The following is a 109,074-nucleotide window of genomic DNA, read 5'->3' on the forward strand; positions in this document are numbered from 1 at the left end:
GGCGTGCTGGAACTGGCCCTGCTGGCCGACGGCGTAGCCGCCGACAAGCTCTACCCGCTGGACCTGGACCGCGCCTTCAAGAAGCTCGACAGCATCAAGAAGGACATCGTCTGGTGGGGCGGTGGCGCCCAGTCGCAGCAACTGCTGGCTTCCGGTGAAGCGTCCCTCGGCCAGTTCTGGAACGGCCGCGTCTATGCCCTGCAACAAGATGGCGCGCCGGTCGGCGTGAGCTGGAAGCAGAACCTGGTCATGGCCGATTTCCTGGTCATCCCCAAAGGCTCGAAGAACAAGGACGCGGCCATGAAGTTCCTGGCCAACGCCAGCAGCGCCGAAGGCCAGGCCGAGTTCGCCAACAAGACCGCCTACGCCCCGGTCAACGTCGACAGCGTGGCCAAGCTGGACAGCAAGCTCGCGCCGAACCTGCCGACTGCCTACGCCCAGGACCAGGTCACCCTGGACTTCGCCTACTGGGCGAAGAACGGCCAGGCCATCGCCGCGCGCTGGAATGAGTGGCTGGTCAAATGAAAGTCGCCATCAACGCCCTGCATAACGCGCAAGGTACCCCCACGGGTACCGGCGCCCCGGGAACGGCCCCTCGCCGCGCCAGCCTGAGCCAGCGCTGGAAAGGCAGCCGCAACCTGCTGCCGGCCCTGCTGTTCCTCGGCCTGTTCTTCTTCGCCCCGCTGGTCGGCCTGCTGCTGCGCGGGGTGCTGGAGCCCACGCCGGGCCTGGGCAACTACGAGCAGCTGTTCGCCAACTCGGCCTATGCACGGGTGCTGTTCAATACCTTCTCGGTGGCCGGCGTGGTCACCCTGATCAGCGTGCTGCTGGGCTTCCCGCTGGCCTGGGCGATCACCCTGGTGCCCAAGGGCTGGGGCCGCTGGCTGCTGAACATCGTGCTGCTGTCGATGTGGACCAGCCTGCTGGCGCGCACCTACTCGTGGCTGGTGCTGCTGCAGAGCTCGGGGGTGATCAACAAGGCGTTGATGGCCATGGGCATCATCGATGCCCCGCTGGAGATGGTGCACAACCTCACCGGTGTGGTGATCGGCATGAGCTACATCATGATCCCGTTCATCGTGCTGCCGCTGCAGGCGACCATGCACGCCATCGACCCGATGGTGCTGCAGGCCGGCTCGATCTGCGGCGCCAGCCCCTGGACCAACTTCTGGAAGGTGTTCCTGCCGCTGTGCCGCTCGGGGCTGTTCTCCGGGGCGCTGATGGTGTTCGTGATGTCGCTCGGTTACTACGTCACCCCGGCGCTGCTGGGCGGGGCGCAGAACATGATGCTGCCCGAATTCATCATCCAGCAGGTGCAGTCGTTCCTCAACTGGGGCCTGGCCAGCGCCGCCGCCGCACTGCTGGTGGTGATCACCCTGGTGCTCTTCTACCTGTACCTGAAGCTGCAGCCGGAATCCCCGGTCGGCAACGCGAGGTAAACCGCCATGCTTCTGTCTCCCAATGCCATGGGGCGCCCGCTGCGCACCGGGCTGTACCTGACCACCGGGGTCATCGCCGCCTTCCTGCTGCTGCCGGTGGTGTTCATCGTGCTGCTGTCGTTCGGCTCGTCCCAGTGGCTGGTGTTCCCGCCACCGGGCTGGACCTTCAAGTGGTACGGCCAGTTCTTCTCCAACCCGGAGTGGATGGACGCCGCCCTGGCCAGCCTCAAGGTCGCCGTGCTGACCACCGTCGCCGCCGTGCTGCTCGGCCTGCCCAGCGCCTTCGCCCTGGTGCGTGGCCGCTTCCCGGGCCGCGAGCTGCTGTACGGGCTGTTCACCATGCCGATGATCGTGCCGCTGGTGATCATCGCCGTGGCGGTGTACGCGCTGTTCCTCAAGCTCGGCTACACCGGCACCCTGTTCGCCTTCGTGGTCAGCCACGTGATCGTCGCCCTGCCCTTCACCATCATCTCGATCATCAACTCGCTGAAGCTGTTCGACCAGTCGATCGAGGATGCCGCCGTGATCTGCGGCGCCTCGCGCCTGCAGGCGATCTTCAAGGTGACCTTCCCGGCCATTCGCCCGGGGATGATCGCCGGCGGCCTGTTCGCCTTCCTGGTGTCGTGGGACGAGGTGGTGCTGAGCGTGATGATGGCCAGCCCCGACCTGCAGACCCTGCCGGTGAAGATGTGGACCACCCTGCGCCAGGACCTGAGCCCGGTCATCGCCGTGGCCTCGACCCTGCTGATCGGCCTGTCGCTTCTCGTCATGTTCATTGCCGCCGCCTTGCGCCGGCGCACCGAAAACGCCTGAGCGCGCGGAGAAAACAACAATGAGTGCAGTGATCAAAGACAACGCGCCCGGCAAGACCCTGGTCAGCCTGCGTGGCCTGAACAAGCACTACGGCGACTTCACCGCCGTGGACAACCTCGACCTGGAGATCCAGGACGGCGAATTCCTCACCTTCCTCGGCTCCAGCGGCTCGGGCAAGTCCACCACCCTGTCGATGCTGGCCGGCTTCGAGACGCCCAGCAGCGGCGAGATCCTGGTCGACGGCCAGTCGCTGGTCAACGTGCCGCCGCACAAGCGTGACATCGGCATGGTGTTCCAGCGCTATTCGCTGTTCCCGCACCTGAACGTGCGCGACAACATCGCCTTCCCCCTGGCCATCCGCAAGCTCGGCACCAGCGAGACCAACAAGCGCGTCGACGCCATGCTCAAGCTGGTGCAACTGGAGAAGTTCGCCCACCGCAAGCCGTCGCAGATGTCCGGCGGCCAGCAGCAACGTGTGGCGATCGCCCGGGCGCTGGTGTACGAGCCACGCATCCTGCTGATGGACGAACCGCTTGGCGCGCTGGACAAGAAGCTGCGTGAAGACCTGCAGGACGAACTGCGCCAACTGCACCGCCGGCTGGGCATCACCATCGTCTACGTCACCCACGACCAGGAAGAAGCCATGCGCCTGTCCCAGCGCATCGCCATCTTCAGCCACGGCAAGATCGTCGGCCTGGGCACCGGCTACGACCTGTACCAGAACCCGCCGAATGCCTTCGTCGCATCGTTCCTGGGCAACTCCAACTTCCTGCGCATCAAGGCCAACAGCAACGGCGCCGGCAGCTTCGAAGGGCAGCCGGTGGCGATCCGCCTGACCCCGGGCATCAATGCCGGGCAGGACGCGCTGATCATGGTGCGGCCGGAGAAGGCCCTGGCGCTTACGGCCGAACAGGCTGCGCGCGAGCCATTGCCGGCGGGCTGGAACGAGGTCAGCGCCAAGGTTGGCGAGGTGCTGTTCCTGGGTGAGAGCCAGACCTGCCACGTGGTGACGGCGGGCGGTACCGAGCTGACCGTGAAGGCCCTGTCTGCCGCCGGGATGCCGATGCAGCCGGGGGACAACGTGAAAGTGCGCTGGGCGGTGGCCGATGCCTGCATCTACACCGAGTGGGCCGAAAGCGATCTGAGCAAGTCGGCCGGGGCGCATTGATCCCGGCGGTTCAGTGGCTGTGCCGGCCCTTTCGCGGGTAAACCCGCTCCCACAGGTACAGCACAGGATTCGAAAACTGTGCTGTACCTGTGGGAGCGGGTTTACCCGCGAAGAGGCCGGTACTGGTCAACCCGGAATCTGAAACCTGTCAGCGAAAAAGTCCCGGAAAAACTCCACCGCCACCCGCACCTTGGCCGACCCGGCCAGCGGCGCGCTGTACACCGCCCAGATATCGGCACTCTGCCGGTACCCCTCCAGCACCTGCACCAGCCGCCCATCCGCCAGGCTGTCGTGCACATCCCACCACGAACGCAGCACGATCCCACGACCGTCCAGGCACCACTGGTGCACCACCTCGCCATGGTTGCTCGACAGCGCCCCGGTCACCCTTACGCTTTCTTCACCGGCTGGCCCTTCCAGATGCCACAGGCCGAATGGATGGTCACGCTCCTTGATCGCCAGGCAATCATGGCTGGCCAGTTCGGCCAGAGCCTTGGGTGTGCCACGCCGGGCCAGGTAGTCCGGCGCTGCGCACAGCACCCGCCAGTTGCGCGCCAGGCGCTTGGCGATCAGGTTGGGCGCTATGGCATTGCCCACGCGGATATCCAGATCGACCCCTTCGGCCACCAGGTCCACCAACCGGTCGTGCACGTCCAGGCGGATATCCAGCCGCGGATAGCGCACCGCCAGCTCCGACAGCGCCGGCGCCAGCATGCGCCGGCCAAGGCCCAGGCTGCTGGCAATGCGCAATTGCCCGGCAGGCTCGCGCTGCCCGGCGTCCAGATCATCGCCCATGCGCTGCAAGGCTTCGAAGATCTGCTGTGCCCACTGGTAGACGCGTTCGCCCTCCTCGCTCACCGCCACCCGCCGCGTGGTGCGGTGCAACAGGCGTACGCCAAGGTCGGCTTCAAGGGCGCGAATGCGCTTGCTGACGAACGCGGCCGACATGCCACGGGCCTCGGCCACCGCAGCGAAACTGGCGCGGCGGGCCACCTGGAGGAAAATGTCGAGGTCGTCGAGGTTTGGCAGTTTATTCACGATTCGTGCACCAAGAATGCATGGATTTGCTGATTATTTCCGTCAAGGGCCCTTATAGCATTTCCCGCACCTGTTCCCCAGCCACAAGGTGCCCCATGACCAAGACGTTCAAGATCGCCGCCATCCCCGGAGACGGCATCGGCCAGGAAGTGCTCCCCGAAGGCATTCGCGTGCTCGAAGCCGCCGCCCGCCTGCACGGCTTGAATCTGCAGTTCGAGTTTTTCGAATGGGCCAGCTGCGACTATTACCTGGCCCACGGCAAGATGATGCCGGACGACTGGTTCGACCGGCTCAAGGGCTTCGACGCCCTGTATTTCGGCGCTGTCGGCTGGCCCGAGAAGGTACCCGACCACATTTCCCTGTGGGGTTCGCTGCTCAAGTTCCGCCGCGACTTCGACCAGTACGTGAACATCCGCCCGGTACGCCTGTTCCCCGGCGTGCCCTGCCCGCTGGCCGGCAAGCAGCCCGGTGACATCGATTTCGTGGTGGTGCGGGAAAACACCGAGGGCGAGTACTCGTCCCTGGGCGGGCGCATGTTCGAAGGCACCGCCAACGAAATCGTCCTGCAGGAGTCGGTGTTCACCCGCCGCGGCGTCGACCGCATCCTCGAGTACGCCTTCGAACTGGCGCAGCATCGCCCGCGCCGGCACGTCACCTCGGCCACCAAGTCCAACGGCATGGCGGTGAGCATGCCCTACTGGGACGAACGCAGCGCCGCCGTCGCCGCGCACTACCCGGAAATCAGCTGGGACACGCAGCACATCGACATCCTCTGCGCCCGTTTCGTGCTGCAACCGGAACGCTTCGACGTGGTGGTGGCGTCCAACCTGTTCGGCGACATCCTCTCCGACCTTGGCCCCGCCTGCACCGGCACCATCGGCATCGCGCCGTCGGCCAACCTCAACCCCGGGCGCAGGTTGCCGTCGCTGTTCGAGCCGGTGCACGGGTCGGCGCCGGACATCTTCGGCCGCAACATCGCCAACCCGATCGGCATGATCTGGTCCGGCGCGATGATGCTCGAGTTCCTCGGCCAGGAAACCGCAGACGCCCGCTACCAGGCCGCGCACGATGACATCCTGCGGGCCATCGAGGCCGTCATCGTCAGCGGCGCCACCACCCCCGACATGGGCGGCAGCCACTCGACCCAGGCCGTTGGCCGGGCCATCGCCGACGCGCTGGGCAGCGCCTAGGCGTCACATTTCGGTCACGCAACGGTCGTAATCTGCCGGGCAACTCTATGCCAAAGGTCGCCCGGCATGCTGCGCCTGCTCCTCCTGCTCCTGCCCCTTTTCCCCCTGACGGCGCTGGCCGAGCCCTTGCACCTGCGCGTGCAAGGCTCCAACACCATCGGCGCGGCGCTGTTGCCGGCACTGGTGCAGGGGCAGTTGTGGGCACAGCACGCGACGGATATCCAGCAGGTGCCCGGTGCGCTGGCCAACGAAACCGTGATCACCGCCCGCGACGCCCAGGGCCGGGCGCTGCGCATCGACATCGCCGCCCACGGTTCGAGCACCGGCTTTGCCGCCCTTGGCCAGGGTGACGCCGACCTGGCGGCGGCGTCACGCCCGATCAGCGAGGCCGAAGTGGTCAGGCTCAAGGCGCTCGGCGACCTGCGCGCCGCCAGCGCCGAGCAGGTGATCGGCCTGGACGGCGTGGCGCTGATCGTTCACCCCGACAACCCGTTGCCGCGCCTGACCACCCGGCAACTGGCGCAGGTGTTCTCCGGCCAGGTGCAACGCTGGGAGCAACTGGGCGTGGCCGGCGGCGCGATCCACCTGTATGCCCGCGACGACCGCTCCGGCACCTTCGAGACCTTCAAGGCCCTGGTGCTCGACCCGCTGCACGCCCAGCTCAGCCCCAAGGCGCAACGCTTCGAGTCCAGCGAGCAACTGGCCGGGCGGGTCGCGGCCGACCGCCAGGCCATCGGCTTCAGCAGCCTGGCGGCGGTGCACGGGGCCAAGGTGCTGGCGGTGGCCGAAGGCGATGCGCCGGCCATGCTGCCCGAGCGCACGCTGGTGGCCAGCGAAGACTATCCGCTGTCGCGGCGCCTGTACTTCTACCTGCCGGCCAACGCCAGGCCCCAGGCCAAGGCCCTGGCCGATTTCGCCCAGAGCCCCGCCGGCCAGGCCATCGTCGCCGACCAGGGTTTCGTGTCCCAGCAGGTCAAGGCCAAGCCGGTACCGGCCCAGCCCGACATGCCGCCGCGCTACCGCAGCCTGGCCCAGCAGGCCCAGCGCCTGAGCGTCAACTTCCGCTTCCAGGAAGGCAGCGCCAGCCTCGACACCAAGGCCCTGCGCGACGTGCAGCGGGTGGCCGACTACCTGCGCCAGGCCGGCAAGCTGCAGGGCAAGGCGGTGCTGGTGGGTTTCGGCGACCCCAAGGCAACGCCCGGCCGCGCCGCGCTGCTGTCGCGGCTGCGGGCCCAGGCGGTGCGGCGCGAGCTCGCACGCGACGGCGTCGAGGTGCTGGAAGTGACCGGCATGGGCGACGAGCTGCCGGTGGCAGGCAACGATCTCGAGCAAGGCCGCTTGCGCAACCGGCGGGTCGAGGTCTGGGTGTACTGAGGCCGTGCACCCAGGCAAAGAAATGTAACAGCTCGCCATTCGGCATCACCGGCAAACGGGTCTAGGCTCAAGCCCATGTGATACCGGGCCCCTCTGACGGCTGCCCAGCCGTGATGTCGGATCACTGTCGCCATCGCCCGATGGCGACGTCGATCAACCAGGAGGGGCTCATGACAGCTCTGCAGGCATTTCTCACCACGCCCTTTCTCGGCACCAGCACCTGGTTGTGGCTGGTATTCATGGCCATCGTCATCGGCCTGCTGGTGCTCGACCTGGGCGTGCTGCACCGCCAGGAACGCGAGATCGAAATGCGCGAAAGCCTGCTGTTGTACACCGGCTACTTCAGCGTCGGCGTGCTGTTCGGCGTGTGGGTCTGGCATGAACTGGGCGCGCAGTCGGCGCTGGAGTTCTACACCGGGTTCCTGGTCGAGCAGTCGCTGTCGATGGACAACGTGTTCGTCATGGCGATGATCTTCGGCTTTTTCGCCATCCCCCGCCGCTACCAGCACCGCGTGCTGTTCTGGGGCATCCTCGGCGTGGTGTTCCTGCGGGCGATCATGATCGGCGTGGGCGCGGCGCTGGTGCAGAACTTCGAGTGGGTGCTGTACATTTTCGGTGCGTTCCTGCTGTTCACCGGGGTGAAGATGGCCTTGTCGAAGGAAGACGCCCACCCGGACCTGGCCAACAACCCGATCCTCAAGTTCGTCCGCCGGCACCTGCGCGTGACCGACCAGCTGCATGGCTCGCACTTCTTCGTGCGCCTGACGCCACCGGGCCAGAGCAAAGCCCTGCGCTACGCCACACCGCTGTTCCTGGCGCTGGTGCTGATCGAACTGGCCGACCTGGTGTTCGCCGTCGACAGCGTGCCGGCGATCTTCGCCATCACCCAGGACCCGTTCATCGTCTACACCTCGAACATCTTCGCCATTCTCGGCTTGCGTTCGCTGTATTTCGCCTTGTCGGCGCTGATGCACCGGTTCGTGTACCTGAAATATGCGTTGGCGCTGGTGTTGATCTTCATTGGTTGCAAGATCTTCTACCACGGCATGGTCGGCAAGGTGCCGGCGTTGCTGTCGCTGGGGGTGACGTTCGGGTTGCTGCTGGGAGGGGTGGTGGTGTCGCTGATCAAGACGCGGACCAGCAAGACAAGTAGGAAGGATGTCACCGGAAAGAAGGAAAAAGAGCCCCATTTACCGACCTGAAGAATTTTTAAGCTACATCCAGGCCGCCTCTTCCTACATCCAGTGCCGATTTGCCCGATTTCAACCTCCGTTCATGTTTAGCCAGCATTCGCACTCCCCCGTGTAGGAGTGCCTCCATGCAAAAAATTTCATTCCCTGGTTTCAGCCCTTTACGCGTGAATCGCAAACTGGTCGCTGCAATAGTCTTACCGGTGGTTGCGGGAGGTGTTTTCACGTTGCTGTTCAATGAAGTGTTGTTTTACAACGAAGCGGGCCAGATGACGCATGTGCGCACGATCTTTGGCGAAGAAAAGGTGGTCGAAGAAGTGGGTTATGCCACCAAGTGGTTCGGTCGCAGCACTGCCTGGCGGCGCACTATCGGGGTTCAATCGGCCTTGCAAGTCGATAATCAGGATGACCGCCATCGCGGGCAGGCCTCGGCGATCATCCAGAACCTGCCAATCGTGTTCCTGGGCAACGTCGATGCGAAAGCTGAATTCAGCACTCAGTTCCGCCTGCCTTCAGGTGAAGCCTTTCTGAAGATCGCGCAGGAGTACCGCACGCCGGAGAACTTCCTTCAGCGTGCCTTGCTGCCGGCGGTCAAGGAAACCTTGCAGGCCACCGCATCTTTGATGAGCGCAGATGATTACTATGCCGGCAATCGCAGCCACTTTGGCGCAGAGTTCGAAAACCAGCTGCGCAATGGCCTGTATCTGACCAGTCGCAAGGAAATTCGCGTGCAACGCGACAACTACCCTGCCCAGACGGCAATCCTGCAGTCCGGCACTGAGCAAGGAAGTTTCGGTGACAACAGTGCGACCCGTTTCGTCATCGAGAAAAAGCTCGACAAGGACGGCCAGGAATTGCGCAAGCAGCAGCAATTTCGCCTGTTCGGCGTCGAACTGGTAGACGCCCGGATAACCAATATCGACCCGAACCCTCAATACCAGCAGCGCATGGTTCGGGTGCAGCAGGCTTTGGCGGAGCTCGCGGTTGCACGGCAGAACCGGCTCAAGGAAGAAGAAGAGAAAGAACTGGTGTCTGCCCGCGGCGCCAAGGACGTGGAGGCCAAGCGCCAGGAAAGCCTGCGCCAGCAGATCGAGCGCACGACCCAGGCAGAGACGGAGAAGCAGCTCGCCCTCATCAATGCCGAACGGGAAAAGCGCCGCGCCGAGATCGACAAGCAGACGGCTGAACTGCTGCGTGACAAAGCCAGGGTCACCGCCGAAGCCACCAAGATCACCGCCGATGCAGAAGCCCATGCCCGCGAAGTCTCGCTCAAGGCCGATGGCGCGTTGCAGAACAAGCTCGACGCTCTCGTTCAGATCAATCGCGCCTGGGCCGAAGCTGCAGCTCGAGCGCCTGTGCCGGGTGTAATGATGGGTAGTTCAGAGACAGGAGTGGGGCGTCAGGATGAGATGAGCAGACTGATGAGCGTGCTGGCCACCAAGGCGGCAAAGGACCTGATGGTAGACCTCAAGACCCAGTAAGCCAGTACCGGCCTCTTCGCGGCGGTTCGACACCTCGACAAGCCCGCTCCCACAGGTAAACCACAGGGCTTGAAAACTGTGGTCTACCTTGTGGGAGCGGGTTTACCCGCGAAGAGGCCGGTGCAGGCTTACATCATCTGTTGCTGCGCAGCATCTCCACCGGCACATACTTGCCGATCTCATACTTGCCGATCGCCGCCCGGTGCACCTCGTCCGGCCCATCGGCCAGGCGCAGGGTGCGCTGCATGGCATACATGTAGGCCAGCGGGAAATCGCCGCTCACCCCTGCCCCGCCATGCATCTGGATCGCCCGGTCGATCACCTTCAGGGCCACGTTCGGCGCCACCACCTTGATCTGCGCGATCTCGCTGCGCGCCACCTTGTTGCCGACGGTGTCCATCATGTATGCCGCCTTCAGGGTCAGCAGGCGCGCCATGTCGATCTCCATGCGCGAGTCGGCGATCTTGTCGACGTTGCCGCCCAACCGCGCCAGGGGCTTGCCAAAGGCGGTGCGCTCGACCGAGCGCATGCACATCAGCTGCAGGGCCCGCTCGGCCATGCCGATCGAGCGCATGCAGTGGTGGATGCGGCCCGGGCCCAGGCGCCCCTGGGCGATCTCGAAGCCGCGGCCCTCGCCGAGGATCACGTTGTCGTAAGGCACCCGCACGTTCTCGAACAGCACCTCGGCGTGGCCGTGGGGCGCATCGTCGTAGCCGAACACCGGCAGCGGCCGGACGATCTTCACCCCAGGCGCATCGGTCGGCACCAGCACCATCGAGTGCTGCTGGTGACGCGGGCCGTCGGGGTTGGACAGGCCCATGAAGATCATCACCTTGCAGCGTGGGTCGCAGGCACCCGAGGTCCACCACTTGCGGCCGTTGATCACCCACTGGTCACCCTCACGCACGGCGGTGGCGGCCATGTTGGTGGCGTCCGAGGAGGCCACGTCCGGCTCGGTCATGGCGAACGCCGAGCGGATCTCGCCGCTGAGCAGCGGTTCCAGCCACTGGCGCTTCTGCGCCTCGCTGCCGTAGCGCACCAGCACTTCCATGTTGCCGGTGTCCGGCGCCGAGCAGTTGAACGGCTCCGAACCCAGCAGCGAGCGGCCCATGATCTCGGCCAGCGGCGCGTACTCCATGTTGCTCAGGCCGGCGCCGTATTCCGACTCGGGCAGGAACAGGTTCCACAGGCCTTCGGCGCGGGCCTTGGCCTTGAGCTGTTCCATGATCGCGGTGGGCTGCCAGCGATCGCCCTCGGCGACCTGGCGCTCGAACACCGGTTCGGCGGGGTAGACATGGGCGTCCATGAACGCGCTGACGCGCTCGCGCAGCGCCTGGACCTTGGGCGAATAGGCGAAATCCATCGGGGCTACCTTCTCGGTTCGAAGTTCATGGGCAGAGCCTAGAGCAGGCAAGCTCGATCTACCTAGTCTATTTTCAGCGTGTATAAACATTCATAACCGATATATGATCGGCCGATAACTCCAACAAAGAGCGGCGCACATGAACCTCAGCAAGGTCGACCTCAACCTGTTCATCGTCTTCGACGCGATCTACACCGAAGCCAACCTGACCCGCGCCGGGCAGATCGTCGGCATTACCCAGCCGGCGGTGTCCAACGCCCTGTCGCGGCTGCGAGAAACCTTCAACGACCCGCTGTTCGTGCGCACTGCCCAAGGCATGGTGCCCACGCCCATGGCGCAGAACATCATCGGCCCGGTGCGCAACGCCCTGGCGCTGCTGCGCACCTCTGTGCAGGAAAGCCGCATCTTCAATCCCCAGCAGGCCAACAAGACCTTCCGCATCAGCATGACCGACCTCACCGAGGCGGTGATCCTCCCGCCCCTGTTCCAGCGCCTGCGCCGCCTGGCTCCGGGCGTGCTGATAGAAAGCTTCCTGAGCAAGCGCCGGGAAACCACCAAGGAACTGGCCGCCGGGCGCCTGGACTTCGCCGTCGACGCGCCGCTGAACACCGACCCGCAGGTGCGCCACGTCAAGCTGATGCAGGACCGCTACGTCTGCGCCCTGCGCCAGGGGCACCCGCTGGCCGAGGCCAGGCTGACCCTGGAGCAGTACCTGGGCATGACCCATATCCACATTTCCAGCCGCCGCAATGGCCTGGGCTACGTCGACCTTGCGCTGGGCAAGATGGGCGTGCAGCGCAAGGTCGCCCTGCGTTCGCAACATTACCTGATGGCCTCCCAGGTGCTGCAGCAGACCGACATGGCGATGACCGTGCCGGAGCGTTTCGCCCGCCGTCACAAACTGCGCTTCCAACCCTTGCCAGTGGAGATCCCGGCACTGGAGACGCACCTGTACTGGCACGAAAGCACCGACCAGGACCCGGCCAACCGCTGGATGCGCGAGCAGATCATCGAGCTGTGCGAACGGGTGGTGGCCGAGGAAGAACGGGAGCTGGATCCGGCCTGACCTTCCCGGGGGCATGGGCGAGAAAGTTATTCCACACAACGCTATCGATAGAGAAAAATGTTCTCTTCCTCCACCGCAACCACGTGACATAAGGCAAATTCTTTCCCACGCCAGCGGGTACGCTTGCTGCAACGATTGCCGATACCACGGCAACACAGCACGGACCCGCCCCATGCCTAGCGCCCCGCTCTATTTCGACTACGCCGCCACCACTCCGGTCGACGACCGGGTGATCGAAACCATGCTCACCTGCCTTGGCCGCCAGGTGCACTTCGGCAACCCCGCCTCCAGTGGCCACGCCTATGGCCAGGCTGCCCGCGAGGTGGTCGAACAGGCGCGCCGGCAAGTGGCCGAACGGGTCGGCGCCGGTGCCGACGACATCATCTGGACCTCGGGCGCCACCGAGTCCAACAACCTCGCGCTCAAGGGCATCGCCCAAGGCCTGGGCCAACCAGGCCACCTGGTCACCAGCCAGCTGGAACACAAGGCCGTGCTCGACACCGTCAACGAACTGCAGCGCCAGGGCTGGGCCATCACCCGCCTGGCGCCGGACGCTGACGGCCTGATCCAGCCCGACGCGGTGCAGGCGGCCCTGCGTGCCGACACGCGCCTGGTGTCGCTGATGGCGGTCAACAATGAACTGGGCACGGTCACCGACTTCGCCGCCATCGGCAACCGGGTACGCACCCACGGCGCCTTGCTGCATGTGGATGCGGCCCAGGCGGTGGGCAAGCTGGCCATCGACCTGCAGGCCATGGCGGTGGACCTGATGTCGTTCTCGGCCCACAAGGTCTATGGGCCCAAGGGCATCGGCGCGCTGTATGTCGGACCGCGTGCTCGCGAGCTGATGCGCGCACAGATTCACGGCGGCGGGCATGAACGCGGGCTGCGCTCGGGCACCCTGCCCACTCACCAGATCGTCGGCATGGGCAGCGCCTTCGCCCTCGCCGGCGCACCGGGCGACAGCGAGCACCAGCGCCTCGAACAGCTGGCTCGGCGCTTGGGCGACGGGCTGCTGGCGCTGCCCGGGGTCAGCCTCAACGGCAGTGCCACGCAGCGGATCCCGCACACGCTCAACCTCTGCGTCGACGCCGCAGGCTTCAACAGCGCGGCGCTGGCCAGCGAGCTGGCGCTGTCCACCACCTCGGCCTGCAACTCGGCGAGCAACGCGGCTTCACATGTGCTGCTGGCGCTGGGGCTCGATGAACAGCGCGCGCGCAAGAGCGTGCGGGTGAGTATCGGCCGTTACACCAGCGAGGCGGAGGTGGACCAGGCGATCGAGGTGTTCGGGCGGGCCTTGGCCTCGGCTTCGGCGGCGTTGTGGTAACCCCGCGAAAAAGCGCCGGCCCTGCCGACAGATGCCTTACAGGAAGGTGAACACTTGCGAAGCCGGCAACCGTGACTTGTTCAGGCCGGCATTGAAGTCGGCTTCGCTGCGGTAACCCAGGCTCAGCAGCACCACGCTGGAATAGCCCTGCTCACGCAGCCCCAGTTCGGCATCCAGCACCTGGCTGTCGAAGCCTTCGATGGGCGTGGCATCCAGGCCATGGGCGGCAGCACCGAGCAGCGCAGTGCCCAGGGCCAGGTAGGTCTGTTTTTCCATCCAGTGCTGCAGGTCCTTCTGGTCGAAGCGGTGCAGGTTCACATAGCCGCGACGAGTCTGGTTCTGCCCGGCTCGCGCCTGCTCGTCACGGAAACGGCCATCGGCCTGCTCCTGGTCGAGCACCGCGTCCAGGTGCGCTTCGGTCATGTCGGTGCGGGCGCAGAACACGATCACGTGGGACGCATCGAGCACTTTGGCAGTGTTGTAGGCGAACTGGCCTTCGGTGGCCTTGGCCAGGCGCGCCTTGCCCTCGGCGCTGTCGGCGACAATGAAGTGCCAGGGCTGCGAGTTGACCGACGAGGGGCTGTGGCGCAGTTGCTCGAGAAAGGCGTCGACGGTGGCCTGGGGGATCTTGCGGGCGGCATCGTAGGCCTTGGTGGTGTAGCGGCGCTTGGCCAGGGTGACAGTATCCATGGTGCGACTCCAGTGAACGGAACGGGATTTGTCGCGCATCTTATCTTTCCTGAAAATAAGAAAAACCGGCAGAATGCAGCAACACTTTCACACCTGGAGTGAAAATGCTCCGTCTCGCCGACCTGCAACTGTTCGTCCGCGCCAGCGCGCTGGGCAGCTTCACCGCCGCCGCCTTCGAGGCCGACCTGCTACCCGGCCAGGTGGCGGCGGCGATCAAGCGCCTGGAGCGCGACCTCGACGTGCGCCTGTTCGCCCGCACCACCCGCAGCCTGCGCCTGACCGCCGAAGGCGAGCTGTACCTGCCCACCGCCCAGCGTGTGCTCGATACCCTGCGCCAGGGGCATGAGCAGCTGCACGGCAGCCACAGCATCCTGCGCGGCACGCTGCAGGTGTCGGCGCCCTCGGACATCGGCCGCAACCTGCTGCTGCCCTGGCTAAGCGCATTCCGCCGCGAGCACCCGGCACTCAACCTGCGTTTCTTTCTTTCCGACCAGATCGCCGACTTCAGCCGCGACCCGGTGGACATCGCCATCCGCTACGGCCTCGACCAGGACGCCAACTACATCGCCCTGCCGCTGGCACCGTGGAACCGCCGGGTATTGGTGGCCTCGCCTGGCTACCTGGCCCGTCACGGCCGCCCGCGCACGCTCGAAGAGCTGCAGCAGCACGACTGCCTGCTGTACCTGCAGCACAACCGGGTGTACGACAAGTGGCAGCTCGGCAACCGCACCGTGCAGGTGCGCGGGCCGCTGGTCAGCGACGATGCCGACGTGGTGCGGCGCTGGGCGCTGGAGGGTGAAGGCATCGTCTACAAGTCGTGGCTGGACGTCAGCGCCAACATTGCCGCCGGCGAACTGGAGATACTGCTGCCCGAGCATCGAGGCGAGGCCACCCCGGTGACCCTGATATGCCCGCACCGCAAACAGTTGTCGCCGGCGGTGACGCAACTGCACCTGTGGCTGCGCGAGCGCTTCACCGCGCTGCAGCCTGCACAAATGTTCTAAACCACCGGGGGTATCTGCGCTAAGGTGAACCGCCCACCCCGTCAGCAGCCGCACCGTCATGAGCAACTGGATCGACCTCAAGCAAGACGCCGCCACCGGCATCGAGTCGGTTCGCGCGCATTTCGTCGGCCACGCCTACGACCCGCACTGGCACGACAGCTTCCTGGTCGGCATCACCGAGCAAGGCGTGCAGCAGTTCAACTGCCGCCGGGTGCGCCACCAGAGCACCGCCGGCCAGGTGTTCCTGCTCGAACCGGGCGACCTGCACGACGGCCACGCGCCCACCGCCGAAGGCTTCACCTACTCGACCCTGTACCTGCAGCCGCACTGGCTGGAGACCGAGCTGCAGGCGCTGTTCGCCCAGGCGCCGAGCGACAGCCTGCCGAGCTTCGCCGACACCCTGTGCCACGACCAACGCCTGGCCGGCGCCACCGCGCTGGCGTTCCAGGCGCTGCATGGCCAGGAGCTGCGCATCGTCCGCCAGAGCGCCATGGACAACTTGCTGGCCAGCCTGACCCGCCACCTGCACTGGCGCAAGCGCCTCAACCCCGACCCACGCCTGCCGCTGACCGCCCAGCGCGCGCGGGACTTCCTGCACGCCCACCTCGACCAGGACATCAGCCTGGAGCAGGTGGCGCAGGCTTGCGGGGTCGACCGCTTCCGCCTGACCCGCGCCTTCAAGGCCGCCTTCGGCCTGGCGCCGCACGCCTACCTGATCCAGCTGCGCCTGTCCCGCGCCCGGCGCTTGCTCGCCCAGGGCAGCACGCCCGCCGAGGTCGCCGTGGCGCTGGGCTTCGCCGACCAGAGCCACCTGGGCCGCTGGTTCCGCCGCGCCTACCGGCTGACCCCGGCCGACTACCGCCGACGCTGCTCAAACCTTCCAGACTGAGGCCTGGCCAGGCGCGAACATGGGGCCCTGATCAATCGGAGCCGTTCACCATGTCCCACGCATTGTTGCCCTTCATCCTCTTCGCCCTGGTCTCGAGCATCAGCCCGGGACCGACCAACCTGCTGATCCTGGCCCAGGGCGCGCGGCTGGGCCTGCGCGCGAGCGTGGCGCCGATGCTGGCGGCCTGTGGCGCGGCGGCAGCGATCGTGCTGCTGGTGGGGCTGGGGCTTGGCGAGGTGCTGATGCGCCATCCGCTGGCCCAGCAGGTGATGAGCTGGGCCGGGGTGGTGTGGCTGACCTGGCTGGCCTGGCGCATGCTGCGCAGTGCCGGTGAGCCGCTGGACGCGTCCGCCGGCAAGCCGTTCGGCGTGCTGAGCGCGGCATCGTTGCAGGTGGTCAATCCCAAGGTATGGATGATGGCGGTGGCGGTGATCGGGGTGTTCGCGGCGCCGGCGTTGCCGGTGTGGCAGCTGGCGTTGGTGTTCCTGCTGATTGCCGTGCCGTGCATGGCGGTGTGGGCGCTGCTGGGAGTGGGCAGCGCGCGCTGGTTGCAGGCGCCAGGGCGGTTGCTGTGGTTCAACCGCGGGTTGGCAGGGTTGTTGCTGGTGTCGGCCTGGGCTGCCGTGCTGACTTGAATCTGATGTTGCCTGTGCTGGCCTCTTCGCGGGCAAGCCCGCTCCCACAGGATCTTGCACAGCCTTGGATATCTGTGCGATCCCTGTGGGAGCGGGTTTATCGAGGCGTCGAACCGCCGCGAAGAGGCCGGGGCAGGCAAAATCAGTGGGTCAGGGCCTCACGGAACCGCCGGGTACTGGCCAGCGCCACAACCAAACCGACCACCGCCACACCGCCCCCGACCAGGCCGATATCGGCCACGCCCATCTGGCTGCTGACGATACTGCCCAGCAGCGCCCCGCCCCCGATGCCGATGTTGTAGATCCCGGAGAACAGCGCCATGGCCACGTCGGTGGCGTCGGACGCCAGCTTCAGGGTCTTGGACTGCAGCGCCAGGCTGAAGCTCAGGATCGCCACGCCCCAGAACATGCTCAGCGCCGCGAACTGGTAGAAGTTGCCCGACAGCGGCAACAGCAGCAGCAGGCAGGCCGCCAGCACACCGATCGAGCCCACCAGGAAACCGTGGGGGAAGCGGTCACTGTAGCGGCTGAACAGCAGCGAACCGAACACCCCGGCACCGCCGAACAGCAACAGCAGCAGCGTAGTGCGCTCGCCGCCGATCTGCGCCACGTGCAGGGCGAACGGCTCGATATAGCTGTAGGCGGTGAATTGCGCGGTGATCACCAGCGTCACCAGCAGGTAGGTGATGACCAGCGCCGGGCGCTTGAACAGGATCGGCAGGCTGCGCAGCGAGCCGGAGTTCTGGCTGGGCAGCAGCGGCAGCGACTTCATCAGGCAGAGCATGGTCGCCAGCGCCACGCCGGCGATGCTCAGGAAGGTCACGCGCCAGCCCAGCGCCTCGCCCACCACCCGGCCCAGCGGGATGCCCAGCACCATCGCCAGGGTGGTGCCGGTGGCCAGCAGGCCGAGCGCCTTGGCCTGCTGGCCCGGCGGCGCCACGCGCACCGCCAGCGAGGCGGTGATGGCCCAGAACACCGCGTGGGCCAGGGCGATGCCGATGCGGCTGACCAGCAGCATGGCGAAGCTCTGCGACAACCACGACAGCAGGTGGCTGAGGATGAACACCAGGAACACCAGCAGCAGCAGGCGCCGGCGTTCGATGTTGCGGGTCAGCAGCATCATCGGCAGCGACGCCAGCGCCACCACCCAGGCGTAGATGGTCAGCATCAGGCCGACCTGGGCGGTGGTCATGGCGAAGCTGCGGCCGATATCGCTGAGCAACGCCACCGGCACGAATTCGGTGGTGTTGAAGATGAAGGCCGCCAGGGCCAGGGCGATCACGCTCAGCCAGCTGCCGCTTCCTGCGGTGGGCGGCAGGTCGGTGGGGATGGGTCCGTTCATGGGTGGGGATCGATTCTCCGCAGGCAAGGCACAAGGCCGCGCGTCAGGGGCCAGGTATCGGCCGCGCTGGGGCACGGGGTTGTTATTGGAAGGGTTGCCGGCATGGTACCCGTCAATACCGGCCCTCACAACCGCGGGTGTGATGGGAGTACCATGCGCGCTTCACCTGAACGGCACGCGGAACAAGGAGCACGATCCGCCCATGGACAAGCAGCACCCCCAGCAGCAGTGGCAACAGGCAGTGACCGCCTACGCCCAGGCCATCAACCGCTACGTCGCGCAGGGCCAGGCCCAAGGCTGGGACGACCTCGAAGAACCGCAACCCGCCGCCACCGAGCACTTGCTCGGCGCCTGGCAGGCCGCCCTGGAAGCGATCAACCGGCCTGGCGTCGATGAACACCAGCGCCAGGCCTTCCGCGACGCCTGGCCGCCGGCGCACCTGCCGCTGGTGCCCCTGCTCGATGCCCATGGCCAAGGGATCTCCAGCGTCTTGCTGCTGAACGACGGCAGCCTGCTGGCGCGCATCGGCATGCCTCACGAGAAGGGCCAGGTGGTACGCATCGGCGAACATGGGGTGACCCCGGTGATCGGCATCGAGCACTTCGGCCGCTGCCCGCAGCGCCGCTACTTCGCCCTGGCCAATGCCGAGGGCGTGCGCGTCACCGATGGCTGGGGCGGCCCGCAGGTCGCCCGGCTGCAGTGGCCGACGGGTCTCGAAGGCCTGCCCAAGGGCTACCCGTTCGAGCCGTTCGACCTGCCACCGACGCCAACCGCGCTGGTGCCCTTCCCCGATGGCCAGCGGGTATTGCTGGTGAGCGCCGAAGGCATTTTCCTGCTGGCGGCCGGCGGCGCCACACGCCTGCTGCCACGGCAGGCGCAGGTGCTCGAGGAGCTGGCCGCCGGCAGCGACCCGGACGACATCGCCCTTGGCCTGTCGATGGAGCATGGTGCGGTGTCGCCGGATGGCCGGCTGATCGCGCTTGGCGAGCAGAGCAGCCGGCACCTGGTGCTCGATGACCAGCTCGAACGGGTCGCCGAAATCGGCCCGGGCGGCGAGTACCCGCACTTCGCCCTGTTCAACCGCGCGGGTGACCAACTGATCGTCAATGCCTGCCACTTCTATAACGGCGGCACGCTTGGCGTGCGCGTGGCGGACCTGCCAGGGCTCGACACCGGGTTCTACAGCGAAGACCCGCGCACGCCGCTGCTGCAGGACGGCGCTCGGGTATATGCCGGGGTGGCGGCGGATGGCGGGTACATCGTCGGCGATGCCTATGGCTACCTGCGGGCGTTCGGCGAGGATGGCCAGGAGCATTGGCAGCACTTCCTGGGCTCGACCATCAGTGCCATGGACCTCAGCGCCGACGGGCGCACGCTGGTGGCGGCGAGCCATGCCGGGTTCATTTCGGTGATTGCCCTGGGGAGCGGGCGGCCGGAATGGCAGATTGGTACCGGGCCGCATGGTGAAGTGCGGCGCTGGTTGTTCTGGAAGGGATGGGACAAGGCCCTGGCCTGGTGAAGGGGCCGGTACAGGCTGTCGCCGGACTTAGCGCTGCAGGGTCGCCATGTCGATCACGAAACGGTACTTCACGTCACCGGCGATCATGCGCTCGTAGGCCTGATTGATATTGCGGATGTCGAGCAGCTCGATGTCGCAGCGGATGTCATGCTCGGCACAGAAATCCAGCACTTCCTGGGTCTCGGCGATGCCACCGATGAGCGAGCCGGCCAGCACCCGGCGCTTCATCACCAGGTTGGCCGCATGCACCGCCGGGTCGATCGGTTCGATCAGCCCGACCAGGATGTGCACGCCATCGAACTTCAGCGTTTCCAGGTACGGGTTGAGGTCGTGCTGCACCGGGATGGTGTCGAGCAGGAAGTCGAAGCGGCCGGCCGCGGCACGCATCTGCTCGGCATCGGTGGACACGATCACGTGGTCGGCGCCCTGGCGGCGGGCTTCATCGGCCTTGGCCTGGGAGCGGGTGAACAGGGTCACTTCGGCGCCCAGGGCCTTGGCCAGCTTGATGCCCATGTGGCCGAGGCCGCCCATGCCGAGGATGCCGACCTTGTGGCCGGGGCCGACGCCATGGTGCTTGAGCGGCGAGTAGGTGGTGATGCCGGCGCAGAGGATCGGCGCAGCGCTGGCCAGGTCCATGCCGGCCGGGATGCGCACCACGAAGTGCTCGCTGACCACGATGCTGCTGGAGTAGCCACCCATGGTGTTGCTGCCGTCGACCCGGTCCGGGGTGGCGTAGGTCATGGTCGGGCCTTCCAGGCAGTACTGCTCCAGGTCCTTGGCGCAAGCCTCGCAGTGGCGGCAGGAGTCGACCATGCAGCCGACGCCGACCAGGTCACCGACCTTGTGCGCAGAGACCTTCTCGCCCACGGCGGTTACCCGGCCGATGATCTCGTGGCCCGGCATCAGCGGGTACACGGCGATGCCCCACTCGTTGCGGGCCTGGTGGATGTCGGAGTGGCACACGCCGCAGTAGAGGATCTCGATGGCGACGTCGTCCGGGCGAGGGGCACGCCGCTCGAAAGTCATCGGGGCCAAGGGGCTGGTCGGGGTTTGGGCGGCGTAGCCGATGGCGGTGTACATGCAGGACCTCACAGGCAGATGAAACGATTCAGGGCGCGCATTCTGCCCACCCCTGCCCGCCGCGCCCACGGCTGATTCTCCGGCATCCATGCCTGATTCTCCGGAGTTGGCCTGCGATCTCTGGCGCCAGGCCTGCAATCTGCGATGATGAAAGCGTCCGATTCTCTGCCCAGGCTCACCATGCAACTGACCCGCCACGTCGACGCCAACGCCCCGCTGTGCTCGCTGATCCGCCGCCTGGCCACCCGCCCCGGCTTCGTCCCCACCCACCTGCCCCAGGTGCAGGTGCTGAGCTGGGCGCAGTACGTGGCCAGCAGCCCACAGATCTACGAGCCAAGCCTGATGATCCTGGCCCAGGGCAGCAAGCTGGCGCGCCTGGGCCCGCGCACCCTGGAGTACGGCGCCGGGCATTACCTGGTGCAGGCGCTGTCGGTGCCGTTCATGTGCGAGACCTTCGCCACCGCCGAGGCGCCGCTGCTGGGGGTGGCGGTGGACATCGACCGCAGCGTGCTCGGCGAGCTGGTACAGAGCATGGGCCTGGCGCCGGACCCGGCGGTGCAGGCGCAGACACCGCAGTCGATGACCTCGGCGGCGCTCGATGCGCCGATGCGCGAGAGCGTCGAACGCCTGTTGCAGTGCCTGCAGGACCCGGTGGACGCCAAGGTGCTGGGCCCGGCGCGGGTACGCGAGGTGCTCTATACCGCCTTGCGCGGCCCCCAGGCCGGCGTGCTGCGGGCGCTGGTCGAGCAGCAAGGGCATTTCGCCCGCATCGGCGCCGCCCTCGCCTACCTGCGCGAGCATTTCACCGAACCGCTGAGCGTCGAGGCGCTGGCGGCCTGCGCCAACATGAGCGTGTCGACCTTCCACGAGCACTTCAAGCGCTGTACCGACATGGCGCCGATGCAGTACCTCAAGCGCCTGCGCCTGCTCAAGGCGCAGCAGATGCTGATCGGCGAAGGGCTCGGCGTGGCGCAGGCAGCGCACCGGGTGGGCTACCAGAGCACCTCGCAGTTCAGCCGCGAATACAAGCGCCAGTTTGCCCGCAGCCCCGGGGATGAACTGCCTTATCAGAGCCTGCCGGTTTAACTCCTCTGCGCAGAAATACACGGCCCGCTCCCACAGGATCCGCGTATGCCCGGGGCTATTGCGTCAACGGCCACTCGGCCAGCGGCCAGTAGCGGCCCTTGCGCGATTCATAAAGGGTGAAGTGCCGGGCATTGACGAAGAACTCCGGGGCCACCCCTGCCTCGGGGGGCTGCCCACGAAAATCCCGCGACAGGGTCAGGTGCGGGCGATACTCCCGTGCCTGCTCCTCGAAGCCCATCGGCAGCAAGGCCTGCTGCAGGTCATAGACCAGCTGGCGCAGTGCCACGGGTGTCTCCTGCGGCTCCAGCACCAGGGCACCGGCACGCGGCCAGGCCTTCAGCTGGTCGAGCAACAGCCGCAACGGCGCGTCCGGGCGCGCCAGGTTGTCCACTGCCGCACAGATCGCCGGCACCTGCGCCGCATCCACGTCACCCAGGAACAGCAAGGTCAGGTGGAAGTTCTCGCTCGGCACCGGCTTGCCGCTGCGCAGCGACAAGCCGCGCCGCCACTGGGCGATGGCACGGCGCTGGGCGTCGGTCACCGGCAAGGCGAAAAACAGCCGTTTGAAGGGGGCGCCACTCGGGCGGATATCCTGGACCATGGCTACTCCGTCGCATGAAACGTTTGCGCACACCATAGGGCATTACACCTAAGTCGCCCTGTTTTGAGGTAACAATATGTACAAACTACCCCCATGACAGTTTATGCTGGCGGGCTTATGCCATGGCGCATGGCCATTTTTCGACAAGTAACCGTCCATGAAAATTGCACTCGTACTGATCTTCGTCCTCTCGATCGCCTATGTTCACCTGCGCGGTCGGGTACGCCACAAGCTGACCCGCCAGCTGGGCGACCACTCCAGTTTCCTGGCCCCGGTCAACAGCTTCCTCTACCTGTTCTCCAAGCACCCGGCCAAGCCGTACCTGCCGGTCGAGGCGTTCCCCGAACTGCAGCCGCTCATGGACCACTGGCAGGAAATTCGTGCGGAAGGCCAACAGCTGCTGCACGTGGGCGAAATCAAGAAGTCCGATAATTATGACGACGTCGGTTTCAACTCGTTCTTCAAGACCGGCTGGAAGCGCTTCTACCTGAAGTGGTACGGCGAGAGCCACCCGTCGGCGATGACCCTGTGCCCGCGCACCACCGAGCTGCTGCAAGGCATCGGCACGGTCAAGGCGGCGATGTTCGCCACCCTGCCGCCAGGCGCCAAGCTGGTTCGCCATCGCGACCCCTACGCCGGCTCCTACCGCTTCCACCTGGGCCTGGACACGCCGAACGACGACGGCTGCTACATCGACGTGGATGGCGAGAAGTACTCTTGGCGTGACGGTGAAGGGGTGATCTTCGACGAGACCTACATCCACTACGCCGCCAACACCACCGAGCACAACCGCATCATCCTGTTCTGCGACGTCGAGCGCCCGCTCAAGTACCGCTGGGCCACCGCGTTCAACCGCTGGTTCAGCCGCAACGTGATGGCCGCCGCCGCCGCGCCGAACGATGCCAACGACAAGACCGGCGGCATCAACCGCCTGTTCACCCGCATCTACAAGATCCGCGAGCGTGGCAAGGCGCTGAAGAAGCGCAACCGCATGCGCTACTACCTGGAAAAGTGGCTGGTGGTCGCGGCGCTGGTGCTGGTGTTCGTCTACATCTGAGGCCCGCAAGGGCCATCAACATCGTCTAGCCTGAAAGCTCCTCCGACAACCCTGCCAAGGTGAAGACGATGAGCATGATGGACTGGGACGCCTACCGTAAGCAGTTGATGGCCGGCATCGGCGATCTCAAGCAACTCTCCCCCGACACCGTCGCTGGCTACATGACCGCCAGCGGCGCCGGCGCCAAGACCAACCACCTGGACGCCAAGACCCGCGAGCTGATCTCCCTGGCCGTGGCCGTCACCACCCGCTGCGACGGCTGCATCGCCGTGCACTCGCAACAGGCCGTCAAGCACGGCGCCACCCGCGAAGAGATCGCCGAAGCCCTGGGTGTGGCCGTGGCGATGAACGCCGGCGCTGCGCTGGTGTACTCGGCCCGGGCCATGGATGCAGTGGGCAAGGCCAACGGCTGAGCCAACACGGCGTCGTCGCCCTTGCGCGACGGCGCCGCGCCACCCAGACTTGGCGCCCTAGCCACAGCAGGAACCGCCATGATCCAAATCCGCCCCATGACGCCCGACGACTTCGAGCGTTTCTGGCCTACCTTCCAGGCCATCGTCCAGGCCCGCGAAACCTACGCCTACGACCCCGCGCTCAGCTTCGAGCAGGCACGCCAGCTGTGGCTCGAGCTACCCGTGCGCACACTGGTGGCCGAAGCGGATAGCGAGCTGCTGGGTTCTTACTACCTCAAGGCCAACGCCGCCGGCCCTGGTGCCCATGTCGGCAACTGCGGCTACATGGTCTGCGAGGCCGCCCGCGGCCGTGGCGTGGCCCGGCTGATGTGCGAGCACTCGCAGAAGCTGGCACGCCAGGAAGGCTTCCTGGCATTGCAGTTCAATTCGGTGGTGGCCTGCAACGAAGTGGCGGTGGCGCTGTGGCACAAGCTGGGCTTCGAGACCGTCGGCCGCCTGCCCAAGGCCTACCGCCATGCCCGCCTGGGGCTGGTCGATTGCCTGGTGATGTACAAGTGGCTGGCCGATGAGCCGGTGGTGGAAAAGCCGCCGCTGCTGATCGGGCGCAAGAACATCGAGGCCCGGGTGTCGCGGCGTCGTGGGCGTTAGCCTGTGAGGGCCCTTTCGCGGGTAAACCCGCTCCCACAGGATTCCCACCAAGCCTGAGGGCAGTGCAGAACCTGTGGGAGCGGGTTCACCCGCGAAGAGGCCGGTGAGGTCTATGCATCAGCCTCAGAACGCCAGGCCCACCTTGAAACCGAACTCGTCACGCTTGAGCTTGGTGTTGTCGGCCACTGGCGAATCCTCATCGAGCTTGTACTCGGTACGGGTGTAATACACCCCCGCCTGCACCGGCATGCCGCCCTGCTGGTTCATCAGCAAGGTCACCTCGGCATACGGATTGGTGCGGTCCTTCATGTCCACGCTGTCGCTGCCGAAATCATCCACCTTAAGCCGCGCACGGCCATCGATGGTGTGCCGGGCACCCACTTCCACACGCAGGGTCGAGGCATCGAACTGGTGGTTGTAGCCCAGCGCCGCCTTGGCGAACGGCGACTTGTAGGTGAGCCTGGTATCCAGGTCGTTGATCTCGGGCTCGAAGCGTGTCCAGCTGTAGCCACCGCCGACGATCACATCGACGAAGTTGCGCGCATCCAGCGCCGCGCGCCAGCCCAGGTCGAGGTCGGCCTGGGCCTCCTTGAGCTTGTTGTCGTTCTTCTTGCCGTACTTGGCCTCGGCGCCGATCTGGTAGATGAAGCCGGACTCGGCCGTCAGCTTGTTGCCGAAGGTGGCGAACACGCCGCCTTGGCCGAGGTGTTCCTTGTCGCTTTCGCTACCGCCCTCGAACTTGAATTTGTCGTAGGCACCCAGCAGGCCGACGCTGAACAGCGGGTCCGGGCTGGGGGCGGCGGTGGCCAGCAGCGGGCTGCCGAGCAGGGCGAACAGGCAGGTGTGGCGAAGCAGGTGGCGAGCGGGCATGCGTGCGGTCTCCATGACAGGAATACGAATGACGAACGTTCGGTTCGAGATTCGGGCTGTCGGGAAAGTTCGAAAAAAAATCGATACAAGCGCACAACCTCATGATTCACCAAGTCGTCTTCCCGCGCAGGTGCCCCTTGATCACGATTTGACGTACCGCCCGTTCAATGGTCAGATGCACGCCAGTTTCAGGTGCCCTGCGCCGCCGCGCGCAGGGTGAAACGGGAAGCCGGTGCGTCTTTTCGCAAGACAAGTCCGGCGCTGCCCCCGCAACGGTAAGCGAGCGATGCCTTCGACACACCACTGTGCGCCAGCATGGGAAGGTGAAGGCCTCATGACCCTCGCAAGCCCGGAGACCGGCCTGAAGCCTCACTTGGCAACCCGCGGTGGGCGGGCGCAGGCCGGTATCCGTGCGCGCGCCTGCGTGCGCGGTTCGCCTTTGCGTGTTTTCCACCGGGATCCATTCTTTCCTGCAGCAGTGGAACGACATGTCCCGATTCATCCAGCTTCACCCCCTGGCGGCCTGCCTGGCCGTCGCACTCCCAGCCCTCGCCGACGATCAAGCGATTGCCCTGCCCTCCACGGCCATCACCGGCCAGCATGACCAACAACGCATCGACCTGGCCACGCCGACCGAGGCCGGCTCACGGCTGAACCTCAGCGCCCTGGAAACCCCGGCCAGTACCAGCAGCATCACCGCGGCAGAGATCGAGCAGCGCAACAACCTCACGGTACAGGACGCGGTGACCCGCTCCCCGGGCATCACCTTCATCGGCAACCCAGGCGACGGCGGCACCGGCCTGTCGGCACGCGGCTTCACCGGCCACGGCTCGGTGATGACCCTGTTCGACGGCGCGCGCCTGTACACCGGCGCCGGCACCCAGACCTTCCCGACCGACCCGTGGATGGTCGAGCGCATCGACGTGATCCGCGGCCCGGCCTCGGTGCTTTATGGCGAAGGCGCCACCGGCGCGGTGGTCAACGTGGTGCCGAAAAAGCCGTTTGCAGGCGACATCCGCAACCACCTGCGCCTGGGCTACGGTTCGTGGGACCGCCAGCAGCTGGGCCTGGACAGTGGCGGCAGCCTCAGCGAGCGCCTGAGTTACCGCCTGACCCTCGACCAGCAAGCCGGCAACGGCTGGGTCGACCGCACCGATTCGCGCAGCCTGGCCCTGAGCGCCGCGCTGCGCTTCGATGCCAGCGACGACCTGAGCTTCACCCTCGCCCATGAGCGCGGTGATGCCCAGCCGGCCAACTACTACGGCACGCCGCTGATCGACGGCGAGTACCGCAGCAGCCTGCGCAAGAAGAACTACAACATCCACAACGATATCCAGCGCTACCACGACGAGTGGACCCGTTTCACCACCGACTGGGCGATCAACGACCAGCTCAGCGCCAGCAACCAGCTGTACTACATCAAGAGCCGTCGCCACTGGCGCAACGCCGAGAACTACAGCTGGGATGCCGACCGCGAACAGCTGGAGCGCCAGAGTTTCCTGGAGATCCGCCACAACCAGGAGCAGATCGGCGACCGCCAGACCTTCACCTTCGACCACAGCCTGCTGGGCATGGCGAGCAAGACCCTGGTCGGTGTCGAGTACAACAAGGTACGTTTCAACGTCGACAGCAACCGGCCCTACAACGACGTGGGCGGCGACTACATCGACCCGTGGCAGCCGACCCCGGGCGGGTTCCACAGTGACTCGCCGACCCGCCCGCAGACGCTGTCGACCACCCACACCTTCGCCCTGTTCGCCGAGAACCGCCTGCAACTGACCGAGCGTCTGTCGCTGGTGACCGGGGTGCGCCGCGACCAGAACCACATCGACCGCGACAACCTCATCGACGGCAGCCGCAGCGACCGCAGCCTGCAAGGCGGCAACTGGCGCGCCGGGCTGGTGTTCGCGGTCAATGACGAGCTGTCGCTGTACGGCCAGTACGCCACCAGCGAGGACGGCGTGGACAACCTGGTCAGCCTCAGCCCGACGGCGATGCACTACGACCTGACCGAAGCGAAGCAGACCGAGCTGGGCCTCAAGCAGCGCTTCTGGGACGGCCGTGGCGAGTGGACCCTGGCGGCGTTCCATATCGTCAAGAAGAAACTGCTGGTGGATGACCCGATCACCCACGAGGCGCAGCAGGCCGGGCAGCAGACCTCCGATGGCCTGGAAGCGTCGCTGGAGCTGGCGTTGCCGCACCAGTGGCAGGTGTCGGCCAATGCCTCGCTGGTGCGGGCCAGGTACGACGATTTCGACGAGGTGGTCGGTGATGTGGCCTTGGACCGCGCCGGCAACCGCCCGGCCAATGTGCCGCGGCGCACGGCCAACCTGTGGCTGAGCAAAGGCTTTGGCCAGCAGGTGGAGGCCGGGATTGGTGCGCGGTACGTGGACGAGCGTTATGCCGATTCGGCCAACAGCCAGAGCGCACCGGGGTACACCGTGGTCGATGCCAACATCGGCTGGCAGGTGCTGCCGGATGTACGCCTTGGGTTGCAGGTGAACAACCTGTTCGACCGCGAGTATGTGGCCTCGGTGTTCAGTGGCGAGCAGTGGGTGATGGGGACGCCGCGGTCGTACTTTGCCACCGTGGACTACACCTTCTGATTTCAGGGCCTCTTCGCGGGTGAACCCGCTCCCACAGGTACGGCGCATGCCTTCAGGCCTGGGGCAATCCCTGTGGGAGCGGGTTTACCCGCGAAGGGGCCGGTACAGGCAATACGAAAAAATCGCTATCGGTAGAAAATGAAATAGTTATAAGATAACGTTTCATTTGACATCCATTCCTGCCTGCGACCCTTCCCCATGACCAGCGCCTCAGCCACCCCCACCCTGCTCACCCAGCGCCTGCAGAGCATCGACGCCCTGCGCGGCCTGGTGATCCTGTTCATGCTGCTCGACCACGTGCGCGAAACCTTCTTCCTGCACCGCCAGGTCAGCGACCCCATGAGCATCGACGCCACCGACCCGTCGCTGTTCGCCAGCCGCACCCTGGCCCACCTGTGCGCGCCGGTGTTCGTCCTGCTCACCGGCCTGTCGGCCTGGCTGTACGGCGAGAAGTACCAGGGCCGCAGCGATGTCTCGGCGTTCCTGTTCAAGCGCGGGCTGTTCCTGGTGCTGCTGGAGTTCACCCTGGTCAACTTCGCCTGGACCTTCCAACTGCCACCGAGCGTGATCTACCTGCAAGTGATATGGGCCATCGGCGTGAGCATGCTCGCCCTGTCGCTGCTGGTGTGGCTGCCGCGCCCGGCACTGGTGGCCCTGGGCGCGCTGATCGTCGCCGGGCACAACCTGCTCGACGGCCTGCACTTCGGTGTGGCGTCGGCGCTGCACGTGCCGTGGGCAATCCTGCATGACCGTGGCTGGCTGGAAGTCACCGACAACCTGCGCCTGCGCACGTCCTACCCGGTGCTGCCGTGGATCGGGGTGATCGCCCTGGGCTATGGCCTGGGCCCGTGGTTCGCCCGTGGCAGCGCTGCCGGCGAACGCCAGCAGCGCCTGCTGCTGGCCGGCTGCATCGCCCTGCTCGGCTTCATGCTGCTGCGCCTCTACAACGGCTACGGCGAAGCGCCCTGGAGCGGCTACCCGACCGTCACGCAGACGCTGATGAGCTTCTTCAACATCACCAAGTACCCGCCGTCGCTGCTGTTCCTGGCCCTGACCCTGGGCTGCGGCCTGCTGTTGCTGCGCGCCTTCGAGCGTGCCGGCACGGCCCGCTGGATCGGCGCCCTGGCGGTGCTGGGCGCGGCGCCGATGTTCTTCTACCTGCTGCACTTGTACGTGCTCAAGCTGCTGTACCTGGCCTGCGTGGCACTGTTCGGCCACAACCACGGCGACTACTTCGGTTTCGACGGCATCGGCGCGGTGTGGCTGGTTTCAGTGCTGTTGGCCGTGGCGCTGTACCTGCCGGTGCGCTGGTTCGCTCGGCTCAAGGCTCGCCGGCGCGACATCGCCTGGCTCAAGTACTTTTGATTTAACGTTTTGCCCCGGCGGCCTGATGGTCTACCATGCGGCCCGCCGGTTTCCGCCACGGAACTAACAGGGAATCCCAGGCCCGTCGCCCAAGACGCGCCAAACGGAACTGCCCCCGCAACTGTAGGTGCCGAGCCTGCTCCATCGATGCCACTGGATCAACGATCCGGGAAGGCCGGAGCCAGGTGACGACGCACCAGTCAGGAGACCTGCCGGCAAACATTCACCAACCGGCGGGGTGTCCGGGATGGCCATCTGTGTTGCCCTTGCGCCTGCAAGGGCGCGGCGATGCCTGTCCGTGCGTTCCTCACCAGAACTGACCGATAGGAGATCGCCCCGCATGCTGCTGCGTTTCACCTCCCTGCTGGCCGGCCTGAGCCTCAGCGCCCTGGCCCAGGCCGCCGCCACCCACTACCCGCTGACCGTCGACAATTGCGGCGCGCCGCAGACCTTCGCCAAGGCCCCCGAGCGTGCGGTGACCATCGGCCAGGCCGGCACCGAGATGCTCTATGCATTGGGCCTGGGCGACAAGCTGGCCGGCACCTCGCTGTGGTTCAACAACGTGCTGCCCGAGTACCAGGCGCTGAACGCCAAGGTACCGCGCCTGGCCGACAACGAGCCGAGCTTCGAGGCGGTGGTCGGCAAGCGTCCGCAACTGGTGGCGGTGCAGTTCGAGTGGATGGTCGGCGCCCAGGGCGTGGTTGCCACCCGCGAGCAGTTCGACGAGCTGAAGATCCCCACCTACCTGCTGCCCTCGGACTGCGAAGGCAAGGACAACCTGGTCGGCGCCGACGGCACCCGCCTGCAGGCGTTCCAGGTCGACAGCATCTACCAGAGCGTCAGCCAGCTGGCCGAGATCTTCGACGTGCAGGACCGCGGCGCGGCGCTGAATGCCGACCTCAAGGCCCGCCTGGACGGCGCGAAACAGCAGCTGGCCGGCAAGGACCTGGCGCAGACATCGGCACTGTTCTGGTTCTCCAGCGCCGACCTCGACATCGACCCTTACGTCGCCGGCCGCCAGGGCGTGGCCGACTTCATGCTGCGCACCCTGGGCGTGCGCAACGTGGTCGAGTCGACCGAGGAATGGCCGACCGTGGGCTGGGAAACCCTGGCCAAGGCCAACCCGACCTGGCTGATCATCGCCCGCATGGACCGCCGCCGCTTCCCCGCCGACGACTACCAGAAAAAGCTCGAATTCCTCCACAGCGACCCAGTGACGAAGAACATGGACGCGGTGAAGAACAACCGCATCGTCATCCTCGACGCCGACGCCATGCAGGCCGGCATCCGCCTGTTCCGCGGCCTGCAGACCTTGTCCGCAGCCTTTGCCAGCGGTAAAGCGGCACAGTGATGAAGGTACTGCTCAACAGCGCCCTGGCCGTGCTGGCCTTACTCGTCGCCGTACTGGCCGGCACCGCCATCGGTGAAACCAACCTGTCGCCGCAGGTGGTCTACCAGGTGCTGGCCAACCACCTGTGGCAGGCCGGCCACCCGGTCGACCCGATCGACGCCGGCATCGTCTGGAACTACCGCCTGACCCGCGCCCTGGTCGCCGCCGCCTGCGGCGCTGGGCTGGCGACCTGCGGGGTGATCCTCCAGGCGCTGCTGCGCAACCCGCTGGCAGAGCCCTACCTGCTCGGGCTGTCCGCCGGCGCCTCCACCGGCGCAGTGCTGGTCGGCCTGCTCGGCCTGGGCAGCGTCGCCCTGAGCATGTCCGGCGGCGCCTTCATCGGCGCCCTGGCGGCGTTCGCCCTGGTGCTGGTGCTGGCCCGCGCGGCCGGGCCGAGCAGCAACAACGCCCAGGTGATCCTCGCCGGCATCGCCGGTTCGCAACTGTTTACCGCCCTGACCGCCTTCCTCATCACCAAGTCGGCCACCGCCGAGCAGGCCCGCGGCATCATGTTCTGGCTGCTGGGCAATCTCAGTGGCGTGCGCTGGCCGTCGGTGTGGCTGGCGTTGCCGGTGGCGCTGTTCGGGCTGGTGGTGTGCCTGTGGCACCGCCGGGCGCTGGACGCCTTCACCTTCGGCGCCGACTCGGCGGCCTCGCTGGGCATCGCCGTGCGCCGCACGCAGTTGCTGCTGATCAGCTGCGCGGCACTGGTGACTGCGGTGATGGTGTCGATCGTCGGCGCCATCGGCTTCGTCGGCCTGGTCATCCCGCATGCCCTGCGCCTGCTGCTCGGGCCCGGCCACAGCCGCCTGCTGCCGGCCAGCGCGCTGGGCGGCGCACTGTTCCTGATTGCCGCCGACGTGCTGTCGCGCACGCTGATCAGCGGCCAGGTGATCCCGGTCGGCGTGGTCACCGCGCTGATTGGTGCGCCGGTGTTCGCACTGATCCTGGTCAGCCGCAGGGGGCGCCCATGACCGCCATGAACACCGCGCAGATCGCCCCCCTCGCCTGCCGCGGGCTGGGCCTGCAACTGTCGGGCAACACCGTGCTGTGCAACATCGAGCTCAACGTGGTACCCGGCGAAACCTTGGGGATCGTCGGCCCCAACGGTTCGGGCAAGTCGTCCCTGCTGAAATTGCTGGCCGGGTTGCGCACGCCGGGCACCGGCAGCGTGCAACTGCTCGGCGAACCCCTGGCGCGCCTGCCCCGCCGGCGGGTCGCCCAGGCCCTGGCGCTGGTCGAGCAGCAGGCCGATACCCTCGATGCGATCAGCGTGTTCGACGCCGTCGCCCTCGGGCGCACGCCCTGGCTGTCGGCGCTGGCGCCGTTCTCCCGCAAAGACCGCGCCATCGTCGAGCAGGCCCTGGCCGACCTCGACGCCACGCACCTGCGCGAGCGGGCCTGGAGTTCGCTGTCCGGCGGCGAACGCCAGCGCGTGCACATCGCCCGCGCCCTGGCCCAACGCCCCCAGGTGCTGCTGCTCGACGAGCCGACCAACCACCTCGATATCCAGCACCAGCTGAGCCTGCTGCAACAGGTGCAGGCGTTGCCGGTGACCACCCTGGTGGCCCTGCACGACCTCAACCAGGCGCTGACCTGCGACCGCCTGGCGGTGCTCGACAAAGGCCACCTGGTCGCCCTCGGCAAGCCACTCGACGTGCTCACCCCAGAGCGCCTGCTGAGCACCTTCGGCGTGCATGCCCACTACCTCACCGACCCTTTCGACGGCGCGCGCATCCTGCGTTTTCGCGCCCCCTGAACCAGGAAGTTCCCGCCATGTCGTCACGCCCCGCCGCCCTGCTGCTCGTCAGCGCCCTGCTCGCCTTGCCACTCGCAGGCCTGGCCCCCATCGCCCGGGCGGACTCCGCGCAATCGCAGAGCCATGGCTTTGTCGACGACAGCAGCTGGAGCCTCCTCAACCGCACCGTCTACGACCAGCGCGACTACAAGCACGGCGGTCGCAACAGCGGCGCACGCAACGCCTACAAGCCACGCAGCGAACGTAACGGCCTGGCCGAGGAATGGGCCTACGGCCTGATGGGCACGTTGCAGTCCGGCTTCACCCAGGGCCTGATCGGCGTCGGCGTCGATGCCCACGCCTACCAGGGCGTGCAACTCGACAGCGGCGGCGGCCGTGCCGGCAAGGCGCGCCTGCTCGGCGTGGACAACGACGGACACCCGAAGAACGAATACAGCCGTGGCGGCGCGGCGCTGAAACTGCGGGTGTCCAACACCGTGCTGTCCTGGGGCGAACAGCGGGTGAAGACCCCGGTATTCAGTTCGTCCGACAGCCGCCTGCTGCCCGAGACCGCCACCGGCGTCTTCCTCTCCAGCAGCGAGATCGACACCCTCAAGCTGGTCGCCGGGCACTTCAACGAAAGCACCGACCGCAACGCCTCCAGCCACGACCAGGGCTTCGTGGTGAACTATTCCGACGCCCGCCAGGGCAACAGCTTCGACCTCGCCGGCCTGGTCTGGAACCCGAGCGACGCCTTCAGCGGCAGCCTGTACACCTCGCGCTACCAGGACACCTGGAACCAGAGCTACCTGGGCAGCACCCTCAACCACGCCCTGGACGATCGCCGCAGCCTGAGCCTGGACCTCAACCTGTACCGCACCACCGACACCGGCAAGGCACTCTCCGGGCGCATCGACAACACCACCTGGAGCCTGGTCTCGCGCTACAACCAGGGCCCGCACAGCTTCAGCCTCGGCTGGCAGCAGGTGGACGGCAACACTCCGTTCGACTACGTCACCCGCGGTGCCATCTACATTGCCAACGCCGTGCAGATGTCCGACTTCAACGCACCGAACGAGAAGTCCTGGCAAGCACGCTACGACCTCAACATGGGCGCCTACGGCGTGCCCGGGTTGAACCTGACGGCGCTGTACGTGCGCGGGTTCGACATCGACGGCACGCACGTCGACCCCAACGGCGGCTACGCGTACCTGGGCTATGGCAAGGGTGGCAAGCACTGGGAACGCGACCTGGAGGCGCGGTACGTGGTGCAGGGCGGCAAGGCCAAGGGCACCACGTTCTCGCTGCGGCACAACTTGCACCGGGGCAATACGGCGCAGGCGGAGCTGGATGGGGATCAGATCCGCCTGGCGGTGGAGTGGCCGCTGTCGGGCGGGTTCTGACCATTCAGTGATCCAGGCCCCAGTCACGTCGCTCCTGCTCGGTGAGGCTTGCAACGACGCGGGCGCAAGTGTCGTCGAGCACCGAACCCGCCTGGCAGCGGGTCAGCACGAAGCGCTTCACGGTCCGCGGCCAGCTGCCGTCCTTGTGTGCGCTGCCGATGATGCCCGCGGCATCCTGGCTGTACACCGTGGGCCGCAGCTGCAGCAACCGCTGTTCGAAGTCGCCGCAGGTCCAGTCGTCACTGCGGACTTCGAACTCGTCGAGCAGGTCGAGCTTGTACAACGCGATATGGGCCATGGGCGCATTTCCTTGTTCTACGCGTGGGGGCGAAAAGGTAAGGAATTGCCCGCGAGATTGAAATGAACAAGGCGTTCATCGTCCGGGCCGCGCCGTAGGACAAGTCCTACTCGGCCTGCCACTGCTCCATGTGGGTGGTGTGCCACAGCGGGTCGTCTTCGACATCGATCACGGCAAAACCCTGGCGCTCCCAGAAGCGGATCGCACCCGGCAGGAAGGGGTGGGTGTGCAGGTAGAGGCAGTCCACGCCCACCTCGCGGGCGTGTTCACGCAACGCCGCGAACAACGCACCCGCCAGGCCGTGGCGGCGGTACTCGGGGAGCACGAACAGGCGCACCACTTCGACCACCCGCTTGCCGTGGTAGTCCAGTTGCGCAAAGCGGTGGTCATATGGCAGGTAGCCGATGCCCGCGACCAGCCGGCCCTGGTCCCGCGCTTCGAGAAAGTGGCCCTCACCGTCCAGGTAGGTTTCGGCGAAACGCGCCAGGTCCTTGGGCAAGGGCGAGTCGGCGAGCATCGGGTACAGCCCGCGGCGGGCGCTGTCGATAAAGCCCACGACGTCGCTGATGCTGTCGCGGTCGGGGGGTTGGATGATCCAGTTCGGCATGGCAATGGAGACGTGGCTTGAGCGAACGGTTTTCTACCCCAATGCCTGGGTGCTGACAAGCCAACCTCGTTATAATCGGCCCTTTGAAACACGCGCCCAAGGCCACCCCATGCCCCGCATCCCGACGTTGCTGCTGCCCCTGCTGTTCACCGCCGCCCTTGCCGCCTGCGACCAGAAGCCCAGCCGCGAGGAACAGATCCTCGCCAACCTGCCGCTGCAGGAAGCCTACGACCACAACATCGAGCGCATGGCCGCGCTGCTCAAGCGCACCCATCCGCAGCTGGAAGAGGCCAGCATCCGCGAGGTGCTGCGCAAGCATCTGACGGTCGAGGACCAGCGCCAGGACCTGTACAAGCTGTACAGCGAGAAAAACTTCAGCGATGCCGAATTCGCCAGCATCGTCGACGCCACCCGTGACCCGGCCAAGGCCAAGGCGCTGGAGGACACCGAGGAAGGCAAGCGCCTGAGCGAGAAGCTGACCGGGCTGATGCGCGAGACGGCGCGGGACGAGAAGGTGCAGGCGCTGGCCGAGCAGCGGATGCAGCAGGTCGAGGATGAGTTGCAGGCCCTGGAGAAGCCAGGCTCCTGAGCCTTCAGCTTTTACCTGCCCTGGCCTCTTCGCGGGTAAACCCGCTCCCACAGGGATGTCGTTGCCCGTCAGGCCTGTGTTGTCCCTGTGGGAGCGGGTTTACCCGCGAAGAGGCCAGTGCAGGCTGAAGTGATCTTTCATGCGGCCAGCAGGTCCAACGAATATCCCGAACCTGGAGACCGACCATGCCCCGCCTGGGCTTCGCCTGCATGTACCGCCACCCTGATCGCAACCTCTCGGCAAAGGCCCTGGAAACCACCGAGCGCCCCTTCAATCCACGCACCACCACCCTGCGCTGGTTATCCAGCGCCACAAAGGAAGCCGCCCGGGCCAAGCTGCTCGAACTGGTACAGCACAACCTCGACGCCCAGCTGCGCCTGCTGGCCTACGTCAGCGAACTGCCGCCGATGCTGCGCATGCTGCGCCTGAGCAGCGACCTGCTGCCGCTGTACAGCCATCCCGAGGTGGCGCCGCTCTACCTGGACACCGAGTTCCAGGCATTGATGGCCGAGCGCTTCGCCGCCATCGGCGCACTGGCCCGTGAACAGGACATCCGCCTGTCGTTCCACCCCGGCCAGTACTGCGTGCTCGGCTCGGACCGCAGCGACGTGGTGGAGAACAGCCTGGCCGAGTTCGAATACCACGCCGACATGATCCGCCTGATGGGCTTCGGCCAGCGCTTCCAGGACTTCAAGTGCAACGTGCACATCGCCGGGCGCCTCGGTGCCGAAGGCATCCGCCAGGTCTGGCCGCGGCTGTCGCAGGTGGCGCGCAACGTGATCACCTTCGAGAACGACGAGAAGACCTACGGCGTCGACGACTGCCTGGGCCTGGCCGACCTGGCGCCGGTGGTGCTGGACATCCACCATTGCTGGATCCATGAAGGCGACTACATCGACCCGCATGAGCCGCGCGTGGCACGGGTCATCGACAGCTGGCGCGGGGTGCGGCCGACCATGCACTACTCGCAGCCGCCAGAGAGCTTGCAGGCGCTGGGCTTCGACGCCGACAGCAAGCTGACTATCCCGGCGCTGCTGGAGAAGGTCAACAAACGTGATTTGTACCAGCACAGCCTGCAGATGTGGAATGACTGGACCAATCGCTATGCGCTGGAGTTCGTTGGCCGGTTCGACATCATGTTCGAGGCCAAGGACAAGAACCTGGCGACCTTGGACTACTACCGGCGCTATATACAATCGGTGGACTGAGTCCTCCTGTGCCGGCCTCTTCGCGGGTAAACCCGCTCCCACAGGGTTCCTACATCATTCGGATGCGGTGGGTTCCTGTGGGAGCGGGTTTACCCGCGAAGAGGCCGGAGCAGACAGCTTGCACTTGCAGGAAGATGAACTTCACTGTTGTAACAAGACTTGTCATAAAACTGTCGTCTTTCGGTCATAGGATTGACCCCAACCTGACATTTCCCCTTCTTCATGGATGAGCGTCTCATGCGTCGTGTGGTTTTCAATCAGAAAGGTGGCGTGGGCAAGTCGAGCATCGCCTGCAACCTCGCCGCCGCCAGTGCCGCCGAGGGTTACCGCACCCTGCTGGTCGACCTCGACCCCCAGGCCAACGCCACCTACTACCTCACCGGCCTGACCGACGACGCCATCCCCGCCGGCATCGCCGACTTCTTCCGCCAGACCCTGTCGCCGGTCACCGCCTCGGGCAAGAAGCACCGCGTGGCGATCACCGAGACCCGCTATGCCAACCTGCACCTGGTCACCGCCAGCCCCGACCTCAGCGACCTGCAATCGAAGCTTGAGAGCAAGTTCAAGATCAACAAGCTGCGCAAGCTGCTGGTGGAATTGGGCGAGGACTACGAGCGCATCTACATCGACACCCCGCCAGCACTGAACTTCTACACCTTCAGCGCCCTGGTGGCCGCCGAGCGCCTGCTGATCCCGTTCGACTGCGACAGCTTCTCGCGCCAGGCATTGCACAGCGTCATGGCCGAGGTCGAGGAACTGCGCCAGGACCACAACCCGGCGCTGCAAGTGGAAGGCGTGGTGGTCAACCAGTTCGCCGGGCGCACCGCGCTGCACCAGACCCTGGTGGACCAGTTGCGCAACGAGGGCCTGCCGGTGCTGCCGGTGTACCTGAGCAGCTCGATCAAGATGCGCGAATCGCACCAGGCTTCGGTGCCACTGGTGCACCTGGCGCCGCGCCACAAGCTGTCCCAGGAATTCGTCGACTTGCTCGACCTGCTCGAACGCGCCGCCTGAGCTGCGACAACCTGCCGCACGCGTGCACTACCCTGCCGTTCGTCCGGGTGATAGATTCGCCGCCATGAACATCACCCGGCACACCCGCACGCTGACTGCCTGGACGCTCTATGCCAGCGTCCTCTTCAGCCTGTTGCTGTGCGGCCTGCACCATGGCCAGATGGGCGGCCTGCGCCTGGCCGGGCTGGAGGGTGGATTCTGCGCGGTCAACAGCGAGCACGGTGTGGCCATCGACCTCGATGGCGCCGGCGGTGACCAGCACATGGCCCAACTCGACTGCCCGGTGTGCTCCTCGTTCGGCCTCGCCGTTGCGATCAGCAGCGGCGGCTGGTCGTTCACCCCGGCGCTGGCCGCCGCCAATTCGCCGATTGTCGTGCGCAGCTGGGCGCAGCCGCCGCCCCTTCATCAACGCCCTGCCCTTACCCCTCGCGCTCCTCCCGCCATCTTCCCCGCAGCCGTATTTCATTTCGCCTGACTTCAGCCGGGCGCGCCTGCCTGCGCGCTCGCCGTCAGCCATGACCTTTGCGTGGAAGACCCAACACCATGTTCCGCAAGACCTCCCTGGTGCTCATGATGAGCACCTGCAGCTGTGCCTGGGCGGGCGATGCCGCCGTCGAACTCAGCGCCACCACCATCGCCGGCGAGCGTGATGCGCCAACCGGCGTGCAGCTGGACGAGCCGATCCACACCGGCTCTCGCCTGGGCCTGACTGCCCGCGAGACACCGGCCTCGGTCAGCGTCTCGGACCGGCGCATCATCGAGCAACGCGATGCCAAGGACAGCCAGGACGTGATCAACGCCATGACCGGCGTCAATGCCTCGGCCAACCCCGGCTATGGCGGCTTCGTCAGCTACCGCGGCTTCACCCAGAACCAGGTCACCCAGCTCTACAACGGCATCAATCTCGGCTACAGCAGCGCCACCCGGCCGGTGGACGCCTGGGTGCTGGACCGCGTCGAACTGCTCGGCGGGCCGTCGTCGTTCCTGCATGGCGCGGGCGCCGTCGGCGGCTCGATCAACTACATCACCAAGGCCGCCAGCCGCGACCAGCAGACCTTCGACGGGCGCATCCGCTACGGCAGCTTCGACGATAGCGAAGTGGCCTTCGGCCTCAACCAGGCCCTGGCCAGCAACCCCGCCGATGCCCGCCACTTCATGCGCCTGGACTACAGCCACACCCAGGGCAACGGCTACATCGACCGCAACAAGCGGCAGACCGACAGCCTGGCGCTCTCGCTGCTCAGCGACCTTGCCCCAGGCCTCACCCACACCCTGGCGCTGGAGTACCAGGAAGACCGCGAGGACAGCCCCTACTGGGGCGCGCCGATCCTGCCCGGGCGCAGCACCATGAAGATCGACAACAGCCGCCGCTTCGACAACTACAACGTCGCCGATGGCCGCTACGAGCAACGGGTGCGCTGGTTGCGCTCGATCCTCGACTACCAGCTCAGCGACAGCACCAGCGTGCACAACACCCTGTACCACTACAGCGCCCAGCGCGATTACCGCAACGTCGAGCGCTACAGCTACACCGGCGACGGCAACGTGCTGCGCGCCAGCCCCTACCTGCAACGCCACGAGCAGAGCGTGCTCGGTGACCGCATCGAGCTGCGCCACGACAACCGCCTGTTCGACCTGGCCAGCCAATGGTCGCTGGGCCTGGACTACTCGCACATGCGCCAGAGCCTGTACCCGACCTCGGGCAGCTGGAGCGAGGTGGTCGACCCGGACCACTTCGACCCCGGCAGTTTCGACGACATCCCCGGGGTGAACGCCGGGCTGACCAAGCAGCGCCGGCACGTCACCAACAACCGCGCGGTGTTCGCCGAAAACCGCCTGCAACTCACCGATCGTCTGGCCCTGCTCACGGCCCTGCGCTATGACTACCTGGACATGCAGGTGACCAACTACGGCGCCGTGTCAGCCACCTCGCCGGCCTATTTCGAACGGCGCTGGGAGCCGCTGTCCGGGCGCATCGGGCTGACCTACGCGCTGACACCTACGCTCAGTTTCTACGGGCAGTACAGCACCGCCGCCGACCTGCCGGCCGGGTCGCTGGCCGCCGCCACCTACTCCAACGTCGGCCTGTTCGACCTGTCCAAGGGCGAGCAATGGGAAGTCGGCAGCAAGTTCGACTTCCTCGACGGCCGTGGCGCAGGGACCGTGGCGCTGTACCAGATCGTGCGCAAGGACTTCGCCGTGCGCGACGCCAGCAACCCCAACCTGACCGTGCAGGCCGGCCAGCAGACCTCGCGCGGCATCGAACTGTCGGGGCGCCTGCAGGTGACGCCGCAGCTGCTGGCCGAGGGCAACTACGCCTACGTCGATGCGCGGTACGATGAATTCAACGAGGCGGTCAACGGCGTGTCGGTGTCGCGCAAGGGCAACAACCCGGTCAACGTGCCGGCCAATGTGGCCAACCTGTGGCTGACCTACAGCTTCACCCCGGACTGGTCGGCGGGGGTGGATGCGCGCTATGTCGGCTCGGTGTACGCGGACAACGCCAACAGCCTGAAGGCACCGGCCTACACCCTGTATGGCGCGTTTGCCCGCTATCGGCTGGATGAACACACCACCCTCACCGGGCGGGTACGCAACCTGACCGACGAGGTGTATGCCAAGCAGGCGTATGGCTTGCAGTACTACATGGGTGCGCCGCGTACCTTCGAGGTGGCGGTGGATATGCGCTTCTGAGTTGACCTGTCCCGGCCTCTTCGCGGGTAAACCCGCTCCCACAGGGAAATCACAGATCCTGAGGGGAGTGATATTCCTGTGGGAGCGGGTTTACCCGCGAAGAGGCCGGGCCTGGCGACAACAATGCCATGCATCAGTGATAATCCCGCACCACACCGGCAATGAACGCCATCAAGGAAGTAACCGTGTTCAAGGCACTCCCCCTCGCTCTACTCATCACCCTGGCCGGCTGCCAGTCCCCCACCTCCGCCAAGGTCGACGAAGCCGCCTTCAAGACCTTCACCCACGACATGCAGCAAGTCCTCAAGCTCGGCATCGTCACTGCCGACACCGGCAAGCAGGTCGGTGTGGTCATGCTCAAGGTGACCCTCGACCCGCACTCGGCCCCCATCGCCTGCCAAGCCAGCAAGGCGCCGGCCAAGTACGAGATGCAACTGCCTGCCGACGTCCCGCGCTCGGACTTCAAGGCGCTGGCCAGCATGGTCGAAGCGCAGTGCTGGAAAACCATCTACCCGCTGGCACCGGAAGGCGTGCAGGAAAAAGATGGCACCGTGCAGGTGCTGGCCCCCATCTATGTGCTGCTGCCGGCCGCCGCCCAGGCATCGGGTTCCGAACGCCGCCAGGCCAACGCCCAGCGCGAGTTCTTCTGGCAGCACCTGCTGCGCGACCAGCCGGTGGACAGCATCGGCAGGGTCTCGGTGTATTACCAGGCCAATGCCCTGGGCAAGGTCGAAGGCTGCCTGGTGCAGGTCTACCCGCACCCGTTGCGGCCAGACGATTTCCGTCTCGACGGCAATCTGCAGGCCCGGCTCAACAGCCGCTGCATGGGGTTGAACCTGAGCCAGCTGCCGGGCTTTGCAACCGACGCGCAGGGTGTCGCCAAGGGCTACAGCGAACTGGAATACGCGCCCTGGCGGGTCGGCCGCCCCTAAGCCGACGCCACCGCGCCGATGAAGTTGGCCAGTTCCGCCGTCTGCGGCGCGGCGAACACCTCACGGGGGTTGCCCACCTCATGCACCTTGCCCTGGTGCATGAACACCAGCTTGTCGCCCACTTCACGGGCAAAGCGCATCTCATGGGTGACCATGATCAGGGTCATGCCCTCGCTGGCCAACTGGCGCACCACGCCGAGCACTTCGTTGACCAGCTCGGGGTCGAGCGCCGAGGTGATCTCGTCGCACAGCAGCACTTTCGGCGACATCGCCAGGGCGCGGGCAATCGCCACGCGCTGCTGCTGGCCACCGGACAGCCGCTCGGGGTAGGCATCGAACTTCTCCGCCAGGCCCACCCGCGCCAGCATCTGCTCGGCCAGGTGGCGTGCTTCGGCGCGGCTGGCCTTCTTCACCACCTGCGGCGCCAGCATCACGTTCTCGCCCACGCTCAGGTGCGGGAACAGGTTGAACTGCTGGAACACCATGCCGACCTTCTGGCGCAAGGCACGCAGGTCGGCGCGGCCGGCGTCGAGGTATTCGCCGTCCACCTCGATCACGCCGTCGCTGATCGACTCCAGGCCGTTGAGGGCGCGCAGCAAGGTGCTCTTGCCCGAGCCGCTGCGGCCGATGATGGCCACCACCTCACCTTCCTCGATGGCCAGGTCGACGCCCTTGAGCACGTGGTTGTCGCCATAGTACTTGTGCAGCGCGGACACTCTAAGCAGGGGCATGCAGCCTCCTTTCCAGGTAACGGGCGCTCAGCGAGAGCGGATAGCAGAGAACGAAGTAGCCCAGCGCGACCAGGCCATAGACCATGAACGGTTCGAAGGTGGCGTTGGCCAGCATGCCGCCGGTCTTGGTCAACTCGGTGAAGCCGATGATCGAGGTCACCGCCGTGCCCTTGACCACCTGCACCGAAAAGCCCACCGTCGGCGCCACGGCGATGCGCAGGGCCTGGGGCAGGATGACGTGGCGCAATTGCTCCATCCGGCTCAGCGCCAGGCTGCCGGACGCCTCCCACTGGCCCCGGGGGATCGCCTCGACGCAGCCGCGCCAGATCTCGGCGAGAAAGGCGCTGGTGAACAGGGTCAGGGCGATCGCGGCGGCCGTCCAGGCCGACACATCAAGGCCGAACAGGGCGATGCCGAAGAACACCATGAACAACTGCATCAGCAATGGCGTGCCCTGGAACAGCTCGATGTAGCCCCGCGCCAGGCCGCGCCACAGCGGGTGTTCGGAAAGCCGCGCGACCAGCACCAGCAGGCCGGCCAGGCCACCGCAGAGAAACGCCACCAGCGACAGCAGCAAGGTCCATTGCAGGCCGATCAGCAGGTTGCGCAGGATGTCCCAGAAGGTGAAGTCCATCAGCGTCTCCCCATCAGCAAGCGCTGCCCCAGCCAGGCCAGCAGCTGGCGCAGGAGGATGGCCATGAGCAGGTACAGCACCGTGGTCAGCAGGTAGGTTTCGAAGGCGCGGAAGTTGCGCGACTGGATGAAGTTGGCAGCGAACGACAGCTCTTCGGTGGCGATCTGCGAGCACACCGCCGAGCCCAGCATGACGATCACGATCTGGCTGGTCAGCGCCGGCCAGACCTTGCCCAGCGCCGGTTGCAGCACCACGTGGCGGAACGCTTCGAAGCGGCTCATGGCGAGCGCCGCGGCGGCTTCCAGCTGGCCCTTGGGGATGGCCTGGACGCCCGCGCGGATGATCTCGGTGGAATAGGCCCCCAGGTTGATCACCATGGCCAGCACGGCCGCCTGCCACTCGGTCAGGCGCACGCCCAGTGCCGGCAGGCCGAAGAAGATGAAGAACAATTGGACGATGAACGGCGTGTTGCGGATCAGTTCCACGTACAGCCCGAACAACGTGTCGAAGGGCCGCACGCGCCAGGCGCGCACACCCGCGCCGAGCACGCCGATGGCCACGCCCAGCAGGGTGCCGACCGCGGTCAGTTGCAAGGTGAACCAGGCGCCCTTGAGCAGCAGGTCGGCCTGTGCCAGCACGGGGGCGAAGTCGAATTCATAGGCCATGGTGACAGGCTCCGGGCGCCGCTCAGAGGTCGGCCGGCAGCGGCTGTTTCAGCCATTTTTCGGCATTGCGGTTGAGGCTGCCATCCGCCTTGGCGGCTTCCAGGGTGGCGTTGACCTTGTCCATCAACGCCGGCTCGTTCTTGGCCAGGCCCACGTACACCGGGGAGTCCTTTAGCTTGACCTTGACCACCGGCACCTTGGCCGGATTCTTCTCGGCGATGGCCGCCATCACCACGCTGCCGCTGGCGATCAGCTCGACCTGGCCAGAGAGGTAGGCGGCGATGGTCGAGTTGTTGTCCTCGAAGCGCTTGATCACCGCGCCCTTGGGTGCCACGGCGCTGAGCTCCATGTCCTCGATCGAGCCGCGGGTGACGCTGATGGTCTTGCCGGCGACCGCGTCGATGCTGGCGATGTCGGCGCCGGCCGGGCCGAACACCGCCAGGTAGAATGGCGCATAGGGCCGGGAGAAATCGATGACCGCAGCGCGCTCGGGGTTCTTGCCCAGGCTGGAGATCACCAGGTCGACCTTGCCGGTGGTGAGGAACGGAATGCGGTTGGTACTGTTGACCGGGGTCAGGGCCAGCTTCACGCCCAGTTTGTCGGCCAGCAGTTGCGCCGTGTCGATGTCCAGGCCGCGGGGCTTGAGGTCGGGGCCGACCGAGCCAAAGGGCGGGAAGTCCTGGGGCACGGCCACCTTGAGCACGCCACGGGCGCTGATGTCGGCCAGCGCGTCGGCGTTGGCGGCGGGCAGGGCCAGGGCGCCGCCGCAGAACAAGCTGGCCAGGAACAGGGTACGGAAGGTCTTCATGGGTAGGCCTCGCAAGGGTCCGGGGAAAGGGGCTGGCTGGGCAGTGCACGGGGCATGCCAGAATGGCCCGACACGCCTGGAACCTTGCCTCTGACGGTCTTACTGGTCTGAACAGTTACCGCTGGCGCGCCTACGCCATGGCCGTCACGCCCTGCTTTCGTGCAGCGCCGCTGCTGCCTGCGCCAGGGCGGAGCAAGGCTTGCCAGCGCGCGCCAATGACCGTAAAAAGCCAAGGTCATCGCCCTCCGACCGGTCTGAACAGCATGCCCGACACCCTCCCCCGCGCCGTCCCCGAACAGGCCCTGCAAGGCATCCGCAAGTTGATCGACGAAGGCGCCTACCAGCCCGGCGACGCCCTGCCCTCGCAGCGCGACCTGGCCGAGCGGCTGGGTGTCAGCCGCGCCTCCCTGCGCGAGGCACTGTCGACGCTCAGCGCGCTGGGGCAGGTCAGTGTGCAGCCAGGCAAGGGGGTGTTCGTGCAGGCACCGACACCCGCAGCGTCAACCTTCGCCTGGCCCTATGCCGAGCAGGTCTCGGCCAGCGACACCTTCCAGCTGCGCTATGCCCTGGAAGGTTTTGCCGCTGGGCAGGCGGCACTGGCGCTGACTGCGGACGACATCGACCGCCTGGAGGCGAATGTCGAGGCCATGCGCCTGGAGCTGAAAGCCGGCCGCTTCGAGGCCGCCGCACGGCTGGACTTCGCCTTCCACCAGCAACTGCTGCAAGCCTGCGGCAACCACGCCATGTTGCAGGTGATCACCGCCAGCCAGGACATCTTCCTGGAGAGCCAGAAGCTGCCGTTCATCCGCCCGGAGCGGGCCATGGAGACCTGGCAGGAGCACCGCAAGCTCCTGCGCGCCCTCGCCCGCCGCTCCCAGCCGGCGGCGCAAAAGGCCATGCAGGAACACATCCGCAACGCCGCGTCGCGCACCGGCGTGGTGTTTGCGGTGTAACGCCCACGGATATCCCGATGTCGCCCTGAACGATGCACACGACCGTGCCCACCGGTCTACTGGCCCTGATAACAACGATGCCGCGGCCCGACCGCGCCACATTCATCCAGGCTGCCTATGGAAACCGGAGCACTCGCCCATGTCCGCATCTCATGAGGTATCCCCCGCCACCTTGCGCCGGGTCATCGCCGCCTCGGCCATCGGCAACTTCGTCGAATGGTTCGACTTTGCCGTCTACGGCTTCCTGGCCACGCTGATCGCCAGCCAGTTCTTCGCCAGCGAGGATGCCAGCGTCGCCCTGCTCAAGACCTTCGCCGTGTTCGCCGTGGCCTTCGCCCTGCGCCCGCTCGGTGGCATCGTGTTCGGTGCCCTCGGCGATCGCCTCGGGCGCAAGCGCATCCTGTCGCTGACCATCCTGCTGATGGCCGGCTCCACCACCCTGATCGGGCTGCTGCCGACCTACGCCAGCATCGGCCTGGCGGCACCGGTACTGCTGACCCTGGCGCGCTGCCTGCAGGGCTTTTCCGCCGGCGGCGAATACGCCGGTGCCTGCGCCTACCTGATGGAACATGCGCCGCGTGACAAGCGCGCGTTCTACGGCAGTTTCGTGCCGGTCTCGACCTTCTCCGCCTTCGCCTGCGCGGCGGTGATCGCCTACGGCCTTGAGGCCAGCCTGTCGGCCGAGGCCATGGCCGCCTGGGGCTGGCGCATCCCGTTCCTGGTGGCGGCGCCGCTGGGGCTGGTGGGCGTGTACCTGCGCTTGCGCATGGAGGAGACCCCGGCGTTCCGCGAAGCCGTCGCCCAAGGCAAGGAGCATGGACATTCGCCGCTCAAGGACACCCTGCGCCACCATGGCCGGGCGATCCGCAACCTGGGCATGTTCATCTCGCTGACGGCGCTGTCGTTCTACATGTTCACCACCTATTTCGCCACCTACCTGCAACTGGTCGGACACCTGAGCCGCGCCCAGTCGCTGCTGGTGACCACCGTGGCGCTGCTGTTCGCCGCCGTCGGCTGCCCGCTGGCCGGGGCCTTCTCGGACCGGGTCGGGCGGCGCAAGACCATCGGCTTCACCTGCCTGTGGGTGATGCTGTGCGTGTTCCCGGCTTACTGGCTGGCCAGTTCCGGGTCGATGTCGGGGGCGCTGCTGGGGGTGATCCTGCTGGCGGTGGGCGCCCTGAGCAGCGGCGTGGTGACGGCGGCGCTGCTGTCGGAGAGCTTTCCGACCCGCACCCGCTACACCGCTTCGGCGATCACCTACAACGTGGCCTACACCCTGTTTGGCGGGACCGCGCCGCTGGTGGCGACCTGGCTGATCGGGCAGACCGGCAGCAGCCTGGCGCCGGCGTTCTACCTGGTGGTGATTGCCCTGGTGGCGCTGGTGGGGGGGATGGGGTTGCCGGAGACTTCGCGGATATCGTTGCATGATGAAGCGGGGGGTGAGGTGAGCCCTGGGGTGCGCGCCCCGAGTTGAGGGCCTTGGGGCTGCCATGCAGCCCTTTCGCGACACAAGGCCGCTCCTACCGGGATCGCGGTCTCCTGTAGGAGCGGCCTTGTGTCGCGAAAGGGCCGCAACGCGGCCCCGCCGTTCTCAATCCTCCTCGCCCCGAGACAGGTAATAACAGGTCCGATAATCGCCCACTTTCCCCCCTGCGACACCGCAGCCAATTGACGCAATTAACCATCCGGTACAAACATAAGCGCATCCAACAACAACAAGCGATGCCTGTCATGAAACCTCTTATCCTCGTGCTGAACGGCCCCAACCTGAACATGCTGGGCACCCGCGAACCCACCCAGTACGGCCGCGAAACCCTCGCCGACCTGGCCCAGGGTTGCGCCGACACTGCCCATGCCCATGGCCTGGAGATCGAATTCCGCCAGACCAACCACGAAGGCGAACTGATCGACTGGATCCACGCCGCCCGCGGCCGCTGCAGCGGTATCCTGATCAACCCCGGCGCCTGGACCCACACCTCGGTGGCGATCCGCGACGCCCTGGTGGCCGCCGAACTGCCGGTGATCGAAGTGCACCTGTCCAACGTGCACAAGCGCGAACCCTTCCGCCACCTGTCGTTCGTCTCGTCGATCGCCGTCGGCGTGATCTGCGGCCTGGGCAGCCATGGCTACCGCATGGCCCTGAGCCACTTCGCCGAAATGTTCCAGGAGCCCCGCGCATGAGCCAGCCTGCCATCCTCGCCGGCCTGATCGGCCGCGGTATCCAGCTGTCGCGTACCCCTGCCCTGCATGAGCATGAAGGCGACGCCCAGCACCTGCGCTATCTCTACCGCCTGATCGATGCCGATCAGTTGCAGGTCGACGACAGCGCCCTGGCGCAATTGCTCGACGCCGCCCAGTACACCGGTTTCACCGGGCTCAACATCACCTACCCGTTCAAGCAGGCGATCCTGCCACTGCTCGACGAACTGTCGGACGAGGCGCGCGGCATCGGTGCGGTGAACACCGTGGTGCTCAAGGACGGCAAGCGTGTCGGCCACAACACCGATTGCCTGGGCTTCGCCGAAGGCCTGCGCCGCGGCCTGCCGGACGTGTCGCGGCGGCGCGTGGTGCAGATGGGCGCGGGCGGCGCAGGCTCGGCGGTGGCCCATGCGCTGCTCAGTGAAGGGGTCGAGCAACTGGTGCTGTTCGAAGTGGATGCAGCGCGTGCCCAGGCGCTGGTCGACAACCTCAACGGCCATTTCGGCGAAGGCCGGGCAGTGCTGGGTTCGGACCTTGCGCTGGAAGTGGCCGAGGCCGATGGCCTGGTCAACACCACACCGGTCGGCATGGCCAAGCTGCCGGGCACGCCATTGCCGGTGGAGCTGCTGCATGCGCGGCTGTGGGTGGCCGAGATCATCTATTTCCCGCTGCAGACCGAACTGCTGCGCGCGGCGCGGGCGTTGGGCTGCCGCACCCTGGATGGCAGCAACATGGCGGTGTTCCAGGCGGTGAAGGCGTTCGAGCTGTTCAGTGGCAAGCAGGCCGATGCCGAGCGGATGCAGGCGCATTTCGCCAGCTTCCCCTGACAGACCGCACCGGCTTCTTCGCGGGTAAACCCGCTCCCACAGTTACTGCACAGGCCTGGAGAACTATGCAGTATCTGTGGGAGCGGGTTTACCCGCGAATAGGCCGCCACAGGTTTACCCTTTCTCATCCAGCAGCGCCTGTATCACTTTCTCCTGCCCGGCATAGTCACCTTCGCCAAAGTGCACATGCCGCACCTGCCCCTGGCGATCGACGAAGTAATGCGCCGGCCAGAACTGGTTGCCCCAGGCATTCCACACCTGGTAGTCGTTGTCCACCGCCACCGGGTAGCCGATGCCCAGCTTGGCCACCTTGCTCTTCAACTGGCCGACATCATGCTCGTAGTCGTACTCCGGCGTATGTACCCCGACCACCACCAGGCCCTGGTCGGCATAGCGCCGCGCCCAGTCATTGACGTGGGGCAGGCTGCGCTGGCAGTTGATGCAGTCCCAGGTCCAGAAATCCACCAGCACCACCTTGCCCTTGAGCGCCGGCGCATCCAGCGGTGGCGAGTTGATCCACTGATTGGCGCCGGCCAGCGACGGCATGGCGCCGTAATCGTCGCGGGCCATCAGTTGCCCTCCGGCCAGGCCCAGGCCAACCAGCGCCAGGGCCACGCCCCCCACCTTCAACAGCAGTCGTCGATCAATGCTCATGGCAACCTGCCGTGGCGTAGGTGAGGTAGTCGACGCTCTCGTGCTGCCCTTTGGAGTCGAGGTAATCCATGCGGGTGTTGACCACGCCGCAGGCATTGGCCTGGTCATCCTTCACCGACAGCACGCGCTTCACGTCCAGATGGTCGCCGTAGCGGTAATGCGGGGTGCTGGCATCGCTGCTCGGCACGGCGCTGGTGGCGTTGGCGGCGACGGCGCCGAGGCTGAGCAGGGTGAACAGGCTGGCGCTGGCGAGGGTCTTGAGGTTCATGGCATCTCTCCTGGGCAACTTTGCGGGGTGGGAAGCGTTGCTCCCCGGTCGAGAGCCATTTCACGCCCGCCAGGTATCCCCCATGTGTCGCCTGTGCCGCCGATATGCGTCGCGCTGTATCTGCACCGGCACCAGATACACTGCAATACAAAACCCCGCAGGCAAGCCCCCAACCGCTCGGTACACTGCGCCCACTCCCCTTGCACAGGACCCTGCCCGATGGAACATGTCGATCACATCCTGATCGTCGACGATGACCGCGAAATACGCGAGCTGGTCGGCAACTACCTGAAGAAGAACGGCCTGCGCACCAGCATCGTCGGCGACGGCCGGCAGATGCGCGCCTTCCTCGAAGCCAACAGCGTCGACCTGATCGTGCTCGACATCATGATGCCCGGCGACGATGGCCTGCTGCTGTGCCGCGAACTGCGTGCCGGCAAGCACCGCAACACCCCGGTGCTGATGCTGACCGCGCGCAACGACGAGACCGACCGCATCATCGGCCTGGAAATGGGTGCCGACGATTACCTGACCAAACCGTTCTCCGCCCGCGAGCTGCTGGCGCGCATCAATGCCGTGCTGCGCCGCACGCGCATGCTGCCGCCGAACCTGACCATCAGCGAAAGCAATCGCCTGCTCGCCTTCGGCCAGTGGCGGCTGGACACCACCGCCCGCCACCTGCTCGACAGCGAAGGCACCCTGGTGGCCCTGAGCGGCGCCGAGTACCGGCTGCTACGGGTGTTCCTCGACCACCCGCAGCGGGTACTGAGCCGCGAACAGCTGCTCAACCTGACCCAGGGCCGCGAAGCGGACATCTTCGACCGCTCCATCGACCTGCTGGTCAGCCGCCTGCGCCAGCGCCTGGGCGACGACGCCCGCGAGCCCAGCTGCATCAAGACCGTGCGCAGCGAGGGCTATGTGTTCTCGCTGGCGGTACAGCTGCTCGAGACGCCGTCATGAAGTGGCCACGCACCCTGGCCTCGCGCCTGGCGCTGATCTTCATCACCGGCCTGGTCCTGGCCTATGGCCTGTCGTTCAGCCTGCAGGCCTACGAGCGCTATGTCAGCAGCCGCTCGATGATGCTCAGCCACCTCGAGCAGGACATCACCACCTCGCTGGCCATCTTCGAGCGGCTGCCCGCCGACGAGCGCGCCAGCTGGCTGCCGCGCCTGGAGCGGCACACCTACCGCTACCGCCTGGATCAGGGCCAGGCGGGCACGCAGATGGCCAGCGACGATCCGCCCATGGCCGCGGAATCGATCGTCAAGGCGATCGGCGACCGCTACACGCTGCGCTTCCAGGAACTGCCCGGGCCGACCCAGCACTTCCAGGTGCACCTGCACCTGACGGACGGCTCGCCGCTGACCATCGATGTTACCCCCGCAGGGGTACCGGTCGCCAGCTGGCTGCCATTGGTACTGCTGGTCCAGCTCGGCGTGCTGCTGTTCTGCACCTGGCTGGCGGTACGCCTGGCCATCGGCCCGCTGACCCGCCTGGTCCAGGCCGTGGACAACCTGGACCCGGACAAACCGGGTGTGCTGCTCGACGAGAGCGGCCCGCGGGAAGTGCAGTACGCCGCCGTCGCCTTCAACGCCCTGCAAGCGCGCATCGCGGCCTACCTCAAGGAGCGCATGCAGCTGCTGGCGGCGATCTCCCATGACCTGCAGACGCCGATCACCCGCATGAAGCTGCGGGTCGAAGTGATGGATGAGGGCACCGAGAAAGAAAAGCTCTGCCACGACCTCGACGCCATGGAACACCTGGTGCGCGAGGGCGTGGCCTATGCCCGCAGCATGGATATCAACACCGAAGCGCCGTGCCGGATCAACCTCGATGCCTTCCTCGACAGCCTGGTGTTCGACTACCAGGACAGCGGCGCCAAGGTCGAGCGCCATGGCAGCACGGGCAGCCTGCTGCAGACCCGCCCCCACGCCCTGCGCCGAGTATTGGTCAACCTGGTGGACAACGCCCTGAAGTTCGCCGGCGAGGCCCAGCTCGAGGTCAGTCATGCCCATGACCGGACAGTGATTCGGGTGCTCGACGACGGCCCCGGCATTCCGCCCGGCGAACTGGATGAAGTGCTCAAACCGTTCTACCGCGTGGAAAGCTCGCGCAACCGCAGCACCGGCGGCACCGGGCTTGGCCTGGCCATCGCCCATCAGCTGACCCAGGCCATGGGCGGGCGGCTGACCTTGAGCAATCGCCAGGGTGGCGGGCTGTGCGCGCAGATCGAACTGTAGGCCGTGCCCACTGTGCACGGCCTCATTGCTATGTCCTACAGCGCTAAAGCTACAGTCCGATACACAATGACACCTGGGCCGACACACTCCAGATACCCCGCCCCGCCACACTCCCGGTCACTTCAACACCTACCGGGAGAACACCATGAATGCACTGACCCGTACCTTCAATCACGTCGACCGCCTTGGCAACTGGAGTGCCGACCTGCCGCTGCGGCTGTTCGTGGCCTGGGAATTCTTCGAGTCGGGCTGGGAAAAACTTGGCGGCAGCAACTGGTTCGGTGACCTGCAAGGGAGTTTTCCGTTCCCCTTCAATGTCCTGCCTGCGGAACTGAACTGGCAGTTGTCGATGTGGGCCGAACTGCTGCTGCCCCTGCTGCTGCTGCTCGGCCTGGGTACCCGGCTGGCCTCCGCCGGGCTGATGGTGGTGACCGTGGTGGCGATTGCTGCCGTGCACTGGCCTGCACAATGGTCAAGCCTGGCGGAACTGGCCCAGGGCTATGCCATTACCGACCAGGGCCATGGCAACTTCAAGCTGCCGTTGATCTACCTGGTGGCACTGCTGCCGCTGCTGCTCAAAGGTTCCGGACGCCTGAGCCTGGATTACTGGATCAAGGCCCGCACCCGGTAACGACGCACCGGGGCTCGCTGCCCCGGTTTCCCGCCTGACAGCGCTTCAGTCATCCAAGGGCTTTGGCGGGGCGGCTGGCTTGGCCGGCTTGGAGGGCTTGCTGTCCTTGGCCTTCGGCTCAGGCGCAGCGGCGACGGGCTCAGGCGCGCTCACCGCCTTTTCGCTTGCCGACAACTCGTCGACGGCCTTGAAAATCACCTGCGGGTCGATCTTCTCGCCCGACTCGTCGTCCTTGAGCACATGCCGTTCACCATCCTTGCCGACCAGGATCACCTTGGTGCCCTTGCTCGCCCCCAGCTTGAGCTCGCGGATCAGGGCCATGGTGGTCTGTTGCTCGAGGTTCTTGTCCTCACGCTTGCCCATCATGTTGGCCACGCTGAACAGGATCAGGCTGCGCTCCTTGAAGGCCGCCTGGGTGGCGGGGTCTTTCAGCGCCTCGTTGAGGCCGCGCAAGGTCGGGTCGGCGCTGCTGGGGGCGATGACCACCAGCGGCCTGGCCTTGCCCAGCTCCTTGGCCAGCGGTGCGTCACTGTCGGCGGCTAGCAGGTGCGGGGCCACGGCTAGCAGGGTGGCGAGGGTCAATGACCGGACAAGCATGCACATCTCCTTGGCTTGTTCATGAAACAGAGACTACAGAACATTCGGAAAGGTCCGATGAGCGAGCCTAAACCAACCAGGCAAGGAGAGGGTAAGGCGAAAAGTAACTTGCCATTGCCGCCCGCCGTTGACCCGCGCCATGCCTGCACAGTGTGAGCATAGCGCACGCCCCGGCGGGCGATGCTCATCATGGCGAAGAACGAGAAGGGCTTTCGAGTGCAGGCTCTTCCGGCAGGATTTCCAACCGGGCCAGGGTCAAGCGCGACATCAAACCCGCCCTGGCCACCTGCCGCTCGCGGTGAAGCTGGTCGATCCGGGTCAGTCGTTCGCCCTCAGCCACCGAAGTGTCTGCCATCAAAGCCTCGAGGCGCTGATGGAAAGGTGCATCGAGGCGCTCGAAGCGCGCCTCTTCGACCCGTTGCAAGTGTTCCTGCCAGAAATCCCGGGCAACCAGTGACTGCGCCAGCGCCTCGCTGGTTTCTTCCCGCCTGACCTGGGCCAGCGCCGCCAGCACACGGGTTTCGTCGAGACCGGCCACCTCGTCGAACAGCATGTCGCCAGGTTGGCCCGGCAGATCGAGGGCTTCGCGCAGCGAGAGGCGGTAGGCCAGGCCCACCTCGATCTCGTCGGGGTCTGCACCCTGCGCCCGACGCGCCTGGATGTCCTCCAGGGCGACCCGGTCCACCGCGTCCAGCCGCCACAGCTGCCGCCCCAGGCGCAGCAACGCGCTCTCCTGCTGACCGGCACGCGCATCGAGCTGCGCCCGCCAGACCAGCATCCGCACTTCCATGTTGCTGAAACACAGCGCCACGCTGTCCTGGCAGGTCAGGTTGTCGCGGGCGTGAAGAAACAGGTCTTCACGTAGCGAGGCATGCTCGCGCATGGCCATGAGCATGGTGAACACTCGGTTGGCCAGCGCCTGGCGCCTGTCACGATAATCCGCCGTTTCGGTCAGGCGTTGCAGCAAATGGAAGTACGCCTCACTACCCTCTTCGGCCTCCATCTCGTCCCAGGCCGAGGATTGCTCAGGTCGCAGGGCACTGTCAGCGGCATCGAGCCAGCGCTGTCGCGCGGCTATAGGCGCCCCCAGCGCATCGCCCTCGACCGCACCGCCCAGGCTCAGCTGGTACACCCGCAGGCGCTCGGCGGCCTGGGCCGAAAGCGGATTGCCCGCCACCTGGATGCCGCTGCCGATCCAGGAAGGCGCCTGGAACAGCCGTGCAGGCAACTCGGTCAGCAGGTTGTCCCGCAGGTCGGCAACCAGCAGTTCCAGGCGGTCGAGCAGCGCCAGAGGAAACTCGCTGATCCCGGTACGGCGCAGGTACAAACGGCTGAGCCGGTCCAGGCGAAACAGCGGGAACCCGCGCCCGAGCGGGTTGTAGGACAGGTTGAGGTAGCGCAGCGTTACCTGGTTGGCCAGGGTCATGGCTTGTTCGGTGTCCAGCACGATATCGTTGCCGTACAGGTCAAGCTCACGCAGATTCGCCAGTTGTTCGAGGCCCCCCGGCAAGCGCACCAGCGCGTTGTTGGACAATGTCAGGACACTCAGGTTGGGGAACGCGCGCAGGAACCGGGCGCTCACCGACCGCAGGCCCAGCCCCATCATCGACAACTCGTGCACGGCAGAAAAGCTGATCGGCGCCGGCAGCTCCGGCAGCGCCTCCAGGCTCACGGACCAGATGCTCAGGCGGTACCCCGAGGCCACCCCGTCCTGCTGGGCGGCACGCGCGGTACGACGCTGCCAGCAGTTGACCAAGGTCTCGCGCAGGTAGTTGCGCTCGCTTCGCTGTGCCGCATTGGCACTCTGGCGCGTCCAGTCGAGCAGGGTACTGTCCAAGGTCTCCAGTTCCTGGCCCAGCCTGGCCAGCTCCTGCGCCACCCCTGCCCCGGCGTCGTGGACATCGGTCAGCCAGGCGAGGACTTCACCATCGGTGAACGCCGGATAGAGCGCGCGCACCATGGCAAACAGCGCTTGCGGGCGGCCCCGACGCCCGCGGGCGCCGGGGTTGCGTCCACTGAGCGGGTAGCCCAGTCGGTTGCCAGGCAGACGCTGCGGGGGGCGAAACCAGCCGGGCAACCCGGGCTGCCCCAACAGCGATTGCACTTCGCCACGCCGCTGCCCGGCAAGCCGCGCCAGGGACCTCCGCAAGTCATCGGTGAATGGCTCGGCCAGGCCCGTGGCAACCCGCTGCGGGGCGTCATAGGCAGCAGCCAGCACCTCGAACAGTTCTCCGGGCTCGCCAATGGCAATGCCGCGAGCATCGCTCAACTGGAAGCGACCATCGCGGTGCACCAGGGCATGCGTCGCCTCTGGCGGTGGCTGCGCCGCCAGCACGGGGCCTTGCAGGCCATCCTCGGCGACATGCAGCCGGGGCCCGCTGTCAGCCCCTGGGAGGTACTCGAGCAGGCCGATGACGACCCGGGCCAGATCGGTATCCTGCGGCGTATCCAGACTCAGCCCTTGGTAGACCTGGGCCACGCGCAGCGCTTGGGTGGCCTGCCTGGCCGCCTCGCCCAGCGCCAGTGCCACCCGCCCCTGCTGCTCCAGCGAGCGCCGTTCGGCAACCGTCAAAGCCTGTACCAGCTCGGTGGCGACGCTTGCGGGCAACCGCGGAAACTGTCGCCGCAAGGCAGCCTCCCCGGTCGACAGGGCTGGCTCGGCCGCGGCGTAGGCGCGGGCGAACAAGGCCCGACGCTGGCGCCAGGCAAGGTCTGCCAGGGCCGAACAATCGAGGCCCGCAGCGCCGGGCAGCGCGTCGATGTGCGGCAGCAGTTCAGCCGCCTGGCGGGTGCCGAGACGCAGGTCTGCGATCGCCGTCCGCAAACGCTGCTCCAGTCTCATCCGTCGCACCGTGTCCAACAGCGCCGCGCTGGGGGCCCGGCCATGAACCAGCAGCGCGCGCAAGTGCTCCTCCTGCAGGTCGTGGGCGAGCAGCAGCAGGTCGAGCTGGTCATCGTCCAAGCCTGCGAATCGCTCACCCAGGCGGCGCAGCAGGTGGCGTGAGCCTTGCCACTGCGCAGGCTGCTCGGACCACAGGTACCAGGCTCCGGCACCGTTACCCTGTAGCGAAGGCGAATGGCCGGCTATCGGGCGCAAGTGCAAGCGTGCAGCGTTGCCCCGGCTCACCACGGGGTAGTAGTGGCCGTCCATCCACACCCAGGCCTGGTCGCCAAGGCGATGGATGCCACGCGCATCCACTACCGCACCCGGCCCAGGCGGCTCGCTGCGAAACGGCGCCAGGTCGTGTTTCCACAGGCGCAGGCTGCCGTCCTCCAGGCGAGCCGGCACCATGCTGTCGACCCACGCCGAGCGTGACCAGCGCTGTTGCGCCACGCTGATGCCGGCGGCGGTGGCGGCCAGCACGGCAACATCGCCGGCAACGTTCAGCAGGTGATCCAGGGCCTCGCTGCTGTCGCCTTCACGCCAGGCCTCGACGCCGTGGTAAACCTCACCCAGCAGTTGCCAGGCCGTGACGGCCAGCAATCCGGCACCGATCACCGGCACGAACATGCCTGCCAGGTTGAGCAGGGCCCAGCCCTCGGCCTTGAGCCTTTGGTCATGTTCGTCCCGGACCTGCGCATCGAGCGCCGCAGTCGGTACTGCGATCATCGCGGCGTCGTCCTTGATCTGTTCGATGCGCGCGCGGGCCAGGCTGTCGAACAGCCGCTCGGGGTAATCACGCAGGTGTTCATCCAGGGCAATGTTGGCCAGGTCGCTCACCCCCGCATAGCCGTCGAGCACGGCGGCAAAGAACCGCTGGCTGTCCCGCCGCCTGACGAAACGGCTGAAAAAGCGCTGGTAGGGCGCCGTGCGCAGATGCTTGCCCAGTGCATTGGCAAAGTGCCGCAGGCTGGGGTAGGCACGCCACGGGCTGTCAGGATCACCCGGGATATGCACCAGTAGCCGATGGGTGGCGGTGTACAACGGGCTCAGGCGCTCATCGCGGACATCCAGCACGACGATCTGCTGCAGGTCGCATCCAAGCAGTTGCAGGCGCCTGGCGACCACCGCACGGCCCTCCAGGCGCAGCGGTTCACGCAGCGCGCACAGGTCAGCCAGCAGGCGATGTTCGGCCTCGCCGATATCGCCCTTGATCCAGGCCGCATGGGCATCGACGCGCATGGCATAGCGCAGAGACCGGGACAGCAGCGAAGCGAACGACGGCGCAGGCATGTCCGTCGCCGCCGGGCCCTCCAGCACCTGCTGCAGGTGGGCCTGGTAAGCCTGGCCCAGATCCGCCTGGCGGCACCATCGGGCGAAGGTCACGGCACCTGGCAGTGGCACCCGGAGACCGGGCTGGCCAAGCAGGCAGTTACCCACCGCCTGCCCGCCGGCCACAGCCTGCTCGTCGGTGAAGTTGCGCAACGCCGCTTCCAGCAACGGCACCTGCTCGTAGCGGGTCTCGCTCAAATGCCAGCCGACCGGCTGCGAGCCGATCACCGGCTCCTCGGTACCCACCCGCATACGCCACTGGCTCACATCGATGTCTGTGCCCAGGCGCTGGCGCAGGTCCATTTCGAGCCGTGCCCGGGAGAACCCGTCCAGCGGCTCCAGGCGCTGCAACACCTCGTTGACCCGCCCTCGGAAGTACAGGCTGAGGGTCATCGCTTCGCCGATCTGCTCCAGCTGATCGATGCTGGCCGACGCCATCCAGTCCGGCAAGCGCTGACGGATCAGTGCGTCCTGGTACGCCTGCTCCACCTGACTGGACTGTTGCGCCGAATCGTCCGTGGTGTCCTGATGCATGTCTGATCTCCGGTATGGGGGAGCCGGAGGTTATGCAAGCGGCCAGGACCCGCGGCACTAATTAAGTCTGATCGGGTCAGCGTACCCAGATGGCTGTCTCGGGCCCGCCGTTGTCCAGCGCCTCGAGGGTCAGTTGCAGGAGCAGTCCACGTTCGGCGATCTGCTGTTCGTGCATCACCTCGTTCATCTGCTCGATCCGTTCGGCCTCGGCACGCACATGGTCATCCTGCAACGCCTCCAGGCGCGCATGATAGGGCTCGCCCAGTGCCGTGAAGCGGGCACTGAACGTGGTTTGCAAGTGCGTGCGCCAGAAGTCCCGCTCGACCATGGACTCGGCCAGCGCTTGTCCGGTTTCGGCTTCGAGCACCTGCGCCGTGGCCCGGGTGATGTGCGACGGTTGCACGTCCGCCAGGCGCACGAAGGTCATGCTGTTGGTGCGCACCGGCAAGTCGAGTGCATCCCTGAGGGCCAACCGGTACCCCAGCAGGACTTCGAGCTGGTCAAGCGTCGGCTCGCTGGCAAGCCGTGACTGGATATCTTCGAGGGCGATCCGGTCGACCTGCTCCAGCCGCCACAACTGGCGGCCAAGGCGCAGCAAGGCCTGCTGACGGTCGCCACGCAAGGCGTCGGCCTCGGCTTGCCAGGCCATCAGGCGCAGTTCCAGATCGGTGAAGCGCAGGGCCACGCTGTCCTGGCAGGTCAATTGACTGGCGTTGTCGAACAGTTCGCCACGCAGCACGACGTCGCGGCGCATCGCCTGCAACATGTTCAGTACCCGATGGGCCAGGTAGCGGGCGCCGGTGCGATGCTGGAAGTCGGCGGTTTCCAGCAGGCGGCCGAGCAGCCGGAAAAAGTCGCTGCTGCCCTCGAGGTACTCGAGCTCGTCCCAGCACGCGCCCATCTCCTCACGCTGCTGCAGGGTAATCGCATCGAGCCAGCGCAGGCGGATCGGAACTGCCGCTGTGTGCTGTGCCGGCGTTGCCACGGCACGCAGGGCACGGCGCAGGCGGGCCGTCTGCGCCTCGGTAAAGGGGTTGCCTCTGAGCTGGACATCGCCCTCGCGCCAGATGCGTGAGCGGAAGAATTCCTCGGGCAGTTCGGTAATCAGGTTGCCGCGCAAATCCACCCGGCGCAGCGCAGCATGATCGAGCAAGCCGCGCGGCAGCTGAGCCACCCGGGTACTGGACAGGTGCAGTTCGTTCAGCTGCGTCAGTCCCTCCAGGGAAAACAGCCGGCCCAGGGGATTGTTCGAGACATTCAGGTACAGCAGGCGCTCGCAGCTTGCCAGGATCGTCGACTGCCCCGGATCCAGGGTGATGGCATTGTCGAAGAGATCCAGGCACTGCAGGTGACGCATCTGCAACACAGTCTGCGGCACACGCCGCAAACGGTTGCCAGGCAGTTCGAGCACGCGCAGGTTGGGGAAGGCCGCGAGGAAACTCTCGGGTATCTCCGGGATCAGCATGCCACGCAACGACAAGACGAAGACATGCTCGAAGCGCACCGTGTCCGGTAGCCCGGGCAGAGCGCCCGGCCTTGCACCGTAGACGCTCCAACGGTAATCGCTGTTGAACACCTGGGTAGCTTCCGGGCCGTCCGAGCGCCTTTGCCAGCAGTTGCGCAACGCTTGCCGGAAGAACCGCCGGTTCTCCTGTTGCTCGGCGTTCCTGGCCTGGTGGACCCAGGTTCGCAGGTGCCGGTTGAGGGTGGCGAGTTGACCTTCCAGGCGTCCCAGCAACTGCTCGGTCGCCCTCAACGACGCAGGGGCGTTGCGAATCCAGCTGCGCAGCTGCTCGTCGTTGTATTCCGGGTAGAGCGCGCGCAGGCGCGCTTGCAGTGCCCGCGGCAGATGCCGTTGCGGCTGCCCGCTGCCGCGCCCGCTCAAAGGGTAACCGACACGGCCGGACGCCAGACGCCTGGGTGCATTGAACCAGGTTCGCGCGGTATCGCTCTGCAGCACCTGCGTCACATCGTCCCGATGCTCCGTCGCCAGGCGTCGGACGGCCTGGCGCAGCGCATTGGCAGAAGATCCGTCCTGCCCCATCGCGGCGCGCTGGGCGGGGTCGGCGGCGTCGGCCAGCACCTGGAACAGCTCGCCAGGCCCCTGCACGACCTGCCCGCTGTCATCGAACACGACGAACTGGCCATCACTGAAAGCCAGCCGTGCCGGCTGAGGCCCTTGCGCCGGGTCCAGGCCATTCGCCTCGACCACCCGCCACTGCCGGGAGCCCGGAAGCTTGCTCAGCAGCTGTACCGTGACCCGGGCGAGGTCCAGCGTCTGCGCAGTGTCGAACTGCAAGGCCTCCATGACCCGCACCAGGCGAATGTAACGAGCACTGGCACGCGCCGCCTCGGCCAGGCACAGGGGCACCCGCCCGGTACGTTGCAGGCGCTCTCGGTCGGCCGCACTGGCTGCCAGCAGCAGGGCCCGGGCAGCACGAGGGTGCAGGCTGGGGAAGAGCCGCCGCAGCGCCGCCTGGTCGCTGTCCGGGCGTTGCTGGCTCTGGTACAGCCGCTCGAACAACAGCCGGCGGTGCGCCTGGGCCACCTCCGCCAGGGCGTTTCCGTTCAGCCCGGCGGCGCCTGGCAACTCGCCAGCCTGCTCCAGGAGCAAGCGATCCAGAGGCGCCTGCCCCGCCTGCAGACGCGCCAGCAAGACGTCGATGCGGGCAACCAGCCGCGCACGCTCCACCGTGTCGGCAACGGCTGCTTCGGGTACGGTGTCGTGAACATGCCAGGCGCGCAACTGGTCGGCGTCCAGTGCATGGATGGCAAGCACCTGCTCGATACGTTGGTCATCCAGTTCGGCGAACGTCCCGCCAAACCGGCGGAACATGCGCCGGGCATCGTGCCACTGCGCCGGCTGCTCGCACGCCAGGCGCCAGGCGCCGGCGCCGTTGTGGTGCAGCAACGGGGCATGGCCCTGTTCGGCGTGCAACCGCCAGCGTTCCAGGGACTGATCGTAGCGAACAAGATAAGGGTGACCCTCCATTTCGATCCAGGTGCGATCATCGAGGCGGTAGATCCCCTGCTCATCGCGTATTGCCTCGGCTGGCAGGGCCAGGCTGCGAAACGGCGCAGGGTCGGCATTCCACAAGCGCAGGCTGCCATCCTCCAGCTGGGTCGGGACCAGTGCATCGACCACCGGCGCGCCACTCCAGGCGCGTTGCGCCAGCGTCACTCCCGCCCCCACGGCGGCCAGGCCCGCCACGCCAACGGCCACGTGGCGAAAATGATCCGCGGCGGCGTCGACGTCACCCGCTCGCCAGGTCGTCAGCCCCTGGTACGTCTCCTTGAGCAGTTCGAAGGCCGTCACAGCCAGCAACCCGACACCGATCATGGGCACGAAAAGGCCCGCGATACCTAGCAGTGTCAGCGCCTGCGTGGCGAGCATCTGCCGATGCTCGGCCTGAACCTTGCGGTCCAGTTGCCTGACGGGCATGGCGATGGTCGCGGCATCGAGCTTGATCTGGGCAATGGTGGCGGCAGCCAGGCTGGGAAACAACGGCAGGTCGTACGCCTGCAGGGTTTCACCGAGGTCGAGGCCGGCCCATGCCGGCAAGTCGTGGTAACCGCTGACCACCCGCGAGAAGAATCGCGGGCAGTCACGGCGCAGCACGAAGCGCTGGAAAAACGCCTGATAGTCCTGCTGACGCAGCCGGCTGCCAAGCACCTTGCGGGTGAACTTCGCCAGGTCGTCGCCCCTGCTCCACGGCCCCATGGGATCGCCAGGGATGTAGACCAGTACCTGGCGGGTGATGCTGTAGAGCGGCGCCAGGCGCTCATCGCGCACCTCCAGCACCACGATCTGCTGCAGCGTGCAGCCACTCAGGTGCAGCTGGCTGGCGATCACCCGCGCGCCCTTCAGGCGCCCGGGCCTGCCATTGCGGCAGAGGCCGATCACCATCTGCAACTCGTCCTCGTCGAGCACGCCTTCAAGCCTGGCCTTGCAGGCATCGAACAGCATTCGCTCGGTCAACACCTGCAACAGCGGACTCACGCACGGTGCCAGGGCACCGTCCAGGTACTGCTGATAGGCGGCTCCCAGGTCCAGTTCGCGGCAAAGCTGGGCAAACTGCAGCGCGCTGGGGCGCGCCAGGATGGCGGCGTTGGCGTCGCGCACGCAGTGGCCAGGCGGCTGTCCGCCAAGCCTTGTCTGGTCGGCGCTGAAATTGTGCAGGGCCGCTTCCAGCAAAGGCATCGGGTAGTACTCCGCGGTCGTCATCGGGACGCGCACCGGGGCGTAACTGAACAGAGGCTTCCTGAAGGAGTCGAGGAACTGCAAAGTGCCGACGTCCGTCGTCACACCGAAGCGCTCGGCCAGGGCGGCGTGCAGGCGGGCAGCGACGAACCCGTCCAGGCCCTGCAACCGTGAAAGCTGCGCGGACAGGCGCTGGCGCGCCGCCACGCAGCGCTTCAAGGCGTCGCCCAGCCGCGTCATGTGCTGCATATCGGCCTGACGCATCCAGGCCGGCAAGCAGTTGGCGATCAACTGGTCCTGATAGGCCTGTTCGAGGGCTAGCGGGTCATTTCCGACAACGGTCGATGCAGCGTGGGTGTTCATGTTCGATGGCTCCGGATAGGGGGCCATGACGCTAGTCTGCTCACCACCGGTGCATCCGGTAGCCCGCTACCACCGGCTCAGAACAACATCAGCTGGCGATCGGTCAGGGCGGCGAAGTCGTCACCGACGAAGGGCAGGATGGCATCGGCGACCGGTTGCAGCTGGCGGCTCAGGTAATGCTCGTGGTCGATCGGCGATTGCCGGTTTTCCAGCGGTTCAGGCCCGCTGGTGGTGATCACGTAGCTGATCCAGCCGCCGTTCTGGTACTGCCGCGGGCGCCCCAGTTGCGTGTTGTAGGCATCCGCCAGGCTGGCGGCACGCACATGCGGCGGGACATTGCGCTGGTAGTCGGCCAAACGCCGGCGCAGGCGCTTGCGGTAGACCAGCAAGTCGTCGAGCTCCCCGGCGAGGGTCTGGCGCACGTATTCGCGGATGTAGTCGCGGTAGGGCTGGCCGCGGAAGATCCGCCCGTACAGCTCCTGCTGAAAGCGCCGGGCCAGCGGCGACCAGTCGGTGCGCACCGACTCCAGGCCCTTGTAGACCATCTCCTGGTTGCCATTGGCACGCTGCACGAGGCCGGCATACCGCTTCTTGCTGCCCTCCTCGGTACCGCGGATGGTCGGCATCAGGAAACGCCGGTAATGCACCTCGTACTGCAGCTCCAGCGCGCTCTCCAGGTTCAGCTCGGTGCGCAGGTGCTCGGCCCACCAGTGATTGACCTGCGCCACCAGGGCACGGCCGATACGGGCGGCGGCCTCCTCGTCATGGGCCTCCTTGAGCCAGACGAAGGTGGAATCGGTGTCGCCATAGATCACCTGGTAACCCTGCGCCTCGATCAGCGCACGGGTCTGGCGCATGATCTGGTGACCGCGCAGGGTGATCGACGAGGCCAGCCGCGGGTCGAAAAAGCGGCAGCCGCTGGAGCCGAGCACACCGTAGAACGCGTTCATGATGATCTTCAGCGCCTGCGACAACGGCGCATTGCCCGCGCGCTTGGCCGCTTCGCGGCCCTGCCACACGCGCTCGACGATCGCCGGCAGGCAATGCGCGGTGCGCGAGAAACGCCCGCCACGAAAGCCTTCCACCGAATGCTGGTCATCGGGCAGGCGCAAGCCTTCGACCAGGCCCACCGGGTCGATCAGGAAAGTGCGGATAATGGACGGGTACAGGCTCTTGTAGTCCAGCACCAGCACCGAATCGTACAGCCCCGGGCGGGAGTCCATGACGAAGCCACCGGGGCTGGCCTCGTCCGGGCGGCTGCCCAGGCTGGGCGCGACAAAGCCCATGCGGTGCATGTGCGGGATATACAGGTGGCAGAACGCGGCAACCGAGCCACCGCTGCGATCGACCGCAAGGCCGGTGACCGACGAACGCTCCAGCAGGAAGTCGAGCAGGCGGGTGTGGGCAAAGATGCGGGTGACCAGCTCGCAGTCCTTGAGGTTGTAGCGGGCAAGCGCGGGCTTGTCTTCGGCGAAGCGGCGGTTGATCTCGTCCATGCGCTGGTAAGGGGTATCGATGGCCTTGCCTTCCCCAAGCAGGGTCTGGGCGACACTCTCCAGGCTGAAGGAAGGGAAGCTCCAGGTCGCCGAACGCAGCGCCTCGATGCCGTCGATCAGCAGGCGCCCCGGGGCATCGGCGAACACGTGGCCACCGCCGGCCTGGCTGCGCAGGGTCAGCGGCGCGCCGTTGCGCCCCAGCGCCAGCGGCAGCTGCAGGGCCTTGGCATGCTCGTGCAGCAGGCGCAGGTCGAACTGGATCAGGTTCCAGCCGATGATTGCATCCGGATCGTGTTCGGCCATCCACTGGTTGAGGCACATCAGCAACTCGGCGCGGTCAGCGCAGTAGCGCAGGTCGAAATCCACCTCATCGGCATCACCGTTGGCCGGCCCGAGCATGTACACCTGGCGCTGGCCACAGCCTTCCAGGGCGATGCTGTACAGCTCGCCATGCTCGCTGGTCTCGATGTCCAGCGAGGCCAGGCGCAAAGTCGGGCGGTAGTCCGGCAACGGCTTGAGCTGGGCCTCGCAATACACGCCCTGGGCGTCGCGCTGGCCGGTGAACTGCACCGGCGCGGTGATGAAACGCTCCATCAGGTAGCGCTCCGGCGGGCGGATATCGGCCTCGAAGACGTCGATACCGGCCGTGCGCAGGCGCTGCTCCAGCTGCATCAGTTGGCGGTGCTGACGGGTGTAGAGGCCGAGCATGGGGCGCTGCTCGAAGTCTTTCAGGCGCAGCGGCTTGAGCCACGCGCCGTGCTCCTTGGCCAACAGCACCCGGGCGTGCTCGGCCTGCGCCTGCGGGATGAAGGCCACCGATTCCTGGGGGGCCAGGCGCAACAGCCGTGGCCCGGCCTCGGTGGCCAGCCAGAACTCCACGCAGGTGCCCTCGGGCGTGTCATGCCAATGCCGGGTCAGGACAAAGCCCTGCTGCAACTCCACCGCGTCGACCTCTGTTGAAAAAGACGATTCTACGCCAGCTGGCGCCCAGCTCGCAGCCGCGCTCAACCGTACAGGTAGTCGATGTCCTTGCAACCGGGCGGCGGCACCTGGCCGAGCAGGTAGTCACGCAGCTTGTGCATCTGCCGCGCCTTGGGGCTGCTCTTGAGCCAGGTCATGTAGTAGCCGTCGCCGGTCGACACTGCATGCTTGAACGGCGTCACCAGGCGCCCCGCGGCAAGGTCGGCACTGGCCAGCACCAGGTCGACCACGGAGATGCCCAGGCCCTGCTGCGCAGCCGAGATGCCCTGGTCGAGGGTATCGAACACCTGGCCCTGGTCGATGCTGATGTCCAGCGCATCCATGCGTGCCAGCCAGCGCCGCCAGTCGCGGCGGTCCGGTGACGGGTGGAGGAACTCGCACTGGCGCAGGTCGGCCAGCGCCGGTTGCGCTTGCGTCATGTAGTCCGGGTGGCACACCGGGATCAGCCATTCATCGAACAGCCTGATGCTTTCGACATCGGCCGGGAAACGGCCGTTGGCCAGGAGGATGGCGCAGTCGTAGGGCTCCGAGTAGAAGTCCACCGTGTCGATGTCCATCCACACGCTCGACAACTGCACGGAACAGTTGTCGTCGACCTTCTTGAAGCCGTCCAGGGCCCGCAGCAGCCAGCGCACGGTGAGCGTCGACGGGGCTTTCAGGCGCAGGCCGTAACGGTCCTGGCGCAGCAGCGCGCAGGCGTTCTCGATGATCTTGAAGCCGACCTTGAGTTCCTGGGACAGCAGCCGGCCGTGCTCGGTGAGGCTGAGCTTGGGGCCACGGCGCTCGAACAGGTCGCAGCCGAACATCGTTTCCAAGGTCTTGATGTGATGGCTGACCGCGCCCTGGGTCAAGGCCAATTCCTCGGCTGCGCGGGTGAACGACCCGTAGCGCGAGGCCACCTCGAAGGCACGCAGTGCATGCAAAGCCTGAATCCGTTCCGACATGGTGCCCCCAAAGCATGAGTGAGACTAATAGTAGGTCATAGTTCCACGCGTTTTACAACGTGAAGTGCGTCTCCGAAAATGCTGCAAAACAATAAAGATAACAAGACAACCTGCCTGCATATGCCTGGAACTTACTTTTAATTACTGCCTGGGGAAATCATGTTTACGGGTTATGGAAACTGCTATCGCCTGGATGCGCTAGAGCTCGCCGATGAACATGGCCGCAACACACAACACTGGACGTACAAGACCCTGCAGCATTTTCGCGGCGTGCTCGCCAACCCGGACTTCCCGTGCCTGTTCGGGCGCAAGGCGGTTGCCGGCCAGTCGTGTCACATTCTGTTCGCCCGCGCCGAGCAACTGGCCGACGACCTTGCCCAGGGCCTGGCCAACTATGTCCGCACCATCGCCACCACCCCGGTCAAGCAACGCATCGGCAGCCCGCTGGTGGTGTTCCTCGAAACCGCGGCCGGCAGCGCCCTGGCCGAACAGCAGGCGCTGGCCTGGAAGGTGCTGCGCGGTGTCCATGCGCGCGACCCGCACCCTTGGCCACAGGCGATTCCCACCGACCCGCACGACCACGCCTGGTCGTTCTGCTACGCCGGCATGCCGCTGTTCATCAACATGAACTTCCCTGGCCACCAGCAGATGAAAAGCCGCAACCTGGGGCCGCACATCACCTTCGTCATCAACCCGCGGGAGAACTTCGACGAAGTGGCCAACGCCGGCACCGAAAGTGGCCAGCGTATCCGCGCGCGCATTCGCGAGCGCGTGCGCCACTACAACGACGGGGTGATGCCCGAGAGCCTGGGCTTTTTCGGCCAGGACGACAACTTCGAATGGAAGCAGTACCAACTGCAGGAAGCCGGCTCGCTCAACCCGTCGCGCTGCCCGTTCCATGCCAATGCGCATGCCCATGCCACACCCGACACACTGATCGAGAACTGACCGTGAATACCGCCCTGACCCTGACCTACGCCCTCACCGTCCTGCTGTTGATCGCCACACCTGGCCCGGTGGTGGCACTGATCGTCAATACCGCCGCCGCCTCGGGCTCGCGCAAGGCCATGTTCACCGCCGTCGGCACCAACTGGGCATCGCTGGTGCTGATCGGTGCCGCGGCCTGGGTCATCCTGACCAGCGCGGCCATCGACAGGACCTGGCTCAGCGCCATGAGCCTGCTGGGCTGCCTGTTCATCGGCTACATCGCCGTCGGCACCTTGCGCGAACACCTGCAGCCAGCCGCCGGCGAAACCCAGGCGCAAGCGCCCAAGGCCGGGCGCGGCGGCCTGTGGCAAGGGTTCATGGTGGGCATCTCCAACCCCAAGGACATCATCTTCTTCATCGCCTTCTTCCCCCAGTTCATCCAGGTCACCGAATCGTTCGGCAAGAGCATGGTGGTGCTGTCGCTGCTGTGGGTGCTGATCGACTTCGCCGTGCTCAGCCTGTACATCTTCGCCATCGGCAGAATCACCTCGCAACGCAGCAACCGCCTGATTTCCCTGGCTTCGGGGGTCGCCCTGCTGCTGATCGCCGGCGGCGGTCTGGCGTACAACATCCAGGCGCTGGCGGGCTGACGCCCACGCCATTGCCACGTCAGCCAAAAGGAGCGCCCATGACACCGCCCGCCACCGCCACGCACGTTCCGGGCCGTCCCTTGCCGTTGCAGCAGGACTACCAGCGTTTTCTGCAACTGGGCAGCCGCCGCGCGCCACACACCCTGCATGTGCATGAAAGCGGCTACCGCTCGGGCACCATCAACACCGACACCCTGGGCCTGCGTTACAGCCACTGTGCCGGCAAGCGATTTTCAGCAGGCGAGCGCGGCGGCAGCGCACGGGTCAACCTGCTGGTCGGTGGCTCGACCGCGCTCGGCATCGGCGCCAGCTGCGATGAGCACACGGTGGCCTCGCACCTGTCGATGCTGACTTCGGAGGTGTGGCTGAGCCTGGCCGGATGCGGCCTCAACGCCAGCCAGGAACTGATGCTGTTCCTGACCCATCAGCACCGCTTCGGCGAGATTGGCCACGTGGTGCTGCTCAGCGGCCTGAACACCCTGGCCCACGAAGCCCTCGGCGAAGTGCTGGCCGGCCCGCATGACCCGCAGCAGGCCAAGGCCCACCAGGCGTACCTCAACAGTTTCAACGAAGGCATGCCAGCGCTCGAACCGCTGCGCCGCGAATCCTGGTGGCGGCGCCTGGGCCAGGCCCTGGCGCCGCGCCAGCCAGTGCCCCCGCCGGCCTGGCAACTGTCCGCCCCGGAAAAACGCCTGGCCCGCGCCGCCGACAGCATCAGCCGCACCCTGCGGCAGTGGGACCGCCTGCTGGCCGACAGCAACGCGACCCTCACCTTCATCCTGCAACCTTTGCTGCCCTGGTGCCGTGAAACCCTGCCAGAGGGCGAACGGGTCATGCTCGACGCACTGGAAAAACACCCGGCCAACTTCGATCGGTTGCTCGACGGTGCCTTCGATAGCCAGCTGCACATGGACTTCTTCCGCCGCATCAAGCACCAGGCCGACCCTGTGCCGTGCTATGACATGAACAGCATGCTCAGCAGCTCGCCGGTGTTCGGCGCCGACCTGTTCATCGACCGCCTGCATTTCAACGACCTGGGCAACAACGCCTTGGCCAAGGTCATCACCGCCAAACTCGGCCTGGCCCAGGAACGACACGCCCAGCGCAGGGCCGCGCCGATCAAGCTCGTCTGACCGTGACGCCGTGGGGTATCGATTAACCCTGTGCTTGGCTAGAATGTGCAGGTGTTCCGATTTGCCTGAGGCGTACGTCAAGTTGTGATGAACCATCAAGCCGTCCAACCGTGCCCGGCCACCCGCCGGAGCGTATCGCTGCGCGAGGCGCGCAGGTGAGCCGCGTTGCCCTGGTAGCAACGCTACTCATCACTCCAGTGGCCGCCCAGGCCCTCGACGTGCGCATCGACCCCCACGCCGATTTGCTCTACCGCCAGGCCCTGCCGCTGCTGGAGCAAGCCGACAACCAGGATGACGGCGCCGCCCCCCTGCGCACCGCCCTGGGCGATGACCCGGAACTCAACCGCCAGGGCCAGGCCATGGCCCGTACCCTGCCGACCGCCGTGGCCTTGCTGAAGAAATCGGTGGAGCTGGGCCATCCGGTGGCGCAGTACCGACTGGCGTTGTACTACACCACCTACCTGCCGGCAGGGCGGATTGCCGATGCGGCCTGCCCGCTGCTGGAAGCCAGCCTCCGGCAAGGCTTCGCACCGCCGGCGACGGCGATCGCCACCTGGTGCTCGCCCTACAACGCCAGCCCCGCCTACCGCGAAGCGCTCGAGGCGATTCCGAGCATGGCGACACTGTATGCGCCCTACTACCCCCAGCCTGCCACGCGCCTGGCCTGCGCCCGCAGCCATCCGCAGGGGCTGCAGATGCAGTGGGGACGCCAGCGCGATTACCAGGCCGAAGTGTTCCGCCTGCTGGGTGAGCTCGACCCGCAGCAGCGCCGTAACCTTTTGCAGAAGGCCGTGGAGATCAATGGCTGTGTGGAGGCGCAGCAGCGCCTGACCAGCCAGCGTTGAACCTGTACCGGCCTCTTCGCGGCTGAAGCCGCTCCCACACGGGCCGGCGCAACCCCTGCAGGAGCGGCTTCAGCCGCGAAGAGGCCAGTGCAGCCTGAAACGAAGCAAGATCGTTCAAGCCACCCACCCCACCACTCTGTCATGCTGGTCAACCAAGCAGAAACGTGTCGCAGCCATCATGCCCAGCAGTCCACCCATCGCCCGCCAAGCCTTCCTCCACGGCGCCATCGCCATCCTGCCGCTGTCCCTGGCCGTGGCCCCCTGGGGCCTGCTCGCCGGGTCCATGGCCATCGAGGCCAACCTCAGCGCCTGGCAAGGCCAGGGCCTGTCGGCGATCGTCTTCGCCGGCGCCGCGCAACTGGTGGCGATCGGCATGCTCAAGGGCGGCGCCAACTTGCTGTCGATCCTGCTCACCACCCTGCTGCTGACCTCCCAGCACCTGCTGTACGGCCTGTCCATGCGCCCTGTGCTGTCGAACCAGCCACTGCGCTGGCGGCTGGGCCTGGGCTTTCTGCTCACCGACGAGTTCTTCGCCCTCACCAGCCATTACGACCAGCAGCAATTCAACCGCTGGTACGCTCTGGGGGTCGGCCTGACCTTCTACGTCGCCTGGAACCTGTTCACCCTGGCGGGCATCGTGCTTGGCCAGAACATCCCCCACCTCGACCAGCTCGGCCTGGACTTCTCCATTGTCGCCACCTTCGTCGCGCTGATCGCGCCACTGGTGCGCAACCTCGCCACCGTGGTGTGCGTGGCAGTTTCGCTGTGCGGCTCGGTGCTGTTCAGCTACTGGCACTGGGAAACCGCGCTGGTCGCCGCCGGCCTGCTGGGCATGGCAGCCGGCTTTGTCTGCCAGAAATTCACCGGAGCCCGCACATGACCTGGTTGCTGATCTTCGCCATGGGCGCCGTGGTATTCCTCAACCGCTACGCCTTTCTCGAGCCGCGCCTGCCCCTGCGCCTGAGCTCCAATGCCCGGCAGTTCCTGGGCTTTGCCGTGCCCGGCATGCTCACCGCGATCTGCGGGCCGATCATCTTCCTGCCCGGCCATCAACTCGACCTGGGCCTGCTCAACCCTTACCTGCTCGGCGCGGTGGTGGCGGTCGTGCTGGTGCTGTTGACCCGCAGCGTATTGCTGAGCATGCTGGTGAGCATGTTGATCTTCTTCCTGCTGCGCAGCTGGCTGGCATGAGCACGCCCCTGCGCGAACAGACCCACCTCTGGCAGGCGCCCGCCCTGGGCGACGTCGAGATGCTGCACGCGCGCTACTTCCAGCAGCGCTTCGCCCCGCATGTGCATGAAGGCTACGTGTTCACCGTGATCGAATCGGGAGCCCAGCGCTTCTGGCACCGCGGCAGCGAGCACCTGGCACCGGTCGGCAGCATGGTCCTGATCAACCCGGATGAGCTGCACACCGGCGCCACTGCCCACGAGGCGGGCTGGCGCTACCGTGGTTTCTACCCCGAGCATGAACGGGTCACCGGTGTGCTGGACGAACTGGAACTGGGCCGCCTCGGCATGCCGCGTTTCAAGGACAGCGTGATTCACGACCCGACGCTGGCACTGGCCTTCAGCCAGCTGCACCAGCTGTCGGAAGCCGGCGCCAGTGCCCTGGAGCAACAGACCGCCTGGCGCCAGGCGGTACTGGCGCTGGTCCAGCGTCATGGCCATTGCCCGGAGCCCACCGCCCCTGGCCACGAACCCCTGGCGGTGGCCCGCGCGCGTGAGTTGCTGGAAAGCCAGTTGGCGACCCCGCCTTCGCTGGAAGCCCTGGCCGCCGCCGTCAACCTGTCACCGTTCCACTTTGCCCGGGTGTTTCGCCAGGCCACCGGCCTGCCCCCGCATGCCTGGCTGAAGCAGCGGCGCCTGGCGCGCGCGCGGGAATTCCTGAAAAGTGGCCAGGCCGCTGCCGACGTGGCATTCGCCCTGGGCTTTGCCGATCAGAGCCACCTGAGCCGGCAGTTCAAGCAGGCCTACGGGGTGACCCCAGGGGCTTATCGCAGCGCCTGCCTGCACAGCTAACAGCCCCGCCAGCCGCTGCTACACTGAGGAGGCTGAATGGAGGATCCTGCCATGTCCGAAAGAGAGCTGACCACCCTGATATCGCTGATGAACCAGCGCCAAGCCTGCCTGAGCAGCGCCTGCAAGGAAATTGCCGACTGGATCGACCGGCAGGGCGACGTGCCCGCCGCTGGCAAGATCCGCGCCAGCCTCAAGGCGCTGGAGGCCGACGAGGCCCAGGTCCGCAAGACCCTGACGTCGCTGACCCTCGACAGGCCGCTGCCACGCTTTCGCAGCTGAAGCGCAGCACCATGAAAAAGGGCCGCTGTTGCGGCGGCCCTTCAGTCGTGCGGTCGGTCAGTGGTTCATGTGCATGTGCTCATGCCCAGCGCCGGCCTCGGCGTTGAGCGGGCGCACTTCGGCCTGCACTTCCACGGTCTCCTTGGCGCCCTTGGCATCTTCGATGGTCAGGGTCAGCGGCACTTTCTCGCCTTCCTTCACCTGCTGGGTCAGGCCCATCAGCATCACGTGGTAGCCGTTGGGGTCCAGGCTCACCGGCTTGCCCGCAGGCAGCTCGACCGACTTGGCTTCCTTCATGCCCATCACGTCACCGTTCATGGTCATTTCGTGCACCTGCACGGTCTTGGCCACTGGCGAGGCCACACCGACCAGCTTGCTGTCGGTGCTGGCGGTAAGGGTCATGAAGGCGCCGGTGGACGCCTGGTGCGGCACGCTGGCACGGACCCAGGCGTCGCTCACGGTAGTCTCGGCCAGGGCCGGCAGGGCCAGGCCCATCAACACCAGGGCGGCCAGGCCGCGCTTGATCGGTTGCATCGACATTCAGCAGATCTCCATCAGGGTGACCAGGTCTTCGGCGCATTCCTTGGCGTTCAGGGAATGCCCCAGGCTCAGGCGCAGGGTGCCACGGGTATCGTAGACGTAGCTGGTGGACGAATGGGAGATGGTGTAGGTGTCACCGGCCGGGACCTTTTCGTAGAACACCTTGAACTCCTTGGCCACCGCGGCGATTTCCTCGGGGGTACCGGTCAGGGCGGTGAACGACGGGTCGAAGGCCTTGACGTAGGCATCGAGCACTTCGGGGGTGTCGCGCTCCGGGTCCAGGGTGATGAACACCACCTGGAACAGGTCGCGGTCACGGCCGCGCAGCAACTTGCGGATTTGCGCCGCACGCGCCAGGGTGGTCGGGCAGACCGCCGGGCATTGGGTGAAACCGAAGAACACCATCGGCATCGAGCCGTAGAAGCTCGACAGAGTGCGCACGTTGCCCTGGGTATCCTTGAGGCTGAACTTGCGCCCGAGGATTTCGTTGCTCATGTTCTTGCCGTACTTGAACTCGAGGCCCCGGGCCGGGTTGCAGCCTGCCAGCAGGCCGAGCCCGAGAACGCCCATGCCGGCGACAACCGCGCGCCGGGTAAATACATCATTCATGGAACCATCCTTTACAGGGAAGGTGCCGGCCCTCGGGACGGGCCGGCCGAAAACCGGGGCATTCTGGCATGACACCCGGAGGGCTTCTACCCGACAGAGGCGGTGATGGCCCGCAGCCCTTTAAACACGGGCTGCGGCCTGTTGTCGCAGGGGTTGAAACCGTAACACTTTGTTGCTAGGGCTTGACCCAGCGCGGCCCATGTAGGAGCGGCCTTGTGTCGCGAAAGGGCTGCGCAGCAGCCCCAGGATATCGGCGGCAAAGCACATATTGCCGGGGCCGCGCTGCGGCCCTTTCGCGACACAAGGCCGCTCCTACGACAACGACCGCGTCGGGATCAGTAGTAGGCGTTCTCTTTCTGGGTGTGGTCAGTCACGTCACGCACGCCCTTGAGCTCTGGAATACGCTCGAGCAGGGTGCGCTCGATGCCTTCCTTGAGAGTCACGTCGGCCTGGCCGCAGCCTTGGCAACCACCACCGAACTGCAGCACGGCGATGCCATCGTCGACCACGTCCACCAGGCTCACCTGGCCGCCGTGGCTGGCCAGACCCGGGTTGATCTCGGTCTGCAGGTAGTAGTTGATGCGCTCGTTGATCGGGCTGTCTTCGTTGACCATCGGCACCTTGGCGTTCGGCGCCTTGATGGTCAGCTGGCCGCCCATGCGGTCGGTGGCGTAGTCGACCAGCGCGTCTTCCAGGAACGGCACGCTGACCGCGTCCAGGTAGGCAGTAAAGCTCTTCAGGCCGACCGGTTCGTCGTCGGGCTTCTCTTCGCCCGGTTTGCAGTAGGCGATGCAGGTTTCGGCGTACTGGGTGCCCGGCTGGGTGATGAATACACGGATGCCAATGCCAGGCGTGTTCTGCTTGGAAAGCAGATCGGCCAGGTAATCATGGGCGGCGTCAGTAATGGTTATAGCGCTCATGGAAGTTCCTCACAGACTTGCGGCCAAGTGTACGCCAACCTGGCCCATGTACAAAGTCCTAGTATTTGACTCGGGAAAGCGCAAATGCCGGGCTATGCTCCCCTGGCGCCGCCAGCCAGGCCTGCATCCGCCGGTACAGGCCGCGCTCCAGCCACTGGTAGCTGAACCACGACATTAGTCCAATGGACGGCACGCACAGGGCGAACACCAGGTACGGGTTGAGGTGCAGGCGCTCGCTGGCGAACCAGCCGGCGTACAGCACCAGCACGTGGATCAGGTACACCGAGTACGAGCAGTCGCCCAACGCCTTGAGCAGGCGATTGCCCTTGAAGTACGGCTCCAGGGCGATGAACGCCAGCACGATCATGGCGCTCGGCACGCCCCAGTGCAGCAGGCGCTGGGAGGCGTCCAGGTGGTAGATGGCGTAACCCGCCACGCCCAGCACCGCCAGTGGCAGCCACAGGCCCTCGCGCACCAGGCCACGGCGGTAGGCCACGCCCAGGGCGATGCCCAGCAGGAACTCGTAGATGATGTCGTTGTTGTAGAAACGGCTCAACACGCCGACGCGCCCCAGCACCTCGCCGACCAGCAGCAGTGCGGCGGTCACCAGCAGCAGGTGGTGGCGCTGGCGTACCAGGAAGGCCAGGCCGAACAGCAGGTAGAAGAACATCTCGAAGTTGAGCGTCCAGCCGACGTTCAGGGTCGGGTACAGGCCATAGCCACCGGGGTTTTCCGCCGGCACGAAGAGCATCGACAACAGCAGGTGGTGCCAGCTGAACGCCTGGTGCGGCATCCATTGGCTGAAGGCCAGCAGCAGCGCGGCCATGAGTGCGCTGTAGAACCAGTAGGCCGGGACGATGCGCAAGGCCCGGTTGAGCAGGAACTGGCGTGGCTCGATGGCTTTGTCGCGGGTCGAGAGGTAGATGACCAGCCCGCTGATGACGAAGAAGATGTCGACACCCACGGCGCCGCGGTCGGTGAGCAGTTGGCCGATGGGGCCGGTGGCGTGGAAGTCGAAGAAGATTTGCATGAAGTGGTGGCAGACCACCACCCAGGCGGCGAACGCCCGCAGTGCCTGAAGCGAATACAGCATGGAATACCTGCAATTGCCGGTGCATTGAGGCCCGCATCGAGTGCCCAGGCGAGCGCTGCGCGCTCGTTCGCGGGTAAACCCGCTCCCACAGGTACAGTGCCGGCCTTAGGTTCAGCACTGTACCTGTGGGAGCGGGTTTACCCGCGAAGGGCTGCAAAGCAGCCCCCTGCAATCGATCAGGACCACCCGGCAATTCCGACCGCAACGGATTGGCAAAGGTCAACCAACCCGATCAGAGGTTCTCGTAGCGGTTCATGTCCAGCACCCCGGCCTCCACCGGTTCGGTCTCCTTGATGTAGCTGTTCAGGTCATGGAAGTAGTGCCAGAACTGTGGATGGCTGCGGCGCACGCCCCAGCGCATGACGATGCGCTCGAACTTCGCCGCATCGTCCTTGGCGTACTCCATGTCCTCGACGAACTCCGGCACATCGCTGGCCGGGATGTTGAAGATGAAGTTCGGGTAGCTGCTGAGCACGCCCGGGTACAGGGTCAGGGTGTCCAACCCCGGCTGGTAGCGATAGGCCTCGCCGAGCAGGAACGCCACGTTGCTGTGCGCACGGTTGCGCAGCAGGCTGTAGACCTGGCGCTGGCCGCCCTCGCCTTCGATGCGCAGCATGGTTGCCTCGGGCAACTGGCCGATCACCTTGAGGCCTGCAGCCGGGCGCGACACCAGGCGGCTGAGCGACTGCTCGACGTTGCGGAACTCCTCGCTCATATGCGGCCGCGAGCAGTAGGCGCCCTTGCAGCGGTTGATCGGGTCCGGTGCTGCGTTCAGGCTGCCTGTGCGCTGCAGCAGCTTCAGGCCGAAGTCGCGCTTGGGGTCGCGCGGGTCGAGCTTGATGCCGCTGGGGGTGTCGCTGTCGATGTCTTCATAGTCCAGCCACATCTTCACCTTGCCGCTGTTCTGGTACCAGCTGCCGAGGATCTTGCCGCGCTGGTCGGCCGGCATCAGGCGCAGGAAATTGACCTCGGCGCCGTTGCGGATCAGGTCGAAGTACAGGCGCGTCTGCAACTGGTGCGAGACATTGCCGTAGACGTCGAAGTTGACCGCCAGCTGGTAGTAGGTGCGTTCCAGCAGCGGATAGTCGAACAGCCAGATGGTCAGCGGTACATCGCCAATCAGGCCCTTGCTCACCGAAGCACTGTCGAAGTGGCGGAAGATGCTCAGCAGCGCGTTGTCGTTGCCGGCCCACAGCGTGGCCCAGCCCGGCGCGGGCATCTCGGCGTAGGCGTCGCGGCGCAGCTTTTCATACTCGTTGCGCTTGTCGCGGTAGGCATGCCACAGGTTGAGCACGCTGCCGACGTCGTCGATCTGGCCTGGCATGGCCAGCAGCGGCGTGGCTTCACCCCGGTACTTGGCGTCGGTGATGTAGCGATCGAACGCCGGCTCCTGGAACAACGCCCAGAAGTTGTCGCGGATCACGTCGGTGGCGATCTGCCCGCGGCACACCGGGCCACGGATGAAGGTGCGCACGAAGTATTCGGCGTTATCCAGCATGAACTGGTAGCGCGCCACCGCCGGGATCGCCTCGAAGGTTTCGAACGGGTTGGCCCGGTGCCGTGGGCCGTAGCCAGGCAGCGCGGTGGCATGCCAGTCGCCGGCGTAGAACAGCTGCTTCACGCGCTTGAGCTTCTGCGGCCCCATCGGGTAGGTGATGTGGGTCTTGTGCACGATCACGCCCTGTACCGGGATCAGGCGGTAATAGAAGTCGGTGCCTGGCGGGTCGTTGGGGCGGCGCGTGGCGATGATGTCGACCGGCTGGCCGCTTGGCGTGCGCGAGCGCACCCACTGGAAGAAGTGGCCCTGCTCGCCGCCGACGAAGTAGATGTGCGCCAGGAACAGGTGCTCGTACAACCAGCGGCCGACCAGCGCCTCGGTCGAGCCCGGGCGGTTGAGCAGTTCTTCCCAGTCGGCGATCTGCCTGGCTTCGGCCGGGCTCGCCTGGATCGGCTGGTACTCCACCGGCGCACCGGCGGCCAGCCAGCGGCGCAGGGTGTCGTATTCCTTGTCGGTCAGGCCGGTCACCGCCAGCGGCATGCCCTCCTTGGGGTGGGCGCCGGCATAGGCGTCGAACTCATGGGGCAGCGGGCACATGTTGTTGCGGTTGAGGCCCAGGACGATCTCCTCGGGCAGCTTGGCGTTGGGCGTCAGCGGGGTCTTGTGCCCCAGCTCGAGCATGCGCGCCATCAGCGCGGCCTGGCTGCCCTGGTTGTCGAGGACCGAGTAGAAGCCTTTCTTGCGCCACTCCCCTTCGCTGTGGGCGTCGTAGAACAACCGCGTTGGCGGCACTGCCTGGCTCCGCTCGCCCTGGTACACCGGCACCTTGGAAGCGCCGCGCAGCGCGCCCTCGGGGCTTTCCAGCTTGAGCTGGCAGGCGGCGTCGTTGCAGGCGTGGCAGGCCACGCATTTCTCGGTGAAGATCGGCTGGATATCCCGGGTGTAGGAAATCGCCGGGCTCGATAGGGGGGCTTGTCCGAACGCCACACTGCTGACCAGCAGGGCGAAGACGCTGACAAGAATACGCTGCACCATGTGCGAAAAGTCCTGGGTATTGAAAGCCATCACGATTTGCCTGGTCGTCCTTGGGTGCTCTGTGATTCACAACCGCTGCCAACATGAGCAGATTTCATGCAAATGGGCAATGCACCTAAAATCCGCGCAGCTTTGTTATGATTCGGCACCTTCTGATATTTGCCCGACCAGGTAGTTCCTATGTCCGACCGCAGCGCTCGTCTCCAAGCACTCCAGCACGCACTCCAAGAGCGCATCCTGATCCTCGACGGCGGCATGGGTACTATGATCCAAAGCTACCGCCTCGAGGAACACGACTATCGTGGCACGCGCTTCGCCGATTGGCCAAGCGACGTGAAAGGCAACAACGACCTGCTGCTGCTCAGCCGCCCGGACGTGATCGCCGCCATCGAGAAAGCCTACCTGGATGCCGGCGCCGACATCCTCGAAACCAACACCTTCAACGCTACGCAGATTTCCCAGGCCGACTACGGCATGGAATCGCTGGTGTACGAGCTGAACGTCGAAGGCGCGCGCATCGCCCGCCAGGTGGCCGACGCCAAGACCCTGGAAACCCCGGACAAACCGCGCTTCGTCGCCGGCGTGCTCGGCCCGACCAGCCGCACCTGCTCGATCTCCCCGGACGTCAACGACCCCGGCTACCGCAACGTCACCTTCGACGAGCTGGTGGAAAACTACATCGAGGCCACCCGCGGCCTGATCGAGGGCGGCGCCGACCTGATCCTGATCGAGACCATCTTCGACACCCTCAACGCCAAGGCGGCGATCTTCGCCGTGCAGCAGGTGTTCGAAGACGACAACGTCGAACTGCCGATCATGATCTCCGGCACCATCACCGACGCCTCCGGCCGTACCCTCTCGGGCCAGACCACCGAAGCGTTCTGGAACTCGGTGCGTCACGCCAAGCCGATTTCCGTGGGCCTGAACTGCGCCCTCGGCGCCAAGGACCTGCGCCCGTACCTGGAGGAGCTGGCGACCAAGGCCGACACCCACGTGTCCGCCCACCCCAACGCCGGCCTGCCAAACGCCTTCGGTGAATACGACGAAACCCCGGCCGAGATGGCCGCGGTGGTCGAGGAATTCGCCGCCAGTGGCTTCCTCAACATCATCGGCGGTTGCTGCGGCACCACCCCGGGCCACATCCAGGCCATCGCCGAGGCCGTGGCCAAGTACAAGCCACGCCAGATCCCGGAGATCGCCAAGGCCTGCCGCCTGTCGGGCCTGGAGCCGTTCACCATCGACCGCCAGTCGCTGTTCGTCAACGTCGGCGAGCGCACCAACATCACCGGCTCCGCCAAGTTCGCCCGGCTGATCCGTGAAGAGAACTACACCGAGGCCCTGGAAGTGGCCCTGCAGCAGGTCGAGGCCGGCGCCCAGGTGATCGACATCAACATGGACGAAGGGATGCTCGATTCCCAGGCCGCCATGGTCCGTTTCCTCAACCTGATCGCCGGTGAGCCGGACATCTCCCGCGTGCCGATCATGATCGACTCCTCCAAGTGGGAAGTGATCGAGGCGGGCCTCAAGTGCATCCAGGGCAAGGGCATCGTCAACTCGATCTCCATGAAGGAAGGCGTCGAGCAGTTCAAGCACCACGCCCGCCTGTGCAAGCGCTATGGCGCCGCCGTGGTGGTGATGGCCTTCGACGAGGTCGGCCAGGCCGACACCGCCGCGCGCAAGAAAGAGATCTGCCAGCGCAGCTACGACATCCTGGTCAACGAAGTGGGCTTCCCGCCGGAAGACATCATCTTCGACCCGAACATCTTCGCCGTCGCCACCGGCATCGAAGAGCACAACAACTACGCCGTCGACTTCATCGAAGCCTGTGCCTTCATCCGTGACCACCTGCCCCACGCCCTGAGCTCGGGCGGCGTGTCCAACGTGTCGTTCTCGTTCCGCGGCAACAACCCGGTGCGCGAGGCGATCCACTCGGTGTTCCTCTACCATGCGATCCAGAATGGCCTGACCATGGGTATCGTCAACGCCGGCCAGCTGGAGATCTACGACGAGATCCCGGCTGCCCTGCGCGAGAAGGTCGAGGACGTGGTGCTCAACCGCACCCCGCACGGCACCGACGCCCTGCTGGCGATCGCCGACGACTACAAGGGCGGCGGCGCCACCAAGGAAGTGGAAAACGAAGAGTGGCGCTCGCTGCCGGTTGCCAAGCGCCTGGAACACGCGCTGGTCAAGGGCATCACTGCCTTCATCGTCGAAGACACCGAAGAATGCCGCCAGCAATGCGCACGGCCGATCGAGGTCATCGAAGGCCCGCTGATGAACGGCATGAACGTGGTCGGCGACCTGTTCGGCGCCGGCAAGATGTTCCTGCCCCAAGTCGTCAAGTCGGCCCGCGTGATGAAGCAGGCGGTGGCCCACCTGATCCCGTTCATCGAAGCCGAGAAAGGCGACAAGCCCGAAGCCAAGGGCAAGATCCTCATGGCCACGGTCAAGGGCGACGTGCACGACATCGGCAAGAACATCGTCGGCGTGGTGCTCGGCTGCAACGGCTACGACATCGTCGACCTCGGCGTGATGGTACCGGCCGAGAAGATCCTGCAGACCGCCCGCGAACAGAAGTGCGACATCATCGGCCTGTCCGGCCTGATCACCCCTTCGCTGGACGAGATGGTCCACGTCGCCCGCGAGATGCAGCGCCAGGACTTCCACCTGCCGCTGATGATCGGTGGCGCCACCACCTCCAAGGCGCACACCGCGGTCAAGATCGAACCCAAGTACAGCAACGACGCGGTCGTCTACGTCACCGACGCCTCGCGCGCCGTGGGCGTGGCCACCCAGCTGCTGTCGAAGGAACTCAAGCCTGGCTTCGTCGAAAAAACCCGCCAGGACTATGTGGAAGTGCGCGAGCGCACCGCCAACCGCAGCGCCCGCACCGAGCGCCTGAGCTACGCCCAGGCGGTGGCGACCAAGCCGCAGTTCGACTGGGCCGGCCACCAGCCAGTGGCGCCCACCTTCACTGGCGTCAAGGTGCTGGACGACATCGACCTGCGCACCCTGGCCGAGTACATCGACTGGACCCCGTTCTTCATCTCCTGGGACCTGGCCGGCAAGTTCCCACGCATCCTCACCGACGAAGTGGTCGGCGAGGCGGCCACGGCGCTGTACAAGGATGCCCGCGAGATGCTCGACAAGCTGATCGACGAAAAGCTGATCAGCGCCCGTGCGGTGTTCGGCTTCTGGCCAGCCAACCAGGTCGCCGATGACGACATCGAGGTGTACGGCGCCGACGGCCAGGCCCTGGCCACCCTGCACCACCTGCGCCAGCAGACCATCAAGCCCGACGGCAAGCCGAACCTGTCCCTGGCCGACTTCGTCGCGCCCAAGGCCAGCGGCGTCACCGACTACGTCGGCGGCTTCATCACCACCGCCGGCATCGGCGCCGAGGAAGTGGCCAAGGCCTACCAGGACAAGGGCGACGACTACAGCTCGATCATGGTCAAGGCCCTGGCCGACCGCCTGGCCGAGGCCTGCGCCGAATGGCTGCACGAGCAGGTGCGCAAAGAGCACTGGGGTTATGCCAGCGACGAGCAGCTGGACAACGAGGCGCTGATCAAGGAGCAGTACAGCGGCATCCGCCCTGCCCCGGGCTATCCGGCCTGCCCGGACCACACCGAGAAGGAAACCCTGTTCCGCCTGCTCGATGGCACCGCCATCGGCGAAACCGGGCCCAGCGGCGTGTTCCTCACCGAACACTTCGCCATGTTCCCGGCGGCGGCGGTCAGCGGCTGGTACTTCGCCCACCCGCAGGCGCAGTACTTTGCCGTGGGCAAGGTCGACAAGGACCAGATCGAGCGTTACAGCGCGCGTAAAGGCCAGGATGTCAGCGTGAGCGAGCGCTGGCTGGCGCCTAACCTCGGGTACGACAGCTAACACCGCGTCGGCTTCTTCGCGGGTGAACCCGCTCCCACAGGGACCGCACCGCTCTCACGGCTGTGGGAGCGGGTTTACCCGCGAAGAGGCCAGCACAGGCAACCTCCCTCCGATTGCCTACACTGTCCCTGATTGCCTCCGATTCCTCAGGAGCCACCATGGACGATTCCAGCCAAGGCAAGCCCCCGACCTTCTGGCAGATGCTGCACAGCATCCTCGCCGCCGCCTTCGGCGTGCAGAGCGGCAAGAACCGCGCACGCGACTTCACCCATGGCAAGGCCAGCCACTTCATCGTCATGGGCACCCTGTTCACCCTGGCATTCATCGCCGTGCTGATCGGCCTGGTGCAACTGGCCCTGCACCTCACCGCCCGCTGAACGCGCCGCACAATGAAAACGCCTGGGGGATCCCTCCCCCAGGCGCTCTGCTTGCATCACGGTCTTGAGTTTCAAGTCACTGGTGGCTGACCCAATACACGGCAGTGACCACCACCAGGACGATCAGGCAGAGGATCGCCCAGGCATCGACGCTGCTGTCAGCTTTGCGGACTTTGGTAGAGTTTCCCATTGCATTGCCTCTTGTAGTGGTTATGGGAATGCACTTCACAACCAGCAGTTAAGACGAGCAATGCCCTTTGCTCAAGCAGGGTCTTTCAATAGTCGACGGGTGACGTGAGGAACGGATACTGGTAACCCGGCGGGCGTCCTTGGGCGCTGTAATGCTGGAAATCGACGCCGTAGTCGTCGCGTTCCAGCAGCTTGAGCCAACGCCGTGCCTTGGCCTGGTCGATCGGCTGCAGCACCGGCAGGATATGGTCACGCTTGCCGTCGCGGTTGATCTCAAGGCCAAGGGCATCGTCATGCAGCAACACCATGGCCCAGCCGCCGAGGGTGGTGTGCCCGCCCATGAGCACGCCCAGGCGCCCATCGATGCGCGCGCGCAAGGCGTCGGGCGAACCGTTGATGGCGCTGAACACCAGGTCGCGCCCCGGCTTGCGCCCGGCTTCCTCGAACGCCTGCATGGCGCCGAGGGCCATCTGGTCGTTGGCCGACCAGACCAGCTTGACCTTGGGGTAGCGTTGCAGCAGCTGCTGCGCCTGCTGGTAGGCGCGCTCGCGGTTCCAGGCGCCATACACCACCTGGCGCAGGCGCACCTGGGGGAAGTCGGCCAGGGCGCGGCGCATGCCCTCCTCGCGCAGCTGCGAGGCCGGCGTGGTCTTGACCCCGGCGAACGCCACCAGGTCGATCGGCTCGTTGTCGTCGCGCGGCAGCAGCGCGACCATGTCGTGCAGCATGCGAAAACCGGCCTGCTCATCGTTGGCGGTCAGCGTCCCCAGCACGGGCGCGTACTTCTCCGGCTGGGCCTGGATGCTGCTGGCCTGGCTGCTGGTGAGGCCGTTGTTGACCAGGAACAGCTTGACCCCGGAGCCCCGCGACAGGCGGATGATTTCCGGCGCCACGTACTGCTCGTTGACCAGCACCAGGTAATCGGGCCGCTGCGGGCTGTCGAGGATCGTCCGTGCCTGGACCATCGCCCGTGCGGCATCGCGCTCGCTGTATTCCACGCGCAGGGTCATGCCCAGCTCGTCGGCGGCTGCCTGCATGAAACGCGAATAACTGGCCCAGAAGGTCTCGCCGGACTGGCCAGGGTTGAGAAACACCACCGAAGCGGCCTGCGCGCAGGCTACCAGCGGCAGGCTCAGGCACACGCCTTGGCACAGCGCCTTGAGCATGGGAAATACCCTTTGAAACAAACCGACAAGTATAAACCCCGCGCGCCCTGGGGGTAACAAATGCCAGTCAGTCTCACTTAGTTCGTTTGGTTCTTTTCATATGCAAAAACATCACTTTAGCGCATAAACCCAACCTGCTATCGTTCCCCGGCTCCGAACCGGAGTGCGCGGCCGTGCGCGCGAATAGCTGCATGCAGCCTGAGACAGGACTTTTATGTACGTATACGACGAGTACGATCAGCGGATCATCGAGGACCGCGTCAAGCAGTTCCGTGATCAGACCCGCCGCTACCTGGCCGGTGAGCTGAGCGAAGAAGAATTCCGCCCTCTGCGCCTGCAGAACGGCCTCTACATCCAACGTTTCGCGCCGATGCTGCGTGTCGCCGTGCCGTACGGCCAGCTGAACGCCACCCAGGTCCGCACCCTGGCCAAGATCGCCCGCGACTACGACAAGGGCTATGCCCATATCTCCACCCGCCAGAACGTGCAGTACAACTGGCCGGCGCTGGAAGACATCCCGGACATCCTCGCCGAGCTGGCCACCGTGCAGATGCACGCGATCCAGACCAGCGGCAACTGCCTGCGCAACACCACCACCGACCAGTTCGCCGGTGTCGCCGCAGACGAGATCATCGACCCACGCCCGTGGTGCGAGATCGTCCGCCAGTGGACCACCTTCCACCCGGAATTCGCCTACCTGCCGCGCAAGTTCAAGATTGCCATCAACGGCTCGAAGGAAGACCGCGCCGCCATCGAAGTGCACGACATCGGCCTGGAGCCGGTGCGCAACGCTGCCGGTGAACTGGGCTTCCGCGTGCTGGTCGGCGGTGGCCTGGGCCGTACCCCGGTGGTCGGCTCGTTCATCAACGAGTTCCTGCCGTGGCAGGACCTGATCAGCTACCTCGACGCCATCCTGCGCGTGTACAACCGTTACGGTCGCCGTGACAACAAGTACAAGGCGCGGATCAAGATCCTGGTCAAGGCCCTGACCCCGGAAGTGTTCGCCGAGAAGGTCGAGGCCGAAATGGCCCACCTGCGTGGCGGCAGCACCACCCTGACCGAAGATGAAGTGCAGCGCGTTTCGCGCCACTTCGTCGACCCAGAGTACCTGGCCCTCGACAACCTCGACTACAGCGCCCAGGACGCCGAGTTCCCAGGCTTCGCCCGCTGGCGCTCGCGCAACACCCGCGCCCACAAGCGCCCGGGCTACGTCGCCGTGACCCTGTCGCTCAAGCCTACCGGCGTCGCCCCGGGCGACCTGACCGACAAGCAGCTGGACGCCGTGGCGGACCTCGCCGAACGCTACAGCTTCGGCTACCTGCGCACCTCCCACGAGCAGAACATCATCCTCGCCGACGTCGAGCAGCGCCAGCTGCACGCACTGTGGATGGAACTGCGCGAGGGCGGCTTCGCCACGCCGAACATCGGCCTGTTGACCGACATCATCTGCTGCCCGGGCGGTGACTACTGCTCGCTGGCCAACGCCAAGTCGATCCCGATCGCCGAATCCATCCAGCGCCGTTTCGACGACCTGGACTACCTGTTCGACATCGGCGAGATCGACCTGAACATCTCCGGCTGCATGAACGCCTGTGGCCACCACCACGTCGGCCATATCGGCATCCTCGGCGTGGACAAGAAGGGCGAGGAGTTCTACCAGGTGTCGCTGGGCGGCAACGCCGCGCGCGACGCGAGCCTGGGCAAGATCCTCGGCCCGTCCTTCGCCCAGGACGCCATGGCTGATGTGATCGAGAAGCTGATCGCCGTGTACGTCGAACAACGTACCGAGGAAGAGCGTTTCATCGACACCTACCAGCGTATCGGCATCGACCCCTTCAAGGAACGCGTCTATGCAGCGAATCATTAAGAACAACCAGATCGTCGACGAAACCTGGCACCTGTTGCCCAAGGACTTCTCGTTCGATGAGCTGAGCAACTGCGACGACTACATCGTCCCGCTGCAGATGTGGCGCGACCACGCCCACGTGCTCAAGGCCCGCGACGGCGGCCTGGGCGTGTGGCTGGACAGCGACGAGGAAGCGGAAGAAATCGGCGAGCACGTGCAGCACTTCCAGGTTATCGCCCTGAACTTCCCGGCCTTCACCGACGGGCGCAACTATTCCAACGCGCGCCTGCTGCGTGACCGCTACGGCTTCAAGGGCGAGCTGCGCGCCATCGGCGACGTGCTGCGCGACCAGCTGTTCTTCATGGCCCGCTGCGGCTTCGACGCGTTCGCCATCCGAGCCGACAAGGACCCGGAAGACGCGCTGCAGAGCCTCAAGGACTTCTCGGTGACCTACCAGGGCGCCACCGACGAGCCGCTGCCGCTGTTCCGCCGCCGCTGATCGTCACCCGCTGCGCCTGACGGCCCGCCTTCTGGCGGGCCGTTTCGTTTGTGCCTGCAGGCTCCCTCAGGTTTCCCTAGCACTCGCCGATAGCCTGGATACCCATAAAACTCGCATGGATTGCCGATGATGAACCCGATTAGTGCCGTTCGCCCCCCCACCGTCCAGATCGCGCCCACAGCCACATCGCAGATGAACGCCGCCCAGATCGCCGGCACGGTGGCACGCGTCAGCACACAGGTGATCCTCGGCCAGCAATCGGTCAGCACGCCCAGCGAGCTCTACTCCGCCAAAGGCACGCAAGAAAGCACCGCCAGCCGCTACATCTGGGAAACGCCCGCTGTCGACAAGCTCAGCCAGTACATGGCCAGCGCCGTGCAGACGGGTTCGACCAGCGCGCGCTTCCAGGGCCTGGGGGCGGCGCTGTTGGCGCAGCTGGCGGCCAATGGCGGCCAGACCGTCGCCCAGTCCGGGCTGCTGGTGAGCGATGCCTCGGCACCCAACGAGCTGATGCTCGGCCTGCAGCAGTCACGCCTGCGCGAGTACGCCAGCAACAGCATCACCCTCAACCTCACCACCGCCTCCGGCGCCACCGTGACCCTGGGCCTGTACAGCAGCGACCAGGGCCTGGCCGTGGACGCGCAGGTACAAGGCGGTACGCTCAATGCCAAGGAACTCGCCGGCCTGGCGAACCTTGCCAACAGTTTCCAGTCAGCCATCAACGGCCTGACCCAGGAGCCCCCCAGCCTCGAGCTCGGCGCACTGGTCAAGCTCGACCCCAGCCTGTTCACCGGCCTGCAGTTGAATGCGCAGCTGGAAACCAGCAGCGGCGACAAGCAGACCTTCGAACTGCGCATGGACGACCAGGCCCGCAGCCTGAAACTGCAAGGCCCGAGCGGTGAAGTGAAGATGAGCCTCGATACCCAGGGCGGCGTGCTGCTGGGCAGCCAGGCCCAGCGCCAGGCGGCGGTGGCCAATTACCTGACGCAGTTCGATGCCGCGCAAAAACGTGGCCATGGCGATGAGCAGCTGATGAGCCTGTTCAAGGACGCTTTCAGCCAACTGAACAGCGTCGATGACAACAAGGGCGCAGCCCATGCGGCAACCGCCGTGGACAGCAACAGCCGCCTGCTGCTCAGCGGCCTGGCCGACTTCGACGCCTCGATCAGCCAGGCCACGCAGCAGCCCAACCCGCTCAAGCAGGACGAGCAAGACAGCTTCAAGTACCAGGTCTCGCAGTCGACCCGGATCAAAGGCGGCAACGACCTGACCGTCGAGCAGCAGCAACAGGCCAACCTCAAGGCCGCCTGGCACGAGGGGCTCAACCCGCTGGTAGACCTGCAGCTGACCCGTGACAGCGAATCGCAGAACTACCGCTACCACGAGGTCGACGACCAGTCCAGCAGCACCACCCGCCTGGGCTTCAGCAACGGCGTGCTGACCGAGGCCAGCGTGACGCAGCTGGCGATCCAGAAGGAACGTGTCCGCACCTACCAGAAAGGCATCGAGCTCTCGGACGTCGACAACAACGCCTCCAGCAGCAAGCAGCGCGATCTGCTGGGCGTGCTCGATGCACTGCTGCGCGAGGACCGTGAGGCCCGCCGCATCGGCGCGCATTCCAACCTGGAGCAGCAGGTGCAGGACATGAGCCACCTGTGGCTGCTGCAATCCAACCCGGCACTGATCCAGGACTGACAGGTTTCACGTTGCCGCATTTGCACGGTCAACCGGCTCATTCGTGACCCCTGGTCAAATGACCTTGACCGTGCCCCGTCTTAATCAAGACTGCCGAAACCCGCACACTGCTTCTCACTCGAATAGTCATCGAAGCCGAGCACCCCGCTCGGCGCGATCTTCATTCATCAGGAGCTGATCACATGAGCATTCCATCCTTCGGCCTCGGTACCTTCCGCCTCACCGGCCAAACCGTCATCGACTCGGTCAAGGCCGCCCTCGAACTGGGTTACCGGGCCATCGACACCGCGCAGATCTACAAGAACGAAGCCGACGTCGGCCAGGCCATCGCCGAGAGCGGCGTAGCGCGCAGCGAGCTGTTCATCACCACCAAGATCTGGGTCGAAAACTACGCCGCCGACAAGCTGCTGCCGAGCCTGCGCGAGAGCCTGCAGAAGCTGCGCACCGATCATGTCGACCTGCTGCTGATCCACTGGCCGGCACCGGGCAACGGCGTCGAACTGGCCGAATACATGCAAGCTCTGGCCGAGGCCAAGCAGCTGGGCCTGACCCGCCAGATCGGCGTGTCCAACTTCAACATCGAGCTGACCCGCCAGGCCATCGCCGTGGTCGGCCAGGGCGAGATCGCCACCAACCAGATCGAGCTCAGCCCGTACCTGCAGAACGCCAAGCTGACCGCGTTCCTCAAGGAACAAGGCATCACCGTCACTTCGTACATGACCCTGGCCTACGGCAAGGTCCTGAAAGACCCACTACTGGCCGAGATCGCCGCCAAGCACAAGGCCACCGTCGCCCAGGTCGCCCTGGCCTGGGCCCTGCAGCTGGGCTACGCAGTGATCCCGTCCTCGACCAAGCGCGAGAATCTGGCCAGCAACCTGCTTGCCCAGGGCCTGCGCCTGGATGCCGACGACATGGCGCGCATCGCCACGCTCGAGCGCAATGGTCGCGAAGTCAGCCCTGAAGGACTGGCGCCGGTCTGGGACTGAATGCAGTGCTCAGCGCGCGGCTGCCCTGGGCAGCCGCAACGTTGCAGAGGCAAACGCAGAATTGGCCTACATAGCACAGAGAACATCGGAAAGCGCCTTTGTGCCAGACTGAGGACCGACCTCTTTCCCGGACCGTCGCCATGCCATCCACTGATGCCTTTTTGCCGTGCCAACGCTATGATGCCTCTGATGCATACAATCTGTTTCAGGTTGTCTGGAGGTATCTACCCATGGCTGTCAAAGCCAAGTCTGTCACCGAGCACGAGCTGGACGCCCTGGAGGCTTCGATCCCGGAGCTGGCCAGCGAGGCAACCCATGCCGCCTACCTGCGCGCCTTGAAGGTGAGCCAGCGTGGCGTGCTGCGCACCGATGACGGCCACCTCGTTCGGGTATCTGCCGAGGGGGCCAAGACCATCGTCGCCAAGGCCAAACCCCGGCGCAAGGTCAAGGTCGGCGAAACGATCAGCGTGAGGAAGGTCAGCGAGACCCCGACCCAGTGAAGGCGCCCAGGCTTCGGGTGTTTGCCGGCCCCAATGGCTCTGGCAAAAGTACGATCAAAGCCGAACTGCCTGCGGCCCTGACGCGGATATTCGTCAATGCCGATGAATTGGAAAGGGAAGCCACTGACACGGGCTTCATCGACCTGGCCCCTTTCGGTATCGAGCCATCCCTACCCGAGCTGGTTTCCTTTCACGCTGGTCATTACCTGATCAGGCAGAAACAGCTGACCCATCAAGCCACGATGCTGGGCGTACAAGGTTCCAGGGTCGATTATCGGCAGGTCGCGGTGAACTCCTACTTCGCCTCCGTGCTGTCGGACATGATTCGCCAGAATCTGCTCGAAGGCGGTTCAAGCTTCAGTTTCGAAACGGTCATGTCCCATCCCAGCAAGGTGGCGTTCATGCACGACGCTCAAGCACGGGGCTATCGCACTTACCTGTATTTCGTCTCGACGGAGAATCCCGAGATCAATATCGACCGGGTCAATATTCGCGTCCGCGAGGGCGGCCACCCGGTCAGGCCGGACCTCGTCAGGAAGCGCTATACCCGGGCGCTGGACCTGCTGCCGGATGCTATCGCAGCCAGCAACCGCGCCTATGTATTCGACAACTCGGGTGAGCGCGCCGTCTGGCTGGCAGAAATCACGGACGGGGCCGCGCTCGATTATCGCACCGAAGAGATACCCGACTGGTTCTTCGATGCCTACGTGGACGAAGCAGAGACCTGAGGCAACCCGCTTTTCATTTCTCTCTGCGCAATCATGAAATGCCACCCGCACTGATCCCCGGCCTCCCACCCGCGTACTACGCTATTCCCAGCCAAAGACGCCCAAGGAGCCCCGTCCATGTCCCGCCCACCTCTCCCTCCCTTCACCTTTGATACCGCCGTCCAGAAGGTCCGCCTCGCCGAGGATGGCTGGAACAGCCGTGACGCTGCCAAGGTGGCCCAGGCCTACACCGTCGACACCGTATGGCGCAACCGCGTGGAATTCCCCCGCGGCCGGGCCGAGGTCGAGGCCTTTCTGCTGCGCAAGTGGAACCACGAACTGGAGTACCGCCTGATCAAGGAACTCTGGGCCTTCACTGGCAACCGCATCGCCGTGCGCTACGCCTACGAATACCACGACGACAGCGGCCAGTGGTTCCGTGCCTATGGCAACGAGAACTGGGAATTCGCCGAGGATGGCCTGATGCAGCACCGCCATTCGAGCATCAACGAGCACCCGATCAGCGAGGCCGAGCGCAAGTTCCGCTGGCCGCTGGGCCGGCGACCGGACGATCACCCAGGGCTCAGCGACCTGGGGCTGTGATCGGCCGGCCACGGCGCTGTCAGATGGTCATCTTGCTGACCGCAGCCATCAACATTGGCGCAGTCTGCTCGTCGGTCAACGCCGGGTAGACCTGCATCTGCATCAGGTCGCTCCAGTCCAGGGTCCATTGCAGGACGGGGTTCAAGTCATCGCTTTCGGCCACGGCAAACCCCAGCAATTGCCCCACGGCGTGCCAGCGGCCCAGCACCTTGAGGCCGGCGGGCGCCGCACCGCCGGTCTTGGCGAAGCGGGCCATGGCAGCGTTGCGGTTTTCCGGGGCGATGGTCCAGTGAATGATGAACAGCATGGGGCACCTCCCAAGTGGTTCGGCACCTTTGCGGTACGCTCGCCCGGGGGGCGCCGGGGCCGGGGGTGAGTGAATGCGCATGTTTAGGCATAGCAGGATGGGCCACCGATTGCCTCGCTGGCTGTCGGAATCCTGCCCCGCTCCCACAAGGTGAGCATCAGGCCCGAGGGCAACACTGTACCTGTGGGAGCGGGTTCACCCGCGAAGGGGCCACCACAGGATTTCCATGGATGTCCGAATCGCGACAGTGGGTGCCTGTTCGACGCGAGACAGGCATTACCCAGCTGGATAACCTCTCTCGGGCAATGCCATGCCATCCTTGAAAAAAGAGCCTCGCCCATGACGACTCCTGCCGTTACCTTGGCGCCCGACGCCACGTCCGCCGACCATCCCCAGGGCTTTTTGGTCCGCATCGTCGGTGCCGCCGCCTTCGCCCATCTGCTCAACGACCTGATCCAGGCCGTGCTGCCGTCGATCTACCCGATGCTCAAGAGCGACTTCTCGCTGAGCTTCGCCCAGATCGGCTGGATCGCCCTGATCTACCAGGTCACCGCTTCGCTGCTGCAACCCTGGGTCGGCATGTACACCGACAAGCGCCCGCTGCCCTACCTGCTGCCAACCGGCATGCTGTTCACCCTGGTCGGCATCGCCCTGCTGGCCTTCGCCAACAGCTACGAGATGCTGCTGTTCGCCGCCGCCGTGGTCGGCATCGGCTCGGCGACCTTCCACCCGGAAGCCTCGCGAGTGGCACGCATGGCCTCCGGCGGGCGCTTCGGTACCGCGCAATCGACCTTCCAGGTCGGCGGCAACACCGGCTCCGCCATTGGCCCGCTGCTGACCGCCGCGATTGTCATCCCCCATGGCCAGCCGGCCATCGCCTGGTTCATGCTCGCCGCCGGCCTGGCCATCTTCGTGCTGCTACGCGTCACCGGCTGGACCATCCGCCACGGCCAGACCCAGCTCAAGGGCCTTGCCGGGCAGCAGGCGCCAGGCCTGTCCAAGGGCGCCATGTGGCGCGCGGTGGGGGTGATCGCCGTACTGATGTTCGCCAAGTTCGTGTACATCGCCTCGTTCACCAACTACTTCACCTTCTACTTGATCGAGCACTTCAGCCTCAGCGTTCAGCAAAGCCAGTTGTACCTGTTCGTGTTCCTCGCCGCCGTGGCCCTGGGCACCTTTGCCGGCGGGCCGGTGGGTGACCGCATCGGGCGCAAGGCGGTGATCTGGATCTCGTTCCTCGGCGTGGCACCGTTCGCCCTCGCCCTGCCCTACGCCAACCTGGCCTGGACCGCGGTGCTGGCGGTGGCCATCGGCCTGGTGATGTCTTCGGCGTTCGCCGCCCTGGTGGTCTATGCCCAGGAAGCCGTGCCCGGCCGGGTCGGCATGGTCTCGGGGGTGATGTTCGGGCTGATGTTCGGCATCAGCGGCATCGGCGCCGCAGGCCTTGGCGAGCTGGCCGACCTGCATGGCATCGAGTGGGTGTACCAGGTGATCTCGTTCCTGCCGTTGCTGGGCCTGGCCACTGCGCTGCTGCCGGCTACCCGCTCCAAGGCACGACCCACCCGCTGCTGCTAAGCTGGCCGCGTTTGCTGGACTGCACGAGGAGAGCATGGTCAAACCACAGCACGAGCTGTTGATGGAGGTCGATGAGTGGGCCTGGGAGGTGGGCAGCCGGGCAACCGACTACCCACCGGACTGGTTCATCGCCCCCCATTCGCACGCCAAGCACCAGCTGATCTACGCCATCAAGGGCCTGATGCTCGTCGAGTCCGAAGCCGAGCGCTGGACCGTGCCCCCCAGCCGCGGCATCTGGATGCCCTGCGGGCAGGTGCACGCGATCCGTTGCGTGGGCGACGTAAAGATGCGCAGCGTGTTCGTGCACCCCAACGCAGCGCCCGGCCTGCCCCGGCAGAGCAAGGCGATCAGCATTTCACCGCTGCTCAGCGAGCTGATCAAGACCTCGGTGACCTTCCACGGGCCGTTCATCGAGGACTCCCGGGAAGCCCGGGTGATGCGCCTGATCCTCGACGAGATCTGCGTGCTGCCGACCTTGCCGCTCAAGCTGCTGCAGCCCAGCGACAAGCGCCTGCGGGTCATCTGCTCGACCCTGCACGCACGCCCCCACGACACCTCGACCGTGGCCGACTGGGGCGCGCACCTGGGGGTCGACGAGAAGACCATCCAGCGCCTGTTCCGCAAGGAAACCGGCATGACCTTCGGCCAGTGGCGCCAGCAGGCGCGCTTGATGCAGGCGCTGGAGCGCATCGCCCTGGGCGAACGCATCATCGATGTGGCAGGCACGCTGGGCTACGAAAGCCCCAGCGCGTTCGCCAGCATGTTCAAGCGCCAGTTCGGCATCACCCCGAGCCAGTTCTTCAAATGACAGGCGCACCCGGTGTGGCGAAGGCGTCCCGGGCAAAATCGAGAAAACTGCGCAGCTTTGGCGTCAGGCGACGGTCCGGTGCATAGAGGACATGCATCGGCGAGGCCGGCACCTCGTAGTGCGGCAGCACCCTCACCAGGGTACCGTCGCGCAAGGCATCCTGCACCAGCTCCAGCGGCTGCACGACGACCCCCAGGCCAGCGACGGCGGCTGCCAGCAGCGGATCCCCCTGATTGATCGTCAAACGGCTTGTAATCGGCACATCGACAGGCCCTTCGGGGCCCTCGAAACTCCAGTGCGAGCGCCCGTCGGCGTAGCCGAAGTGCAGGCAATCATGCCCAGCCAGGTCCCATGGGCTGTCGAGCGGCGGGCGCCGCGCCAGGTAGGCCGGCGCGGCGCACAGCACCTGCCGGTACGGCGCCAGCGCCAGGGCCTTGAGCCCGCTGTCGGCCAGTTCGCCAACCCGGAACACGGCGTCGAAACCCTCGTTGACCAAGTCCACCAGCCCGTTGTCGAGCACCAGTTCCACCGACACCTGCGGGTAGCGCACCATGTAATCCAGCAGGCGCGGCGACAGCGCGCGCATGCCAAAGGTCACCGGGGCATTGATCCGCAGCCGCCCGCTGGGCGTGCCGCGGGTTTCGGCAGCGAGGTTCTCTGCGGCCTGCACTTCCGCCAGGATGAGCTTGGCGCGCGCGTAATAGCTGCGGCCGAAGTCGGTCAGACTCTGCCGGCGGGTGGTGCGGTTGAGCAGCGACAGGCCCAGGTGTCGTTCGAGCAGCTTGACCTGCTTGCCGACCAGCTGTGGCGACAGGCGCAGGTCATCTGCCGCGGCGCTGAACGTGCCCAGCTCCACCGCCTTGACGAAGATGGCCATTTGCGTGAGGCGATCCATTACAAACATCCTGTTTCCAGTGTTGATTCATCCTAGGCCTTTTTCACCTGGGGCCCAACGCCTAGATTGGTGCGCACCACGGGGCGCCCTGCCCCCTCGAACCGGAGATCAACATGCCCCGCACAGTCCGCATCCACGCCTATGGCGACGCCAGCGTCCTGCAACTGGAAGACCTCGAAATCGCCGCACCCGCGGCAGATGAAGTGCAGATCGCCGTCAAGGCCATCGGCCTGAACCGCGCCGAAGTGATGTTTCGCAGCAATCAGTACCTGCAGCAGGCTGAATTTCCCAGCCGCCTGGGCTATGAAGCAGCCGGCCGGGTCCAGGCCTGGGGCAGCGCGGTCAGCGGTTTCGCCGAAGGCGATGCGGTCAGCCTGATCCCGCCACTGGATATCGCCCGCTGGGGCACCTACGGCGAGGTGATCAATGTGCCTGCCTACCTCACCGTCAAGCACCCTGCCAACCTGTCCTTCGAGCAGGCAGCGGCCTCGTGGATGCAGTACGTGACCGCCTGGGGCGGGCTGGTCGAACAGGCCAGGCTGGGTACTGGCGATTTCGTGCTGGTTACCGCCGCATCCAGCAGCGTGGGGCTGGCGGCTTTCCAGGTAGCCCGCAAGGTCGGCGCCACCGCCATCGCCATCACCCGTACCCGCGCCAAGGTGCAGGCCTTGCTCGATGCAGGAGCAGCCCAGGTGATCGTCAGTGACGAGGAAGACATCGTCGAGCGGGTCATGGCACTAACCGACGGCCAAGGTGCGCGCGTGGTCTTCGACCCGGTCGGCGGGCCGGCCTTCGAGGCCCTGACCGCCAGCATGGCCCGCGGTGGCATCTTGCTGGAGTACGGCGCCTTGAGCAGCGAGCCGACGCCCTTCCCGCTGTTCACCGTGCTGGGCAAGAGCCTGACCCTCAAGGGCTATTTGTACAACGAGATCGTCAGTGACCCGGCGGCGCTGGCGCGGGCCAAGGCATTCATCATCGAGGGGCTGGCCAGTGGCGAGTTGAAGCCGATCATCGCCCGGACGTTCGCGCTGGATGAGATCCAGCAAGCGCACCGCTACCTGGAGGCCAACCAGCAAGTGGGCAAGGTGGTGGTAACCGTCTGACTTCACCTGTTCCGGCCCTTTCGCGGGTAATGCCGCGAAGGGGCCGGAACAGACAGAACGCGCAGTCCCGGGACAGATCCCGCACCCATTCACATACCCCTGCAATATGTAACATTCAGTTTCATATCGACCCCGGACAGTAGCCAGCACAACGTATCCCACCGAGGCTCTTTCCGTGCTGCAACGTCTGTTCTGCTCCCTGTCCCTGCTGACCCTGGCCATCTCCACCGCCCACGCCGCCGACGCGCTCGACACTCCGCGCCTGGCCGGCATGGACAACTTCCGCGACATCGCCGGCACCACCACGGCCTACAGCACCAGCCATGACGGCACGATGCGGGCCGGCGTGTTCTATCGCTCCAACGCCCTGACCCCGACTGCCGCCGACCTGGCCATCCTCAACGGCCTGGGCATCAGCGACGTGTTCGACCTGCGCACTGCCAGCGAGATCGCCACCACGCCCGACACCCTGCCGGCCGGCGCCACCTACACCAACATCGACATCATCGGCAGCACCACCTCGGGCTCGAACATCACCAACCTCAGCTTCACCAGCGCTGCCCAGGCGCGGGCGATGATGGAGGAAACCAACCGCGCCTTCGTCAGCGATGCCGGCATGCGCAGCCAGTTCACCGTACTGTTCAACGAACTGGCCAGCGCCGACGGCGCCGCGCTGTTCCATTGCACCGCCGGCAAGGACCGCACAGGCTGGACCGCCGCCGTGCTGCTGAGCATCGCCGGGGTCGACCAGGCGACCATCATGAGCAACTACCTGGCCACCAACGACTACACCGCCGCCCGCGTCGCTGCGACCCTGGCCGCCATGCCGGCGAGCATGGCCGAAATCTACGCACCATTGCTCGGCGTCGAGGCCAGCTACCTGCAGGCCGGCCTGGACGAAGTCACCGCCGAATACGGCAGCATGGACAACTACCTCAAGCAGGGCCTGGGCCTGTCGCAAGCGACCATTTACGTGCTGCGCGGCAAGATGGTCAGCTATGCCACGCTGCCGGGCGAGGCCGGCCTGCTGGGCAACGCCGCGGCCGGCGCACAGCTGCTGCGCCAGCTGCAGGAAAGTTCGCTGTCGGGCACCTACAGCGCCTACAACTACTACCTGCAGTCGGCCATCGATGCCGGCACCCTGGGCGGCGTCGAGTCGACCGTGGGTGGCCAGGTGCATGCCGACGCGGCCAGCTACCTGTTGCGCCAGGGCGCGATGATCGACCGCGCCGCTGCCCCCTTCGCCGATGGCGTCGACCTCAAGGTCGGCCAGTCGCGCCTGTGGAGCACCGCGCTGGCCGGCTACCTGGGCACCGACGGCTCGGCCCATGCGGCCAGCAGCAACGAGCACAGCCAGGGCTTGATGGTCGGCATGACCCAGCGCTTCTCCGAGCAGCTCAGCGGCCATGCCGGGTTCGGCTACAGCAATGGCAATGTCGGCGGCGCCGGCGGCGAGGCGGACACCGACCTGACCTTCCTCAGCCTGGGCGCGCGCTTCGCCCCGGGCAGCCTGGAACAAGGCCTGTTCATCGATGCCGAGGCCAATGCCGGCTGGCTCGACTATTCCAGCAAGCGTGAACTGGGCGGCGGCCTGGGCACGGCCAAGGGCGACAGCCACGGCACCCTGGCCGGTGGCAGCCTGGCGTTGGGTTACCGCCTGCCCACCGCGGGCATGGTGCTGGAGCCAAGCCTGGGCATCCGCGTCAGCCGTGTCGACTTGAACGGCTTTACCGAGAAAGGCAGCGAGCTGGCCTTGCAGGTGGATGACCTGAAGCAAACCCGCCGCGCCGCAGTGGCCAACCTCAAGGCGTCCTTCGCGCCGGTGGCGCTGGGTAGCTGGCAGTTGGTGCCCGGGGTCGAGGTCGGTTACGAGCATGCCCTGGGCAATCATCAGGTCGAGAGTGAAGGCCACCTGTTGGGGCTGGACGTCGAACAACGCGCGGCGTTCGACAACCGCGACCAGTTCACCGGGGGGGTAAACCTGATGGCCAACCTGGGGGCGCTGAGCGTGGGAGCCGAAGTGGCGGCCTTGGGGGGTGGCGATAGCCACGGGGTCAGCGGCAGCCTCAAGGCCAGCTACGCCTTCTGACGGTAGAGGGGGCCGCTGTGCGGCCCTTCGCGGGCAAGCCCGCTCCCACAGGATTCACAGCCCTTACGGCCCGTGTGGGAGCGGGCTTGCCCGCGAAGGGCTGCGCAGCAGCCCCGGTCTACTTGCGCCGGATCAGGGCCGGGCTGACACCAAAGGCCTGCTGGAAATACTGGCTGAACCGCCCGGCATTGCTGAACCCATGCTGCAAGGCCACCTCGGCCACCGACCCACCTTCCCCGCGCTCCAGCACCTGGCGCGCCTGCTCCAGCCGCACCTGTCTCTGGTATTCGCCAATCGACGTGCCGGCAAAACGCCGAAAGCCTTCCTGCAACGCCCGCAAGCTGACGTTGGCCAACCCCGCCAGCTCACTGCCGCTCACCAGCCTGGCCGGGTGCTCGCGCAGGTAGGCCATGGCCAGCTTCACATGCCGCGGGGCCAGCGCCGGCGTCGGGCTGCGCAAGGCTTCGCTGTAGTTGTGCGGCCAGGTTTCCAGCAGTGCGTCGACCAGCATCTCGCGCAGGCGCGTGGGCATCAGCAGGCCGCTGGCGAGCAGCTGATCGAATTCGGTCCCGGTGGCCAGTTCGAGCAAGGCGCGGATGCCCTGGAAGGTCGGCTGGTTGAGATCCACCACCGGGGCAAAGCGAATCGACGCCGTCAATGGCCGCCCCAGCAGGGTCGACAGGCGCTCGGCAAACAGCCCGCGGCGGATCGACATGCCGCACTGCGCATGGTTCTCGGCCATGCGCACCGAGCGGATGTCGAGCTTGTCGACGGCCAGGCCCACCTGGGCCCCGCCGATCAACTCGCCGCAGTGCTCGAAGATGATCTTGCCAGCGGTGGGCAGCACGAAGGTGATCTCGTCCTGCGGCGTGGGCAGGACGATACGGAAGTCGCCCTGGTAGTGCATGCGCCGCACGCTCATGCCGTCGAAACGCCCATAGACGCCACCGATGGCGATGCCCTCGCCCAACGGCGGCATGTCGGCGTAGAGGTTGCCGTACAGCTGGGTGAACAGCGCGGCGAATTCGTCGCTGCGCATGTCGCTGGAGCGGAGCAGGAACGGTTTGCGGGTCGTGCCGGTGTTCACCGTGTCGCACACCTTGTGCCACGAAAGGGGACCGGCACCCTAGCATGGGCACATGACAACGGCATGACGCCCCGCTTCAGCCCAGCCAACGCACCAGGGCAAAACCGGCGAAGGTCATCAGCAGCGAACCCAGCACATGCGCCGACACCGTCGCCGCAGCCCAGCCATAGCGGCCGTGCATGAGCATCGACAGGACTTCGGCGGAAAACGTCGAGAAGGTGGTCAGGCCGCCGCAGAAGCCGGTGGTGATCAGCAGGCGCCAGGCCGGATCGAGGTTGGGCCAGCGCATGAAGAAGGCCATGGCCCCACCGATGACGAAACCGCCGATCAGGTTGACCAGCAAGGTGCCGAAAGGCATGCCCGGGAACAGCGCGTTGAAGCGCAGGCCGAACCACCAGCGCAGTACGCAACCGGTGCTGCCACCGACGATCACGGACAGAAGGGAAAGGTACATCGGGAAACTCCACAAGGTATCGAGGGCCCTGTGGGTAAACGGCAGGCATGGCCTACGCGCCCTGTCACAGGGTGTGCGTAGGCATCATCAGCGCTAGGGCGGTTCGAGGAGGAATGCCATCTCCGGAAGCGGTGATGCTAATCGGCCACAACCGGTAATGCAAATATTCGATACTTCAAGGCCCGCTCGACCCTGTGGGCGTCTCAGCTCAAATCCAGGGCGCCGGTCAGGTCACCCAGCAATGCCTGCCCCCGCCCTGCCATGGCCCTGTCCCGGGACGCGAGCCCTTCGAGCTGCTCGAGGTCGAACACTCGGGTAATCAGGCGCAGGATCGAGGTGGTGTCGTACACCGTGTGGTCCACCGTGCCCTTGCGGGCGAACGGCGACACCACCAGCGCCGGGATTCGCGACCCCGGCCCGAAGCGGTCACCCTTGGGCGGCGCGACGTGGTCCCACCAGCCGCCGTTCTCGTCGACGGTGATCACCACCACCATGTTCGACCATTGCGGGCTTTCCATCAGGGTCTTGACGATGCGCTCGATGTGCCGGTCGCCGGAGGCCACATCGGCATAACCGGCGTGCAGGTTGAGGTTGCCCTGGGGCTTGTAGAAGGTCACCGCCGGCAGTCGGCCGGCAGCGGCGTCGGCAAGGAAGCGGTTGGTGCTCGGGTCTTCGCCCAGGCCACCGTCGCGCAGGCGCTTGCTGCGCTCTTCGGGGTGTTCCGGCCCGAGTGGCTGGAAGTAGTTGAACGGCTGGTGGTGGTACTGGAAGTTGGGGATCCTGGGAATGCTGCCCGAGTCCTTGAAGGCGTCCAGCGTGGCCTGCCAGCCACCGGCGTACCAGGCCCAGTCGATGTTGCGTTGGTTGAGCTTGTCGCCGATGTGTTCGTGGGTCTGGGGCACCAGCACGTTGGGCAGGTCGGGCTTGGAATAGTCCGGGCGCTCCGGGTCGCGCAGCCAGGTCGGCCAGTACGGCGGCGCCAGGGTGTTGACCGCATGGCCGTCGGGCGTGATGGCGCTGGGGCCGAACTGTGGCGGGCCGTCATGGGCCTTGTTGGGCGAACCGGCCAGGGGCTTGAGGCGGATGTCCAGCGGGTCGTCGCTCTGCAGCTGGGCGATCTGGCTGCGCGCCGGCGAATTGGCGGCGTCCGGGTAGAACGGCGCACGCCCCGCCACCAGGTACTGGTGGTTGAGGAACGAGCCACCAAAGGCGGCCTGGAAGAAGTTGTCGCACAACACGAACTGCCGGGCCAGGTCCCACAGGCGCAGGTTGTAGCGGGTCTGTGGGTAGTAGCCCATGGTCAGCGCGCCGGCGTCGGACCAGGCGGCGAAGCCGTCATTCTTGCCGCCATTGATCTGCAACTGGTTCTGGTAGAACACGTGCCAGAGGTCGCGGGTGACCAGGCCCAGGGGCAGGTCCTCGCCCTTGGGGCCCTTGAGCGCGAACGGCGCGTTGGGCAGTGCGGGCTGAAACTCGATGTCCTTGTCGTAGGTGATGCCATCGACGGTCTGCGGGCCGACCTGCAAGGTGCCGCCAAAGGTCGGCGGCAAGGTGTCGAACAGCGTGCCGTCGCGGTCGCGCTGGGCATAGGCGTCCTTGCCCAACTGGGCCAGCGGGCTCTGCAGGCCGGGGAAGTCGGCGAACAGGTTGTTGAAGCTGCGGTTCTCGGCGTAGATCACCACCACGCTCTTTACCTTGTCGCGCAGTGCCCGGTCCAGCGCGGCGCCGGTCGGTTGCGGGCGAACGGCATCGCTTGGCGAACTTTCGCCACGACCGCACGCCGCCAGGCCGGCACCCGCCCCCAGCAGCGCCAGGCCACTCAGGAAGCCGCGGCGCGAAGGGCCGCGGGCGGGTGGGTTATCGGTGTCCTGTTCGCTGTCGTGACCGGGTGCCTCGTGCATCGCCTGCTCCATTACCTGTGACAATTTATTTCGGCGCAGGCTAGCGATGACGCATGACAGTTTTATGGCTGTCGCCACGCACGGCGACCTAGCGGTTCACATCCACCACCAGGCGCCCACGCACCTGCCCTTGCAAGAGTTGAGAGGCGGCATCGATTGCGTCCTTCAGCCCGATCTCGCGGGTAATCAGCGCCAGATGCTCCTTTGACACTTCATGGACAAGCCGAGCCCAGGCCTCGACACGCCGTGCATAAGGCTGGGTCACGCTGTTGACCCCCAGCAGGCTCACACCACGCAGGATGAATGGCGCCACGCTCGCCGGCAGGTCCATGCCTTGCGCCAGGCCGCAGGCGGCGACGGCGCCCTCGGCGTGGGTAGCGGCACAGGCGTTGGCCAAGGTGTGGCTGCCGACCGAGTCGATTGCTGCAGCCCAACGTTCCTTGCCAAGCGCCCGACCTGGCGCCGAAAGCTCTGCACGGTCGATGACCGTTTCCGCCCCCAGATGCTTCAGGTAGTCGGTTTCATCCAACTTGCCCGTGGACGCGATGACCCTGTAGCCGAGGCCCGCCAGCAGGCTGATGGAAAAACTGCCCACGCCGCCACTGGCCCCCGTTACCAGCACCGGCCCGGCTTCCGGCGTAAGCCCGTGACGCTCAAGGGCCATCAGGCAGAGCATGGCGGTGTAGCCAGCCGTACCGATGGCCATGCTTTGGCGTTCATCCAGACCTTCTGGGTGGGGGATCAGCCACTCCCCTTTCAGCCGGGTCTTCTGGGCCAAGCCACCCCAGTGCTGCTCGCCCACGCCCCAGCCGTTCAACAGCACCCGGTCTCCCGCCTTGAAGGCAGGGTGAGCGCTGTGCTCCACGGTACCGGCGAGGTCGATGCCCGGCACCATGGGGAACTGCCGCACCACCGGGCTTTGGCCGGTGATGGCCAGCGCGTCCTTGAAGTTGAGGGTGCTGTAGGCGACCCGCACTGTCGCGTCCCCTTCGGGTAGGCGACTATCCTCCAGCTCAGTCAGACGCGCGTGGTAGTTCGAATCATCCTTCTCGACCAGGATTGCGTTGAACATGTTGCCCTCACTTTAGACTGGTTGTCTTTAAATAGGCCTGCGGAATCAGGTGACGATGCCAGCGAGAAAACCCTTGATGAAAATATCCAGCGGACGCGGCCCCTGTACCAGGCGCGCACGCAGCACGGCGCCCTCCCAACCGATCCAGAAAAAGGCGGCAAGGGCCTGGCAATCGGTTTGCGCTTCGATCTCTCCGGCTTCCACGGCGGCGTTCAGGCAGCCCAGCAATTGGTTTTCCCAATCGCACAACACGGCCTCCAGTTGCTGGCGGAAGCTGTCGGGCAATACCGAGACCTCCTGGCCGAGGTTGCCGACCAGGCAGCCCCGGCGGAACGCGTACTTCTCCATGCCAGCCTTGGCGTCTTCGACGAAATTGACCAGCCGTTGTAACGGCGTGACCTGCTCGTCGAGCAACCAGCGATCGAGCTTGCGCGCGAAATACTCCGCGTAACGTTGCAGCACCGCCTGGCCGAACGCTTCCTTGCTGTCGAAGTAGTGGTAGAACGACCCCTTGGGCACCTGGATGCGCTTGAGCACCGTGTCGATGCCGGTCGCCACGAAGCCTTGCTCAGTCAGCACCTCCATGCCGCAACGCAGCAGCAGTTCACGGGTTTCGAGGTGATCGCGGGCGATCTTGGGTGGGCGTCCTCGGCGGACAAGGGGTTTGCTGTCAGTCATGGCAGTTAATTTAGACTGATCGTTTTTAATGTCAACGGTGACCCGCCGCTGTCATGGTCGATCAATGCCCGCACATCGCACAACGGTTCGATAACCGCACAAATTCCGCCTTCCCCCCCTCTACTGTTGCCCTGTCTTGCGGCACGCTATAGCCCATATCAGCACACAACACCAAGCGCTGACCGCCAGCTCGTTTCACCACGCGGTGGCCAACAGACAATCCCCACTCCAGGAACAACCAGGAGCTCGCTTTGATCAATAAAACCTACGAGTCCATCGCCAGCGCGGTGGAAGGCATCAGCGACGGTTCGACCATCATGGTCGGTGGCTTCGGTACTGCCGGCATGCCCTCCGAGCTCATCGACGGCCTGATCGCCACCGGTGCCCGCGACCTGACCATCATCAGCAACAACGCCGGCAACGGCGAGATCGGCCTGGCGGCCCTGCTCAAGGCAGGCTGCGTGCGCAAGGTGGTCTGCTCGTTCCCGCGCCAGTCCGACTCCTACGTGTTCGACGAACTGTACCGCGCCGGCAAGATCGAGCTGGAAGTGGTACCGCAAGGCAACCTGGCCGAGCGCATCCGCGCCGCAGGCTCGGGCATCGGCGCGTTCTTCTCGCCGACCGGCTACGGCACCCTGCTGGCCGAAGGCAAGGAAACCCGCGAGATCGACGGCCGCATGTACGTGCTGGAAATGCCGCTGCACGCGGATGTCGCGCTGATCAAGGCGTACAAGGGTGACCGTTGGGGCAACCTGATCTACCGCAAGGCCGCGCGCAACTTCGGCCCGATCATGGCCATGGCCGCCAAGACCGCCATCGCCCAGGTCGACCAGATCGTCGAGCTCGGCGAGCTGGACCCGGAGCACATCATCACCCCGGGTATCTTCGTCCAGCGCGTGGTCGCCGTCTCCGGCACCGCCGCTTCTTCGATCGCCAACGCTGTCTGAGGCCTGCCATGACCATCACCAAAAAGCTCTCCCGCACCGAGATGGCCCAGCGCGTGGCCGCAGACATCCAGGAAGGCGCCTACGTCAACCTGGGCATCGGCGCACCGACCCTGGTGGCCAACTTCCTGGGCGACAAGGAAGTGTTCCTGCACAGCGAAAACGGCCTGCTGGGCATGGGCCCAAGCCCTGCACCGGGCGAGGAAGACGATGACCTGATCAACGCCGGCAAGCAGCACGTGACCCTGCTTACCGGCGGCGCCTTCTTCCACCACGCCGACTCGTTCTCGATGATGCGTGGCGGCCACCTGGACATCGCCGTGCTGGGCGCCTTCCAGGTGTCGGTCAAGGGCGACCTGGCCAACTGGCACACCGGCGCCGAGGGTTCGATCCCCGCCGTGGGCGGCGCCATGGACCTGGCCACCGGCGCGCGCCAGGTGTTCGTGATGATGGACCACCTGACCAAGTCCGGCGAAAGCAAGCTGGTGCCGGCGTGCACCTACCCGCTGACCGGCATCGGTTGCGTCAGCCGCATCTACACCGACCTTGCCGTGCTGGAAGTGACCTCCGATGGCCTGCGCGTGGTCGAGATCTGCGCCGACATCGACTTCGACGAGCTGCAGCGACTCAGTGGCGTGCCATTGATCCAGTGATCGGCTAGACCCCTCCCCTCAAGGCGGACGACTACACCACTCAGCGTGCTGTAGCCGTTCGCCTTGCCGGCGCTCCTGTCACCGTTCAGGCATGCGCCATGCCCAGGTCAGCCTGGGCTTTTCTTCCCTCAGCCTCCCGGGCTCCGACACCGATTGTGTGCGAGCCAGCAAAACCGCAAAGCATCGATTGACATCGCCACCTCAAGGAAAGAACATCTCGCCGCCTTTATGCGAAGGATTCCCATTATCAATACGATTTCTATTGGGAAACCAGGTGTTTCAACGAACAGGAGTCAATGGATGTCCGCTTGTTTGCCGTCTACCGCTACCAGCATTCGCCAGGCTTCACTGGCGCTCAGCCTCTCGGGCTCTCTGCTGGCGGCCAGCAGTGTCCACGCCGAGGCTGCCAGTTACAGCATCCCGGCAGAGCCACTGGCCACGACCCAGGATCAGGTGCCCCCAAGCCAGGGCGGCTCGATGGAGCTTTCCGCGACGACGGTATCCGGCGTGGGCCTGGGCGCCACCACTGAAGGCACCGGCAGTTACGCCACCGGCTCGGCCAATACCGCAACCGGGCTGCGTCTCTCGGCCCGTGAAACGCCGCAATCGGTCAGCGTGGTCACCCGCCAGCAGATCGAAGACCAGAACCTCAACAGCGTTACCCAGGTGCTCGAACAGACCCCGGGGGTCGTGGTCGACAGCATGGGCCCCGCAGGTAGTGATGCCAACCATATCTACGTGCGCGGCTTCGAGGTAGGCAGCATCCAGGTGGATGGCATCAACAGACCCGATACCTACGGTTTCAGGGACGACCTCGCCGACATGGTGTCCTACGACCGTGTAGAAGTAGTGCGCGGCGCCACGGGGCTGATGTCGGGTACGGGCGATCCCGGCGCGACAGTCAACTTGATTCGCAAGAAGCCAACGCTGGAAACGCAGCGCAAGCTGACACTCAAAGCGGGCTCCTGGGACGACTATCGCCAGGAACTGGACGTGTCCGGCAAGTTGTCCGATAGCGGTAATGTACGAGGCCGCTTCGTAGCGTCGAACAGCAACAGCCAAAGCTACGTCGACCGCCAGTCCCTGGACAAGCAAGCGTTCTACGGCGTGCTGGAATGGGACATCACTGACAGCACGATGCTGACAGTGGGCGGTGAATACCAGGAGATGGACAACGAAGGCGCCGGCAACCATGGTTTCCCGATGTACAACTCGGACGGTAGCCACTTCAGCCCTTCGCGCTCGTTCAACTCCGCCTCGGACTGGAGCTACCACAAGCGTCGCACCAAGACGCTGTTCACCACCCTGGAGCATCAGCTGGACAACGGCTGGCAGTTGAAACTCAATGCCGAGCACAGCCGCCGCAGCTATGACGACGCCTTTGCCACCGCAGCCAGCGGCACCGTCAACCCCGATGGCAGTGGCATCAGTACCTGGACCGGCCGCTGGGCAGGCGAGCCCCGGCAGACCTCGTTCGACCTGTCGGCCGCAGGCCCTTTCCAACTGTTTGCCCGCGAGCACCAGGCTTATCTCGGCGCCAGCCACTACAGGGCCTATTACCGTAACGCCGGTTACCCGCTGTGGTCGTTCCAGGACATCGACAACATCAACACCTGGGACGGCTCGCTGGCGATCCCGGACGCCATCCACACCAAGTCGTCGGAAGATGCCCTGGATGAAACCCAGGATGGCCTGGTCGCCTCGGTGCGCTGGAGCCTGGCCGACGACCTGTCGCTGATCACCGGGGCGCGGGTGATCGACTGGAAGCGCGATGAAAGCTCCACCACCCTGGCCACCGGCGAAACCAGCCGTACGTCGCGCAGCGAAAACGGGGTCGTCACGCCGTACCTGGGGCTGGTGTATGACCTCAATGAAAACTGGTCGGCCTATGCCAGCTACACCACCATCTTCAAGCCACAGAGCAACAAGGATGTCAGCGGCGCCTACCTCGATCCTCTGGAAGGGGTGAACTACGAGCTGGGCTTGAAGAGCGAGTTCTGGAACAAGCGCCTGACTACTGCATTCAGCGTTTTCGAGGTGCATCAGGACAACCTGGCAGTGGCCGATGGCAGCAACCTGGCGCCAGACGGCAACCAGGCCTACCGTGCCGAGTCGGGCACCAAGACGCGCGGTTTCGAGATGGAAATGGCCGGCGAGATCCTGCCCGACTGGCAGGTATCGGCCAGCTACACCTATGCCGTCAGCAAAGACGCCGATGGCGATCGCCTGAACACCGAAGTGCCGCGTGACACACTGAAGTTGTTCACCAGCTACCGTCTGCAGTCCCTGCCGCAGCTGAAGGTCGGTGGCGGCGTGCGCTGGCAGGGTCGCGAATACTACAAAGGCGCCGGGCCAAACGACGAGACCTTCACCCAGGATCCCTACAGCATTGTCGACCTGATGGCGCAATACGCCTTCACCCCACAAACCAGCGTATCGCTCAATCTCAACAACGTCTTCGACAAGACCTACTACACCGCCATCGGCTCACGTGGCTGGTATGGCACCCCACGCAGTGCCACTGCCACGCTGGTTTACGCGTTCTGACAAGGTTCCTTCGAGGTCAGGGTTCCCACGCACGGGCACCCTCCTCGCCCAGATCACACTGTGAGGACGTTTCCTTCACCGAATTTTCACGACCCGCCGGGCAGACTCAAACCATCCCTACGTGATAGACCTTGGCCCGCCTAGCAGCGGGCTTTCTTTTGCCTGCAATCATCCCTGCAACCTGCAACGCAGACCCCCTCTACGAACGCTACCTTGGTTGACCCCGCCCCTTCTCGTATCATCAGCCCTCCCCACCTGGAATGATCTTCGTGAAGCCGTCACCTGGAAGTGCCCCGCCGATCCCTGCTGTTAACGATGGCCCGAAGTGGGATGTCGGCGAAGCTGTCAGCCAGCTGTCATGGGACGACTTGCGGATCATCAAGACCCTGAGTGACTGCGGCAGCCGCGCCGACACCGCCAAACAGCTCGGCATCAATGTGTCCACGGTTTCGCGCCGGGTCAAACAGGTCGAGACGGTGCTCGGGGTCGCGCTGTTCGATCATCGCAAGGCCGGGTATCTGCTGACTGCCGAAGGTACCGAGTTGCGGGCGCTGGCCGAACGGGTCGAACTGGACATCGTCAGTGTCACCCGCAGGGTGTCCCGTGCCGGCCAGGGCCCGCTGGGGAAACTGCGGATCACCACCAGCGACTCGCTGCTGCTGTATTTCCTCACGCCGATCATCGCGGACTTCAAAGCCCTGAACAAAGGCATCACCCTTGAAGTGCTGGTCGGCAACCAGACCCTGAGCCTGGCCCGGGACGAGTCGGACATCGCGGTGCGAGCGACCTGCAAACCGGCCGATACCCTGGTGGGTCGCAAGCTTGCCAACATCGCATGGGCGCCGTATGGCAGCGCCAGGCAGGTGGCATGCGCCAACCCCTTCGCCGAGGGTCAGTCGTGGGTGTCCTACTCGGGGGGGCTTTGCGGCTTGAAGGCTACCCGTTACGTGGAGTGCCGCGTGCCCGCCCAGCACATCGCCTACCGCACCGATTCGGTGGCTGCGGCGAGCGCTGCCATTGCGGCCGGCCTCGGTTTCGGTTTTCTTCCCTGCATGCTGGGCGACATCACCCCTGGGTTGGTTCGCGTCGGCCCACTGGTGCAGGAGCTTCAGGATGAGCTGTGGCTGCTGACCCACCAGGACATCAGAAAGTCCTGGCGGGTGAAAGCGTTCATGACCTTCTGTGCGGCAGCCGTGGCCGACCTGAAACCGCTGGTGGAAGGCCAGCAGGCCCTCACGGCAGGTTAGGCGACAGCGGGCACACAGGTCACTGGGCCTGGGCGCCGATCACCGCCCTGCAGACGATCTCGATCAGCTGCGGCCGCTGGGCCAGCCGCGACACACCGATGATATTGCTGGCCGCCTGCGGGCGCTCTGTGCCATAGGCGGCCTTGCGCACCTTGCCGACCACGGCAAAGGCCGCGTCCATGTCCAGCACGTACAGCGTCTCTTCGACGACATCCTGCAGCGTGGCGCCATAAAGGGCGAGCAACTTGGCAATGTTGTCGTAGGAAACACGCATCTGTTCCCCCATCGACGAGAAATCGCTCGGTCGACCGTCAGCATCCAACGGCGCCGGGGCTACCAGGTAGCCCTCTTCGTCGTGGTTGAACTGGCCCGAGACGAAGATCTCGTTGCCGACCCGCCGCGCCTGCGGATAGCCGTAGCTTTCTTCCCAGGGAACGCCCCAGTAGGCGGTGTCGTCGTTGAAAGGTCGTGAAGCGGCCATTGGATTCCCCAGGCGAATGACGGATCGGTGTGATCCGAGTGGCCTGGATGCTAGCACCGCTTCCCACCTGGCCAAGGGTGCATTAATGCGCCTGCAGCAGCGCAAAAGTGCGCCACCGCTGCGCTGAAAGTTTGGTTACCTTTTGCTGGCACTCGGCGACAACCCGCCGCAGATACTCTCGCCACCGTTCAACAAAAGGGAAGAACAATGAGCAATCCACACACTGAAGTCCTGACCCCGCTCAACAGCCAGGTGATCTTCATCGATCAGCAGCCGCAGATGGCGTTCGGCGTCCAGAGCATTGACCGGCAGACGCTCAAGAACAACACCGTAGGCCTGGCTAAAGCAGCCAGGATCTTCAATGTGCCCACCCTCTTCACTACGGTCGAAACCGAGAGTTTCTCCGGCCATACCTATCCCGAACTGCTCGCGGTCTTCCCTGACGCTCCGTTGCTCGAGCGCACCTCCATGAACTCCTGGGATGATCAGAAAGTTCGCGACGCGCTGAAGAAGAACGGTCGCAACAAGATCATCGTTTCGGGCCTGTGGACCGAGGTCTGCAACACCACCTTCGCACTGTCGGCCATGCACGATGCCGGCTATGAGATCTACATGGTTGCCGACGCTTCCGGCGGCACGACCAAGGAGGCTCACGACTACGCCATGCAGCGCATGATCCAGGCAGGGGTGGTGCCGGTGACGTGGCAACAGGTGCTGCTGGAGTGGCAGCGCGACTGGAAGAACCGCGACACCTACGATGCCGTGATGGAGCTGGTCAAGGAACACTCGGGCGCCTATGGCATGGGCGTCGACTACGCCTACACCATGGTGCACAAAGCGCCTGAGCGCGTGCAGCACGGTCCCACCCTGGCGCCGGTGGCGGCATCGGCCTGAAGCCCTGCGCACCCCTTGGTTGCTCGCTTGCTGGAGCCTCTCATGAGGCTCCAGCGGTCATCGCTGCCCGGGTCAGGCTCATTGAAGGTTTCTGGATGAAAGGATTGCCATGAACAGTGCTCACGCCGTGGTCTTGACCTCGGTCGAATTTCGCTCGACGGGGCGGCTCAAGCCCTGGCAGGTCACTACTGCAAAGCAAATGATGCTGGATCGCCTGGACACCGGCGTAGCGGTAACCGAACTCGCCGAAGCCTGCGCCCTTTCGCGCAGTCATTTCACCCGTATGTTCAAAGTCAGCACACGGGTATCGCCACAACAGTGGTTACGACAGCAGCGGCTGAGCAAGAGCAAGGAACTGCTGCAAGCATCGACGATGATGCTTGCCGAGATCGCCCTGGCGTGCGGTTTTTACGATCAGTCACATTTCTGCCGAGCGTTCATGAGATCCCAAGGGATGACGCCTCAGGCATGGCGGCAACGGGCATTCCACTGAATGCGGTGAGGCTGGCCTGGCAAAGCCATGTCGCTGACAGGCAACGGCAGGCCGGGTTAACGCGTTGAGAAATGGACTACAAGGGAGGGAAAAACTTTGAGTTTTCGTAGTAGCCAGAAACGAAAAAAGGCCCCTAAGGGCCTTATTTCTTGCCCTACCGAAATACTTCGATAAGGGCCAGCTCAATCCAACGCCGATATGTGCGTTACCCGCTCCCAAGGCTCAAACTGCCAGCGCTCTCTGGCGTAGCTCGCTGTTGAGGATGCGATCGTTCTCGCTGTAGTCGACCGGGCAATCGATCACATGCACCCCGGGGTTGGAAATGCAGTGGTCGAGCAACGGCAGCAAACCATCGGCGCTTTCCACGCGATAGCCGTTGGCGCCATAGGCTTCGGCGTACTTGACGAAGTCCGGGTTGCCGTAGTCCAGGCCGAAGTCGGTGAAGCCCATGTTGGCCTGCTTCCAGCGGATCATGCCGTAGCCGTCGTCACGCAGGATCACCACGGTGATGTGCATGCCAAGGCGTACTGCGGTTTCCAGCTCCTGGCTGTTCATCATGAAGCCGCCGTCGCCGCACACCGAGATCACCGGGCGGTCCGGGTACACCAGGTGCGCCGCCATGGCCGATGGCAGGCCGGCGCCCATGGTCGCCAGGGCGTTGTCCAGCAGCACGGTGTTGGGCTTGTGGGCCTTGTAGTTGCGGGCGAACCAGATCTTGTAGATGCCGTTGTCCAGGGCGACGATGCCTTCGGACGGCAGCACGCGGCGGATGTC

General features: G+C 65.6%; 99 protein-coding genes and 3 riboswitches (1 of these 102 only partly in view). Of the genes, 64 read left to right on the plus strand and 35 right to left on the minus strand.

Going from position 1 to position 109,074, the window contains the following annotated elements:
- The 4 genes in view from ACIP21_RS10030 to ACIP21_RS10045 are tightly spaced (at most 19 nt apart) and all read left to right on the plus strand, a layout consistent with a single transcriptional unit that may run on beyond the window.
- Positions 1–525 carry the 3' portion of a polyamine ABC transporter substrate-binding protein gene (locus ACIP21_RS10030; protein WP_400686921.1) on the plus strand. 501 nt of this gene lie to the left of the window's left edge, so the window shows 525 of its 1,026 coding nt (coding positions 502–1,026); its start codon lies off the left edge, out of view; it ends in the stop codon at positions 523–525.
- Entirely contained in the window at positions 522–1,439 is a 918-nt protein-coding gene (locus tag ACIP21_RS10035) for an ABC transporter permease (RefSeq protein ID WP_400686923.1), read from the plus strand. The genes ACIP21_RS10030 and ACIP21_RS10035 overlap by 4 nt, the downstream gene beginning before the upstream one ends.
- A 6-nt stretch (positions 1,440–1,445) precedes the next feature.
- Positions 1,446–2,252, plus strand: coding sequence for an ABC transporter permease (locus ACIP21_RS10040; RefSeq protein WP_020190568.1), 807 nt, complete (start codon positions 1,446–1,448; stop codon positions 2,250–2,252).
- A gap of 19 nt (positions 2,253–2,271) precedes the next feature.
- Positions 2,272–3,420, plus strand: coding sequence for an ABC transporter ATP-binding protein (locus ACIP21_RS10045; protein ID WP_400686925.1), 1,149 nt, complete (start codon positions 2,272–2,274; stop codon positions 3,418–3,420).
- Positions 3,421–3,546: 126 nt separating this feature from the next.
- On the opposite strand, the gene ACIP21_RS10050 is transcribed toward ACIP21_RS10045, so the two are convergent.
- Positions 3,547–4,458, minus strand: coding sequence for a LysR substrate-binding domain-containing protein (locus ACIP21_RS10050; RefSeq protein WP_400686927.1), 912 nt, complete (start codon positions 4,456–4,458; stop codon positions 3,547–3,549).
- A gap of 95 nt (positions 4,459–4,553) precedes the next feature.
- Here ACIP21_RS10050 and ACIP21_RS10055 point away from each other — a divergent pair, with 95 nt between their 5' ends.
- The 4 genes from ACIP21_RS10055 to ACIP21_RS10070 all read left to right on the plus strand — a co-directional run bounded on the left by ACIP21_RS10055 (position 4,554) and on the right by ACIP21_RS10070 (position 9,693).
- Positions 4,554–5,648 (plus strand): tartrate dehydrogenase, encoded by a 1,095-nt coding sequence (locus ACIP21_RS10055; RefSeq protein WP_400686929.1) that lies wholly within the window; start codon positions 4,554–4,556, stop codon positions 5,646–5,648.
- Positions 5,649–5,714: 66 nt separating this feature from the next.
- Positions 5,715–7,022, plus strand: coding sequence for a substrate-binding domain-containing protein (locus tag ACIP21_RS10060; protein WP_400686931.1), 1,308 nt, complete (start codon positions 5,715–5,717; stop codon positions 7,020–7,022).
- 170 nt (positions 7,023–7,192) lie between these two features.
- Positions 7,193–8,224 carry a TerC family protein gene (locus ACIP21_RS10065; protein ID WP_400686933.1) on the plus strand — a complete coding sequence of 344 codons (1,032 nt, stop codon included), beginning with the start codon at positions 7,193–7,195 and terminating at the stop codon, positions 8,222–8,224.
- Positions 8,225–8,340: 116 nt separating this feature from the next.
- Positions 8,341–9,693 carry an SPFH domain-containing protein gene (locus tag ACIP21_RS10070; RefSeq protein ID WP_400686935.1) on the plus strand — a complete coding sequence of 451 codons (1,353 nt, stop codon included), beginning with the start codon at positions 8,341–8,343 and terminating at the stop codon, positions 9,691–9,693.
- A gap of 133 nt (positions 9,694–9,826) precedes the next feature.
- On the opposite strand, the gene ACIP21_RS10075 is transcribed toward ACIP21_RS10070, so the two are convergent.
- Positions 9,827–11,056 carry an acyl-CoA dehydrogenase gene (locus tag ACIP21_RS10075; RefSeq protein WP_400686937.1) on the minus strand — a complete coding sequence of 410 codons (1,230 nt, stop codon included), beginning with the start codon at positions 11,054–11,056 and terminating at the stop codon, positions 9,827–9,829.
- 139 nt (positions 11,057–11,195) lie between these two features.
- Here ACIP21_RS10075 and ACIP21_RS10080 point away from each other — a divergent pair, with 139 nt between their 5' ends.
- Both ACIP21_RS10080 and ACIP21_RS10085 read left to right on the plus strand, forming a co-directional pair.
- Positions 11,196–12,122, plus strand: a complete 927-nt coding sequence (locus tag ACIP21_RS10080; protein WP_400686938.1) for a LysR family transcriptional regulator — start codon at positions 11,196–11,198, stop codon at positions 12,120–12,122.
- A 172-nt stretch (positions 12,123–12,294) separates the two neighbouring features.
- Complete coding sequence (locus ACIP21_RS10085) at positions 12,295–13,449, plus strand: cysteine desulfurase family protein (RefSeq protein WP_400686940.1); 1,155 nt, start codon at positions 12,295–12,297, stop codon at positions 13,447–13,449.
- Between the two features lie 36 nt (positions 13,450–13,485).
- Here ACIP21_RS10085 and nfsB read toward each other — a convergent pair whose 3' ends face one another.
- Entirely contained in the window at positions 13,486–14,139 is a 654-nt protein-coding gene (gene nfsB / locus ACIP21_RS10090; protein WP_400686942.1) for an oxygen-insensitive NAD(P)H nitroreductase, read from the minus strand.
- A gap of 104 nt (positions 14,140–14,243) precedes the next feature.
- Between nfsB and ACIP21_RS10095 the strand changes: the two genes are divergently transcribed.
- From ACIP21_RS10095 to ACIP21_RS10105, 3 genes are read left to right on the plus strand one after another with little or no spacing between them, the layout of a single operon-like run.
- Complete coding sequence (locus ACIP21_RS10095) at positions 14,244–15,143, plus strand: LysR substrate-binding domain-containing protein (RefSeq protein ID WP_400686944.1); 900 nt, start codon at positions 14,244–14,246, stop codon at positions 15,141–15,143.
- Positions 15,144–15,201: 58 nt separating this feature from the next.
- Complete coding sequence (locus ACIP21_RS10100) at positions 15,202–16,032, plus strand: AraC family ligand binding domain-containing protein (protein WP_400686946.1); 831 nt, start codon at positions 15,202–15,204, stop codon at positions 16,030–16,032.
- Between the two features lie 50 nt (positions 16,033–16,082).
- A complete protein-coding gene (locus tag ACIP21_RS10105; protein ID WP_400686948.1) occupies positions 16,083–16,667 on the plus strand; it encodes a LysE family translocator in 585 nt (194 codons plus the stop codon).
- 142 nt (positions 16,668–16,809) lie between these two features.
- Here the strand turns inward: ACIP21_RS10105 and ACIP21_RS10110 are convergent, their stop codons facing one another.
- Positions 16,810–18,009: a sugar transporter gene (locus ACIP21_RS10110; RefSeq protein ID WP_400686950.1), complete on the minus strand. Its 1,200-nt coding sequence runs from the start codon at positions 18,007–18,009 to the stop codon at positions 16,810–16,812.
- Between the two features lie 202 nt (positions 18,010–18,211).
- On the opposite strand from ACIP21_RS10110, the gene ACIP21_RS10115 reads away from it, so the two are divergent.
- The gene (locus ACIP21_RS10115) at positions 18,212–19,528 is read left to right on the plus strand and encodes a hypothetical protein (protein WP_400686952.1); all 1,317 of its coding nucleotides are present in this window, start codon (positions 18,212–18,214) and stop codon (positions 19,526–19,528) included.
- Positions 19,529–19,555: 27 nt separating this feature from the next.
- Here the strand turns inward: ACIP21_RS10115 and calA are convergent, their stop codons facing one another.
- Positions 19,556–20,608: a vanillin reductase gene (gene calA, locus ACIP21_RS10120; protein ID WP_400686954.1), complete on the minus strand. Its 1,053-nt coding sequence runs from the start codon at positions 20,606–20,608 to the stop codon at positions 19,556–19,558.
- A gap of 180 nt (positions 20,609–20,788) precedes the next feature.
- On the opposite strand from calA, the gene ACIP21_RS10125 reads away from it, so the two are divergent.
- Positions 20,789–21,694: an AraC family transcriptional regulator N-terminal domain-containing protein gene (locus ACIP21_RS10125; RefSeq protein WP_400686956.1), complete on the plus strand. Its 906-nt coding sequence runs from the start codon at positions 20,789–20,791 to the stop codon at positions 21,692–21,694.
- Between the two features lie 55 nt (positions 21,695–21,749).
- Here ACIP21_RS10125 and thpR read toward each other — a convergent pair whose 3' ends face one another.
- Positions 21,750–22,295, minus strand: a complete 546-nt coding sequence (gene thpR / locus ACIP21_RS10130; protein WP_400686958.1) for an RNA 2',3'-cyclic phosphodiesterase — start codon at positions 22,293–22,295, stop codon at positions 21,750–21,752.
- Positions 22,296–22,452: 157 nt separating this feature from the next.
- Here thpR and lpxO point away from each other — a divergent pair, with 157 nt between their 5' ends.
- The 3 genes from lpxO (at position 22,453) to ACIP21_RS10145 (ending at position 24,413) form a co-directional block, all read left to right on the plus strand.
- On the plus strand, positions 22,453–23,352 hold the full coding sequence (gene lpxO / locus ACIP21_RS10135; RefSeq protein WP_400686960.1) for a lipid A hydroxylase LpxO: 900 nt from the start codon (positions 22,453–22,455) through the stop codon (positions 23,350–23,352).
- A 68-nt stretch (positions 23,353–23,420) separates the two neighbouring features.
- Positions 23,421–23,765, plus strand: a complete 345-nt coding sequence (locus ACIP21_RS10140; RefSeq protein ID WP_027919898.1) for a carboxymuconolactone decarboxylase family protein — start codon at positions 23,421–23,423, stop codon at positions 23,763–23,765.
- A gap of 78 nt (positions 23,766–23,843) precedes the next feature.
- Positions 23,844–24,413, plus strand: coding sequence for a GNAT family N-acetyltransferase (locus ACIP21_RS10145; protein WP_400686962.1), 570 nt, complete (start codon positions 23,844–23,846; stop codon positions 24,411–24,413).
- A 123-nt stretch (positions 24,414–24,536) separates the two neighbouring features.
- On the opposite strand, the gene ACIP21_RS10150 is transcribed toward ACIP21_RS10145, so the two are convergent.
- A complete protein-coding gene (locus ACIP21_RS10150; protein ID WP_400686964.1) occupies positions 24,537–25,283 on the minus strand; it encodes an outer membrane beta-barrel protein in 747 nt (248 codons plus the stop codon).
- A gap of 173 nt (positions 25,284–25,456) precedes the next feature.
- Positions 25,457–25,663, plus strand: a riboswitch (cobalamin riboswitch).
- 108 nt (positions 25,664–25,771) lie between these two features.
- On the opposite strand from ACIP21_RS10150, the gene ACIP21_RS10155 reads away from it, so the two are divergent.
- From ACIP21_RS10155 to ACIP21_RS10180, 6 genes are all read left to right on the plus strand, one after another.
- Positions 25,772–27,889, plus strand: a complete 2,118-nt coding sequence (locus ACIP21_RS10155) for a TonB-dependent receptor (RefSeq protein WP_400686966.1) — start codon at positions 25,772–25,774, stop codon at positions 27,887–27,889.
- A 198-nt stretch (positions 27,890–28,087) separates the two neighbouring features.
- Positions 28,088–29,254 carry a DUF1624 domain-containing protein gene (locus tag ACIP21_RS10160; protein WP_400686968.1) on the plus strand — a complete coding sequence of 389 codons (1,167 nt, stop codon included), beginning with the start codon at positions 28,088–28,090 and terminating at the stop codon, positions 29,252–29,254.
- 29 nt (positions 29,255–29,283) lie between these two features.
- Positions 29,284–29,486: riboswitch (cobalamin riboswitch) on the plus strand.
- Between the two features lie 108 nt (positions 29,487–29,594).
- On the plus strand, positions 29,595–30,605 hold the full coding sequence (locus tag ACIP21_RS10165; protein WP_400686970.1) for an ABC transporter substrate-binding protein: 1,011 nt from the start codon (positions 29,595–29,597) through the stop codon (positions 30,603–30,605).
- Entirely contained in the window at positions 30,605–31,618 is a 1,014-nt protein-coding gene (locus ACIP21_RS10170) for a FecCD family ABC transporter permease (RefSeq protein ID WP_400686972.1), read from the plus strand. The genes ACIP21_RS10165 and ACIP21_RS10170 overlap by 1 nt, the downstream gene beginning before the upstream one ends.
- Positions 31,615–32,403, plus strand: coding sequence for an ABC transporter ATP-binding protein (locus ACIP21_RS10175; RefSeq protein WP_400686974.1), 789 nt, complete (start codon positions 31,615–31,617; stop codon positions 32,401–32,403). The genes ACIP21_RS10170 and ACIP21_RS10175 overlap by 4 nt, the downstream gene beginning before the upstream one ends.
- A gap of 17 nt (positions 32,404–32,420) precedes the next feature.
- Entirely contained in the window at positions 32,421–33,785 is a 1,365-nt protein-coding gene (locus ACIP21_RS10180) for an OprD family porin (RefSeq protein WP_400686976.1), read from the plus strand.
- 4 nt (positions 33,786–33,789) lie between these two features.
- On the opposite strand, the gene ACIP21_RS10185 is transcribed toward ACIP21_RS10180, so the two are convergent.
- Both ACIP21_RS10185 and ACIP21_RS10190 read right to left on the minus strand, forming a co-directional pair.
- Positions 33,790–34,083, minus strand: coding sequence for a hypothetical protein (locus tag ACIP21_RS10185; protein ID WP_400686978.1), 294 nt, complete (start codon positions 34,081–34,083; stop codon positions 33,790–33,792).
- Positions 34,084–34,189: 106 nt separating this feature from the next.
- Complete coding sequence (locus tag ACIP21_RS10190; RefSeq protein WP_400686980.1) at positions 34,190–34,690, minus strand: GNAT family N-acetyltransferase; 501 nt, start codon at positions 34,688–34,690, stop codon at positions 34,190–34,192.
- Positions 34,691–34,799: 109 nt separating this feature from the next.
- Here ACIP21_RS10190 and ACIP21_RS10195 point away from each other — a divergent pair, with 109 nt between their 5' ends.
- The 6 genes from ACIP21_RS10195 to ACIP21_RS10220 all read left to right on the plus strand — a co-directional run bounded on the left by ACIP21_RS10195 (position 34,800) and on the right by ACIP21_RS10220 (position 41,127).
- Positions 34,800–35,279: a hypothetical protein gene (locus ACIP21_RS10195; RefSeq protein WP_400686982.1), complete on the plus strand. Its 480-nt coding sequence runs from the start codon at positions 34,800–34,802 to the stop codon at positions 35,277–35,279.
- A 185-nt stretch (positions 35,280–35,464) separates the two neighbouring features.
- A complete protein-coding gene (gene uvsE, locus ACIP21_RS10200) occupies positions 35,465–36,487 on the plus strand; it encodes a UV DNA damage repair endonuclease UvsE (protein WP_400686984.1) in 1,023 nt (340 codons plus the stop codon).
- Positions 36,488–36,724: 237 nt separating this feature from the next.
- Positions 36,725–37,501 carry a ParA family protein gene (locus ACIP21_RS10205; protein WP_400686986.1) on the plus strand — a complete coding sequence of 259 codons (777 nt, stop codon included), beginning with the start codon at positions 36,725–36,727 and terminating at the stop codon, positions 37,499–37,501.
- Between the two features lie 64 nt (positions 37,502–37,565).
- Positions 37,566–37,976: a DUF2946 family protein gene (locus ACIP21_RS10210; protein WP_400686988.1), complete on the plus strand. Its 411-nt coding sequence runs from the start codon at positions 37,566–37,568 to the stop codon at positions 37,974–37,976.
- 68 nt (positions 37,977–38,044) lie between these two features.
- A complete protein-coding gene (locus ACIP21_RS10215) occupies positions 38,045–40,195 on the plus strand; it encodes a TonB-dependent receptor (protein ID WP_400686990.1) in 2,151 nt (716 codons plus the stop codon).
- Positions 40,196–40,380: 185 nt separating this feature from the next.
- A complete protein-coding gene (locus ACIP21_RS10220) occupies positions 40,381–41,127 on the plus strand; it encodes a hypothetical protein (protein WP_400686992.1) in 747 nt (248 codons plus the stop codon).
- Here the strand turns inward: ACIP21_RS10220 and ACIP21_RS10225 are convergent.
- Genes ACIP21_RS10225 through ACIP21_RS10240 form a run of 4 tightly spaced genes read right to left on the minus strand, consistent with a single transcriptional unit; the run spans position 41,124 to position 43,965 of the window.
- Complete coding sequence (locus ACIP21_RS10225) at positions 41,124–41,858, minus strand: amino acid ABC transporter ATP-binding protein (RefSeq protein WP_400686994.1); 735 nt, start codon at positions 41,856–41,858, stop codon at positions 41,124–41,126. The two genes, ACIP21_RS10220 and ACIP21_RS10225, sit on opposite strands and share 4 nt — an antisense overlap.
- The gene (locus tag ACIP21_RS10230) at positions 41,845–42,495 is read right to left on the minus strand and encodes an amino acid ABC transporter permease (protein WP_400687119.1); all 651 of its coding nucleotides are present in this window, start codon (positions 42,493–42,495) and stop codon (positions 41,845–41,847) included. Before ACIP21_RS10230 ends, ACIP21_RS10225 begins: the two co-directional genes overlap by 14 nt.
- Positions 42,492–43,157 carry an amino acid ABC transporter permease gene (locus ACIP21_RS10235; protein WP_400686996.1) on the minus strand — a complete coding sequence of 222 codons (666 nt, stop codon included), beginning with the start codon at positions 43,155–43,157 and terminating at the stop codon, positions 42,492–42,494. The genes ACIP21_RS10230 and ACIP21_RS10235 overlap by 4 nt, the downstream gene beginning before the upstream one ends.
- A gap of 22 nt (positions 43,158–43,179) precedes the next feature.
- Positions 43,180–43,965, minus strand: a complete 786-nt coding sequence (locus tag ACIP21_RS10240; RefSeq protein ID WP_400686998.1) for a transporter substrate-binding domain-containing protein — start codon at positions 43,963–43,965, stop codon at positions 43,180–43,182.
- Positions 43,966–44,228: 263 nt separating this feature from the next.
- Here ACIP21_RS10240 and ACIP21_RS10245 point away from each other — a divergent pair, with 263 nt between their 5' ends.
- The 4 genes from ACIP21_RS10245 (at position 44,229) to ACIP21_RS10260 (ending at position 47,944) form a co-directional block, all read left to right on the plus strand.
- Positions 44,229–44,918: a FadR/GntR family transcriptional regulator gene (locus ACIP21_RS10245; RefSeq protein WP_400687000.1), complete on the plus strand. Its 690-nt coding sequence runs from the start codon at positions 44,229–44,231 to the stop codon at positions 44,916–44,918.
- A gap of 139 nt (positions 44,919–45,057) precedes the next feature.
- On the plus strand, positions 45,058–46,392 hold the full coding sequence (locus ACIP21_RS10250; protein WP_400687002.1) for an MFS transporter: 1,335 nt from the start codon (positions 45,058–45,060) through the stop codon (positions 46,390–46,392).
- Between the two features lie 257 nt (positions 46,393–46,649).
- Entirely contained in the window at positions 46,650–47,099 is a 450-nt protein-coding gene (aroQ, locus tag ACIP21_RS10255) for a type II 3-dehydroquinate dehydratase (protein WP_400687004.1), read from the plus strand.
- Positions 47,096–47,944 carry a shikimate dehydrogenase gene (locus ACIP21_RS10260; RefSeq protein ID WP_400687006.1) on the plus strand — a complete coding sequence of 283 codons (849 nt, stop codon included), beginning with the start codon at positions 47,096–47,098 and terminating at the stop codon, positions 47,942–47,944. The genes aroQ and ACIP21_RS10260 overlap by 4 nt, the downstream gene beginning before the upstream one ends.
- 114 nt (positions 47,945–48,058) lie before the next feature.
- Here the strand turns inward: ACIP21_RS10260 and ACIP21_RS10265 are convergent, their stop codons facing one another.
- Both ACIP21_RS10265 and ACIP21_RS10270 read right to left on the minus strand, forming a co-directional pair.
- Positions 48,059–48,598, minus strand: a complete 540-nt coding sequence (locus ACIP21_RS10265) for a thioredoxin family protein (RefSeq protein ID WP_400687007.1) — start codon at positions 48,596–48,598, stop codon at positions 48,059–48,061.
- Positions 48,588–48,866, minus strand: coding sequence for a DUF2790 domain-containing protein (locus tag ACIP21_RS10270; RefSeq protein WP_400687009.1), 279 nt, complete (start codon positions 48,864–48,866; stop codon positions 48,588–48,590). Before ACIP21_RS10270 ends, ACIP21_RS10265 begins: the two co-directional genes overlap by 11 nt.
- Positions 48,867–49,085: 219 nt before the next feature.
- Between ACIP21_RS10270 and ACIP21_RS10275 the strand changes: the two genes are divergently transcribed.
- The 3 genes from ACIP21_RS10275 (at position 49,086) to ACIP21_RS10285 (ending at position 51,737) form a co-directional block, all read left to right on the plus strand.
- The gene (locus tag ACIP21_RS10275) at positions 49,086–49,826 is read left to right on the plus strand and encodes a response regulator (RefSeq protein ID WP_079227499.1); all 741 of its coding nucleotides are present in this window, start codon (positions 49,086–49,088) and stop codon (positions 49,824–49,826) included.
- Positions 49,823–51,106: a sensor histidine kinase gene (locus ACIP21_RS10280; RefSeq protein WP_400687010.1), complete on the plus strand. Its 1,284-nt coding sequence runs from the start codon at positions 49,823–49,825 to the stop codon at positions 51,104–51,106. The genes ACIP21_RS10275 and ACIP21_RS10280 overlap by 4 nt, the downstream gene beginning before the upstream one ends.
- A gap of 145 nt (positions 51,107–51,251) precedes the next feature.
- The gene (locus ACIP21_RS10285; RefSeq protein WP_400687012.1) at positions 51,252–51,737 is read left to right on the plus strand and encodes a DoxX family protein; all 486 of its coding nucleotides are present in this window, start codon (positions 51,252–51,254) and stop codon (positions 51,735–51,737) included.
- A gap of 45 nt (positions 51,738–51,782) precedes the next feature.
- Here ACIP21_RS10285 and ACIP21_RS10290 read toward each other — a convergent pair whose 3' ends face one another.
- The 5 genes from ACIP21_RS10290 to ACIP21_RS10310 form a co-directional block, all read right to left on the minus strand.
- Positions 51,783–52,334 carry a DUF4174 domain-containing protein gene (locus ACIP21_RS10290; protein ID WP_400687014.1) on the minus strand — a complete coding sequence of 184 codons (552 nt, stop codon included), beginning with the start codon at positions 52,332–52,334 and terminating at the stop codon, positions 51,783–51,785.
- 187 nt (positions 52,335–52,521) lie between these two features.
- The gene (locus ACIP21_RS10295) at positions 52,522–57,081 is read right to left on the minus strand and encodes an NEL-type E3 ubiquitin ligase domain-containing protein (protein WP_400687016.1); all 4,560 of its coding nucleotides are present in this window, start codon (positions 57,079–57,081) and stop codon (positions 52,522–52,524) included.
- A 76-nt stretch (positions 57,082–57,157) separates the two neighbouring features.
- On the minus strand, positions 57,158–61,645 hold the full coding sequence (locus ACIP21_RS10300; protein ID WP_400687018.1) for an NEL-type E3 ubiquitin ligase domain-containing protein: 4,488 nt from the start codon (positions 61,643–61,645) through the stop codon (positions 57,158–57,160).
- Positions 61,646–61,722: 77 nt separating this feature from the next.
- The gene (locus ACIP21_RS10305) at positions 61,723–64,083 is read right to left on the minus strand and encodes a DNA polymerase II (RefSeq protein ID WP_400687019.1); all 2,361 of its coding nucleotides are present in this window, start codon (positions 64,081–64,083) and stop codon (positions 61,723–61,725) included.
- 62 nt (positions 64,084–64,145) lie between these two features.
- Entirely contained in the window at positions 64,146–65,066 is a 921-nt protein-coding gene (locus ACIP21_RS10310; protein WP_400687021.1) for a LysR substrate-binding domain-containing protein, read from the minus strand.
- Positions 65,067–65,225: 159 nt separating this feature from the next.
- Between ACIP21_RS10310 and ACIP21_RS10315 the strand changes: the two genes are divergently transcribed.
- From ACIP21_RS10315 to ACIP21_RS10350, 8 genes are all read left to right on the plus strand, one after another.
- Complete coding sequence (locus tag ACIP21_RS10315) at positions 65,226–66,014, plus strand: YqcI/YcgG family protein (protein WP_400687023.1); 789 nt, start codon at positions 65,226–65,228, stop codon at positions 66,012–66,014.
- Between the two features lie 2 nt (positions 66,015–66,016).
- On the plus strand, positions 66,017–66,643 hold the full coding sequence (locus ACIP21_RS10320) for a LysE family translocator (RefSeq protein ID WP_400687025.1): 627 nt from the start codon (positions 66,017–66,019) through the stop codon (positions 66,641–66,643).
- A 38-nt stretch (positions 66,644–66,681) separates the two neighbouring features.
- The gene (locus tag ACIP21_RS10325; protein ID WP_400687027.1) at positions 66,682–67,776 is read left to right on the plus strand and encodes a hypothetical protein; all 1,095 of its coding nucleotides are present in this window, start codon (positions 66,682–66,684) and stop codon (positions 67,774–67,776) included.
- 155 nt (positions 67,777–67,931) lie between these two features.
- Complete coding sequence (locus tag ACIP21_RS10330) at positions 67,932–68,621, plus strand: sel1 repeat family protein (protein ID WP_400687028.1); 690 nt, start codon at positions 67,932–67,934, stop codon at positions 68,619–68,621.
- A gap of 178 nt (positions 68,622–68,799) precedes the next feature.
- Positions 68,800–69,501, plus strand: coding sequence for an AzlC family ABC transporter permease (locus ACIP21_RS10335; RefSeq protein ID WP_400687030.1), 702 nt, complete (start codon positions 68,800–68,802; stop codon positions 69,499–69,501).
- Positions 69,498–69,812: an AzlD domain-containing protein gene (locus ACIP21_RS10340; RefSeq protein WP_400687031.1), complete on the plus strand. Its 315-nt coding sequence runs from the start codon at positions 69,498–69,500 to the stop codon at positions 69,810–69,812. Before ACIP21_RS10335 ends, ACIP21_RS10340 begins: the two co-directional genes overlap by 4 nt.
- Positions 69,809–70,642, plus strand: a complete 834-nt coding sequence (locus tag ACIP21_RS10345; protein ID WP_400687032.1) for an AraC family ligand binding domain-containing protein — start codon at positions 69,809–69,811, stop codon at positions 70,640–70,642. Before ACIP21_RS10340 ends, ACIP21_RS10345 begins: the two co-directional genes overlap by 4 nt.
- 51 nt (positions 70,643–70,693) lie before the next feature.
- Entirely contained in the window at positions 70,694–70,921 is a 228-nt protein-coding gene (locus tag ACIP21_RS10350) for a hypothetical protein (protein WP_027593874.1), read from the plus strand.
- Positions 70,922–70,978: 57 nt separating this feature from the next.
- On the opposite strand, the gene ACIP21_RS10355 is transcribed toward ACIP21_RS10350, so the two are convergent.
- The 5 genes from ACIP21_RS10355 to ACIP21_RS10375 all read right to left on the minus strand — a co-directional run bounded on the left by ACIP21_RS10355 (position 70,979) and on the right by ACIP21_RS10375 (position 76,616).
- Positions 70,979–71,461, minus strand: a complete 483-nt coding sequence (locus ACIP21_RS10355) for a copper chaperone PCu(A)C (protein WP_400687033.1) — start codon at positions 71,459–71,461, stop codon at positions 70,979–70,981.
- The gene (locus ACIP21_RS10360; RefSeq protein ID WP_400687034.1) at positions 71,462–72,070 is read right to left on the minus strand and encodes an SCO family protein; all 609 of its coding nucleotides are present in this window, start codon (positions 72,068–72,070) and stop codon (positions 71,462–71,464) included. It lies immediately after the preceding gene.
- Positions 72,071–72,405: 335 nt separating this feature from the next.
- Positions 72,406–72,990 (minus strand): Fe-S biogenesis protein NfuA, encoded by a 585-nt coding sequence (gene nfuA / locus ACIP21_RS10365; protein ID WP_400687035.1) that lies wholly within the window; start codon positions 72,988–72,990, stop codon positions 72,406–72,408.
- Between the two features lie 58 nt (positions 72,991–73,048).
- Positions 73,049–74,083, minus strand: coding sequence for an acyltransferase family protein (locus tag ACIP21_RS10370; RefSeq protein WP_400687037.1), 1,035 nt, complete (start codon positions 74,081–74,083; stop codon positions 73,049–73,051).
- A gap of 232 nt (positions 74,084–74,315) precedes the next feature.
- Entirely contained in the window at positions 74,316–76,616 is a 2,301-nt protein-coding gene (locus tag ACIP21_RS10375) for a fatty acid cis/trans isomerase (protein WP_400687121.1), read from the minus strand.
- A gap of 180 nt (positions 76,617–76,796) precedes the next feature.
- On the opposite strand from ACIP21_RS10375, the gene metH reads away from it, so the two are divergent.
- Complete coding sequence (gene metH / locus ACIP21_RS10380; protein WP_400687039.1) at positions 76,797–80,504, plus strand: methionine synthase; 3,708 nt, start codon at positions 76,797–76,799, stop codon at positions 80,502–80,504.
- A gap of 158 nt (positions 80,505–80,662) precedes the next feature.
- On the plus strand, positions 80,663–80,881 hold the full coding sequence (locus tag ACIP21_RS10385; RefSeq protein WP_400687041.1) for a DUF2970 domain-containing protein: 219 nt from the start codon (positions 80,663–80,665) through the stop codon (positions 80,879–80,881).
- Between the two features lie 275 nt (positions 80,882–81,156).
- Here ACIP21_RS10385 and ACIP21_RS10390 read toward each other — a convergent pair whose 3' ends face one another.
- Positions 81,157–82,236 (minus strand): ABC transporter substrate-binding protein, encoded by a 1,080-nt coding sequence (locus ACIP21_RS10390; RefSeq protein ID WP_400687043.1) that lies wholly within the window; start codon positions 82,234–82,236, stop codon positions 81,157–81,159.
- 214 nt (positions 82,237–82,450) lie between these two features.
- Here ACIP21_RS10390 and ACIP21_RS10395 point away from each other — a divergent pair, with 214 nt between their 5' ends.
- From ACIP21_RS10395 to ACIP21_RS10425, 7 genes are all read left to right on the plus strand, one after another.
- The gene (locus ACIP21_RS10395) at positions 82,451–84,103 is read left to right on the plus strand and encodes a nitrite/sulfite reductase (protein WP_400687045.1); all 1,653 of its coding nucleotides are present in this window, start codon (positions 82,451–82,453) and stop codon (positions 84,101–84,103) included.
- Positions 84,087–84,581: a DUF934 domain-containing protein gene (locus ACIP21_RS10400; RefSeq protein WP_400687047.1), complete on the plus strand. Its 495-nt coding sequence runs from the start codon at positions 84,087–84,089 to the stop codon at positions 84,579–84,581. Before ACIP21_RS10395 ends, ACIP21_RS10400 begins: the two co-directional genes overlap by 17 nt.
- 126 nt (positions 84,582–84,707) lie before the next feature.
- Positions 84,708–86,276 carry a hypothetical protein gene (locus tag ACIP21_RS10405; RefSeq protein ID WP_400687048.1) on the plus strand — a complete coding sequence of 523 codons (1,569 nt, stop codon included), beginning with the start codon at positions 84,708–84,710 and terminating at the stop codon, positions 86,274–86,276.
- Positions 86,277–86,458: 182 nt separating this feature from the next.
- Entirely contained in the window at positions 86,459–87,262 is an 804-nt protein-coding gene (gene dkgB, locus ACIP21_RS10410; protein WP_400687050.1) for a 2,5-didehydrogluconate reductase DkgB, read from the plus strand.
- Between the two features lie 230 nt (positions 87,263–87,492).
- A complete protein-coding gene (locus tag ACIP21_RS10415; RefSeq protein WP_400687052.1) occupies positions 87,493–87,762 on the plus strand; it encodes a hypothetical protein in 270 nt (89 codons plus the stop codon).
- Complete coding sequence (locus tag ACIP21_RS10420) at positions 87,759–88,490, plus strand: zeta toxin family protein (protein ID WP_400687054.1); 732 nt, start codon at positions 87,759–87,761, stop codon at positions 88,488–88,490. Before ACIP21_RS10415 ends, ACIP21_RS10420 begins: the two co-directional genes overlap by 4 nt.
- Positions 88,491–88,607: 117 nt before the next feature.
- The gene (locus tag ACIP21_RS10425) at positions 88,608–89,072 is read left to right on the plus strand and encodes a DUF1348 family protein (RefSeq protein ID WP_400687056.1); all 465 of its coding nucleotides are present in this window, start codon (positions 88,608–88,610) and stop codon (positions 89,070–89,072) included.
- Between the two features lie 19 nt (positions 89,073–89,091).
- Here the strand turns inward: ACIP21_RS10425 and ACIP21_RS10430 are convergent, their stop codons facing one another.
- Positions 89,092–89,379 (minus strand): DUF3303 domain-containing protein, encoded by a 288-nt coding sequence (locus ACIP21_RS10430; protein ID WP_400687058.1) that lies wholly within the window; start codon positions 89,377–89,379, stop codon positions 89,092–89,094.
- Positions 89,380–89,718: 339 nt separating this feature from the next.
- Between ACIP21_RS10430 and ACIP21_RS10435 the strand changes: the two genes are divergently transcribed.
- Both ACIP21_RS10435 and ACIP21_RS10440 read left to right on the plus strand, forming a co-directional pair.
- Positions 89,719–90,954 (plus strand): MFS transporter, encoded by a 1,236-nt coding sequence (locus ACIP21_RS10435; RefSeq protein ID WP_400687060.1) that lies wholly within the window; start codon positions 89,719–89,721, stop codon positions 90,952–90,954.
- Between the two features lie 34 nt (positions 90,955–90,988).
- Positions 90,989–91,762: an AraC family transcriptional regulator gene (locus tag ACIP21_RS10440; RefSeq protein ID WP_400687061.1), complete on the plus strand. Its 774-nt coding sequence runs from the start codon at positions 90,989–90,991 to the stop codon at positions 91,760–91,762.
- On the opposite strand, the gene ACIP21_RS10445 is transcribed toward ACIP21_RS10440, so the two are convergent.
- Positions 91,755–92,657, minus strand: coding sequence for a LysR family transcriptional regulator (locus ACIP21_RS10445; protein ID WP_400687063.1), 903 nt, complete (start codon positions 92,655–92,657; stop codon positions 91,755–91,757). The two genes, ACIP21_RS10440 and ACIP21_RS10445, sit on opposite strands and share 8 nt — an antisense overlap.
- Before the next feature lie 113 nt (positions 92,658–92,770).
- Between ACIP21_RS10445 and ACIP21_RS10450 the strand changes: the two genes are divergently transcribed.
- Both ACIP21_RS10450 and ACIP21_RS10455 read left to right on the plus strand, forming a co-directional pair.
- Positions 92,771–93,760 (plus strand): zinc-dependent alcohol dehydrogenase family protein, encoded by a 990-nt coding sequence (locus ACIP21_RS10450; RefSeq protein WP_400687065.1) that lies wholly within the window; start codon positions 92,771–92,773, stop codon positions 93,758–93,760.
- Between the two features lie 175 nt (positions 93,761–93,935).
- Positions 93,936–95,849: a tyrosine-protein phosphatase gene (locus ACIP21_RS10455; protein WP_400687067.1), complete on the plus strand. Its 1,914-nt coding sequence runs from the start codon at positions 93,936–93,938 to the stop codon at positions 95,847–95,849.
- Positions 95,850–95,967: 118 nt separating this feature from the next.
- Here ACIP21_RS10455 and ACIP21_RS10460 read toward each other — a convergent pair whose 3' ends face one another.
- The 5 genes from ACIP21_RS10460 to ACIP21_RS10480 form a co-directional block, all read right to left on the minus strand.
- Positions 95,968–96,936, minus strand: coding sequence for an AraC family transcriptional regulator (locus tag ACIP21_RS10460; RefSeq protein WP_400687069.1), 969 nt, complete (start codon positions 96,934–96,936; stop codon positions 95,968–95,970).
- A gap of 76 nt (positions 96,937–97,012) precedes the next feature.
- Positions 97,013–97,390: a fluoride efflux transporter CrcB gene (gene crcB, locus ACIP21_RS10465; protein WP_400687071.1), complete on the minus strand. Its 378-nt coding sequence runs from the start codon at positions 97,388–97,390 to the stop codon at positions 97,013–97,015.
- A gap of 71 nt (positions 97,391–97,461) precedes the next feature.
- Positions 97,462–97,523: riboswitch (Fluoride riboswitch) on the minus strand.
- Between the two features lie 70 nt (positions 97,524–97,593).
- Entirely contained in the window at positions 97,594–99,291 is a 1,698-nt protein-coding gene (gene acpA, locus ACIP21_RS10470; protein WP_400687072.1) for an acid phosphatase, read from the minus strand.
- Positions 99,292–99,379: 88 nt separating this feature from the next.
- Positions 99,380–100,363: an MDR family oxidoreductase gene (locus ACIP21_RS10475; protein ID WP_400687074.1), complete on the minus strand. Its 984-nt coding sequence runs from the start codon at positions 100,361–100,363 to the stop codon at positions 99,380–99,382.
- 45 nt (positions 100,364–100,408) lie between these two features.
- Positions 100,409–101,041 carry a TetR/AcrR family transcriptional regulator gene (locus ACIP21_RS10480; RefSeq protein WP_400687076.1) on the minus strand — a complete coding sequence of 211 codons (633 nt, stop codon included), beginning with the start codon at positions 101,039–101,041 and terminating at the stop codon, positions 100,409–100,411.
- 251 nt (positions 101,042–101,292) lie between these two features.
- On the opposite strand from ACIP21_RS10480, the gene ACIP21_RS10485 reads away from it, so the two are divergent.
- From ACIP21_RS10485 to ACIP21_RS10500, 4 genes are all read left to right on the plus strand, one after another.
- The gene (locus ACIP21_RS10485; protein ID WP_400687078.1) at positions 101,293–101,988 is read left to right on the plus strand and encodes a 3-oxoacid CoA-transferase subunit A; all 696 of its coding nucleotides are present in this window, start codon (positions 101,293–101,295) and stop codon (positions 101,986–101,988) included.
- A gap of 8 nt (positions 101,989–101,996) precedes the next feature.
- A complete protein-coding gene (locus tag ACIP21_RS10490) occupies positions 101,997–102,638 on the plus strand; it encodes a 3-oxoacid CoA-transferase subunit B (RefSeq protein WP_400687080.1) in 642 nt (213 codons plus the stop codon).
- 300 nt (positions 102,639–102,938) lie between these two features.
- Positions 102,939–105,185 (plus strand): TonB-dependent siderophore receptor, encoded by a 2,247-nt coding sequence (locus ACIP21_RS10495; protein WP_400687082.1) that lies wholly within the window; start codon positions 102,939–102,941, stop codon positions 105,183–105,185.
- Positions 105,186–105,445: 260 nt separating this feature from the next.
- Entirely contained in the window at positions 105,446–106,432 is a 987-nt protein-coding gene (locus ACIP21_RS10500; protein WP_400687083.1) for a LysR family transcriptional regulator, read from the plus strand.
- 19 nt (positions 106,433–106,451) lie between these two features.
- Here the strand turns inward: ACIP21_RS10500 and ACIP21_RS10505 are convergent, their stop codons facing one another.
- Positions 106,452–106,913, minus strand: coding sequence for a RidA family protein (locus ACIP21_RS10505; RefSeq protein WP_400687085.1), 462 nt, complete (start codon positions 106,911–106,913; stop codon positions 106,452–106,454).
- 207 nt (positions 106,914–107,120) lie between these two features.
- Between ACIP21_RS10505 and ACIP21_RS10510 the strand changes: the two genes are divergently transcribed.
- Positions 107,121–107,807 carry a hydrolase gene (locus tag ACIP21_RS10510; protein ID WP_400687087.1) on the plus strand — a complete coding sequence of 229 codons (687 nt, stop codon included), beginning with the start codon at positions 107,121–107,123 and terminating at the stop codon, positions 107,805–107,807.
- 109 nt (positions 107,808–107,916) lie between these two features.
- Positions 107,917–108,300: a helix-turn-helix domain-containing protein gene (locus ACIP21_RS10515; protein ID WP_400687089.1), complete on the plus strand. Its 384-nt coding sequence runs from the start codon at positions 107,917–107,919 to the stop codon at positions 108,298–108,300.
- Positions 108,301–108,522: 222 nt separating this feature from the next.
- Here ACIP21_RS10515 and ACIP21_RS10520 read toward each other — a convergent pair.
- The coding region (locus ACIP21_RS10520; protein ID WP_400687091.1) for a thiamine pyrophosphate-dependent enzyme at positions 108,523–109,074 on the minus strand (552 nt) is incomplete at its 5' end.

The sequence above is a fragment of the Pseudomonas sp. NPDC089401 genome (assembly GCF_044749485.1).
In the GTDB taxonomy this organism is placed as follows: Bacteria; Pseudomonadota; Gammaproteobacteria; order Pseudomonadales; family Pseudomonadaceae; genus Aquipseudomonas.

Bases quoted from the DNA above. Each gene is read 5' to 3' on its own strand.
- dkgB (WP_400687050.1), top strand. From the start codon at position 86,459: ATGAGCATTCCATCCTTCGGCCTCGGTACCTTCCGCCTCACCGGCCAA.
- ACIP21_RS10100 (WP_400686946.1), top strand. From the start codon at position 15,202: ATGAGCAACTGGATCGACCTCAAGCAAGACGCCGCCACCGGCATCGAG.
- ACIP21_RS10325 (WP_400687027.1), top strand. From the start codon at position 66,682: ATGACACCGCCCGCCACCGCCACGCACGTTCCGGGCCGTCCCTTGCCG.
- ACIP21_RS10355 (WP_400687033.1), bottom strand. From the start codon at position 71,461: ATGTCGATGCAACCGATCAAGCGCGGCCTGGCCGCCCTGGTGTTGATG.
- ACIP21_RS10335 (WP_400687030.1), top strand. From the start codon at position 68,800: ATGCCCAGCAGTCCACCCATCGCCCGCCAAGCCTTCCTCCACGGCGCC.
- crcB (WP_400687071.1), bottom strand. From the start codon at position 97,390: ATGTACCTTTCCCTTCTGTCCGTGATCGTCGGTGGCAGCACCGGTTGC.
- ACIP21_RS10345 (WP_400687032.1), top strand. From the start codon at position 69,809: ATGAGCACGCCCCTGCGCGAACAGACCCACCTCTGGCAGGCGCCCGCC.
- ACIP21_RS10035 (WP_400686923.1), top strand. From the start codon at position 522: ATGAAAGTCGCCATCAACGCCCTGCATAACGCGCAAGGTACCCCCACG.
- ACIP21_RS10440 (WP_400687061.1), top strand. From the start codon at position 90,989: ATGGTCAAACCACAGCACGAGCTGTTGATGGAGGTCGATGAGTGGGCC.
- thpR (WP_400686958.1), bottom strand. From the start codon at position 22,295: ATGGTCCAGGATATCCGCCCGAGTGGCGCCCCCTTCAAACGGCTGTTT.
- ACIP21_RS10245 (WP_400687000.1), top strand. From the start codon at position 44,229: ATGCCCGACACCCTCCCCCGCGCCGTCCCCGAACAGGCCCTGCAAGGC.
- ACIP21_RS10195 (WP_400686982.1), top strand. From the start codon at position 34,800: ATGCCCCGCATCCCGACGTTGCTGCTGCCCCTGCTGTTCACCGCCGCC.
- ACIP21_RS10260 (WP_400687006.1), top strand. From the start codon at position 47,096: ATGAGCCAGCCTGCCATCCTCGCCGGCCTGATCGGCCGCGGTATCCAG.
- ACIP21_RS10225 (WP_400686994.1), bottom strand. From the start codon at position 41,858: ATGCCCCTGCTTAGAGTGTCCGCGCTGCACAAGTACTATGGCGACAAC.
- ACIP21_RS10295 (WP_400687016.1), bottom strand. From the start codon at position 57,081: ATGCATCAGGACACCACGGACGATTCGGCGCAACAGTCCAGTCAGGTG.
- ACIP21_RS10390 (WP_400687043.1), bottom strand. From the start codon at position 82,236: ATGCTCAAGGCGCTGTGCCAAGGCGTGTGCCTGAGCCTGCCGCTGGTA.
- ACIP21_RS10215 (WP_400686990.1), top strand. From the start codon at position 38,045: ATGTTCCGCAAGACCTCCCTGGTGCTCATGATGAGCACCTGCAGCTGT.
- ACIP21_RS10040 (WP_020190568.1), top strand. From the start codon at position 1,446: ATGCTTCTGTCTCCCAATGCCATGGGGCGCCCGCTGCGCACCGGGCTG.
- lpxO (WP_400686960.1), top strand. From the start codon at position 22,453: ATGAAAATTGCACTCGTACTGATCTTCGTCCTCTCGATCGCCTATGTT.
- ACIP21_RS10125 (WP_400686956.1), top strand. From the start codon at position 20,789: ATGCAACTGACCCGCCACGTCGACGCCAACGCCCCGCTGTGCTCGCTG.
- ACIP21_RS10075 (WP_400686937.1), bottom strand. From the start codon at position 11,056: ATGGATTTCGCCTATTCGCCCAAGGTCCAGGCGCTGCGCGAGCGCGTC.
- ACIP21_RS10045 (WP_400686925.1), top strand. From the start codon at position 2,272: ATGAGTGCAGTGATCAAAGACAACGCGCCCGGCAAGACCCTGGTCAGC.
- calA (WP_400686954.1), bottom strand. From the start codon at position 20,608: ATGTACACCGCCATCGGCTACGCCGCCCAAACCCCGACCAGCCCCTTG.
- ACIP21_RS10205 (WP_400686986.1), top strand. From the start codon at position 36,725: ATGCGTCGTGTGGTTTTCAATCAGAAAGGTGGCGTGGGCAAGTCGAGC.
- ACIP21_RS10190 (WP_400686980.1), bottom strand. From the start codon at position 34,690: ATGCCGAACTGGATCATCCAACCCCCCGACCGCGACAGCATCAGCGAC.
- ACIP21_RS10140 (WP_027919898.1), top strand. From the start codon at position 23,421: ATGAGCATGATGGACTGGGACGCCTACCGTAAGCAGTTGATGGCCGGC.
- ACIP21_RS10405 (WP_400687048.1), top strand. From the start codon at position 84,708: ATGATGAACCCGATTAGTGCCGTTCGCCCCCCCACCGTCCAGATCGCG.
- ACIP21_RS10415 (WP_400687052.1), top strand. From the start codon at position 87,493: ATGGCTGTCAAAGCCAAGTCTGTCACCGAGCACGAGCTGGACGCCCTG.
- acpA (WP_400687072.1), bottom strand. From the start codon at position 99,291: ATGCACGAGGCACCCGGTCACGACAGCGAACAGGACACCGATAACCCA.
- ACIP21_RS10430 (WP_400687058.1), bottom strand. From the start codon at position 89,379: ATGCTGTTCATCATTCACTGGACCATCGCCCCGGAAAACCGCAACGCT.
- ACIP21_RS10095 (WP_400686944.1), top strand. From the start codon at position 14,244: ATGCTCCGTCTCGCCGACCTGCAACTGTTCGTCCGCGCCAGCGCGCTG.
- ACIP21_RS10145 (WP_400686962.1), top strand. From the start codon at position 23,844: ATGATCCAAATCCGCCCCATGACGCCCGACGACTTCGAGCGTTTCTGG.
- ACIP21_RS10285 (WP_400687012.1), top strand. From the start codon at position 51,252: ATGAATGCACTGACCCGTACCTTCAATCACGTCGACCGCCTTGGCAAC.
- ACIP21_RS10450 (WP_400687065.1), top strand. From the start codon at position 92,771: ATGCCCCGCACAGTCCGCATCCACGCCTATGGCGACGCCAGCGTCCTG.
- ACIP21_RS10400 (WP_400687047.1), top strand. From the start codon at position 84,087: ATGCAGCGAATCATTAAGAACAACCAGATCGTCGACGAAACCTGGCAC.
- ACIP21_RS10370 (WP_400687037.1), bottom strand. From the start codon at position 74,083: ATGCTGTATTCGCTTCAGGCACTGCGGGCGTTCGCCGCCTGGGTGGTG.
- ACIP21_RS10250 (WP_400687002.1), top strand. From the start codon at position 45,058: ATGTCCGCATCTCATGAGGTATCCCCCGCCACCTTGCGCCGGGTCATC.
- ACIP21_RS10310 (WP_400687021.1), bottom strand. From the start codon at position 65,066: ATGTCGGAACGGATTCAGGCTTTGCATGCACTGCGTGCCTTCGAGGTG.
- ACIP21_RS10170 (WP_400686972.1), top strand. From the start codon at position 30,605: ATGAAGGTACTGCTCAACAGCGCCCTGGCCGTGCTGGCCTTACTCGTC.
- ACIP21_RS10055 (WP_400686929.1), top strand. From the start codon at position 4,554: ATGACCAAGACGTTCAAGATCGCCGCCATCCCCGGAGACGGCATCGGC.
- ACIP21_RS10275 (WP_079227499.1), top strand. From the start codon at position 49,086: ATGGAACATGTCGATCACATCCTGATCGTCGACGATGACCGCGAAATA.
- ACIP21_RS10425 (WP_400687056.1), top strand. From the start codon at position 88,608: ATGTCCCGCCCACCTCTCCCTCCCTTCACCTTTGATACCGCCGTCCAG.
- nfsB (WP_400686942.1), bottom strand. From the start codon at position 14,139: ATGGATACTGTCACCCTGGCCAAGCGCCGCTACACCACCAAGGCCTAC.
- ACIP21_RS10105 (WP_400686948.1), top strand. From the start codon at position 16,083: ATGTCCCACGCATTGTTGCCCTTCATCCTCTTCGCCCTGGTCTCGAGC.
- ACIP21_RS10080 (WP_400686938.1), top strand. From the start codon at position 11,196: ATGAACCTCAGCAAGGTCGACCTCAACCTGTTCATCGTCTTCGACGCG.
- ACIP21_RS10110 (WP_400686950.1), bottom strand. From the start codon at position 18,009: ATGAACGGACCCATCCCCACCGACCTGCCGCCCACCGCAGGAAGCGGC.
- ACIP21_RS10385 (WP_400687041.1), top strand. From the start codon at position 80,663: ATGGACGATTCCAGCCAAGGCAAGCCCCCGACCTTCTGGCAGATGCTG.
- ACIP21_RS10175 (WP_400686974.1), top strand. From the start codon at position 31,615: ATGACCGCCATGAACACCGCGCAGATCGCCCCCCTCGCCTGCCGCGGG.
- ACIP21_RS10395 (WP_400687045.1), top strand. From the start codon at position 82,451: ATGTACGTATACGACGAGTACGATCAGCGGATCATCGAGGACCGCGTC.
- ACIP21_RS10340 (WP_400687031.1), top strand. From the start codon at position 69,498: ATGACCTGGTTGCTGATCTTCGCCATGGGCGCCGTGGTATTCCTCAAC.
- ACIP21_RS10515 (WP_400687089.1), top strand. From the start codon at position 107,917: ATGAACAGTGCTCACGCCGTGGTCTTGACCTCGGTCGAATTTCGCTCG.
- ACIP21_RS10150 (WP_400686964.1), bottom strand. From the start codon at position 25,283: ATGCCCGCTCGCCACCTGCTTCGCCACACCTGCCTGTTCGCCCTGCTC.
- ACIP21_RS10290 (WP_400687014.1), bottom strand. From the start codon at position 52,334: ATGCTTGTCCGGTCATTGACCCTCGCCACCCTGCTAGCCGTGGCCCCG.
- ACIP21_RS10500 (WP_400687083.1), top strand. From the start codon at position 105,446: ATGATCTTCGTGAAGCCGTCACCTGGAAGTGCCCCGCCGATCCCTGCT.
- ACIP21_RS10475 (WP_400687074.1), bottom strand. From the start codon at position 100,363: ATGTTCAACGCAATCCTGGTCGAGAAGGATGATTCGAACTACCACGCG.
- ACIP21_RS10280 (WP_400687010.1), top strand. From the start codon at position 49,823: ATGAAGTGGCCACGCACCCTGGCCTCGCGCCTGGCGCTGATCTTCATC.
- ACIP21_RS10235 (WP_400686996.1), bottom strand. From the start codon at position 43,157: ATGGCCTATGAATTCGACTTCGCCCCCGTGCTGGCACAGGCCGACCTG.
- ACIP21_RS10270 (WP_400687009.1), bottom strand. From the start codon at position 48,866: ATGAACCTCAAGACCCTCGCCAGCGCCAGCCTGTTCACCCTGCTCAGC.
- ACIP21_RS10180 (WP_400686976.1), top strand. From the start codon at position 32,421: ATGTCGTCACGCCCCGCCGCCCTGCTGCTCGTCAGCGCCCTGCTCGCC.
- ACIP21_RS10435 (WP_400687060.1), top strand. From the start codon at position 89,719: ATGACGACTCCTGCCGTTACCTTGGCGCCCGACGCCACGTCCGCCGAC.
- ACIP21_RS10155 (WP_400686966.1), top strand. From the start codon at position 25,772: ATGTCCCGATTCATCCAGCTTCACCCCCTGGCGGCCTGCCTGGCCGTC.
- ACIP21_RS10265 (WP_400687007.1), bottom strand. From the start codon at position 48,598: ATGAGCATTGATCGACGACTGCTGTTGAAGGTGGGGGGCGTGGCCCTG.
- ACIP21_RS10375 (WP_400687121.1), bottom strand. From the start codon at position 76,616: ATGGTGCAGCGTATTCTTGTCAGCGTCTTCGCCCTGCTGGTCAGCAGT.
- ACIP21_RS10240 (WP_400686998.1), bottom strand. From the start codon at position 43,965: ATGAAGACCTTCCGTACCCTGTTCCTGGCCAGCTTGTTCTGCGGCGGC.
- ACIP21_RS10060 (WP_400686931.1), top strand. From the start codon at position 5,715: ATGCTGCGCCTGCTCCTCCTGCTCCTGCCCCTTTTCCCCCTGACGGCG.
- ACIP21_RS10165 (WP_400686970.1), top strand. From the start codon at position 29,595: ATGCTGCTGCGTTTCACCTCCCTGCTGGCCGGCCTGAGCCTCAGCGCC.
- metH (WP_400687039.1), top strand. From the start codon at position 76,797: ATGTCCGACCGCAGCGCTCGTCTCCAAGCACTCCAGCACGCACTCCAA.
- ACIP21_RS10360 (WP_400687034.1), bottom strand. From the start codon at position 72,070: ATGAATGATGTATTTACCCGGCGCGCGGTTGTCGCCGGCATGGGCGTT.
- ACIP21_RS10315 (WP_400687023.1), top strand. From the start codon at position 65,226: ATGTTTACGGGTTATGGAAACTGCTATCGCCTGGATGCGCTAGAGCTC.
- ACIP21_RS10495 (WP_400687082.1), top strand. From the start codon at position 102,939: ATGTCCGCTTGTTTGCCGTCTACCGCTACCAGCATTCGCCAGGCTTCA.
- ACIP21_RS10350 (WP_027593874.1), top strand. From the start codon at position 70,694: ATGTCCGAAAGAGAGCTGACCACCCTGATATCGCTGATGAACCAGCGC.
- aroQ (WP_400687004.1), top strand. From the start codon at position 46,650: ATGAAACCTCTTATCCTCGTGCTGAACGGCCCCAACCTGAACATGCTG.
- ACIP21_RS10510 (WP_400687087.1), top strand. From the start codon at position 107,121: ATGAGCAATCCACACACTGAAGTCCTGACCCCGCTCAACAGCCAGGTG.
- ACIP21_RS10210 (WP_400686988.1), top strand. From the start codon at position 37,566: ATGAACATCACCCGGCACACCCGCACGCTGACTGCCTGGACGCTCTAT.
- uvsE (WP_400686984.1), top strand. From the start codon at position 35,465: ATGCCCCGCCTGGGCTTCGCCTGCATGTACCGCCACCCTGATCGCAAC.
- ACIP21_RS10445 (WP_400687063.1), bottom strand. From the start codon at position 92,657: ATGGATCGCCTCACGCAAATGGCCATCTTCGTCAAGGCGGTGGAGCTG.
- ACIP21_RS10115 (WP_400686952.1), top strand. From the start codon at position 18,212: ATGGACAAGCAGCACCCCCAGCAGCAGTGGCAACAGGCAGTGACCGCC.
- ACIP21_RS10070 (WP_400686935.1), top strand. From the start codon at position 8,341: ATGCAAAAAATTTCATTCCCTGGTTTCAGCCCTTTACGCGTGAATCGC.
- ACIP21_RS10160 (WP_400686968.1), top strand. From the start codon at position 28,088: ATGACCAGCGCCTCAGCCACCCCCACCCTGCTCACCCAGCGCCTGCAG.
- ACIP21_RS10480 (WP_400687076.1), bottom strand. From the start codon at position 101,041: ATGACTGACAGCAAACCCCTTGTCCGCCGAGGACGCCCACCCAAGATC.
- ACIP21_RS10505 (WP_400687085.1), bottom strand. From the start codon at position 106,913: ATGGCCGCTTCACGACCTTTCAACGACGACACCGCCTACTGGGGCGTT.
- ACIP21_RS10300 (WP_400687018.1), bottom strand. From the start codon at position 61,645: ATGAACACCCACGCTGCATCGACCGTTGTCGGAAATGACCCGCTAGCC.
- ACIP21_RS10490 (WP_400687080.1), top strand. From the start codon at position 101,997: ATGACCATCACCAAAAAGCTCTCCCGCACCGAGATGGCCCAGCGCGTG.
- ACIP21_RS10085 (WP_400686940.1), top strand. From the start codon at position 12,295: ATGCCTAGCGCCCCGCTCTATTTCGACTACGCCGCCACCACTCCGGTC.
- ACIP21_RS10185 (WP_400686978.1), bottom strand. From the start codon at position 34,083: ATGGCCCATATCGCGTTGTACAAGCTCGACCTGCTCGACGAGTTCGAA.
- ACIP21_RS10065 (WP_400686933.1), top strand. From the start codon at position 7,193: ATGACAGCTCTGCAGGCATTTCTCACCACGCCCTTTCTCGGCACCAGC.
- nfuA (WP_400687035.1), bottom strand. From the start codon at position 72,990: ATGAGCGCTATAACCATTACTGACGCCGCCCATGATTACCTGGCCGAT.